Source organism: Blautia argi (genome assembly GCF_003287895.1).
GTDB classification, from domain to species: Bacteria; Bacillota; Clostridia; order Lachnospirales; family Lachnospiraceae; genus Blautia; species Blautia argi.
Genome location: NZ_CP030280.1, coordinates 441,963 through 554,279, shown reverse-complemented (window position 1 = coordinate 554,279; position 112,317 = coordinate 441,963). Strand labels below are relative to the sequence as shown.

At 43.0% G+C, this 112,317-nt stretch carries 128 protein-coding genes, 3 tRNA genes, 8 pseudogenes, 1 riboswitch and 1 other annotated feature (2 of these 141 running past the window's edge); of the genes and pseudogenes, 18 read left to right on the top strand and 121 right to left on the bottom strand.

What is annotated here, in order from left to right; genetic code table 11:
- Positions 1-306, bottom strand: the beginning of a protein-coding gene (locus DQQ01_RS02895) for an ATP-binding protein (protein ID WP_111918261.1). It extends 2,565 nt beyond the left edge of the window; 306 of the gene's 2,871 nt are visible here — the first part of the coding sequence; it begins with the start codon at positions 304-306; its stop codon lies beyond the left edge, outside the window.
- Positions 307-460: 154 nt separating this feature from the next.
- On the opposite strand from DQQ01_RS02895, the gene DQQ01_RS02890 reads away from it, so the two are divergent.
- The 4 genes from DQQ01_RS02890 to DQQ01_RS02875 all read left to right on the top strand — a co-directional run bounded on the left by DQQ01_RS02890 (position 461) and on the right by DQQ01_RS02875 (position 3,466).
- On the top strand, positions 461-868 hold the full coding sequence (locus tag DQQ01_RS02890) for a DUF3783 domain-containing protein (RefSeq protein WP_162624230.1): 408 nt from the start codon (positions 461-463) through the stop codon (positions 866-868).
- A gap of 151 nt (positions 869-1,019) precedes the next feature.
- Positions 1,020-1,784 (top strand): polysaccharide deacetylase family protein, encoded by a 765-nt coding sequence (locus DQQ01_RS02885; RefSeq protein WP_242980515.1) that lies wholly within the window; start codon positions 1,020-1,022, stop codon positions 1,782-1,784.
- An 84-nt stretch (positions 1,785-1,868) separates the two neighbouring features.
- Positions 1,869-2,450, top strand: a complete 582-nt coding sequence (locus tag DQQ01_RS02880) for a sigma-70 family RNA polymerase sigma factor (protein ID WP_111918257.1) — start codon at positions 1,869-1,871, stop codon at positions 2,448-2,450.
- Positions 2,447-3,466, top strand: a complete 1,020-nt coding sequence (locus tag DQQ01_RS02875) for a DUF4179 domain-containing protein (protein ID WP_111918255.1) — start codon at positions 2,447-2,449, stop codon at positions 3,464-3,466. Before DQQ01_RS02880 ends, DQQ01_RS02875 begins: the two co-directional genes overlap by 4 nt.
- Before the next feature lie 94 nt (positions 3,467-3,560).
- On the opposite strand, the gene DQQ01_RS02870 is transcribed toward DQQ01_RS02875, so the two are convergent.
- The 6 genes from DQQ01_RS02870 to DQQ01_RS02845 all read right to left on the bottom strand — a co-directional run bounded on the left by DQQ01_RS02870 (position 3,561) and on the right by DQQ01_RS02845 (position 7,234).
- A complete protein-coding gene (locus DQQ01_RS02870; protein ID WP_111918253.1) occupies positions 3,561-4,232 on the bottom strand; it encodes a hypothetical protein in 672 nt (223 codons plus the stop codon).
- Positions 4,233-4,264: 32 nt separating this feature from the next.
- Positions 4,265-4,705, bottom strand: coding sequence for a hypothetical protein (locus DQQ01_RS02865; RefSeq protein ID WP_111918251.1), 441 nt, complete (start codon positions 4,703-4,705; stop codon positions 4,265-4,267).
- A 131-nt stretch (positions 4,706-4,836) separates the two neighbouring features.
- Entirely contained in the window at positions 4,837-5,394 is a 558-nt protein-coding gene (locus tag DQQ01_RS02860) for a TetR/AcrR family transcriptional regulator (protein WP_111918249.1), read from the bottom strand.
- Positions 5,395-5,622: 228 nt separating this feature from the next.
- Positions 5,623-6,252 (bottom strand): DUF3786 domain-containing protein, encoded by a 630-nt coding sequence (locus tag DQQ01_RS02855; protein ID WP_111918247.1) that lies wholly within the window; start codon positions 6,250-6,252, stop codon positions 5,623-5,625.
- 178 nt (positions 6,253-6,430) lie between these two features.
- The gene (locus tag DQQ01_RS02850; protein WP_111918245.1) at positions 6,431-6,763 is read right to left on the bottom strand and encodes a flavodoxin family protein; all 333 of its coding nucleotides are present in this window, start codon (positions 6,761-6,763) and stop codon (positions 6,431-6,433) included.
- 18 nt (positions 6,764-6,781) lie between these two features.
- Positions 6,782-7,234, bottom strand: coding sequence for a TetR/AcrR family transcriptional regulator (locus DQQ01_RS02845; protein WP_162624229.1), 453 nt, complete (start codon positions 7,232-7,234; stop codon positions 6,782-6,784).
- 248 nt (positions 7,235-7,482) lie between these two features.
- Between DQQ01_RS02845 and DQQ01_RS02840 the strand changes: the two genes are divergently transcribed.
- Positions 7,483-7,929, top strand: a complete 447-nt coding sequence (locus DQQ01_RS02840; RefSeq protein WP_111918241.1) for a DUF1638 domain-containing protein — start codon at positions 7,483-7,485, stop codon at positions 7,927-7,929.
- Positions 7,930-8,042: 113 nt separating this feature from the next.
- On the opposite strand, the pseudogene DQQ01_RS02835 reads toward DQQ01_RS02840, so the two are convergent.
- From DQQ01_RS02835 to DQQ01_RS02745, 21 genes and pseudogenes are all read right to left on the bottom strand, one after another.
- Positions 8,043-8,162: pseudogene (locus DQQ01_RS02835) on the bottom strand (transposase); the annotation flags it as partial.
- Between the two features lie 52 nt (positions 8,163-8,214).
- Positions 8,215-9,165 carry a sulfatase-like hydrolase/transferase gene (locus tag DQQ01_RS02830; protein WP_330407613.1) on the bottom strand — a complete coding sequence of 317 codons (951 nt, stop codon included), beginning with the start codon at positions 9,163-9,165 and terminating at the stop codon, positions 8,215-8,217.
- Positions 9,113-9,562 (bottom strand): sulfatase-like hydrolase/transferase, encoded by a 450-nt coding sequence (locus tag DQQ01_RS17095; protein WP_330407612.1) that lies wholly within the window; start codon positions 9,560-9,562, stop codon positions 9,113-9,115. Before DQQ01_RS17095 ends, DQQ01_RS02830 begins: the two co-directional genes overlap by 53 nt.
- An 8-nt stretch (positions 9,563-9,570) precedes the next feature.
- Positions 9,571-10,434, bottom strand: coding sequence for a carbohydrate ABC transporter permease (locus DQQ01_RS02825; RefSeq protein ID WP_111918239.1), 864 nt, complete (start codon positions 10,432-10,434; stop codon positions 9,571-9,573).
- A gap of 10 nt (positions 10,435-10,444) precedes the next feature.
- Positions 10,445-11,341 carry a carbohydrate ABC transporter permease gene (locus DQQ01_RS02820; RefSeq protein ID WP_111918237.1) on the bottom strand — a complete coding sequence of 299 codons (897 nt, stop codon included), beginning with the start codon at positions 11,339-11,341 and terminating at the stop codon, positions 10,445-10,447.
- 14 nt (positions 11,342-11,355) lie between these two features.
- A complete protein-coding gene (locus tag DQQ01_RS02815) occupies positions 11,356-12,660 on the bottom strand; it encodes an ABC transporter substrate-binding protein (RefSeq protein WP_111918235.1) in 1,305 nt (434 codons plus the stop codon).
- Between the two features lie 260 nt (positions 12,661-12,920).
- Positions 12,921-13,883 carry a helix-turn-helix transcriptional regulator gene (locus tag DQQ01_RS02810; protein ID WP_111918233.1) on the bottom strand — a complete coding sequence of 321 codons (963 nt, stop codon included), beginning with the start codon at positions 13,881-13,883 and terminating at the stop codon, positions 12,921-12,923.
- Positions 13,884-14,136: 253 nt separating this feature from the next.
- Complete coding sequence (locus tag DQQ01_RS02805; RefSeq protein ID WP_207657637.1) at positions 14,137-14,307, bottom strand: response regulator; 171 nt, start codon at positions 14,305-14,307, stop codon at positions 14,137-14,139.
- A 117-nt stretch (positions 14,308-14,424) separates the two neighbouring features.
- Positions 14,425-14,805, bottom strand: coding sequence for a sensor histidine kinase (locus DQQ01_RS16290; RefSeq protein WP_242980512.1), 381 nt, complete (start codon positions 14,803-14,805; stop codon positions 14,425-14,427).
- A 22-nt stretch (positions 14,806-14,827) separates the two neighbouring features.
- A complete protein-coding gene (locus DQQ01_RS02800; RefSeq protein WP_242980510.1) occupies positions 14,828-16,177 on the bottom strand; it encodes a sensor histidine kinase in 1,350 nt (449 codons plus the stop codon).
- A 140-nt stretch (positions 16,178-16,317) separates the two neighbouring features.
- Positions 16,318-18,375 (bottom strand): beta-galactosidase, encoded by a 2,058-nt coding sequence (locus DQQ01_RS02795; RefSeq protein ID WP_111918231.1) that lies wholly within the window; start codon positions 18,373-18,375, stop codon positions 16,318-16,320.
- 19 nt (positions 18,376-18,394) lie between these two features.
- Positions 18,395-20,128 (bottom strand): sensor histidine kinase, encoded by a 1,734-nt coding sequence (locus DQQ01_RS02790; protein WP_111918229.1) that lies wholly within the window; start codon positions 20,126-20,128, stop codon positions 18,395-18,397.
- Positions 20,129-20,143: 15 nt separating this feature from the next.
- Positions 20,144-20,974 carry a response regulator transcription factor gene (locus DQQ01_RS02785; protein WP_111918227.1) on the bottom strand — a complete coding sequence of 277 codons (831 nt, stop codon included), beginning with the start codon at positions 20,972-20,974 and terminating at the stop codon, positions 20,144-20,146.
- Between the two features lie 16 nt (positions 20,975-20,990).
- Positions 20,991-21,827: a carbohydrate ABC transporter permease gene (locus tag DQQ01_RS02780; RefSeq protein WP_111918225.1), complete on the bottom strand. Its 837-nt coding sequence runs from the start codon at positions 21,825-21,827 to the stop codon at positions 20,991-20,993.
- A gap of 14 nt (positions 21,828-21,841) precedes the next feature.
- Positions 21,842-22,723 carry a carbohydrate ABC transporter permease gene (locus DQQ01_RS02775; protein WP_111918223.1) on the bottom strand — a complete coding sequence of 294 codons (882 nt, stop codon included), beginning with the start codon at positions 22,721-22,723 and terminating at the stop codon, positions 21,842-21,844.
- Positions 22,724-22,814: 91 nt separating this feature from the next.
- On the bottom strand, positions 22,815-24,119 hold the full coding sequence (locus DQQ01_RS02770; protein ID WP_111918221.1) for an ABC transporter substrate-binding protein: 1,305 nt from the start codon (positions 24,117-24,119) through the stop codon (positions 22,815-22,817).
- Between the two features lie 227 nt (positions 24,120-24,346).
- Positions 24,347-24,661: a HutD family protein gene (locus tag DQQ01_RS02765; RefSeq protein WP_162624228.1), complete on the bottom strand. Its 315-nt coding sequence runs from the start codon at positions 24,659-24,661 to the stop codon at positions 24,347-24,349.
- Positions 24,662-24,838: 177 nt separating this feature from the next.
- Positions 24,839-25,516: a dihydrofolate reductase family protein gene (locus DQQ01_RS02760; RefSeq protein WP_111918217.1), complete on the bottom strand. Its 678-nt coding sequence runs from the start codon at positions 25,514-25,516 to the stop codon at positions 24,839-24,841.
- Between the two features lie 34 nt (positions 25,517-25,550).
- Positions 25,551-26,318 (bottom strand): carboxymuconolactone decarboxylase family protein, encoded by a 768-nt coding sequence (locus DQQ01_RS02755; RefSeq protein ID WP_111918215.1) that lies wholly within the window; start codon positions 26,316-26,318, stop codon positions 25,551-25,553.
- Positions 26,319-26,335: 17 nt separating this feature from the next.
- On the bottom strand, positions 26,336-26,806 hold the full coding sequence (locus DQQ01_RS02750; protein ID WP_111918213.1) for a flavodoxin: 471 nt from the start codon (positions 26,804-26,806) through the stop codon (positions 26,336-26,338).
- 179 nt (positions 26,807-26,985) lie between these two features.
- Positions 26,986-27,864, bottom strand: a complete 879-nt coding sequence (locus tag DQQ01_RS02745) for a LysR family transcriptional regulator (protein ID WP_111918211.1) — start codon at positions 27,862-27,864, stop codon at positions 26,986-26,988.
- A gap of 332 nt (positions 27,865-28,196) precedes the next feature.
- Between DQQ01_RS02745 and DQQ01_RS02740 the strand changes: the two are divergent.
- A pseudogene (locus DQQ01_RS02740) lies at positions 28,197-29,015 on the top strand (IS91 family transposase); the annotation flags it as partial.
- A 67-nt stretch (positions 29,016-29,082) separates the two neighbouring features.
- On the opposite strand, the pseudogene rpsI reads toward DQQ01_RS02740, so the two are convergent.
- The 3 genes and pseudogenes from rpsI to DQQ01_RS02725 all read right to left on the bottom strand — a co-directional run bounded on the left by rpsI (position 29,083) and on the right by DQQ01_RS02725 (position 31,030).
- Positions 29,083-29,476, bottom strand: a pseudogene (gene rpsI, locus DQQ01_RS02735) (30S ribosomal protein S9).
- A gap of 16 nt (positions 29,477-29,492) precedes the next feature.
- A complete protein-coding gene (gene rplM / locus DQQ01_RS02730) occupies positions 29,493-29,921 on the bottom strand; it encodes a 50S ribosomal protein L13 (RefSeq protein WP_111918209.1) in 429 nt (142 codons plus the stop codon).
- Positions 29,922-30,049: 128 nt separating this feature from the next.
- Positions 30,050-31,030 carry a GTP pyrophosphokinase gene (locus DQQ01_RS02725; protein ID WP_111918207.1) on the bottom strand — a complete coding sequence of 327 codons (981 nt, stop codon included), beginning with the start codon at positions 31,028-31,030 and terminating at the stop codon, positions 30,050-30,052.
- A gap of 244 nt (positions 31,031-31,274) precedes the next feature.
- On the opposite strand from DQQ01_RS02725, the gene trxA reads away from it, so the two are divergent.
- Positions 31,275-31,589: a thioredoxin gene (trxA, locus tag DQQ01_RS02720; RefSeq protein WP_111918205.1), complete on the top strand. Its 315-nt coding sequence runs from the start codon at positions 31,275-31,277 to the stop codon at positions 31,587-31,589.
- Positions 31,590-31,626: 37 nt separating this feature from the next.
- Complete coding sequence (locus DQQ01_RS02715; protein ID WP_111918203.1) at positions 31,627-32,553, top strand: NAD(P)/FAD-dependent oxidoreductase; 927 nt, start codon at positions 31,627-31,629, stop codon at positions 32,551-32,553.
- A gap of 212 nt (positions 32,554-32,765) precedes the next feature.
- Here the strand turns inward: DQQ01_RS02715 and glyA are convergent, their stop codons facing one another.
- The gene (gene glyA / locus DQQ01_RS02710; RefSeq protein ID WP_111918201.1) at positions 32,766-34,004 is read right to left on the bottom strand and encodes a serine hydroxymethyltransferase; all 1,239 of its coding nucleotides are present in this window, start codon (positions 34,002-34,004) and stop codon (positions 32,766-32,768) included.
- Positions 34,005-34,086: 82 nt separating this feature from the next.
- Positions 34,087-34,159, bottom strand: a tRNA-Phe gene (locus tag DQQ01_RS02705).
- A gap of 227 nt (positions 34,160-34,386) precedes the next feature.
- On the opposite strand from DQQ01_RS02705, the gene DQQ01_RS02700 reads away from it, so the two are divergent.
- The 4 genes from DQQ01_RS02700 to DQQ01_RS02685 all read left to right on the top strand — a co-directional run bounded on the left by DQQ01_RS02700 (position 34,387) and on the right by DQQ01_RS02685 (position 36,760).
- Positions 34,387-35,727 (top strand): Mur ligase family protein, encoded by a 1,341-nt coding sequence (locus tag DQQ01_RS02700; protein WP_111918199.1) that lies wholly within the window; start codon positions 34,387-34,389, stop codon positions 35,725-35,727.
- The gene (locus DQQ01_RS02695; protein ID WP_111918197.1) at positions 35,724-36,455 is read left to right on the top strand and encodes a type 1 glutamine amidotransferase; all 732 of its coding nucleotides are present in this window, start codon (positions 35,724-35,726) and stop codon (positions 36,453-36,455) included. The genes DQQ01_RS02700 and DQQ01_RS02695 overlap by 4 nt, the downstream gene beginning before the upstream one ends.
- 156 nt (positions 36,456-36,611) lie before the next feature.
- Positions 36,612-36,682 (top strand) — tRNA-Gly (locus tag DQQ01_RS02690).
- A 5-nt stretch (positions 36,683-36,687) separates the two neighbouring features.
- Positions 36,688-36,760, top strand: a tRNA-Gly gene (locus DQQ01_RS02685).
- Positions 36,761-36,971: 211 nt separating this feature from the next.
- On the opposite strand, the gene DQQ01_RS02680 is transcribed toward DQQ01_RS02685, so the two are convergent.
- The 3 genes from DQQ01_RS02680 to DQQ01_RS02675 all read right to left on the bottom strand — a co-directional run bounded on the left by DQQ01_RS02680 (position 36,972) and on the right by DQQ01_RS02675 (position 39,729).
- Complete coding sequence (locus DQQ01_RS02680; protein ID WP_111918195.1) at positions 36,972-38,240, bottom strand: redoxin family protein; 1,269 nt, start codon at positions 38,238-38,240, stop codon at positions 36,972-36,974.
- Between the two features lie 99 nt (positions 38,241-38,339).
- A complete protein-coding gene (locus DQQ01_RS18005; RefSeq protein WP_334293940.1) occupies positions 38,340-38,615 on the bottom strand; it encodes a C40 family peptidase in 276 nt (91 codons plus the stop codon).
- Complete coding sequence (locus DQQ01_RS02675; protein WP_330407611.1) at positions 38,548-39,729, bottom strand: murein hydrolase activator EnvC family protein; 1,182 nt, start codon at positions 39,727-39,729, stop codon at positions 38,548-38,550. Before DQQ01_RS02675 ends, DQQ01_RS18005 begins: the two co-directional genes overlap by 68 nt.
- A 394-nt stretch (positions 39,730-40,123) precedes the next feature.
- On the opposite strand from DQQ01_RS02675, the gene DQQ01_RS02670 reads away from it, so the two are divergent.
- Complete coding sequence (locus tag DQQ01_RS02670) at positions 40,124-40,528, top strand: transporter (RefSeq protein WP_111918193.1); 405 nt, start codon at positions 40,124-40,126, stop codon at positions 40,526-40,528.
- Between the two features lie 134 nt (positions 40,529-40,662).
- Here DQQ01_RS02670 and infA read toward each other — a convergent pair whose 3' ends face one another.
- The 28 genes and pseudogenes from infA to DQQ01_RS02530 form a co-directional block, all read right to left on the bottom strand.
- Entirely contained in the window at positions 40,663-40,881 is a 219-nt protein-coding gene (gene infA / locus DQQ01_RS02665) for a translation initiation factor IF-1 (RefSeq protein WP_003022750.1), read from the bottom strand.
- Positions 40,882-40,884: 3 nt separating this feature from the next.
- Positions 40,885-41,163: a KOW domain-containing RNA-binding protein gene (locus DQQ01_RS02660; RefSeq protein ID WP_111918191.1), complete on the bottom strand. Its 279-nt coding sequence runs from the start codon at positions 41,161-41,163 to the stop codon at positions 40,885-40,887.
- Positions 41,164-41,173: 10 nt separating this feature from the next.
- Positions 41,174-41,929, bottom strand: coding sequence for a type I methionyl aminopeptidase (gene map / locus DQQ01_RS02655; RefSeq protein ID WP_111918189.1), 756 nt, complete (start codon positions 41,927-41,929; stop codon positions 41,174-41,176).
- A 4-nt stretch (positions 41,930-41,933) separates the two neighbouring features.
- Positions 41,934-42,578 carry an adenylate kinase gene (locus DQQ01_RS02650; RefSeq protein ID WP_111920806.1) on the bottom strand — a complete coding sequence of 215 codons (645 nt, stop codon included), beginning with the start codon at positions 42,576-42,578 and terminating at the stop codon, positions 41,934-41,936.
- A 146-nt stretch (positions 42,579-42,724) separates the two neighbouring features.
- Positions 42,725-44,041: a preprotein translocase subunit SecY gene (gene secY, locus DQQ01_RS02645; protein ID WP_111918187.1), complete on the bottom strand. Its 1,317-nt coding sequence runs from the start codon at positions 44,039-44,041 to the stop codon at positions 42,725-42,727.
- Positions 44,041-44,481 (bottom strand): 50S ribosomal protein L15, encoded by a 441-nt coding sequence (gene rplO / locus DQQ01_RS02640; RefSeq protein ID WP_111918185.1) that lies wholly within the window; start codon positions 44,479-44,481, stop codon positions 44,041-44,043. The genes secY and rplO overlap by 1 nt, the downstream gene beginning before the upstream one ends.
- A 25-nt stretch (positions 44,482-44,506) precedes the next feature.
- Positions 44,507-44,689 carry a 50S ribosomal protein L30 gene (rpmD, locus tag DQQ01_RS02635; protein WP_111918183.1) on the bottom strand — a complete coding sequence of 61 codons (183 nt, stop codon included), beginning with the start codon at positions 44,687-44,689 and terminating at the stop codon, positions 44,507-44,509.
- 13 nt (positions 44,690-44,702) lie between these two features.
- Positions 44,703-45,212 (bottom strand): 30S ribosomal protein S5, encoded by a 510-nt coding sequence (gene rpsE / locus DQQ01_RS02630; protein ID WP_022269719.1) that lies wholly within the window; start codon positions 45,210-45,212, stop codon positions 44,703-44,705.
- Positions 45,213-45,231: 19 nt separating this feature from the next.
- The gene (gene rplR, locus DQQ01_RS02625) at positions 45,232-45,600 is read right to left on the bottom strand and encodes a 50S ribosomal protein L18 (RefSeq protein WP_111918181.1); all 369 of its coding nucleotides are present in this window, start codon (positions 45,598-45,600) and stop codon (positions 45,232-45,234) included.
- Positions 45,601-45,617: 17 nt separating this feature from the next.
- Complete coding sequence (rplF, locus tag DQQ01_RS02620; protein ID WP_111918179.1) at positions 45,618-46,157, bottom strand: 50S ribosomal protein L6; 540 nt, start codon at positions 46,155-46,157, stop codon at positions 45,618-45,620.
- Positions 46,158-46,299: 142 nt separating this feature from the next.
- Complete coding sequence (gene rpsH, locus DQQ01_RS02615; RefSeq protein WP_111918177.1) at positions 46,300-46,701, bottom strand: 30S ribosomal protein S8; 402 nt, start codon at positions 46,699-46,701, stop codon at positions 46,300-46,302.
- Positions 46,702-46,921: 220 nt separating this feature from the next.
- The gene (locus tag DQQ01_RS02610) at positions 46,922-47,107 is read right to left on the bottom strand and encodes a type Z 30S ribosomal protein S14 (protein WP_003022786.1); all 186 of its coding nucleotides are present in this window, start codon (positions 47,105-47,107) and stop codon (positions 46,922-46,924) included.
- 22 nt (positions 47,108-47,129) lie between these two features.
- The gene (gene rplE / locus DQQ01_RS02605; RefSeq protein ID WP_111918175.1) at positions 47,130-47,669 is read right to left on the bottom strand and encodes a 50S ribosomal protein L5; all 540 of its coding nucleotides are present in this window, start codon (positions 47,667-47,669) and stop codon (positions 47,130-47,132) included.
- Between the two features lie 20 nt (positions 47,670-47,689).
- Positions 47,690-47,995: a 50S ribosomal protein L24 gene (gene rplX / locus DQQ01_RS02600; RefSeq protein ID WP_111918173.1), complete on the bottom strand. Its 306-nt coding sequence runs from the start codon at positions 47,993-47,995 to the stop codon at positions 47,690-47,692.
- Positions 47,996-48,007: 12 nt separating this feature from the next.
- A pseudogene (rplN, locus tag DQQ01_RS02595) lies at positions 48,008-48,377 on the bottom strand (50S ribosomal protein L14).
- A 21-nt stretch (positions 48,378-48,398) separates the two neighbouring features.
- A pseudogene (gene rpsQ, locus DQQ01_RS02590) lies at positions 48,399-48,654 on the bottom strand (30S ribosomal protein S17).
- A 38-nt stretch (positions 48,655-48,692) separates the two neighbouring features.
- Positions 48,693-48,896: a 50S ribosomal protein L29 gene (gene rpmC, locus DQQ01_RS02585; RefSeq protein ID WP_003022797.1), complete on the bottom strand. Its 204-nt coding sequence runs from the start codon at positions 48,894-48,896 to the stop codon at positions 48,693-48,695.
- Positions 48,886-49,323, bottom strand: coding sequence for a 50S ribosomal protein L16 (gene rplP, locus DQQ01_RS02580; RefSeq protein ID WP_003022799.1), 438 nt, complete (start codon positions 49,321-49,323; stop codon positions 48,886-48,888). Before rplP ends, rpmC begins: the two co-directional genes overlap by 11 nt.
- Before the next feature lie 2 nt (positions 49,324-49,325).
- Positions 49,326-49,982 carry a 30S ribosomal protein S3 gene (rpsC, locus tag DQQ01_RS02575; RefSeq protein ID WP_111918171.1) on the bottom strand — a complete coding sequence of 219 codons (657 nt, stop codon included), beginning with the start codon at positions 49,980-49,982 and terminating at the stop codon, positions 49,326-49,328.
- A gap of 11 nt (positions 49,983-49,993) precedes the next feature.
- The gene (gene rplV, locus DQQ01_RS02570) at positions 49,994-50,380 is read right to left on the bottom strand and encodes a 50S ribosomal protein L22 (protein WP_003022804.1); all 387 of its coding nucleotides are present in this window, start codon (positions 50,378-50,380) and stop codon (positions 49,994-49,996) included.
- A gap of 22 nt (positions 50,381-50,402) precedes the next feature.
- Complete coding sequence (rpsS, locus tag DQQ01_RS02565) at positions 50,403-50,684, bottom strand: 30S ribosomal protein S19 (RefSeq protein WP_003022807.1); 282 nt, start codon at positions 50,682-50,684, stop codon at positions 50,403-50,405.
- A 14-nt stretch (positions 50,685-50,698) separates the two neighbouring features.
- Positions 50,699-51,544 carry a 50S ribosomal protein L2 gene (gene rplB, locus DQQ01_RS02560; protein WP_111918168.1) on the bottom strand — a complete coding sequence of 282 codons (846 nt, stop codon included), beginning with the start codon at positions 51,542-51,544 and terminating at the stop codon, positions 50,699-50,701.
- A gap of 130 nt (positions 51,545-51,674) precedes the next feature.
- Positions 51,675-51,974: a 50S ribosomal protein L23 gene (gene rplW, locus DQQ01_RS02555; RefSeq protein ID WP_111918166.1), complete on the bottom strand. Its 300-nt coding sequence runs from the start codon at positions 51,972-51,974 to the stop codon at positions 51,675-51,677.
- Positions 51,974-52,594 (bottom strand): 50S ribosomal protein L4, encoded by a 621-nt coding sequence (gene rplD, locus DQQ01_RS02550; RefSeq protein WP_111918164.1) that lies wholly within the window; start codon positions 52,592-52,594, stop codon positions 51,974-51,976. Before rplD ends, rplW begins: the two co-directional genes overlap by 1 nt.
- Before the next feature lie 29 nt (positions 52,595-52,623).
- Positions 52,624-53,253 (bottom strand): 50S ribosomal protein L3, encoded by a 630-nt coding sequence (rplC, locus tag DQQ01_RS02545; RefSeq protein ID WP_111918162.1) that lies wholly within the window; start codon positions 53,251-53,253, stop codon positions 52,624-52,626.
- A 147-nt stretch (positions 53,254-53,400) separates the two neighbouring features.
- Complete coding sequence (gene rpsJ, locus DQQ01_RS02540) at positions 53,401-53,718, bottom strand: 30S ribosomal protein S10 (RefSeq protein WP_003022820.1); 318 nt, start codon at positions 53,716-53,718, stop codon at positions 53,401-53,403.
- 428 nt (positions 53,719-54,146) lie between these two features.
- Complete coding sequence (locus DQQ01_RS15820) at positions 54,147-55,394, bottom strand: hypothetical protein (RefSeq protein ID WP_162624227.1); 1,248 nt, start codon at positions 55,392-55,394, stop codon at positions 54,147-54,149.
- Between the two features lie 92 nt (positions 55,395-55,486).
- Positions 55,487-56,866, bottom strand: a complete 1,380-nt coding sequence (locus DQQ01_RS02530; RefSeq protein WP_111918160.1) for an aminopeptidase — start codon at positions 56,864-56,866, stop codon at positions 55,487-55,489.
- Positions 56,867-57,019: 153 nt separating this feature from the next.
- Here DQQ01_RS02530 and DQQ01_RS02525 point away from each other — a divergent pair, with 153 nt between their 5' ends.
- Positions 57,020-57,817 carry a GNAT family N-acetyltransferase gene (locus DQQ01_RS02525; RefSeq protein ID WP_111918158.1) on the top strand — a complete coding sequence of 266 codons (798 nt, stop codon included), beginning with the start codon at positions 57,020-57,022 and terminating at the stop codon, positions 57,815-57,817.
- Between the two features lie 81 nt (positions 57,818-57,898).
- On the opposite strand, the gene DQQ01_RS02520 is transcribed toward DQQ01_RS02525, so the two are convergent.
- From DQQ01_RS02520 to DQQ01_RS02320, 44 genes and pseudogenes are all read right to left on the bottom strand, one after another.
- Positions 57,899-58,159, bottom strand: a complete 261-nt coding sequence (locus DQQ01_RS02520; RefSeq protein ID WP_111918156.1) for an HPr family phosphocarrier protein — start codon at positions 58,157-58,159, stop codon at positions 57,899-57,901.
- A complete protein-coding gene (gene whiA / locus DQQ01_RS02515; protein ID WP_111918154.1) occupies positions 58,156-59,115 on the bottom strand; it encodes a DNA-binding protein WhiA in 960 nt (319 codons plus the stop codon). The genes DQQ01_RS02520 and whiA overlap by 4 nt, the downstream gene beginning before the upstream one ends.
- On the bottom strand, positions 59,094-59,984 hold the full coding sequence (gene rapZ / locus DQQ01_RS02510) for an RNase adapter RapZ (protein WP_111918152.1): 891 nt from the start codon (positions 59,982-59,984) through the stop codon (positions 59,094-59,096). Before rapZ ends, whiA begins: the two co-directional genes overlap by 22 nt.
- Before the next feature lie 8 nt (positions 59,985-59,992).
- Entirely contained in the window at positions 59,993-60,904 is a 912-nt protein-coding gene (gene murB, locus DQQ01_RS02505) for a UDP-N-acetylmuramate dehydrogenase (protein ID WP_111918150.1), read from the bottom strand.
- 17 nt (positions 60,905-60,921) lie between these two features.
- Positions 60,922-61,647, bottom strand: a complete 726-nt coding sequence (locus tag DQQ01_RS02500) for a tRNA threonylcarbamoyladenosine dehydratase (protein ID WP_111918148.1) — start codon at positions 61,645-61,647, stop codon at positions 60,922-60,924.
- Between the two features lie 167 nt (positions 61,648-61,814).
- Positions 61,815-63,047 (bottom strand): GNAT family N-acetyltransferase, encoded by a 1,233-nt coding sequence (locus DQQ01_RS02495; RefSeq protein ID WP_111918146.1) that lies wholly within the window; start codon positions 63,045-63,047, stop codon positions 61,815-61,817.
- 14 nt (positions 63,048-63,061) lie between these two features.
- On the bottom strand, positions 63,062-63,496 hold the full coding sequence (locus tag DQQ01_RS02490; RefSeq protein ID WP_111918144.1) for a EutQ-related cupin domain-containing protein: 435 nt from the start codon (positions 63,494-63,496) through the stop codon (positions 63,062-63,064).
- Between the two features lie 41 nt (positions 63,497-63,537).
- Entirely contained in the window at positions 63,538-64,770 is a 1,233-nt protein-coding gene (locus tag DQQ01_RS02485; protein WP_111918142.1) for an ethanolamine utilization protein EutH, read from the bottom strand.
- A gap of 61 nt (positions 64,771-64,831) precedes the next feature.
- Positions 64,832-65,371 (bottom strand): BMC domain-containing protein, encoded by a 540-nt coding sequence (locus DQQ01_RS02480; protein WP_111918140.1) that lies wholly within the window; start codon positions 65,369-65,371, stop codon positions 64,832-64,834.
- Positions 65,372-65,374: 3 nt separating this feature from the next.
- Positions 65,375-66,724, bottom strand: coding sequence for a 4Fe-4S dicluster domain-containing protein (locus tag DQQ01_RS02475; protein ID WP_111918138.1), 1,350 nt, complete (start codon positions 66,722-66,724; stop codon positions 65,375-65,377).
- Positions 66,725-66,742: 18 nt separating this feature from the next.
- Positions 66,743-67,024: a EutN/CcmL family microcompartment protein gene (locus DQQ01_RS02470; RefSeq protein WP_111918136.1), complete on the bottom strand. Its 282-nt coding sequence runs from the start codon at positions 67,022-67,024 to the stop codon at positions 66,743-66,745.
- Positions 67,021-67,845, bottom strand: coding sequence for a hypothetical protein (locus DQQ01_RS02465; RefSeq protein ID WP_111918134.1), 825 nt, complete (start codon positions 67,843-67,845; stop codon positions 67,021-67,023). The genes DQQ01_RS02470 and DQQ01_RS02465 overlap by 4 nt, the downstream gene beginning before the upstream one ends.
- 35 nt (positions 67,846-67,880) lie before the next feature.
- A complete protein-coding gene (gene eutJ, locus DQQ01_RS02460; protein ID WP_111918132.1) occupies positions 67,881-68,696 on the bottom strand; it encodes an ethanolamine utilization protein EutJ in 816 nt (271 codons plus the stop codon).
- 16 nt (positions 68,697-68,712) lie between these two features.
- Positions 68,713-69,330 (bottom strand): phosphate propanoyltransferase, encoded by a 618-nt coding sequence (pduL, locus tag DQQ01_RS02455; RefSeq protein ID WP_111918130.1) that lies wholly within the window; start codon positions 69,328-69,330, stop codon positions 68,713-68,715.
- A 2-nt stretch (positions 69,331-69,332) separates the two neighbouring features.
- Complete coding sequence (locus tag DQQ01_RS02450; RefSeq protein ID WP_111918128.1) at positions 69,333-70,148, bottom strand: cobalamin adenosyltransferase family protein; 816 nt, start codon at positions 70,146-70,148, stop codon at positions 69,333-69,335.
- Positions 70,149-70,250: 102 nt separating this feature from the next.
- The gene (gene eutM / locus DQQ01_RS02445) at positions 70,251-70,535 is read right to left on the bottom strand and encodes an ethanolamine utilization microcompartment protein EutM (RefSeq protein WP_111918126.1); all 285 of its coding nucleotides are present in this window, start codon (positions 70,533-70,535) and stop codon (positions 70,251-70,253) included.
- 32 nt (positions 70,536-70,567) lie between these two features.
- On the bottom strand, positions 70,568-70,855 hold the full coding sequence (eutM, locus tag DQQ01_RS02440) for an ethanolamine utilization microcompartment protein EutM (protein ID WP_111918124.1): 288 nt from the start codon (positions 70,853-70,855) through the stop codon (positions 70,568-70,570).
- Between the two features lie 25 nt (positions 70,856-70,880).
- On the bottom strand, positions 70,881-72,356 hold the full coding sequence (locus tag DQQ01_RS02435; protein WP_111918122.1) for an acetaldehyde dehydrogenase (acetylating): 1,476 nt from the start codon (positions 72,354-72,356) through the stop codon (positions 70,881-70,883).
- 3 nt (positions 72,357-72,359) lie between these two features.
- Positions 72,360-72,548 carry a Rho termination factor N-terminal domain-containing protein gene (locus DQQ01_RS15815; protein WP_162624226.1) on the bottom strand — a complete coding sequence of 63 codons (189 nt, stop codon included), beginning with the start codon at positions 72,546-72,548 and terminating at the stop codon, positions 72,360-72,362.
- A complete protein-coding gene (locus DQQ01_RS18490; RefSeq protein ID WP_111918118.1) occupies positions 72,545-73,102 on the bottom strand; it encodes a BMC domain-containing protein in 558 nt (185 codons plus the stop codon). Before DQQ01_RS18490 ends, DQQ01_RS15815 begins: the two co-directional genes overlap by 4 nt.
- A 15-nt stretch (positions 73,103-73,117) precedes the next feature.
- Positions 73,118-73,768, bottom strand: a complete 651-nt coding sequence (gene eutL / locus DQQ01_RS02420) for an ethanolamine utilization microcompartment protein EutL (RefSeq protein WP_111918116.1) — start codon at positions 73,766-73,768, stop codon at positions 73,118-73,120.
- Between the two features lie 49 nt (positions 73,769-73,817).
- The gene (gene eutC / locus DQQ01_RS02415) at positions 73,818-74,714 is read right to left on the bottom strand and encodes an ethanolamine ammonia-lyase subunit EutC (RefSeq protein WP_330407610.1); all 897 of its coding nucleotides are present in this window, start codon (positions 74,712-74,714) and stop codon (positions 73,818-73,820) included.
- Between the two features lie 13 nt (positions 74,715-74,727).
- Positions 74,728-76,096 (bottom strand): annotated as a pseudogene (locus tag DQQ01_RS02410) (ethanolamine ammonia-lyase subunit EutB).
- A gap of 52 nt (positions 76,097-76,148) precedes the next feature.
- On the bottom strand, positions 76,149-77,576 hold the full coding sequence (eutA, locus tag DQQ01_RS02405) for an ethanolamine ammonia-lyase reactivating factor EutA (protein WP_111918115.1): 1,428 nt from the start codon (positions 77,574-77,576) through the stop codon (positions 76,149-76,151).
- A gap of 22 nt (positions 77,577-77,598) precedes the next feature.
- On the bottom strand, positions 77,599-79,011 hold the full coding sequence (locus DQQ01_RS02400) for a sensor histidine kinase (protein ID WP_111918113.1): 1,413 nt from the start codon (positions 79,009-79,011) through the stop codon (positions 77,599-77,601).
- 1 nt (position 79,012) lies between these two features.
- Positions 79,013-79,582, bottom strand: coding sequence for an ANTAR domain-containing response regulator (locus DQQ01_RS02395; protein WP_111918111.1), 570 nt, complete (start codon positions 79,580-79,582; stop codon positions 79,013-79,015).
- 24 nt (positions 79,583-79,606) lie between these two features.
- Positions 79,607-80,062, bottom strand: a complete 456-nt coding sequence (locus tag DQQ01_RS02390) for a EutP/PduV family microcompartment system protein (protein WP_111918109.1) — start codon at positions 80,060-80,062, stop codon at positions 79,607-79,609.
- A gap of 25 nt (positions 80,063-80,087) precedes the next feature.
- The gene (eutS, locus tag DQQ01_RS02385; protein ID WP_111918107.1) at positions 80,088-80,435 is read right to left on the bottom strand and encodes an ethanolamine utilization microcompartment protein EutS; all 348 of its coding nucleotides are present in this window, start codon (positions 80,433-80,435) and stop codon (positions 80,088-80,090) included.
- Positions 80,436-80,448: 13 nt separating this feature from the next.
- A complete protein-coding gene (locus tag DQQ01_RS02380) occupies positions 80,449-81,585 on the bottom strand; it encodes a 1-propanol dehydrogenase PduQ (protein WP_242980499.1) in 1,137 nt (378 codons plus the stop codon).
- A 325-nt stretch (positions 81,586-81,910) separates the two neighbouring features.
- Entirely contained in the window at positions 81,911-82,267 is a 357-nt protein-coding gene (spoVAE, locus tag DQQ01_RS02375) for a stage V sporulation protein AE (RefSeq protein WP_111918105.1), read from the bottom strand.
- Positions 82,268-82,280: 13 nt separating this feature from the next.
- Positions 82,281-83,294: a stage V sporulation protein AD gene (locus tag DQQ01_RS02370; protein ID WP_111918103.1), complete on the bottom strand. Its 1,014-nt coding sequence runs from the start codon at positions 83,292-83,294 to the stop codon at positions 82,281-82,283.
- Positions 83,294-83,768: pseudogene (locus DQQ01_RS17995) on the bottom strand (SpoVA/SpoVAEb family sporulation membrane protein). The gene DQQ01_RS02370 and the pseudogene DQQ01_RS17995 overlap by 1 nt, the downstream one beginning before the upstream one ends.
- Before the next feature lie 56 nt (positions 83,769-83,824).
- Complete coding sequence (locus DQQ01_RS02360; protein WP_111918101.1) at positions 83,825-84,241, bottom strand: stage V sporulation protein AB; 417 nt, start codon at positions 84,239-84,241, stop codon at positions 83,825-83,827.
- Entirely contained in the window at positions 84,241-84,852 is a 612-nt protein-coding gene (locus DQQ01_RS02355) for a stage V sporulation protein AA (RefSeq protein ID WP_242980498.1), read from the bottom strand. Before DQQ01_RS02355 ends, DQQ01_RS02360 begins: the two co-directional genes overlap by 1 nt.
- Before the next feature lie 75 nt (positions 84,853-84,927).
- Complete coding sequence (locus DQQ01_RS02350) at positions 84,928-85,641, bottom strand: SigF/SigG family RNA polymerase sporulation sigma factor (RefSeq protein WP_111918099.1); 714 nt, start codon at positions 85,639-85,641, stop codon at positions 84,928-84,930.
- A gap of 8 nt (positions 85,642-85,649) precedes the next feature.
- Positions 85,650-86,093, bottom strand: a complete 444-nt coding sequence (gene spoIIAB, locus DQQ01_RS02345) for an anti-sigma F factor (protein ID WP_111918097.1) — start codon at positions 86,091-86,093, stop codon at positions 85,650-85,652.
- 12 nt (positions 86,094-86,105) lie between these two features.
- Positions 86,106-86,441, bottom strand: a complete 336-nt coding sequence (locus DQQ01_RS02340) for an STAS domain-containing protein (RefSeq protein WP_111918095.1) — start codon at positions 86,439-86,441, stop codon at positions 86,106-86,108.
- Between the two features lie 162 nt (positions 86,442-86,603).
- On the bottom strand, positions 86,604-86,732 hold the full coding sequence (locus DQQ01_RS16840; RefSeq protein WP_278278167.1) for a hypothetical protein: 129 nt from the start codon (positions 86,730-86,732) through the stop codon (positions 86,604-86,606).
- 40 nt (positions 86,733-86,772) lie between these two features.
- Positions 86,773-87,660, bottom strand: a complete 888-nt coding sequence (locus DQQ01_RS16280) for a tetratricopeptide repeat protein (RefSeq protein WP_242980497.1) — start codon at positions 87,658-87,660, stop codon at positions 86,773-86,775.
- The gene (locus DQQ01_RS16275; protein ID WP_242980496.1) at positions 87,647-88,105 is read right to left on the bottom strand and encodes a tetratricopeptide repeat protein; all 459 of its coding nucleotides are present in this window, start codon (positions 88,103-88,105) and stop codon (positions 87,647-87,649) included. Before DQQ01_RS16275 ends, DQQ01_RS16280 begins: the two co-directional genes overlap by 14 nt.
- 9 nt (positions 88,106-88,114) lie before the next feature.
- Positions 88,115-88,264, bottom strand: coding sequence for a hypothetical protein (locus DQQ01_RS16005; protein WP_199797977.1), 150 nt, complete (start codon positions 88,262-88,264; stop codon positions 88,115-88,117).
- Positions 88,257-89,558, bottom strand: coding sequence for a bifunctional folylpolyglutamate synthase/dihydrofolate synthase (locus DQQ01_RS02330; protein ID WP_111918093.1), 1,302 nt, complete (start codon positions 89,556-89,558; stop codon positions 88,257-88,259). Before DQQ01_RS02330 ends, DQQ01_RS16005 begins: the two co-directional genes overlap by 8 nt.
- A 148-nt stretch (positions 89,559-89,706) precedes the next feature.
- Complete coding sequence (locus DQQ01_RS02325; RefSeq protein WP_111918091.1) at positions 89,707-91,788, bottom strand: LTA synthase family protein; 2,082 nt, start codon at positions 91,786-91,788, stop codon at positions 89,707-89,709.
- Positions 91,789-91,804: 16 nt separating this feature from the next.
- Entirely contained in the window at positions 91,805-94,453 is a 2,649-nt protein-coding gene (locus DQQ01_RS02320; RefSeq protein ID WP_111918089.1) for a valine--tRNA ligase, read from the bottom strand.
- Between the two features lie 80 nt (positions 94,454-94,533).
- Positions 94,534-94,769, bottom strand: a binding site (T-box leader).
- 129 nt (positions 94,770-94,898) lie between these two features.
- On the opposite strand from DQQ01_RS02320, the gene DQQ01_RS02315 reads away from it, so the two are divergent.
- Entirely contained in the window at positions 94,899-95,957 is a 1,059-nt protein-coding gene (locus DQQ01_RS02315; protein WP_111918087.1) for an endonuclease/exonuclease/phosphatase family protein, read from the top strand.
- Between the two features lie 478 nt (positions 95,958-96,435).
- A riboswitch (cobalamin riboswitch) is annotated at positions 96,436-96,632 on the bottom strand.
- A gap of 49 nt (positions 96,633-96,681) precedes the next feature.
- On the opposite strand, the gene DQQ01_RS02310 is transcribed toward DQQ01_RS02315, so the two are convergent.
- From DQQ01_RS02310 to DQQ01_RS02290, 6 genes are all read right to left on the bottom strand, one after another.
- Positions 96,682-96,885: an alpha/beta-type small acid-soluble spore protein gene (locus DQQ01_RS02310; RefSeq protein WP_111918085.1), complete on the bottom strand. Its 204-nt coding sequence runs from the start codon at positions 96,883-96,885 to the stop codon at positions 96,682-96,684.
- 69 nt (positions 96,886-96,954) lie between these two features.
- On the bottom strand, positions 96,955-97,140 hold the full coding sequence (locus tag DQQ01_RS02305; RefSeq protein ID WP_111918083.1) for a PspC domain-containing protein: 186 nt from the start codon (positions 97,138-97,140) through the stop codon (positions 96,955-96,957).
- Between the two features lie 15 nt (positions 97,141-97,155).
- Positions 97,156-98,016: a hypothetical protein gene (locus DQQ01_RS02300; protein WP_111918081.1), complete on the bottom strand. Its 861-nt coding sequence runs from the start codon at positions 98,014-98,016 to the stop codon at positions 97,156-97,158.
- A complete protein-coding gene (locus DQQ01_RS02295; RefSeq protein WP_242980495.1) occupies positions 98,013-98,528 on the bottom strand; it encodes a hypothetical protein in 516 nt (171 codons plus the stop codon). Before DQQ01_RS02295 ends, DQQ01_RS02300 begins: the two co-directional genes overlap by 4 nt.
- Before the next feature lie 10 nt (positions 98,529-98,538).
- Entirely contained in the window at positions 98,539-98,802 is a 264-nt protein-coding gene (locus DQQ01_RS16270; protein ID WP_242980494.1) for a DUF1700 domain-containing protein, read from the bottom strand.
- Positions 98,799-99,122 (bottom strand): PadR family transcriptional regulator, encoded by a 324-nt coding sequence (locus DQQ01_RS02290; protein ID WP_111918079.1) that lies wholly within the window; start codon positions 99,120-99,122, stop codon positions 98,799-98,801. Before DQQ01_RS02290 ends, DQQ01_RS16270 begins: the two co-directional genes overlap by 4 nt.
- Positions 99,123-99,350: 228 nt before the next feature.
- Between DQQ01_RS02290 and DQQ01_RS16265 the strand changes: the two genes are divergently transcribed.
- A complete protein-coding gene (locus tag DQQ01_RS16265) occupies positions 99,351-99,596 on the top strand; it encodes a hypothetical protein (protein WP_242980742.1) in 246 nt (81 codons plus the stop codon).
- The gene (locus DQQ01_RS02285; RefSeq protein WP_408607850.1) at positions 99,586-99,972 is read left to right on the top strand and encodes a DUF4230 domain-containing protein; all 387 of its coding nucleotides are present in this window, start codon (positions 99,586-99,588) and stop codon (positions 99,970-99,972) included. The genes DQQ01_RS16265 and DQQ01_RS02285 overlap by 11 nt, the downstream gene beginning before the upstream one ends.
- A gap of 107 nt (positions 99,973-100,079) precedes the next feature.
- Here the strand turns inward: DQQ01_RS02285 and addA are convergent, their stop codons facing one another.
- The 4 genes from addA to DQQ01_RS16830 are packed head-to-tail and all read right to left on the bottom strand — an operon-like array spanning position 100,080 to position 108,060.
- The gene (addA, locus tag DQQ01_RS02280) at positions 100,080-103,811 is read right to left on the bottom strand and encodes a helicase-exonuclease AddAB subunit AddA (protein ID WP_111918075.1); all 3,732 of its coding nucleotides are present in this window, start codon (positions 103,809-103,811) and stop codon (positions 100,080-100,082) included.
- A gap of 2 nt (positions 103,812-103,813) precedes the next feature.
- Positions 103,814-107,233, bottom strand: a complete 3,420-nt coding sequence (gene addB, locus DQQ01_RS02275; RefSeq protein ID WP_111918073.1) for a helicase-exonuclease AddAB subunit AddB — start codon at positions 107,231-107,233, stop codon at positions 103,814-103,816.
- Positions 107,234-107,252: 19 nt separating this feature from the next.
- Complete coding sequence (locus tag DQQ01_RS16835; RefSeq protein WP_278278166.1) at positions 107,253-107,597, bottom strand: HAD-IIB family hydrolase; 345 nt, start codon at positions 107,595-107,597, stop codon at positions 107,253-107,255.
- A gap of 7 nt (positions 107,598-107,604) precedes the next feature.
- A complete protein-coding gene (locus tag DQQ01_RS16830; RefSeq protein ID WP_278278165.1) occupies positions 107,605-108,060 on the bottom strand; it encodes an HAD-IIB family hydrolase in 456 nt (151 codons plus the stop codon).
- A 184-nt stretch (positions 108,061-108,244) separates the two neighbouring features.
- Here DQQ01_RS16830 and DQQ01_RS02265 point away from each other — a divergent pair.
- Positions 108,245-108,677, top strand: a pseudogene (locus DQQ01_RS02265) (hypothetical protein).
- Between the two features lie 97 nt (positions 108,678-108,774).
- On the opposite strand, the gene DQQ01_RS02260 reads toward DQQ01_RS02265, so the two are convergent.
- The 3 genes in view from DQQ01_RS02260 to hslO are tightly spaced (at most 60 nt apart) and all read right to left on the bottom strand, a layout consistent with a single transcriptional unit that may run on beyond the window.
- Positions 108,775-109,746 carry a Gfo/Idh/MocA family protein gene (locus DQQ01_RS02260; protein WP_111920803.1) on the bottom strand — a complete coding sequence of 324 codons (972 nt, stop codon included), beginning with the start codon at positions 109,744-109,746 and terminating at the stop codon, positions 108,775-108,777.
- Between the two features lie 60 nt (positions 109,747-109,806).
- Complete coding sequence (locus tag DQQ01_RS02255) at positions 109,807-111,717, bottom strand: NAD(+) synthase (protein WP_111918071.1); 1,911 nt, start codon at positions 111,715-111,717, stop codon at positions 109,807-109,809.
- Positions 111,718-111,760: 43 nt separating this feature from the next.
- Positions 111,761-112,317, bottom strand: partial view of an Hsp33 family molecular chaperone HslO gene (gene hslO, locus DQQ01_RS02250; RefSeq protein WP_111918069.1) — the 3' portion only. It continues 325 nt past the right edge of the window; only the last 557 of its 882 coding nucleotides appear in the window; its start codon lies off the right edge, out of view — the gene reads right to left on this strand; its stop codon occupies positions 111,761-111,763.

Below are 112,317 nucleotides of genomic sequence, written 5' to 3'. Positions count from 1 at the left end.
TATGCTGTCCCAGTCAATTTCCGGCATGCACTCCGGGTTCAAAGAAATACTGGTATGTCCCGCAGTCACCAGAATTTCCTTTCCCAGCAGTTTTTTTATCTGATAAACAGCCTCTCTTAAATTCTTCCGACCTACATTCTCGTTATCTGCACCCCACAGCACATAAATAATTTCTTCTCTTGTCGCAGTTTTCTTTACACAAAGATAATAGAAGAAGCCCTCTGCCTTTTTATATGGAAAATTTACCCGCTCTCCTCCTGCTTCTACATACGGCCTTCCCAAAAGATGTACTCTGATTTTATCCAAATTCTATCCCTCACATTCTATATACCCCTAAGTATACTAATCTCCCTGTCTAATGTCAACTAAGGGGGCGCTGCACTTTCTTTGAAAACCCGTTGAAAAATCTCGACTTCCAGTATATGATGAAAGTATCATTATGTATCTAGGGGGACATCACATGAACCGCAAACCAACTATACTTTATTATGACCACGGACAGGAAGAAAAACGCAAACTTCTGGAAAAAGGGGTAAGCCGCATGGGCTTTTCTCTGATTCCCGTTCTGCCGATTCAGTTTCCGCAGACCGTAGGATATCTTGCAAAAGTCAAGGGCTTTCCCACCAGAAAGGTTTCTCCGCTGGAAATCCCTCCTGCAATCTCTCAGGAGGTTATGGTTTTATGCTACTTTTCGGAAAAAAATCTGGACATGCTCCTTACTGCCATGAAAAATGAAGTACTTCCTCAGGTAGCTTTGAAAGCCATTCTCACACCCCAGAACAGCTTCTGGACCTTTTCTCAGCTTTTCCTGGAATTAATGGAAGAACACCAGAAATTCCATGCAGAAGAATCCAACAGCGAAAGATAAGCTTCCACTTTCTTTCTTCGCTGTATCGGGGCTACCACAGAAAAGAACAGACAGAAGGATTTCTGTGCCAAATGTGGCAGCCTCCCGTTCTTTTTTTCTTTTTTCTTCCATAAACTGTAGATAACCAATCTCTCTGAAAGGAGATTTCCTTTTGCCAAAAAAACTTCTGAACACTCTTATTCTTATGTCCTTTGCAGGGCTTCTCTTTTTGTGCGCCGCCTCGATTCTGCCGGATATTGTATCCGTAAGCAGCACAGCAGGAGGCAGAGAACTTCCTATTTACTGTGTAGAAACACAAAAGCCGCAGATTTCCATCAGTTTTGACGCTGCCTGGGGCAATGAGGACACACAGACCATTCTGGATATTCTTGCCAAACATAACGTAAAAGCCACCTTCTTTATGACCGGAGGCTGGGTGGAAAGCTATCCTGAAGACGTAAAACGGATTTTTGAGGCAGGACATGACCTTGGAAATCACAGTCAAAATCATAAATACATGACAAAGCTAAGCGACGAAGAGAAAACCCGGGAACTGATGACCGTACATAACAAAGTCAAGGAGCTTACCGGCTATGATATGTTCCTCTTTCGTCCGCCCTATGGAGATTATGACAATGAAGTGGTGAAAAATGCCCGTAAAAACAACTATTATCCCATTCAGTGGAACATTGACTCTCTGGACTGGAAAGACTATGGGGCAGATGACATTGTAAAACGTGTGACAGAAAACAAAAATCTGGGAAACGGCAGTATTATTCTCTGTCATAACGGCGCCAAATATACCAAAGACGCTTTAGAAAAGGTAATTACCACTCTACAGGAAAAAGGATATGAATTTGTTCCTGTTTCTCAGCTTATCTACCGGGATAACTACCATATGAACCACGAGGGACGGCAGATTCCTGACGATAAATAAAATTTTTTCGGAAAGTGATAGAAAACCCATGCCGGGAAACGAATATATAGTATAAGATAAAATACAGAAGGGAATGAGGACGCTATGAAAGTAACAGAAGATAATTTTATTCCTCTGCTCTGCCGAAAAAAGGAGAAAGCTCTGGAATATTGCATGATACATTACGGCGGTCTGGTGAAAGCTGTGATACATAAATATCTGGGAAACCTTCCCCATCTGGAAGAAGAATGTCAAAATGATGTATTTTTCGCTGTGTGGAATCACATTGAATCCTATCAGCCGGAAAAAAACTCTTTTGCCAACTGGATTGCAGGAGTTGCCAGACTAAAAGCTCTGGACTGCAAGCGGAAACATGCGGTTCATATGCTGGAAACAAGCTGGGAAGCCATGGAAGAGCAGGGACAGTCTGCTACACAGACCGTATGTTCAGCGGAGTTCCATGCTATAGAACAGGAATTTTCAGAAGAAACCCAGCAAATGCTTTCCTGCCTGAAGCCAAAAGACCGGGAGCTTTTCCTGAAACTCTATATTGATGAAGAAAACATGGAGGAAGTCAGCCGTTCCACCGGCCTTACAAAGCCTGTAATTTATAATCGGCTCTCCAGAGGAAAAAAACGTATCCGCAATCAATTTACACAAATGAGAGAAAGGAGCGAACGCTTATGAAGGAACAGATTTATACTCTTTTAAATGAAATGGATAACCAGGCAGATTCCTACGAATCTTCCCAGGTTTCGGAACTGGAACTGAAAAAATGGAAAAAACAGTTTTCTGTCCGCCATACCAGGCGCCGCAGCCCTGTAAAATATGTTGCCGCCGCAGCCGTTGCCGTATGTATCATGGGAACCACTCTGTTCTTTCCGCCCACACAGACACTTGTCTATGCGGGTATGAAATCCGTCACCTACAATCTGTCCCAGCTTCTGGGTATCCAGAAGGATTTATCTCCTTACCGCACCGTTGTGGGAGGTACCATCAGCAAGGACGGATTTACCGTAACGCTAAATGACGTGGTGCTGGACGAAAATCTCCTTTACATTTCTGACACCCTGACCGTGCCAGAAAAAATAGAAAACTTTGCCGGAAACGGAGCTGCGACCTGTGATGTAAATGTATTCATTAACGGAAAAATGGCCTCCTGGGGAGCAAGCGGCGGTATGGAACAGGCTGATGACTATAACCTGATCTCTTCCCGGCGCATTGCTCTGGAACCTGTGGATTCTACAGAAAGCCTGGATATGGAACTGCGATACTCTGTGGACGGCAAAGCCATAGGCAGCTTTTCCTTTGCCGCCACCGGAAAAGAACTCCTTGAAGATACGTTTACTGCTTCTCTGGACACAGAAGTTTCTCTGCCTGACCAGACAACACTCAAATTTTATAAATATTCCTCGAATGCTATGGGACAGAAAATTTATTTCAAATTTACTACGGAGCGCATGGATTACGATATTGTTCTGAAAGGAACAGATAATCTGGGAAATCCGGTGGAATTTTCCCTTCGTACTGTCAATGACCACATTGGCTGCATGGAAGTGGACACACTGAAAAACGGATATATCCGTGATGAGGCAGAATCTCTGACGCTGACTCCGTATATTGCCAAGATGCCGGAAGAAAGTGGACAAATGAGCTCGGACTTCCAGCCTGTTGGAGAGAGTTTTACAGTTATGACAAAATAAACATCTGACAAAATCATAAAACAGAAAAGGGCTGCTGTAAGAAATCCGCACTATAAATACTTCAGATTACGGTTTCGTACAGCAACTCTCTTTTCTATTTCTTTTTATTCGCATTTCTCATTGCCTGAAATCCAATCAGAACTGTCCATACATAAGCACAGGTCTTTGGAATCATCAGCATTCCAATCATGGGAATGGTATCTGCCCAAAGCACCACCGGAATATAAAATCCAAAGCTCAGTACAATAGTCAGCCACATATACTGAAATTCTTTATCCTTATGTTCTTTTGCACTTTTGTAAAACAGAAGAATAATCAAGAGTCCCAACAGGGCAAACGGAATGTTTCGGTAAATTCCCCAGGAAAGAGGCGCATCTGCACTCAGCCATTGATTTTGCGGGAACAGACACAATAAGATTCGTAACGCTGCCAAAACATAAACCGTTGCTGTCACTCCATTTTTCCCTTTGATTTTATAACGAATCCGCCACACATAGTACAGAAGAATATAGAAAATTGTCATAGTGATTGAAGTGATAAATTTTCCCATACCTAATGCTTCTGTAAAATTTTCCAGTCCTGTTGTACAAAGGGCAAAGGCTCTGGGAATCAGATGAAACGCATCTCCTGCACCCAGCACCACTGCCATGATTCCAAATAATCGAAATTCTCTGTTTCCTTTACTTTTTGCAATCATTAGAATTCCAATTGTAATCACAGATATCAAATAGACTGCATCAAAAAGTGTTTCTGCAATTGCCTGCATAAAAATATCCTCTCTTTCTTTATTTCCTGCTTTTATTTTGCAGTTTCCATATCTATATTTCTCGTGCGAACGGTTTTATAATAACTTTTCCCAAAAAGGATTCCTGCTAATAACAGTGCAGCTCCCAACCCGGTATAAAATACAGCAATGAATACTTCCGGTCCCAGCCCGGAAACCCGCAAATAGATTCCTCCGGTCATCATCACTGCCATAATCACAAAGGATTTCACATCAAAAAATTTCAGAAAAAAATGATATTCTTCTCTATAACCCCGGATTCTCTCTGTATGTTTTTTCACCAGACGACCAAAAATAAATGTCTGGAACACCAAAAATACAAGAGCGGATAAAAAAATATGAAACACGGAAATATACGGCGCATATGCCAGAAGTCCTATGCGTAAAATATTAAATCCTGCCACACACCAAACCAGACTTGCTATGAGTAAAAGTGTTTTTCTCTGTACCTTCATTCTTTCAACCTCCTTTCTGAACATCGTTCATATTTGTGTAAAAAAATTTCTGCTTTATAAAATCCTCTATCTGCAGCGAGCTGCTCTGCAACATAATCCCGTTTCGCAGCAGCTCTTTCCATAACTCCTTATTAGTAAAGCACTCTGCAGACCATTCCTAAAATCCCGCTGCAATCATAATTTTGCTGCAGAAGAGCTGCAATAATCAGGGAAAAAATCAATTCTACAAACTTTTCTCTGGTAAAACTTTCATCAAAAACTCCGGAACGAACCTTTTGATCTTGTTTCAGTACCATAAAAAGCCCTTCCTGAATATGCTTCCAGGACTGCGCCATAAGCTGCTGCCCCTGAGTCTTCTCTTCTCCCATAAAGCTCATGGAGTGCAAATTAAAAAAACCAGGATATTTTTCATCTCCTCTTTTCATGCTTTCGAAAACCCACTGTATACAATCTGTAAAGTTCTCAAATTGTCCCTGCCCTCCTGGAAAATGAAAGATGTCACACCAGACACTTTCCACAACCGCAGAGATCAAATCAGTTTTGGAAGAAAAATAATTATAAACAGAACCGATGGAAATATTACAGTCCCTGGCAACTGCCCGTATGTTTACCGCTCCCCAGCCCTGCGTCTGTATCAGCTTGCGGCTTACAGCCAAAATCGCTTCTCTGGAAGTCACAACAGTATTCAAGAAATCACCTCCCTGTGAAATGCGCCTCAAAATGAACTATGTTCAGTATAGGGGATATGGTCAAAAAAGTCAAGTACTTTAGAACAAAGAATTATCTTATCGAAAATAAATTTTCCTATAAAGAAAAAAACTTCACGAATCTTTGGATAACTGAAAACTTTTGGCTGTACTTGATTTTTCAAATGTAATGTTGCAAACATGTTAAAAACGCATGACTTTCATTACTTCTCACCATAACAAGCCCTTACAATATCTTGTATTCTCCTTATAAGATGTCCTGTCATAAAGAAAAATTGTTTCATAATGCATATACTTCAATATATTTTCATCAAACATAAACTTTAGATTAGCAGGAAATTCATCATCAGCCTCCCAATATTGGAGAATAACTGGCAAAAATGAAAAGGGATATAATTTTATAGCAACATCTCCTTTTAAATCTACCCTCTCTCCCATAAGTTCACAAACAGCCTCCAATTCTTTTACCTTACCATTAAAATAATCTGCTGCTCTCTGAAACATATTATTTCCCGGAGTTGACGATTTCACCGTCCCTTTCAGCATATTTAAAGAACAGTACTTTCCCGACAAACCAGACGTGTTTTTCCCATAACAAAGGACATCATATATTGTCATAGATTCATTATAATCTGCTTCTACGTAATTTCTGAAACAATCATCTGACCACTCTGCTATTCCATTTTTTCGATTAATCCTATAATGCCTTAATACAAAATCCAAATATAAATATTCCGAATCATTCTTCAGTGAATATTTCTGAATCATCATTGTCTGGTCATACTTTATAAATTCACTCCGCATCTGATTACGCATAATTTCATAATTTGATAATGCCATTGTTCAATCACCTATTGCTTTGCTATCAATGAGATTACTTTTTCTGCAATGTTTTCTCCAAACACTTGAAACTGCTCTGCATCTTTGTTCATTGTTTCGACGATTCCAACTGCTCCCAACTGGAACTTATTTGTCGTGTTTTTGCCAGCTCCGGAAAAAACTAACATCCTCTTTAGCATCATATTCTGACAACATCCATAATAGCCGTATCAACGCCTCCTATTGGAGACTGTGCTGTTACAAATACCGCACCTAATTTCCCACTTAAATCGAATCTTACATTGGAATCAAACCATTTCTTCAATTCCCAGCTCATTCCAGCACAATATACCGGTGTTCCGAAAATCACCGCTTCACTTTGCTGAAGAAATTCATAATCCACTTCATCATCTCGAATAGACATTAAGTTTACCTGTGCAAATGGAAATCTTTTTAAAATTCCTTCTTCAATATATTCTGCAGCAACTTCTGTATTTCCACCCTGACTTACATAAATAATTGATATCTTCATTCCTCTGTCCTCCTTATATTATAGAAATAATTGTGATATTCCTTTTGTAATATCTATCTCTGTCATTTTCGGATCAATAAATCCCACATAATAGATTCCAAAATATATAAAAAATATAATATGGATTTCTTCCTCTGAAAGTTTTTTTTCATAATTTGCTGCAAACTGTTCTTGCAAAGTCACATATATGTGATGGAGCTCCTCCCTTACAGCATTTTGAAGTTCCTTACTATAGGAAGCTAATGCTGTAGTCATAATAATTTTCTTTGGTGTAATCAGCATATTTCTACTCTCTGAAACAGAATGAAAAAACGCATTCATATATGCTTTCATATCAGAAAATTCTTTTATATCTCTTGCCTCAAACCAATCTATGATCTGAGAACACAACATTTGTCCTGCTCTATGAACTGCTGCTATATTAAGACTGTTTTTATCCCCAAAATAACGTAAAACTTTTGAATGACTCATACTGGCTTCCCTGGAAATTTCCCGCAGAGAAATATCCGTTATAGGTCTTGTGTCTGACAACCGGTTATATGCATCCAGAATTTCTATCTTTATTTTTTCTTTATCTACAATTAACGGCATCCTAATACCTCTTTTGTAATAATCACATATTGATTTTTCAAACCAAATGGTCTATTATAATAATAAACCACTTGGTTTATAAAATCAATCTTTAATTTCAAAACGATTCGAGAAGGGAAGCATTTAATTTGAGTACTATTGTTTTAGCATGCAGTTCACTAAAAGAATACATTAAAACCGCAATGGAAACACAAAATGTAAATTACGATATCATTTTAATTGATCGCAGTTTCCATATAGAACCTGCAAAAATGAAAAGAGAAATACAAAATACCCTTTCAAAGCTTCCGACTAATATCGATACTGTACTTGTTGCTATGGGATTCTGCGGCGGCACATGGGATAATGTAACATTTCCTTTTCGAATTGTAATTCCACGAGTAGACGACTGTATATCCATGCTACTGCAAACGGATGACCAATACATTTCAAACAGAAAAGAAACCGGAACATCTTTAGATTATGTTTCCGGTAGTAATCGAATATTGGAAAAACTGTTGACAGGAAGATGGGATAAACAATTTTTAGTCGCCGAACCCGGTCATAGGATCCGACATGCAGATTTTTTTGAATAACATCCAATTTTTAATTATAAACTATAATAAAAAATCGTAGAGGGGGCTGTCGCACTAAGTAATTAGCGCCACAGCCCCCTCATATTCTTTTACACTTAGTTTGTCCACCATGATATCGTGTTTTTCCCTTTCAGATATCCCTTAAACTGAGAAACACTATATTTTGGCGGTATACTTACCAGCATATGAATATAGTCTGGCATTAAGTGTCCTTCTATAATTTCCACACCCTTATAAGCACTTGCTACACCCCCGCATAGCAGGTGGTTTTATGTACTCAATTTCTTATGCTTCTTGCCAGCTTCTTATTTCCGGCACTGCCTCTCCGGCTTTTTTCATGTATTCCTTTAATTTATCTCTTAACTCTTTTTTCACCCCTTCATATCCCGGAAACTTTATTAGATTCTCATTTTCGCAGGGATCTTTTTCCAGATCATATAAATATTTTTCATAATATATGTCTGCTCCGGAACAATTCCATGGATCTTCTTTTGCCACAACACAGTATTTCCACCTGGAGGTGCGGATTGCCCGCCCCACTTCGCTTTCGCTAATTTGAAGAAATACACAGTCCTCCCAGTTCTGTGCCGTGCCTTCTGCCAGGACTTTTAAGGAACGCCCCTGAAAATCTTCCGGCTTTTCAATGCCCGCACAGTCCAACAAAGTAACCGGCAAATCCATCAGGCTGACCAGGTTCGGAATCTTTTTCCCGCCTTTGAAGGCTCCTCCTGCTGCAAGCAAAGGAATATGGATACTAGATTCATGACAGGAACGCTTATACTCCTGGTTCCTGGTGCAAAAATGACAGCCATGGTCTGAGGTATAGAACAAAATCGTATTCTCCCACAGTTTATGTTCTTTGAGCGTATCAATCAAACGCCCCACATTTTCATCTAAACTATGGCACTGCCCCAGATAATCCGGATAACTGGCCTCCCAATCTCCTGCACCCTTTATCATATCCTGTGGAGGAACAAAGTTTTTAAACTTTTCCTTACTTCCATCCGGCCCTTCAAAGCGATTATGGTCATTCTGGTGATGGGGCTCTATCTGGGAAATAAACAGGAAGAACGGATTCTCCTTTTTATATTCCTGCAAATAGTGAATGGCATAATTATTGATTGCATCTGCCCGGTATCCAATAAACTCCTGTTTTTTCCCGTTTTTGTCAAAAACATATCCATCATATCCGTGAGAGGTCGCTTCCAGCAACATCAGAAGCCATCCAGTAATCACGGTATCCGCCTCTTCTTTCTTCCGGGATTGCCCTTGTTTCAAAATTTTCTTCATCCACTGGTGCTGTATAGCTAGCCCTGTTGGATGCAAGATGCCACTTTCCAACGTATGCGGTATCATAGCCTGCTTCATGAAAATAATCTGCCAAGGTCTTGATATTTTGCGGCAGAGCCAGTGCATTCCTGTGACATCCAATCTGCGTAGCATATTTCCCACTTTGCAGGCAGGCTCTTGCCGGACCGCATACCGGCTGGCAGGTGAACGCATTTTCAAACAGAACACCTTCTTTTGCAAGACGGTCTAAATTGGGCGTCACATTGAGACTTTGCCCGTAGCATCCCAGGGTATCCCAGCGCTGCTGATCTGAAAAATAAAAAATTATATTCGGTTTCTTCATCTTCTCTCCTATTTCAATCCTGTAGATACGACACCTTGTACAAAATATTTCTGCGCACACAAGAACAGAATAATCATGGGAACAGAAATCAAGGTTGCTGCTGCCATCATAGGCCCCCAACGTACTGTAGTTTCATCCCGGAACATGGTTAAAGCAAGCTGTACGGTACGCATACCCTCTGAATTTGTCATAACCAGCGGCCACAGATAATCATTCCATACTGCAGAGCCTTTCAAAAGTGCCAAGGTAGCCAGAATAACTTTTGAATTGGGAATGTAAATAGAAAAATATGTTCTCCATTTACTTGCCCCGTCAATCATTGCCGCTTCATCCAGGGAACGTGGGAAATTTTCGTAAAACTGCTTACAAAGGAAAATTCCAAAAGATCCGGATACCAGAGGAATAATAATTCCCGGCATGGTATTCATCAATCCGGAACCACCAAATCCCATAAAGTTATTTCCGCCGGCAAATGGAAATTTTGCCATGATCAGGAAGGTTGGCAGCATGGTAACCTGAGGCGGCATCATAAGTCCCACTAATAACAATGTAAATAATGCTTTTGAACCACGGAAGTGAAGTCTTGCAAAAGCATATCCTGCTATGGAGTTAAACAGCAAAGAAAATACAATACTTACAATGGTAATAATGAAAGAATTCCGAAAATAAATGCCCCAGTTTCCAGTAGATAATGCTTCTCTATAGTTATCAAAATGAAAGGATTCCGGCAGAAAATGAAAGACCGGCGAATTAATTTCTCCTGTTGTTTTAAATGAAGTAGAAATCATCATCACAATGGGAAAAATCATAATAAAAGAAACTACAGCCATACCAACTAGCCAAACTACTTTTGTCCATTTCTTTTTTTTCATATCTTTCCTCCTATGAAACATCGATATCTTGGCCTTTGTTGCCAAACTTGAATACAAGCATCGTAACAATCAGTGAAAATGCTAACAGCAATACCGCCATGGCACTGGCATATCCCATTTTAAATTCCAGAAATCCTCTGCGGTAAATCTGGTGTACCACCGTTGTAGTGCGGTTTAGCGGGCCACCGCTTGTAAGAATATTTACCTGTTCAAACACTGCAAAACTGTTTACGATTCCTGTTACTACCAAAAAGAATGTGGTAGGTCTTAACATAGGCCATGTAATATTCAAAAATCTCCTTATAGGGCCTGCTCCATCTAACTGAGCAGCTTCATATAAAGACTCTGGGATTCCGGTAAGGCCTCCCAGGAAAATCACCATGGAATAACCGCAGTTTTTCCAAATTCCTACCAGAATAATACATAACATTGCCTGGCTCGGATTGATCAGCCATTTCTGCGGTGCAATCCCTATAGTTTCAAGTAATCTGTTAAAAATTCCGAAATTCGGGTTATATAACCACAGCCACACCATAGAAACGCATACCATAGACATTACGTTTGGAAGGTACAAAGCAGTCCTGAAAATAGGAACTGCTTTTGACTTCTTGTAAAGTAAAACAGCTAACAAAAGTCCAAGGGCAAGCTGCACTGTTAATGTGACAACCGTGTAAAACAACGTATTTGTAATGGCTCTCAGGAATTCTGAGTCTGAAAACAATTTCACATAATTCTTTATTCCTAAAAATTTAGGAATGGCATACATATTGAAATCTGTTAAGCTGTAATATAAGACCATTCCAATTGGAATCAAAATAAACACAGCGAAAATCAAATATGCCGGCAAAATCATGAGATATGCTTCTTTATCACTCTTCTTTTTCGTTTTTACTGCTTGTTTCGCCACAGTACCCCCTCCTTTTATTGATTGTCTATTTCTTCCTGTACCTTCTTTCCAGCTTCTTTTAAAGCTGTTTTGGCATCGCTCTGGTCATAATAAACCTGCTCCATAGCATCATCCACATAAGTCAGGACACTGTTGAAATATGGAACTTTCGGGCTTCCTTTTCCGATGGAGATTGCTTCCAGAATCCGTTCCCCGTTTTCTGTATCCAACTTCAGATAATCTTCCTCCAGAGAAGTTCTTACAGGAGCTGCATTTACGGTATCCATCCATGTCTTCATAGAATCCTGGCTGCACATATATTTCATCAGTTCCCATGCACCGTCTTTATGTTTTGAGTTTGCATTCATGAACATGAAATGCATACCGCAAAAGGTTGCACTGTTCTTATTGGAGAACATTGGAACCATTTTCAGTTTTCCTTCCAGCTCACCTGTGTTGGCGCCATTAAATTCATTTTCATTTAATATCGTCATAGCTGCTGTTCCGTTTTTAAATGGATTTTGGTCTGCCTGGGTATTATCCCATTCCACAAGCCCGATATCTTTCAACTCTTTCATAAATTCAAGAGCTTCTACTGCCTCCGGCTGGTCGAATAAAATTTTATCTTCTGCCTCGTCAATAAAGTTTTCCATGCCATTTTGCATTGCAAATACCTGGAAATACTGGTTGATATTAGTACCACTGGTCGGAAGGCCAAATCCACACTGAACCACTGTCCCTGACTTATCTTTTACTAAAAGTTTCTCATGAGCTTCTTTTAACTCTTCCCAATTGGCAGGTGGGTTATTGGGGTCTAAGCCAGCCTTTTCAAACAATTCTGTGTTGATGATAAACATACGTGCATCCGGTGTATATGGGATTCCGTACATTTTGCCGCCGATACTTCCTGCTTCCACAACACTGTCATAATAATCATCCAAATCTTCCCAGTCTTTTACATAGTCATCCAGACACTCATACTGTCCCATAGGAACTCTTGCACCAATTGAAGACATAGAGTAGTGTATTACATCCGCTGCCGTTCCTGATGCAAATCCTGTGTTTAATTTTGTTTCAAAGTCATCGCCCCATGGAGCTTCCTGATATTCCACTTCATACTCTGGATGCTCTTTTTCAAATCCTTCAATCATCTGCATAAATGCTTCTTTTTTATAATCTTCTGTTCCAGCCCGCAAGAATACCAGCTTTTCTTTTCCCTCTTTGGATTTTCCTTCCTTTGTGGAAACCAAATCCTCGTTTCCGCCTGAACATGCTGCAGAAGAAATCACAATCCCTCCTGTCAGCAGAACGCTAAGCACTGCTTTCCATTTTTTCCTCATAATTTTTCATTCCTCCTTTATCTTTCTTTATCAGGTAATCCAAATTATACATTTCCTATAAGTTTTTTCCATGCATCCTGTACATATTTTTTTGTGATTCATTTGCGTTTTTGTATTATTTAACACACTTCCCCAGATTCTCATTAAAATCCTCTCTATGTTTTGTCTTATTTTTTGTTTTTCTTGTAATATATTTACATCTTTTAGACATAAAAAAACGTCAATCCAGATAGGAATCAACGTTTTTTACTTCTATATACCTATTGTTTTCTAAATTCCAGAGGAGTCATTCCTGTATATTTTTTGAATACTTTGCTAAAATATGCCGAATCTGGAATGCCCACCAGGCATCCGACCTGATAAATGCTCTGTTTTGTCTCTGCCAGTAGTTTTTTTGCTTTTTCCATCCGAAAATCCAGCAAATAGGAATATATATTTTTCTGTGTTTCTTTCTTAAATAAATGGGACAGATAGCTCTTGTTCATGTGTACATAATTTGCAATCTCTTCCAATGAAATATTTTCTTTGTAATTTTTCTCAATGTATTCCAGGACTTTACATACGGCTTCACTATAATCCGGGTGCTGGCTCTGTAACTCCAGGATAAATTGCCTGGCATACCAGGTAACCTTTTCTTCCAGAATATCCATATTCTTGCAATGCGTGATTAGGATCAGCTCATCAATAGAACAGTTTTTCCGCTGTGCCTCATCTAAATAATTCCAGTAAATCTTCAAAAGCAAATCTAACACAAACCTTTTCACCAATGCAACATCCGGCATTTCCCTGCGGAACCTGTCAAAGATTTCCTCTAATGTTTCCAGTGCCTGTTCATACTGGTATGCTTCCCATCTTTCCTGCTCTTCCTTAAACAAGCTTTCGTATTGCTCATATCCGGTCTTGCTTATGTCGGTCCGACCATAAAACTCCAAACGCTCTGCTATTTTTCCGGCACCTTTATAGATTTTTTCCAGATCACTTCCCTCCCTGCCGATTCCGCCTGCACACAAAAATATCTCTGCATTTCCAAAAGAAGTCAGGGTTTGGTGCACCTCTGATATCAGTTTTGAAACCTCGTTTTCTGTTGTTTCAGCAAGAATAATGGCTTCCCTTTCATTTTGGGGCATGAAAATGATTTTCCTGTCTTTTTCCTGAAAGAAAAATTCCATGATCTGTTCCACCCGCTCCAGTCCAACCTGCTCATTTTCATTCTTCAGTATCATAACCGTATAGTCTCCCCCGCCCACAAGCGTTCAAAGACCAGCAATCTTTCCGGTGTATTCCAGTCCCCCTCTTTCATCATTTCCAGAAAAAAGGATTTCATTTCCTCCTGCTTTCTTTCTTTTTCCAGTTTTCTTCGCTTTTAGGCTGTTTTCTGCCTTCTGGATACAGCTGCACAGCTCTTCCTTTGTAATTTCTGATTTTTAACAAAAAATCTTTACGCCTAATTTCATGGCTTCTCTCGCATAAGAAAAGTCATCGTAGGCACTTAAAATCACGGTGTACGGAGCCATGGCCTTCTTTCTTTAACTGGCTGACCAGCTCCATGCCATCCATAACAGGCATCCTGATATCCGTAAACAGCAGGTCTGGTTTCCACTCCCTGCAGCACGCCAGAGCCTGGCTTCCATTTGTGCACGTTGCCACCACCTGGCACTCCGGAAACAAAACTTCGATATTCTTTTTCATCCATTTTAAAAATAATCTTCATCATCTGCAATTACAACCTTCACTTTTCCCCTTCCAAATGCAAGACCGGTATTTCTACCTGGAACGTGGTTCCGCCTTTTCATTCAAAAAAACGTATAATCCATATTTTTCTCCGAAATTCCTCTTGATTCTCATTTGAATATTAGAAATTCCGATTCCGCTAAACTGTTCCTTTACCTGCGGTACTTCTCTGCTTTCTATACACGTTTTTATACGTTCTAGATCTGCCCCGACTCCGTCATCCTCCACTTCGATGATGACTTTATCGTTTCTGCTATATGCACGTATCCAGATATGCCCCTGCTCCTCTTTTGTGTTAAATCCATGAGAAATACTATTTTCTACCAGAGGCTGAATCAAATTTTTCAAAATACCAAGTGCTCCGGTTTCATACTCTATAACCATTTTCCACTGAAACTTATTTTTATATCTCAAAGACATGAGTTCCAGATACTCTTCACATATCCATTTCTTCTTTGATTGAAATGAGCTTCTGCTGGCTGGCAAAAGACTTTCTAAGCAGCTTTGAGAAGGAAAGCACTGCCTGGTCTGCCTCCTCATATTCTTCCATCTGGATCATAAAGCGGATGGTCACCAGAGTGTTATAGAAAAAGTGGGGATTGATCTGTGCCTGCAAAGCCTGTATTTCCAACCTGTGCTTTTCTTCCTCTTCCTTTTCCAGCTGCCTTAGCAGCTCCTGTATCTTATCCAGCATAATGTTAAAATTGCGGAAAATACCCTGGAATTCTGTTTCATAATTTTCTGAAATTTTTGCCTCTAAGTTTCCCTCCGATACTTCAAGGATATTTTTGTTCAGGCGTTTCATTCTTCCTTCTATAATTCTGCAGTTATGGATCACAATAAAGGTCAATACCGCAAACATCGCTGCACCAAGCCCCAGGATCAGCAGCACATAGAAGGACCAGAAATTTTGATAGGGTTCGTAGCTGAGCAATTTCCAGCCCGTCTGGAAAATGCTGCTGAATCTGATATGGCAATTTTGCTTTTTAACATTTCCCACGAAAAACCCTTTTTCGTTTTCTGTAATCTTTTTATAATAGGAATTTTCTTCGATATCCGTACCATAAAGTGCTGGGTCAGAGGCATAAATGATCTTTCTGTATTGATCCATGACAATTACATTTTCCACATTTTTCCCATTATCTTCCGCCTCATTTCCCCAGATATCATTGGAAATAGCCACCAGCACTGTCGCAATTTTTCTTCCACTGTTGAGATTGCGGATATTCCGGATTGCAAATAAGGTATCTTCCTGAAACATACTTTTTAGCAATGGGCTTCTGTATTGGGGCAGGAAATAAATTTCATCCCTTTTCTCTTTTGCCTCCGGGTACCATGGTTCTTTTTGCAGGTCTTCAAATTTGACCTCATCTCCCAGAACCCCAAGGGAATTTTGAAAATAGCTGCTTCCATTGCTGCATAATATCATAATCTGATATTGCCTTTCCGGGAATAATTCCGTCAGCTCCGTCATTTTTTTCTGAATCTTATCATTTGCCTGTATCTTTTCATACCCGGTAAGCTTTGTTTTCTGTGATAAAATCTGATTGATTTCAAAATCCAGATACAACATATTGGTGATCTTCACGATTTCTGTATTTCTGGCTGAGATATTACTGCACCGTTCCTCAATGGCTGATAATTTACTTTTATTCCATTCGTAATTGCTTTTCTGAAAAACTGCAATTGTTAAAATGCAGAACAAAAGAAATAATGGTACTACGATCACAAAATCAAATAATAAAACGGTTCTTTTTATGCTGTATTGAAATCTTCTTTTCATCATCAACTCCTCTTTTATTCATTTGTATATTGTAACAATTTTATACTCTTTTTTCAACCATTACACAGTCACATTTACCATATAAAATTCTTATTAAGCAAACAAAACGGAGTGTCCCTGTTACAAGGAACACTCCACTGCAATTACAAAATTTCATAAACTTTTGTTTCATAAGCACCCAGAGAAATTTTTCCTTCTGCCTGCTCTTTTGTATCCATATCCTTTGCCGGTTTTTTCATCCAAATTTCCTGTTTCTGATCCGAATAATTCAAAACAAAAATATACATTTTGTGGTTCTTTTCCTTCACGGTAATCTCACATTCCTCAGGCACTTCTACCACATCACGATATGTCTCCACAACACCTGTATAATCCAGAAAAGCTTTTACATTTTCTCTCGTAAAAGTTCCTCCAAAATGAAGTACTTTTCCTTCTCCATATGTGTTTTCGATTAATACCGGACTTCCTTTATAATAGTTTCCTGCATATTTTGCCAGTACATTTGCATGTGTACCAACTGGTTCCAAAATGTCATTAAAAATACCTGTTTCCAGCATATTTCCATTCCAGTCCATCATCACATTCTCATCCGCAGGTCCTACAAAAGTAAATTCTTTCACATCACTTCCAGAGATTTCTGATAATAATCCAGGCATAGGTGTCATAACACACTTACCATTTTCATCTTTTTGACCTGTCCTGGCTCCCAGAATCAGGCATCCTCCCTTAGCAACATATTCTTTTAAAAGAGCCGCCTTTTTTTCTGATAAAATTAATCCATGCGGATAAATCAGCACCTTGTATTTTAACAACTCTTCTACCTCTGTATTTTCTAAAAGATAGAGATAATCCATTGGTGTATGATTCAACTGAGATGCAATAAAAATTTCCTCTTCACTGCTCCATGTAAGTCTGCGATGCCATACATCTACCTGTGCATCCCAGATATTACTATAATCTTTGATCATAGCAAAAGCTGCTTGATTTTTTGCTCCTGCTGTTTCTTCAATAGCCTGAACTCTTTCATATATTTTCTTTACTTCTGCCAGCTTCCGATTGTCACGATTATCATAATCCAAGATTCCATGCCAATAAATCTCTGTCCCAAACGTGCAGGTTCTCCAACGGAAAAAACTCACATAATCTGCTCCATGTGCAATGCTCTGCATTGCCCAAAGCATCATCTGCCCTGGTTTCGGTGCAGGTGCTTCCATTCTGGTATTCCATCCATTCGCACCCGACTGCTGCTCCATAATACCAAAGTGAGGACAAATAGAACGAACTTCTGTCAGTTTATCACTCCACCTTCTGTCATTTAAATTTTTTGAATGTTTTGGATCTTCACAGAGACAATATGCAAAATTCGGATAAGAATCGTATGTGTACACATCCAGAGCTTCGTCTGTTAATCTATGATTATCCAAATTCTGGAACATACCATTTGTAGTAATAAAATCTCCCTTTTTTACATATTTTCTCAGAATATCACTCTGCATTTTACAGAATTTCACTGCACTGTCTGACACAAAACGGATATAATCCAATGTCTGATGAGGATTTGTGGAATTATGTATCGTAATTCTTGGCACATAAATTTCTTCCCATCTGGTATATTCCTGATTCCAGAACACAGATCCCCATGCCTGATTTAAAGCATCTAATGTTCCGTATTTTTCTTTTAAAAATTTCCGAAATGCCAGCGTATCACTCTCAGAGTAGAATTCATCCACTTCACAATTTATTTCATTATCGATTTGCCAGCCTATTACACTCGGATGTTTTGCATAGTGCTCTCCAAATTTTTCCACAATTCTTTTACACAATTTTTGATATACCGGCGAATTGTAATTATAATGTCTGCGCATACCGTGGCGGAATTTCACACCGTCCATCCTGCAATTTAAAACTTCTGGATATTTTTCTGTAAGCCATGCAGGAGGGGTTGCTGTTGGTGTACCAAAAATCACATTCATATCTGTCTTTGCAACTACCTTCAGAAACTCATCAAAAAACTCAAATGTAAATTCTCCTTCTCTTGGCTCTACTTTACTCCATGCAAATTCTCCAATGCGTATAGTTTTAATTCCATGGGCAAGCATTCTTTCCAAATCCTCTTCCCACATATTTTTATCCCAATGCTCCGGGTAATAGCAGGTTCCCAGTGACAGTGTGTTCCATTGATAATTTTGCTGTTTTCTCATAAGCTTTCCCTTTCATTCATTATTCTTTAGAGATGTTCCGTGGAATTAAAAATGAAATTCTGGTTCCTTGTTCTTTTTTACTTTCAATTTTTAACATGCTTGCTTCGCCGTAACACAATAATAATCTGCGATAAACATTCTTTAATCCAATAGACTGTTTTGTGTTATTTTCTCTGCATTTTTTATACAAATCCAGAATTTCTGTTTCATCCATTCCAACGCCATTGTCTTCGACCAAAAATGTAAGAAACTCATCTTGTATCGAAATATTGATAGATACTTTTCCTTTTTCTATTTTAGGTTCAAGTCCATGGATAATTGCATTTTCAATCACAGGCTGTAAGATAAAATTAGGCACCATACAAGAATAGGCATCTTCTTCCACAAAATATTCTGATGAAATTTTGTCTCCAAAACGTTCTTGTTGAATTAAAAGATAATCCTTTACTGTGTTCATTTCCTCTCTTAATGTGATAAAACTTTCTTTTTTAATGGTAGCCCTTAACAGTTCTGCAAGAGCAATTGTCATTTCAGAAACATCCATATTTCCTTTAGCTAATGCCATCCAGCTAATAGTATCCAATGCATTATACAAGAAATGTGGATTTATCTGCATTTGTAGAAATTCCAGCTCTGCCTGTTTTTGTGTTAATTCCATTTTATAAACCTTTTCGATCAACGTTTCGATATTTTCTGCCATTTTATTATATTCCAGGCCGATCATACCGATTTCATCGTTAGAAACAATTTTAACCCTTGGGTACTCGTTATCTTTTGCTAAGGTTTTCATACTCTCCATCAATTCTTTAGCCGGATACGCAATCCTCGATGTAACATACCATACAAAACCAAGACTGATTCCTAAAACCAAAAGAACAATCCCCGCTGCCAGTACAATCAGATGATTCATCTCTTTATTAAACTCTTTGACTGAAACTGTTTGTACAAGACTCCATCCATTCGGCATTTCATTTCCTACAAAATAAAAAGCCTGCGTACTGCTAAACATATCATATCTGGAAGTATTTGACTCTCTTATGTCACTTAGTTTTACAGGAAAATTTTCTCCAACATATCCCTCTTTATTTGCCACCATGATTCTCCCATGTGTATTTACAACATAGGAAGCTCCGGAATATTTACTGGAATTATCCGCCAAAATGTCAGAAAGGTAAGAATTTTCATATACAATATTAATATATCCCGCTGGTTTCATAGTATTGAAGTCTAAAATCGCTTTTGCAACACAAATTCTATTTTTTTCACCAGTTATTCCCCATAAACTGCTGCCATTGGCCTCATAAATTTCATCCTCTGTAAAACCAAATTGTGTTCCACCTGTTTCAATTTTTTTTACTGCAAATTCTATCCCTTCTCTGGAAATAACACTTACCGATACAACATAAGACGCATACAAAGCCCAATTGGATAATTCTCTTTCTATCTTTTGTCTGCACCGTGCTAAATCATAGGAATCCAGAGCTTTTTCATTTACTATTCTTAATTGGCTCTGTATTACCTGGCTGGATAATATCTGAACATTAATGTCTTCTATTTTTTGAATATTATTTTCCAGATTATTGGTCGTCTGCTCATTTATGTCATTTAAATAAATTTGAGAGAGAGAACTATAGCCATAACGGAAAACAACAGCAAACAGACTTGCAATCCCAATTCCTGTAACAGTAATCAGAACTGCAAAGACAACCATCATCTTCTTTCGAATGCTAATAAACCCCCTCTTCTCATCCATGCTTCACCCTTCCTCTCATTCTTCTTTTTTCATAAGCTGAAGAACATCTATAATGCTATATTCTTGTTTTTCATCTCGCTTACGAAATTCTCCCGGACTCATGCCAAAAACTTTTTTGAAAGCCTGACTAAAATACTTCTGTTCGCTAAATCCAGCCTGTTCGCCAATCATACTGATTTTTCCATATTCTTTTTGGAGCATTTCCGCTGCCTGTGCCAATCGAATACTGGTTAGAATTTCACTGAAAGAATAACCTGTTTCCTTCTTTATCATTCTGGAAAGATAAGCTACAGAATAATGATATTTTTCTGCAAGAGAATTCAGAGAAACACCCTGGCTATAATTATGCGCCATATCTTTCAAGATTTCCATGGCCTGTTCCTGAACCCCTCTGAAATGCCAGCTAATCTGTTCTTGATAATCCTTAGAGTTCGTAACCTCTCCATACTTTTCTACCACTTTCTCCTTATATCTTTTTTTCTCTAAGGTTTCCTTGACTCTTTCAACAGTAGACAAAATATCTTTTGGTCTCAGGGGCTTTAACATATAATCCAAAACCCCATTCCTCAAAGCTTTCTGTGCATATTCGAATTCAGAAAATCCCGTAAGCAATACTACCGCTGTATCCAAGTTATTCTTACTTACATACTCTGCCAGCTCTAACCCAGAAAGACCGGGCATTTTAATATCACTGATTACAATATCTATCCTTTTTTTCTTTAAAATTTCTAATGCTTCCAAACCGTTCTCTGCCTGATATGTTTGATCAATCCCTATCGTATTCCAGGGAAGAGATAATAATCCGTTTCGGATATTCTTTTCATCATCTGCAATCAGTAATTTCATCCTTACATTCCTCGCTTTATCCTTTTACAGCACCTGCAACCATACCTTCCATAATATGTCTATGCAACCATATGTACACAAGAATACTTGGTATAATCGTAATGATGACCGCCGCAATCTCTACTACATAATTTGTAGCATATTGTCCCTGAAATTCTGTCAATCCAACAGGCAGCGTCATCTTAGACGAATCTGTTAAAAAGATCTGTGGGAGCAGCAAATCATTCCAGATATTAATAAATGTAACTACCGCCACCGTCACAATAGAGGATTTTGAAATGGGCATGATAATTTTAAAGAAAATCTGATAAATATTACAACCATCCATAACTGCCGCTTCTTCCATCTCAATTGGCAAAGAGCCCATAAAACCTGTCATGATAAATATAGCCATGGGAAAAGCAATGCCTATGTGGGGTAAAATAACTGCCAAGTGTGTATTAAGTAATCCCATTTTATTAAACATCGAGAACAAAGGAACAACCATGGCGTATACCGGAATCATCATTCCCAGCAGAAAAATACTTAAAGTTACTTTAGATAATTTCCAGTACATTCTGGTAATCGCATAAGAAACCATACTACTTAAAAGAACAGAAACAAAAACTGCTGATACTGCAATAATAACAGAGTTGCCAAAATATTGCAAAATATGTCCTTCTTCTATCGCTTGAATATAATTTACAAAACTAAAGCTCTCTGGAAGTCCCCATGGATTTGCATACAATTCCGTATTTGTCTTAAAAGAACTAAGCAATAACCACAACAACGGATAAAGACACAACACCGTAAAAAAAACAAGGCATATATATTTGATAACTAAAAAGAAGCGATCCTTTGGTGATAATCTCATCTTTCTCCCTCCTTTTAATACTCTACTCTATCTGAACGGAACACAAAGTTTGAAAGAAGAACCGAACAAATACATAATAATAAAAGAATCACACCGATTGCTGCTGAATATCCATATTTTAAAGTACGGAATCCCTGGTAGAACATATATGTCGACATAAGTTCTGTTGCATGATTCGGTCCTCCTCCTGTCATAACTGCTACCAAATCATAATATTTAAGTGAACCAGTAATAATCAGCACTGCATCTACCTTTAAAATAGGCTTGATCAACGGAAATGTAATAGATTTAAATTGAACCCATTTACTTGCTCCATCTATTTCTGCCGCTTCATAATAAGACTCTGATATATTTTTCATTGCCGCAATCTGTATAATCATGTGATACCCTACGAACTGCCACATAACTACAATAATAATACAGAACAATGCTAAATTTTTATCTGCCAGCCATACCTGCTTCAAACTTCCCAGTCCAATCATTTCAAGGAATTTATTGATCAAACCAAATTCTGAATTATATACAAAAGTCCAAGTCAGACCTACTGCAACACCACAGATTACACTTGGCAGAAAGAATACTGTCTGGAAAAAATGACTTCCTTTTATTTTCTGAAAAAGTATATTTCCAAAGAATAATGCCAACGGTAAGTGAGCAATCAAGGAACCAATGACCATAAGAATATTATTCTTAACTGCACCTATAAAAGTTTTATCCTGAAACAAATTAATGTAGTTTTTAATTCCAACAAACTTACTTGGACTCATTAAGTCTGTTTGCAGAAAGCTGACATATACGTTATATCCAATTGGAACTAAAACAAAAATTGCATAAATCAGAAACGCAGGTAAAACAAAAACTGCAATACTCTTTTTATTTCCAAGCACTTTATTCATAGTGCTCCCCCTTTCCACACGAAATTGTAAAATGCGGAAATGCAAGTTTTATGCATCTCCGCATTCTCATGCTTGTCATGATGCCTACACGTTATCTGTCTGCATTATCTTCTGCAAATTGCTGAAGTGAATCAAATGCAGTTTTTGCTTCCTCGCCGCCGAGTACAGAAACACAGGTATTATTGAACTCAACACCTTCACCTGCACCAAACTGTCTATCCCACCAAGGAGTAAGACCAACCTGTGTATTTGAAATATTCAGCACATCAGACATTAAAGGAGACAGCTTTGTTTCATCAATTGGATAATTTCCTGCCGGAATTCTTCCATTTTCATATAACAGCATCTCTTCGCTTTCCTGAGATGTCCAATATTTCAAAAAGGCAACTGCTGCATCTACATTCTTACAGTTCTTTGAAACAGCAAAACTGGTATCTACAGATCCAACGGAAATATTGTTATATTGTGCATCATATGCCGGAAGCACAAATGCACCTACATTTTCTCCAACACTGCTTTTTGCTACTTTATCTGCATCCCAGGCTCCCTGGAAATACATAGCTGTTTTTCCATTCATAAACAAGTCTGTGGATTCTTCTGGCCCCATTCCGATATAACCGTCCTGGAAATATCCTTTATCTGCCATTTCTTTTACTTCTTCTGCTGCTTTTACATGGGTTTCGTTATTCCACTTTTCTTCTCCTGCACAAACATCTTTAAATAACTGATCTCCTGCCATTCCTCCTGCAATTTGCTGTACAAACTGTGCCGGAATCCAAGCATCTGTACCACACAATGCCATTGGTGTTACACCATTATCTTTTAATGTCTGGCAAACCTCTAAAAATTCTTCATAAGTTGTAGGAACTTCTACTGCATTTTCTTCGAATATTTGCTTATTATAGAACATAACACAAAGCGATTTCTGTGTCGGAACTCCATAATTTTTCCCGTCAAAAGATAACAAATCTAAGGTTCCCTCTGCAAAAGAATCTTTCCATTCTTTATCTTCTTCTAAGTAAGAAGTAATATCTACGACTTTGCCTCCCTCCACAAACGGCTGAAGATAAGATAATTCCCAAGTAAAAAAGATATCCGGTACCGCATTGGAAGCCATGAGCGTTGTTAATTTTGTTTTGTACTGCTCATTTTCATAAAACTCGATTTCCACATCCACTCCATACTCATTATTTTCAGAAAATTTTTCTGCAATTGAATTATAAGCATCAAGGTATGTATCTGCTTCCGTACCTACACACATAACCTTAATGGTATCTCCTTTTTGGGAACTTTCTTTTCCTTCTTCTCCAGAAGTTTCACTTCCACCTCCGCATCCTGCCAACATGCTCCCCATCATACCAGCAACAAGTAAAGTAACTACCCATTTTTTTCTCATAAGTTTTTCCTCTCTTTCCGTTTTTCGATACTATTACTTTATCACTTATCTTTTTGATGAAATAGTATGGTTTTTTACCTGATAAGTTAGATATTTTGACCATATTATTTGTATCACACTCAGCAGTATGCTGCTCATTTTGTTCCATAAACAAAAAAACATATGAAGTTTTACATTTTTCGCTTCATATGCTTTTCTATTTATGACACATATTGTTTTATCACATTCTATTTCACAAAAACTCTGCAAATCTCAAGTCCGACCACAGACTCTCCTGCATTTTCAATCATCCGTTCTTTGCTCCAATTCTTACAGATAAACAGTTCTCCTGTTTTCACCTGCTTATCTTCAATCTTCACATTTCCTGCCGCTACATAGACAGCCAGAAGATTCTCTTCTTCCTCCGGCTTCAGTGTAAAACTTCCGCCTGGGTTTATCTGTGCTGTTTCCCTCTTCCCATCTGCACCATGTTTCAGCATCAAATTGAAATCTACCACCTGTCCGAAACTAACCGTTGGAATCCCTCCATCAAAGCAGTCCACCTGAAACGGTTCCTTTTCTGTATTTTCGTATTCTCTGCGATTATCTCTTTGTGAACTGAAATTAACATTCAGGTAACTGGGAAAGCTTGATTTTACTGGGTTCTTGGATTGTGGTGTTGCAAACACGTTACAAACGCAGGGCTTCTCGTTACTCCTCACCACACCTCAAAACTATAATTATTTTGTTTGATAATGTAGCCAAACGGCATCACTGTCAAATTTCTTAACATCCATAAGTTTTAAATCTATTAAATCATGATCCATTTCCAATCCATCAAATACCGCTGCCATACTGCCTCGCCCGTCAATTCCGGCTCCAATCAGAATGCTGATTTCATCAAGTAATCCTGCGTCCAAAAATCCCGCGTTGATCGCTCCACCGCCAACAACTCCCATTCTCTCTACACGAAATTCTAAAGCAAGTATTTCTGACACACGTACAAGATCGATTTTTTCTTTTCCGCAAACAATCCATGAAATATTCTGCTTATCCAAATACTCAAGATATTCTTTCGTTACCTGTTCACTTGTAATAATCAGATAAGGTTTTTCCATATCTGTTGCATTTGGCCATAAAAGTTTTCCCTTGGTATCAACAACTATCTCATAGCCTTTCGCTTCTGTTTTTTTGGAAAATCCTTCTTTGCCATAAACTTCTGTATTATTTGCTGTAAATTCACCTGGTTCTGCCAGTTCTAATTCCGCAGTAACCCTTCCGCTGACCGTAGTCGGTACATTCAACTCATTCAAGATGCGATAATAATCTTCACCGCCTCGAAGTCCCTCCGTCATCTTACAATCAATTCTTCCATCTACCGATGTCATCATATGACAAATCATATATGGTTTCGCCATTTGTATTCTCCTTTTCCACTCAAGTTATTTTCTGTTATTTCAATATACTGTATTCCTCATTAGTAACCGGTTCGCACCATTCGTTTGAGATATCTTCTCCCGGCACTTCGATTGCCAGATGAGAAAACCATTCATCCGGTGCTGCCCCATGCCAATGTTTCACTTCCGGCAGAATATTGATACAGTTTCCCGGATTCATTTCGATTGCTTCTTTTCCTTCTTCCTGATAATATCCACGCCCTGCCACACAGATCAATATCTGTCCGCCGCCGTTCTTTGCATGATGGATGTGCCAGTTATTTCGGCATCCCGGTTCAAATGTTACATTGAATACTCCTACCTGTGAAGCCGAGACAGGGGCAAGAAAACTCCTTCCCGAAAAATACTGTGCAAAGCCATCGTTTGGTGCTCCTATGGGAAATACCATTTCCTTTGCATGCGCTCTCATAGCATCTTCTTCATAAGGTAAATCTCCTTCATCCACATTCCACACTTCTTTTGCCATGTTAAATACCGCCCATCCCTTAGGCCATCCTGTATAAAATGCAACATGAGTGATAACCGCCGCAATTTCTTTCTGGGTTACACCATGTGATTTTGCATTCTGCAAGTGGAATTTTAAGGAAGAATCTGTAATACCGGAAGCCATCAGCGCCACCACCGTAATCATGCTTCTTGTCTTTACATCAATATCTTGATTATTCCAGTTTTCTCCAAAAAGGACATCATCATTGAAATGGGCAAACTGCGGGGCAAATTCTTCTAAAGCATTTCTTCCTGCTGTCTGTACGATTTTTTTCATGTTAAATCTCTCCAATCCTATAATGCTCCTGCCCATTCAGCGATCTGCTGTCTGTTTACATTGTGAAATACCTTTCCTTCTGTGATCACACTGCCTGGCGCAGAAGGCTGCAATTCTCTCACCGTATTTCCAAATCCGCTTCCACCGGAAGTCGCAAACAAAATAATCTTTTTACCTGAGAAATTGTATTTTTCCAAAAATGTATTTACGATTGTGGGCGCTACATACCACCAGATTGGAAATCCTAAAATGACTTCTTCATAGGCATCGATATCTATATCTGTATCCAGTATTTCCGGTCTAAATTTCTTATCACTCATCTCTATACTGCTTCTCGACTTCTTATCCATCCAGTCAAGATCCGCATTTATATATGGAATCTTGGGTACAATTTCAACCAAATCTGCTTTCGCACTATTAGCAATCATTTCTGCCGCTTTTTTTGTGGTTCCGCTTGCACTAAAATATGCCACCAATCTTTTTTTCATAGTCGTCTGCCTCCTTTTCAAGAACTGTACATCTTTACATGAAGTGCATTTTTTTGAATTATAGGATTCTGACATGATTTCCTGTAATTCAAAAAGATGTGCAAGATATCGTCTTATCCTACACACCCATTCTATAACCAATACTTATACCATGTCCAATACTTATATTGCATTGACTTTTATGCCCAAAAGGCATTGATTTCTTTTATCATCTTATTTACTGCCTGTGAATAAGGAATATTTCTTCTCCATGCAATCACACTGCTTGCAGTAATTTCAGGGTAAAGCCTTCTTTGTACAAGAATATCTTCCCGCCAGTATTTTACAGCGCCTTCAATAGATATCGGATATCCAAGTCCATTTGCTGCCATCACGCCTGCATTTGTCCCAAGATTACTGATAAACGAAATATCAAGTTTAGAAAAATCCTTTCCAAACCAGTTTGCAAGTTCACTTTGAACACCTACTCTTTCCGGTAAAATAAGAGATTTTCCTAAAAGGTCTGCCTTTTCTATGTACTGCTTATCCGCAAGCGGATCATCCGGTTTCATTCCCACTACCCATTGATCGCTGTCTTTCATTCTGATGTAATCAAGCCCTTCTGTATCTACCGGTTCCATAAACAATGCGATATCCACAAGCCCTTTATTCATCATTTCGTATATTGTATCTGCAGTTGCAGTATGAATCCCAATCTGAACAAGGGGATATTTTTCTTTATACCGCCTGCATATCTTTGCCAGAGTTTCTACAGCTGTAAACTCTCCACAGCCAAAAGTAACCGTCCCTTCTATTACCTCTTCCGTTCCCTTTAGTTCTTCTAAAGTGCGTTCTTCAAGGTTAAGGATCTCCAACGCCCTTCTCTTTAACAAAATTCCCTCATCCGTAAGCGTAATACTTTTTCCATTACGAACAAACAATACGATACCCAACTCCTCCTCAAATGCAGCAAGCTGTCTTGATAAGGTTGGCTGTGTGATGTGTAATTGTTCTGCCGCTTTTGTAAAACTTTGCTCTTTTGCTACCGTTAAAAAATAGCGTAATATTCTTAATTCCATGCTGACTCACCACAATATTCTGTAATTTTATCAAAATTCCCATTATTCTCTATTATTTTTTATAGAAAAGTATTTCATCTCCCATCTCACCCTCTCCTTTCGCAAATTTGTGTCATCAGTGATGACACAAATTCACATCTCTCATTCAACGATTTTTCTGAAGGCAGGAAAATCGCCCATAATAACAAAATATATCTTCTATAACAGAGTATACCATCATCTTGTAACAAAATACATATAAAAAATAGGCTTCGCCTATTCAACTCCCCTTCCCCTCATTCTTGAGGGGGATAGGGGTTTCTTTTTGTTCTTTTTTCATCCATAATAGACTTATGAATATTTTACAAAAAATCTTTACTGACTATTATGAAGAAATTAAACATACTCTTCATCCCAGAAATACTGAGATGGAAAATATCGAAAAGATGATTCATTGTGGTGATCCTTCTTTTGGCGGTGCCATGTACGGCTGTCCTCATTGCGGGAAACTAAAATTTGTTCCTTTCCGCTGTCACAGTCGTTTTTGTCCTACCTGTGGAAACAAGTATTCCATGGAGCGCACTACCAGTATGTCCTTTAAGCTCATCAATGTCCAGCACCGTCACTGTGTCTTTACCATTGATGAATACCTCAGAGATTACTTTCTCAAAGATCGTTCCCTTCTTAACTGTCTCTTTCATTCTGTCACAAGTGTTATTTCACGTATGTTTTTTACCATAAATAAATCTAAAAATTTCACTCCTGGTTTTATTATGGTTCTACATACATTTGGACGTGACCTCAAATGGAACCCTCACATTCATTGTCTGATTTCTGAAGGCGGTTACAGTAACGATGGCTTTTGGCGTCATGTAAAACACTTCAACTATACTTATCTGCGTCATTCTTTTCGCACTGCACTTCTTAATGAACTAGAATCTAAGTTGGGAACCTCTTTTAAAAAAGTAAAAGCGAAATGTTACTCCGAACATAAATATGGTTTCTATGTTTATGCAAAACCAAACAAATGTGACCCTAAAAACGTAGTCAAATATATTGGACGCTATCTCGGACGTCCTGTCATAGCCACTTCCCGTATTGATAAATATGATGGCGAAATGGTTACTTTTCATTACAACCGCCATGAAGATGGAAAATATGTGCAAAAAACCTCCCAAGGAACATTCCCTGAGAGGTTTGTAAAATCTTTTTGAAATTGTACGTTCCAAAAACGTATAATTAACGTTTGGAAAACTGAGGAGCACGACGAGCTGCCTTGAGACCGTATTTCTTTCTTTCTTTCATACGTGGGTCACGAGTTAAGAATCCAGCTGCTTTTAATGCAGGTCTGTATTCGCTGTCAGCTTCCAGTAATGCTCTGGAGATACCGTGACGGATTGCACCAGCCTGTCCTGTGAATCCACCACCATGAACGTTTACTAAAACGTCAAACTTATCAAGTGTGTCTGTCAATGTTAATGGCTGACGAACAACAACCTTTAATGTTTCTAATCCAAAATATTCATCAATATCCTCTTTTATTGATTGTGATTTTACCTGTACCTGGTACTAAGTATACACGAGCTACAGATGATTTTCTTCTTCCTGTTCCATAGAATTTTGTACTAGCCACTGTATTTTACCTCCTATTAAAATGTTAATACTTCTGGTTTCTGAGCAGCGTTTTTGTGCTCTGGTCCAGCGTATACATGTAATTTTTTAATCATTGCTCTGCCTAATGGTCCTTTTGGAAGCATACCTTTTACAGCAAGCTCAATAACTCTTTCAGGTTTTTTATCCATCATCTCTTTTAATGTTGTTTCTTTCATACCGCCAACATATTCAGAGTGATTGTAGTAAATTTTCTGTTCCATTTTTTTACCGGAAACTTTTACTTTTTCAGCGTTTACTACGATTACATAATCACCTGTATCAACGTGAGGTGTGAAAACAGGTTTATTTTTTCCTCTTAAAACTTTAGCAATTTCAGATGCCAGACGTCCTAATGTCTGTCCATCAGCATCAACAACATACCATTTTCTTTCAATCTTATCCGGATTAGCCATATAAGTGTTCATGGTTTTACCTCCTATTATCAACAATATAGAATATTTTCATCATCACAATTTAATTAAACCAGACGTTTTTGAAGATACCATACCGGGGCTTTTGGCTAGGCACTTCCAGTCCACGTCACATTGATTTATTATATTATAAGTAAAAACTCTGTGTCAACAGATTTCTTCATATTAATAGAAATTTTTTGCTTTTCCTGCCACTGTCCTGTTCTTTCCCGTATCAGCATAGGCGTACGGTCTTCGAGCTCCTTTTGTCCCAGACACAATTCATTGCATACCAGTACCAGATTATCTACCGTAAGAGGGATTCCCTCTGACAGACTGCTGGCAAAAAAACGCATGGGAATTTCTCTTGGAGAACGGTAAATCCGCTTCACAAGCTCTGTATCCTTCTGAAGAAATTCCAAAAGCGGTACCGAAATTGCAGGATTCTCAAAACGCAGTCGATATTTGTTCCGTATCATGGCTTCAATCTGCATATTCTTATAATTCTGATAAGCCAGACGCTCCAGAAGATTTACCATGCTTCTGTCACACACCTCCAGGGTTGCATAAATTCCGTTTAATTCCCTGGATAATTCATAGTGCTGCTCCCACTCTTCCTTATGTTTATAGCGCACATCATGGTCTACCTCATGCCAGCCCTCGGAAAAGGTAGTGCGAATCTGCACTTCAAAGGTCTTGTCAATACGGTAATTCTCAAAAATCTCCTTTGGAAAGCGCTGCACAAATTCTTCCGGCATATGGCAGACATAATTCATACGGAGTGGATTAAATTCATTGACTTTTGGAATATCCTCATGAGAATCCTTCTCAATAACAGAATACGCGCTTTTTAAAAGCTCCTTGCATATAGGAATATCGTCCATGTAATACAGCACAATACGGATTCCGGCAAGATCCTGAAGCTTTTTGTTCTTTGCTTCGTATTCCGCCCTTTTCCACTCCAGCTTATGCCAGATAGAACCTGCCTCCTTTACTCTGGCAAATATGCGGAAATAAATTCCGCTCTTTTCTAATTTTTTCTGTATGGCACCGCCCAGCTCTTTTTCCAGGCTTCTGATTTCTTCCCGGTCCAAAAGTCTGGACAGTTCTTCTATTCCTCTCATAAACTCTCCTCTTTTGCTGAAAACCTGTCGGCAATTACAGAGTTTCTGTGACTCAAACTTTAGATTCTCTTCATTATATCAATTTCCACGGTCTTCGTAAACGTTTTTCACTAAAATTAGTGATTTTCTTTCACATAAATATGTGACTTTGTCACAGACTAATACTAAGATTTATTATATACTGCAACCATAGAAACCAAACACAAATTAAAAAAATAATTGAAAAACAAAGGAGATTATGATTATGGCAGTTTTACACATAAACGAACAGGAATTTGAAAAAGAAGTATTGCAGTCCGAAAAACCCGTGCTTTTAGATTTCTTCGCAACCTGGTGCGGCCCCTGCAAAATGCTGGGACAGGTATTAGAACAGCTTGGAGAAGAACAGGATAAATATAAAATTGTAAAAGTAGACATTGACAAAAATCCTGAGCTTACCAGAGCATGGAACATTACCACCGTTCCCTCTGTATTCTTTGTAAAAAACGGACAGGTAAAAGATTCCGCTGTAGGATTTCTCCCGAAACCCGTTCTGGAACAGAAATTAAACGCTTTATAAAAAGCGACACAAACAGAAGAAAGAGAGGCGGAAAGCTATGACAAAGGAATATGACTTTATTATTATAGGCGCAGGACCGGCAGGCATGACTGCTGCTGTCTATGCTTCCCGCGCAGGGCTTAAAACCGCTCTTTTAGAAAGCGGGGCCCCTGGCGGAAAATTACTGAAAACCAATGAAATCAGCAATTGGCCCGGTATTTTACAGGAACCCGGCTCCCAGCTTGCTATGGATATGTTTACTCACTCCACCAGCTTCGGCGCTGTTTATGAATACGGAAAGGTTGTTTCCATTACCGACGGAGAAAAAAAGCAGGTACTCTGCGAGGACGGCACCCTCTTTTTAGCCCCTGCGGTTTTAGTTGCAACAGGTACCAAGGAACGTCTGATGCACATTCCCGGAGAAGTAGAGCATATTGGCCGCGGCGTTTCCTACTGTGCGGTGTGCGACGGCGCTTTCTTCCGCGAAAAAGAAGTAGCTGTTATAGGCGCCGGAAACTCTGCTTTAGAAGAAGCGGTGTATCTCACTCAATTTGCCTCTAAAGTGTATATTATTATGAGAAGAGATGTCTTCCGTGCTGACAAAATCGCCATAGACGCTGCAAAGGCGAATCCGAAAATCCAGATTATCCAAAAGGCTGTGCCAAAAGAGGTTCTTTCCGAAAACGGACAGGTTGGTGGACTGAAAATTGCAGATGTATCCTCTGAAAAAGAAACCATTCTGCCGGTATCCGGTATTTTCCCTTATATCGGTGCTGACCCGGTCACTGACTTTTTAAAGCCTTTAGGTGTTTTAGACGAACATGGATATATGATAGTAAACGAATCCATGGAAACCTCTGTTCCCCTGCTCTACGGCGCCGGGGACGTATGCCAGAAAGTACTGAGGCAGGTAGTAACTGCGGCAAATGACGGCGCAATTGCAGCACAGAATGCTTTTCACAAGCTGAAACTGTCCTCTCATTAAAATTTAAATCTATACACCATAAAATATCCTCTCGCATAAACACGCACTAATCTTCCAAACAGACTGTGCAAAAACAGGCATGGGTGCAGCAATGAAACATATTCTGCAAATCTTTTGATATCTGTTTCATTTGCCCTTCTCATGCCTGTTCTTTTTTACTGCTGTCCAATACCTACTATCCTATCAAAACACGTTCGCGGAAAATCCCTTTTTCATGCATTCAGTGGGTATTTATCTGTCAGAGTTTTTACGATTTTCTTTGCCTCTTCCTTCCGGCTTCTGTCCTGAATCATCATAGCAATGGCTTCTGCAATTCTCTCCATATCCTCTTCCTTCATACCTCTTGAGGTTACGGCTGCTGTACCTAAACGGACACCGCTGGTTACAAAAGGAGATTCCGGATCATTTGGAATGGCATTTTTATTACAGGTAATATTCACCTCATCTAAAAGATGTTCCATTTCTTTTCCGGTAATTCCGGTTCCTCTTAAATCCACCAGCATCAAATGATTTTCCGTCTTTCCGGAAACAACCTGAACGCCTCTCTTCAACAGACCTTCACACAAAGCCCTGGCATTTTTCACGATTCTCTGCTGATATTCTCTGTATTCCGGCTGCAAAGCTTCCTGAAAACAAACAGCTTTCGCGGCAATCACATGCATCAAAGGCCCGCCCTGGATTCCCGGAAACACGGCTTTATTAAAATTAAACTGCTTTGCCACTTCATTGCTGCTCATAATCATACCGCCTCTTGGACCGCGCAGAGTCTTATGAGTTGTGGTAGTTGTAACATGAGCATAGGGAATAGGACTGGGGTGCAGACCTGCTGCCACCAGACCTGCAATGTGGGCAATATCCACCATGAGATAAGCCCCCACCTCATCTGCAATTTCACGGAATTTTTTGAAGTCAATAATCCTGCAGTATGCGCTTGCTCCTGCCACAATCAGCTTTGGCTTTGACTCCAGCGCAATTTTTCTCACTTCCCCGTAATCAATCACACCGTCCTCATTTACTCCATATGGCACAATATTAAAATAGGCGCCGGAGAAATTTGCCGGACTTCCATGTGAAAGATGGCCGCCATGCGCCAGATTCATGCCCATAACCGTATCTCCGGGCTTTAACATTGCAAAGAACACTGCCATATTTGCCTGAGCGCCGGAATGAGGCTGCACATTTACATATTCACAGCCAAAGAGCTTCCTTGCTCTCTCTTTTGCCAGTTCTTCCACTTCGTCTACACATTCACACCCACCGTAATACCTCTTTCCCGGATAGCCTTCTGCGTACTTGTTGGTAAGAGGGCTTCCCATAGCTGCCATCACTGCCTTGCTTACCCAGTTTTCTGATGCAATCAGTTCAATATGGGAATTCTGACGTTCTACCTCTTTGCAGATACATGCTGCGACTTCAGGGTCTGTGTTTCTGATTTCTTCCAATGAATACATGATTTTGTCCTTCCTTTCTTTTACTTTTCTTCACATCAAAGATATTTGTCTTTGTTACAAAGACATTTTAATTATAAAAAAATGCCCAGAGCCGGAATCGAACCAGCGACACGAGGATTTTCAGTCCTCTGCTCTACCAACTGAGCTATCTGGGCGTTTCATATATTGCCAACTTAAAGCAACAAAGCAATCTTATCATATGCAGGAGGAAATTTCAACCACTTTTTTGACTTTTTTACGAAAACTGTAACGCCCGATTGCCTTTTGTTTCCTGATACAGTTATTATATTCTAATATTAGAGTATAGGTTGTACTCTTTCTTTAGTTTATGTATAATGGGTAGAGAAAAAACACAATACTATTCTCAAAAGGAAAAAGAAAAATGAATATACGAAGACTTTTCGCAGTGTGGAGCGCCCACATCATTAAAACAGCCTGCCGCCTTACAGGAAAACAGGGGGTAACTCTGGCGGGAAAAGCGGCGCTTGCTATTTATCCCCCCATACTTAAAGAGCTTGCCAAAGAGGTGAAGCAGGACATCTTTGTCGTATGCGGCACCAATGGAAAAACAACCACCAACAACCTTTTAGCTTCTGTCCTGGAAGCAAATCACAAAAAAGTGGTATGTAACCGTACAGGCTCAAATATGTTAAACGGCGTAGCCTCTGCTTTTGTGTTAAACGCCGGATTAAACGGACATCTGAAGGCAGATTATGCCTGCATTGAAATTGATGAGGCATCTACTGTCCGGGTATTCCCTCATTTTCAGCCGGACTACATGGTGCTGACCAACCTTTTCAGGGATCAGCTTGACCGTTACGGAGAAATCGACATTACCATGAACCTGCTTTCCAAAGCTATGAAAATGGCGCCTGATATGAAGCTTTTATTTAATGCCGATGATTCCCTTTCCACTTATCTGGCGCTGGAAAATGAAAACCTTCGCGCTTCCTACGGCATCAGCCGCCCTGTACTTACAGAGGAAAACAGCCGGGAAATCAGGGAAGGGCAATTCTGCAAATGCTGCGGGGAAAAAATGCAGTACCATTTTTACCACTACAGTCAGCTTGGAGATTATTACTGCCCCAAATGTGGTTTTAAACGGCCTGTACCGGATTTTGATGGAGAAAATATCAAGCTTACCAATGGCATTGCCTTTGATGTAAAGGATTTCCATATTGAAACCAATTACCGCGGCTTCTACAATGTATACAATATCCTTGCGGTGTATGGCGCAGCCTCCATGGCAGGTATTTCTCTCACGAATTTTAATAAGATTCTGGGGGATTACACCCCTCAGTTCGGCAGAAACGAGCTGTTCCGGATTAAAGGCACAAAGGTTATGTTAAACCTTGCAAAAAATCCTGCAGGCTTTAATCAAAATATTTCTGCAGTCATGACGGACGAAGCTCCAAAGGATATTATTATTCTGATTAACGACAACAGTCAGGACGGTACTGATGTTTCCTGGCTCTGGGACGTAGATTTTGATCGATTAAAAGATACCAATGCAGCGTCCATTACTGTCTGCGGTATTCGCTTCCGGGATATGCAGCTTCGCCTGAAATATGTGGACATTCCCTGCAGTGCAGAACCGGATATTGAAAAAGCCATTTCTGAAAAAATTGAAAACGGTGTGAAAAATCTGTATGTTCTGGTAAACTACACAGGTCTTTACACCACACACAATATTCTGAAGAAAATGGAGGGCAAAAAATCATGAAGCTTAGAATCGGACATTTGTACCCTGACCTTTTGAACCTGTATGGCGACAGAGGAAACATTCAATGTATGATGAAACGCTGCCAGTGGAGAGGCATTGAAGCGGAAACCGTTGAATTTGCCCTGGAGGATTCCGTAGATTTTCAAAATCTGGATATTGTGCTTTTAGGCGGTGGTTCTGACCGGGAGCAGATGCTGGTGTGCAGCAAGCTGCGAAGCATTCGGGAAAGCTTTCAGTCCTATGTGGAGGACGGAGGCAGCGTGCTGGCTGTATGCGGCGGTTATCAGCTTCTGGGACATTATTACAAAACAGAGGAAGGCACCATTGAAGGGCTTTCTCTGGTGGATTTACACACAGAACAGGGCAGCCCACGGCTCATTGACAACATTGTTCTGGAAAATTCGGATTTTTCCCTTCCGATTGTGGGATTTGAAAACCACGGAGGCAGAACCTACATTGGAGAGAACAAGCCTCTTGGGAGAGTACTGTATGGACATGGCAACAATGGCGAAGACGGATATGAGGGTGTTCTCTATAAAAATGTGGTGGGAACCTATCTTCATGGCCCTCTCCTTCCAAAAAACCCTCACCTGTGCGATTATCTGCTGTCTAATGCATTAAAACGCAAATACGGCATTGCCGAACTTTCTCCTCTGGACGACAGCCAGGAAGAAGCAGCAAACCGCTATATTTATGAAAGATTTGTAAAACAAGGGACGCCGCGTTAAGGCGTCCCAATCCAGGTGGAAAATCTTGTTGTAATTGCAGCGATTTTTGATGCATTTAAAAAAATTAGAATTTTTTCAAAAAAAGTGTTGACATTTCTCTTCTCCTGGTGTATGATAAACAAGTCTTAAGCGAGCAAGACAAAAACAAAATAACCTGCGGGTGTAGTTCAGTGGTAGAACACCAGCCTTCCAAGCTGGATATGTGGGTTCGATTCCCATCACCCGCTCTTATGCGCGAGTGGCTCAGTTGGTGGAGCGCGACCTTGCCAAGGTCGAGGCCGCGGGTTCGAGTCCCGTCTCGCGCTTTTTTTATTTTCCAGATATTCTGTATGGAATATGGCTAAACTAAAAGAACGGTTGTGTAAAACACATTAGTCAGAATCCTTCTGTATTTGCTATGTGTTTTGTACAACCGTTTTTTCTACGTCCGCAGGATATTTACTTTTCAAGCCGTGGGCATCTTGTGAATCCCATGAAGTATGGTTTTTCCTGACCTCTGCTTCACGGAATTTTCTTTTATTCCCGCTTTCCTTCCTCAGTCTGCCGGATAATGCTTCGCATCATATCCTCGCTTAACTGTCCACTGGCATATCCAAATACATTCCCGTCCTTATCAATCATAAAGGTCGTTGGAAAAGAGCTGATTCCATAAGATATAAACAGTTCTCCTGTGGTGTCCATAAGAACCGGATAGGTATAGCCCTTTTCCTCTAAGAAGGAAAGAATTCCCTCCTTTGACTGCTCCTGTCCCCAGTCCGGAGCCGCTACTCCCAAAATCACCACACTGTCATCGCCCTTTTCCTGATATTCCTCATAAATTTTCTGAATATCCGGCATTTCTGCCTTACAGGGCGGACACCAGGTTGCCCAGAAATTTAAAAATATGGTTTTTCCCTTATAATCAGACAGGGTATGTGGATTTCCATACTGATCCTGCAGGTTAAAGTCCACGGCAGGTATTATATCCGGATTCTCGGGCTCTGATGATGCACGCTCACCGGAGTCCTTCTCCGGCGCTTCTTCTGGCTGCTCCTCTGTTTTTACCATATCAGAAGACGCGCCTGACAGATATCCGGTAACAGCATTCATTTTTCCAGTAAACATCAAAACACCCATAACTACCATTAAAATACCGCCTGCCTTTACGGTATAGCGCACAACTCTTCCGTGATTTTTGAAAAATTCCAGCACTGTCGTAGTAAAGATTCCCACTGCCAGAAATGGAAGTACAAAACCTATGGTATACACGCCAATAAGCAAAAATCCCGTTGTTCGTGCCCCTGCAGACGCCGCCATAAGCAACACGCTGGTAAGCGCCGGCCCTACGCAGGGGGTCCAGGCAAAACTAAAGGTAAATCCCATTACCAGAGCTGTAAGAGGGGACATGGCAAGCACATTCAGTTTCAGAGGAAGCCTTCTTTCCTGTCCCAATAATCTGCTGTTTCCAAAAACCCCCAACTGATACAATCCCAGAAACGCCACAAGAATACCGCCTAATCTGGCAAATAAAACCTGATTGCTCTTAAAAAACTCTCCCATGGCAGAAAAACCAAAGCCCAGGAGAAAGAAGGCAAAGCTGACGCCTAATACAAAGCAAAAGGTATGAAGCATCACCTTGCTTCTTTTGTAATGCATTCTTCCATCTTCTCCCCTTGTCCCTGTCCCTCCGGACAAATATCCGATATACAGAGGAATCAGGGGTAAAATACAAGGGGAGAAAAAGCTGATAAGTCCCTGCAGAAACACTGTGAAAACCGGAACGCTCACATCAAAAGAAAATCCCATTTACTGCCTCCTTTAGTGAAAAAAAGAGCAATTCCCGTGTTGAATTCAACAAAAGAATTGCTCTCTGTTTTTTATGTATTTCTATCTTCTGAAATTTCTTTACTGCACAATACGTCTTATTGCAATATAGTTACGATATAATGCATTCGCTGTGTATTTAATACCACCCTTTGGATAAGGAGCGCTGTTGGAAGCATGTACAATTCCGCCATCTCCTGTAAGGATTGCTACATGTCCCGGATATACAATGATATCACCTGCACGGGATTCAGAATAGCTGATTCCTACACCAGAACCTGCCTGTGCATCACTTGTACGAGGAAGGCTGTAACCAAAGTGTCCGAATATCTGCTGTGTAAATCCAGAGCAGTCGATTCCGTTTGTCAGGCTGTTTCCGCCGTATACATACGGATTTTCCGATAAACTGCATTGCATAAGATACAACTGCTTCACCTGTAGCGCTGTTATAGGAAGGCGCTGACGGTGTTTCCACCTGTGTGCTTCCGCCACCAGTGTTTCCAGTATTGCTTTCCGGTGTTGTATCTGTGTTTGTGTCTACATCGTTGTTATTATTATTATTACTGTTATTATTTGTATTGCCACTGTTATTGTCAGAAGAGCCGCCATCGTTATTGTTTGTACCAGCATTGTTGTTATTGCTTACAGTACCGCCTGTCACTGCGTTTCCACCGTTATTTCCGGAGTTGTTCTGCTGCTCCTGTTTTTTCTTTGCTGCTTCCTGAGCTGCTTTTGCTGCTGCAGCTTCCTGCTGCTGAATTTTCTTCAGCTCTGCGTTCTGCTGTGCAATCAGGTTTTTGTATTCCTGTGCCTGCGCTTTTGCAGATGCAATCTGTGCTTCATAATCTTTTGCATTTGCTTTTAAGTTGTCCACTTTTACCTGAAGAGAATCTTTCATGCCTTCCTGCTCATTTTTAGCAGTTTCTAATTCTGCTTTTTCGCCTTCCAGCTTTTCTTCCAGGTCTGTAACTTCCTGAACAATTTCTTTCATCTTCTGTAATTCATCTCTGTCATAAGCATACATTTTTTCTGTATTTTCTGCTTTTGCCAGCATAGATGCAATACTGTCAGACTCTAATAAAATCTTAGCCCATGTATCATTTCCGCCGTTTTCGTACATGTACTGAATTCTCAGTTTCATAGCTTCGTACTGTTCGTCACGGTCAGCTTCTGCTTTTGCAAGGTCTTCTTTTGTTTTTTCGATATCAGTTTCTTTTTCTTTAATATCCTCATCAAGAATTTCTATCTGGGAAATAACGCTTACTAATTCCTGCTGAGTGGAATCAATCTGTCCCATTAACTTCTGCTTCTGTGATTCCAGGCTGTTTGCCTTTGATTCAGCTGCTGATAATTTACTCTGTGTTGCAGACTTCTCGGCCTGTAAATCATCTTTTCTTGCAGCGGATACAGGCATTACCTGTGCTGCTGTCATAGCAAAAATAAGTGACAGACATAACAATCTTTTTTTCATACTTCTATGTACCTCTCTAATAATTAATTTTACACTCCGTTAAAATTCTGTAACATTTTCGAAATATTTTTCAAGCTTCCTGTATATACTACCATAAAAACAGGTCTTTTGCAAGTATAAACTTCTTATTTTTTAAGTATTTGTTACAGAAAAACCGCCATTTTTCTTCGGTTTCCATATTCTTTCCTCCCTGTTTTTTTCCGGGATTTTGTGATTTTTTACGGCTTTCACTGAAAAATTTTTCTTTTATTTTTCCAGTAAATACGGTTTTTTACAGAGTTTCCGCACAATTCGCTTCGCTTTTTTGCTTTCTTATGGTATGATAAGTTTATCAATTATTACAAATTCATTTCAAAGTAACAAAAAAGAAAGGAGAAGTACATACCTGCCCTCTATGAAAAGAAAACTAAATGAAATCATCTATACGATTTCCCGCTACACGGAAATTTTGCTGTCTGCTGTTATGCTGCTGGTGATTATTGTATTGATTATCCCCATGCTGCACAGCTTTATTACCCTTCCACTTCTGGAAATCACTTCCGCACAGTTTACAGAATTTCTGGGAAATGCCCTCACACTGCTCATTGGTGTGGAATTTGTAAAAATGCTGGCAAAGCACACAGCGGAAAACCTGCTTGAAGTTCTGATGTTTGCTATTGCCAGACAAATGGTAGTAGAACATCTGAACATGACGGAAACCTTAATTGGTGTCATTGCTATCGCAGTTATTTTTACCATAAGAAAATTCCTGCTTTTGAAAACCAACGACAGCGCAGAAAAAACCTACGATAAGCTTTAGCCATAGTTCCAGAGGCAATTCTGTATTTTAAGGAAACAAAAGTACCGCACAAAGCAGCAATCCGGAACAGCGATACATTCCTGCTCCCAATACCCTCTTTGTGCGGCACTTTTTTCTCTTATTTCTTATCTTTCTTATTTATCTCTCCAGATAATTCTTCCCTTACTTAAATCATATGGGGACATTTCAATGGTAACCTTATCTCCCGGAAGAATACGGATAAAATTCATTCTCAGCTTTCCGCTGATATGAGCTAATATCACGTGTTTGTTTTCCAGTTCAACCTTGAACATCGCGTTAGGTAATTTTTCTAACACGGTTCCTTCTACTTCAATAACGTCTGCCTTTGACATAAATTAAACCTCCTGTTGATTCTTTTCGTAATCTTTAATGGCCTTTTGGATATGTTCGTTTCGCAGTTCTTCTCCTTTTTCCATTTTTTCCTGTAAAATGGCTGGAATCCTGTAGATAATCTGAATGTGTTTTCTTCTCTTCTTCTTCTGTTTATCCACGGTTCTGCATCTGCCGTCCGCCAGATACACAAATTCCTCGTCTGCCTGCATAACTACATATACTTTTCCGGTATCATGTCCTGCCTTGGAACGGGCAAGCATACCTTTTACAAATGCTTTCATGAAACCTCCCTTATTTGCTCAGGGTAAGGATTTCCGGTTCACCCTCTGTAATGAGAATGGTATTCTCATAGTGAGCAGAAAGAGAACCGTCCTCTGTCACTACGGTCCAGTCATCATCAAGCCATTCAACATCAGCTCTTCCCTGATTAATCATAGGCTCAATTGCCAGTGTCATACCAGGCACCAGACGAATTCCTCTGCGTCTTTGACGGAAGTTCGGTATCTGTGGATCTTCATGCAGGTGGGTCCCTATTCCATGACCTACCAAATCCCGAACAACACCATAACCAAACTGTTCTGCATAGCCGCCGATAGCGGAAGAAATATCATTTAAATGATTTCCGGCTTTCGCATACTTCAGACCCTCAAAAAAGCTCTGTTTTGTTACGTCCATTAATTTCTGTGCTTCCGGTGAGATCTGACCTACTGCATAGGTCCGGGCAGCATCAGAATGATACCCTTTATAAATCAATCCGGCATCCAGACTTACAATGTCGCCTTCCTGCAGAATCCGGCTCTTCTTTGGAATCCCGTGTACAACCTCGTCGTTTACAGATACGCAAATAGAAGCAGGATATCCATTGTAATTCAAAAAGTTAGGGATACACCCCAGACCTCTGATTAACTTTTCTCCAAGCCGGTCAATATCCAGGGTACTGATTCCCGGTTTGATAAATGCACCCAGCTCATCATGTACTTTCTCCAGAAGTCTTCCGGCTTCTCTCATGAGTTCTATCTCTCTGGCAGTTTTAATTGTTACTGACATCTTTTTACTCTCCTAACACGCTGACAATCGCCTGAAAAACATCTTCCATATCAACGGTACCGTCTACTTCCTTTAACACACCTGCTTTTGCATAATAATCAATCAGAGGCTGTGTCTGGTCATGATATACCCCCAGACGTTTCAGTACTGTTTCCGGCTGGTCATCATCTCTGAGTATCAGCTTTTCACCGCAAACATCACAGATACCTTCTGTTTTAGGCGCATTGTATTTGATATGATAAGTTGCACCGCAGCCCACACATGCACGACGTCCTGACATACGGTTTACAATATTCTCATCAGGAACCTCTACATTCACGGCAAAATCTACTTTTTCTCCCATTTTTTCCAGTGCTGCGTCCAGACTCTCCGCCTGAGGAATGGTTCTTGGAAATCCGTCCAGAATGTATCCATTCTTGCAGTCTTCCTGACCTACACGGTCAATTACCAAATCCACTGTAAGTTCGTCCGGAACTAAAAGCCCCTTGTCCATGTATGTTTTTGCTTTTTTCCCTAATTCTGTATTATTTTTAATATTGGCTCTGAAAATATCTCCTGTAGAAATATGCGGAATTCCATACTTCTGTGCAATCTTTTTTGCCTGTGTACCTTTTCCTGCTCCGGGAGCACCTAACATAATAATTTTCATACCTTTTCCCCTTTCCAAAAGACACTTCTCTTCTGAATATGGCAAAACCGCCGCAGCAATGAAGAACCACAGTCTTGTGACTCCTCTCTTGCCCTGTAAAGCAGCTAAACTGCTTTCTCTGCGACGGTTTCTTCCTCATTTATCTTTTATTCACTTAAAAAACCTTTGTAGTTACGAACCAGCATACGGGACTCAATCTGTTTCAAAGTTTCCAGAACAACACCTACCACGATGATAAGAGAAGTTCCTCCAAAGGAAACATTTGCACCGAATACTCCGTTAAAGAAGAACGGAATAACCGCAACAATGACAAGACCAGTAGCGCCGATAAAAATCAGATAACTCAAGATTTTTTCCAAATATTCCTGTGTTGGTTTTCCAGGACGGATACCCGGGATAAATCCACCTCGTTTTTTCATATCATCTGCCACTTCCATAGGATTGAAAGTAATAGACGTATAAAAATATGCAAAGAAGATAACTAATACAATATATAAAACCAAACCAAGAGAATAAATGGGTTCACTCGGATTAAACCAGTTGCTTGAAGTAAGACCCTTCAGAATCTGGCTTCCGATACCTGTTCCTCCTGTTTTTCCCATAAAACTTGCAATCAGCACAGGGAAGGACATTAAAGAAGAGGCAAAGATAATCGGAATAACACCTGCAGTGTTTACCTTTAAAGGAATGGAACTGGACTGACCGCCCATTACCTTTCTGCCGACCATCTTCTTGGAATACTGTACAGGGATTCTTCTGATACCGCCGTTTAAAATTAATACCAGCACTACAACCACTAAAATAACGGCTGCAATAATCAATGCTGCCAGAGCGCCCTTTGCATATGTTTTCCCTTTGACAAACTGGTCAAAAAGAGTCATGATATCGCTTGGAATTCTGGATACAATATTAATCATCAACACAATAGAGATACCGTTTCCGATTCCCTTGTCTGTAATCTGTTCACCAATCCACATCAGCATTGCTGAACCTGCTGTAAGACAGGTTACAACAACAACGGCTTTCCCGAAATTCATATCCGGAATCAGACCCTTGTTTCCAAATCCGATTGTCATGGCAATAGACTGGAACAAAGAAAGACCGATTGTCAGATAACGGGTAATCGCTGTCATTTTCTTTCTGCCTTCTTCTCCATCACGCTGCATTTCTTCCAGCTTTGGAATTGCAATGGTCAAAAGCTGAATAATGATGGAAGAAGTAATGTATGGGGTGATATTCAATGCAAAAATTGACATTTCGGTAAAGGAACCGCCCGTGAATGCATCAAAAAAGTTAAATGCATCACTGGACTGGCTCGCAAACCATTCTTTAAAATAATCACTATTTACTCCCGGAATCGGTAACTGTGAACCAATACGAATCACAATTAACATCAGGAATACATAGAAAATCCGACGTCTTATATCCTTTATCCTAAAGGCATTTTTAAGAGTCTTGAGCATTAGATCACCTCTACTGTTCCACCTGCGGCTTCAATCTTGGCTTTTGCGCTTTCGCTTACAGCGTTTACTTTTACAGTTAATTTCTTAGTAAGTTCACCGTTACCAAGAAGCTTTACACCATCTCCTAATTTTGAGATAGCACCGGAAGCTAATAAAGCTGCTGGTGTCACTTCAGTACCGTCTTCAAATCTGTTTAAGATATCAACGTTTACTGCAATGATTTCCTTAGAGTTTCTGCACTTGAAGCCTCTCTTAGGAAGTCTTCTATATAAAGGCATCTGACCACCTTCAAAACCTGGTCTTTTTGCACCAGAACGTGCTTTCTGACCTTTGTGGCCCTTACCTGCTGTCTTACCATTACCTGAACCGTGTCCACGACCTCTTCTGAAGTTGTCGCTCTGTTTAGAACCTTCGGCTGGTCTTAAGTTTGATAATTCCATGATGGCACCTCCTTCTTTATATTAATTAGATTTCTTCAACTTTAACTAAGTGTCTTACCTGCTGAATCATACCGCGAACTGCAGCATTGTCCGGCATTTCAACTGTCTTGTTCAGTTTTCTTAAACCTAATGCTTCCACTGTTTTTCTGTGTTTCGGAACAGCACCGATTGTAGATTTCACCAGAGTGATTTTTAATTTATCTGCCATTTTTTAATCCTCCTTATGCAAAAATCTCATCAACAGATTTTCCGCGAAGTTTTGCAACTTCTTCCGGAGTCTTTAACTGGCTCAAACCTGCGATTGTAGCCAGAACTACGTTCTGTTTGTTACGGGAACCCATACATTTTGTACGGATGTTCTTAATACCTGCAAGTTCGATAACTGCACGAGCTGGACCTCCGGCGATAACACCAGTACCTTCTGGAGCTTTCTTTAAGAGCATTTCTGCACTTCCGAATTTTCCAACAAAGTCATGTGTAATACTTCCGTTTTCATCTCTTGCTACACTAACTAATTTCTTCATAGCATCTTCTTTTCCTTTGCGGATTGCTTCAGGAATTTCAGTTGCTTTACCTAAACCAGCGCCAACATGTCCGTTGCCGTCACCAACAACAACTAAAGCTGTGAAACGGAAGTTACGACCACCTTTAACAACCTTTGTTACACGCTTGATTGACACTACTTTTTCTTCTAATTCAAACTGACTAGCATCAATGATAGAACGTTTCATGTGTTCATTTCCTCCCTTATTAGAATTCTAACCCAGCTTCTCTTGCTGCGTCTGCTAATGCTTTAATCTTTCCGTGGTAAATGAAACCGCCTCTGTCGAATACAACTTCTTTGATACCAGCTTCGACTGCTCTTTTACCAATTACTGTACCTAAGTATGCTGCTGCATCAACGTTATTGGTTTTTTCTAACTCAGCTTTTACTTCTTTCTGTGTTGTAGAAGCAGAAACAAGAGTTTTTCCAACTGTATCGTCAATAATTTGAGCATACATATGATTATTGCTGCGGAATACTGCTAAACGAGGTGTAGCAGTTGTACCACTGAGATGATTGCGTAATCTTCTATGTTTTTTTGCGCGAACTTTCGCTCTTGATACTTTACTAACCATTTTTACACTCTCCTTACTTATTTCTTACCAGTTTTACCAACTTTACGTCTGATAACTTCATCAGCATATTTAATACCTTTACCTTTGTATGGTTCAGGTCTTCTCTTATCTCTGATTTCAGCAGCGTACTGGCCAACTCTTTCTTTATCAATACCGGATACAACAATTTTATTTCCGTCTACTTTAGATTCCAGACCTTCTGGATCTTCCATTTCAACCGGGTGAGAGTATCCTAAGCTTAATACCAGCTTCTTACCCTGTTTTGCTGCTTTATAACCTACACCGTTTACTTCCAGAGTCTTTTCGTATCCCTGGCTTACACCGATTACCATGTTCTGAATCAGAGTTCTTGTTAAACCGTGTAAAGATTTCATTTTCTTTAAGTCATTTGGTCTTGTAACAACAACATGACCATCTTCTAACTTAATTGACATTTCAACAGGTAACGCTTTTTCAAGTGTTCCTTTAGGACCTTTTACAGTCACTACGTTGTTCTCAGCAATTTTAACTTCTACTCCTGCTGGAACAGCTACAGGCAGTCTTCCAATTCGTGACATACCAATTTCCTCCTTACTTAGATTTTCGGAAGGGCCGATTATGGTTCCCTTCTGTTTTCAGTACTTCATTTATCTATGATAAAGGACAAAGTCCTGTTATCCTCTCGCTTGGACATAATAAAAACTCGCTTGGACACAAAAATTACCATACAAATGCCAGAACTTCTCCACCTACGTGAAGCTTTCTAGCTTCTTTGTCTGTGATAACTCCCTGGTTTGTAGAAAGGATTGCAATTCCTAATCCACCTAATACTCTTGGAATTTCCTGGCTTCCAGCATAGATACGAAGACCTGGTTTGGAAATTCTCTTCAGACCTGTAATGATTTTTTCATTTTTGTCTGCACCGTATTTTAATGTGATGCGGATTGTCTTGAATACTCCGTCTTCTAATACGTCGTATTTTGCAATGTAACCTTCTTTTAACAGAATGTCAGCAATAGCAAGTTTCATTTTAGATGCCGGAACATCTACTGTATCGTGTTTTGCAGTGTTTGCGTTACGGATTCTTGTAAGCATATCTGCGATTGGATCGCTCATTGTCATGATAGTTTCCTCCTATAATTTAGACTTTTCATGTAATAATATTTTTTGTTTATTTAAAATCCTCTTTAGGTTTCATTTAGGTATTTTCCCCGACACCCAAAGAAGGGGTATGTTCGCTCAACTAAACTCAGCTTTCGCTTTTGGCGTTAATTTTCGCGAACGGCTTTCTCACTAAGTTCGTCCGTCGCCGAATGGCGACGACTCACTAAGTGTTCAATGCCTACCAGCTTGCTTTTTTAACTCCCGGAATCTGGCCTTTGTATGCTAATTCACGGAAGCAAACACGGCAGATACCGTATTTTCTTAAGTAAGCATGTGGACGTCCACAGATACGGCAACGGCTATATTCTCTTGTGGAGAATTTCTGTTTGCGCTGCTGTTTAACTTTCATTGCTGTCTTAGCCATGAATTTTCCCTCCTAATTTATCTTACTTTGCAAATGGCATGTTGAATAATGTCAATAATTCACGAGCTTCTTCGTCTGTTTTAGCAGTAGTTACGAAAATAATATCCATACCTCTTACTTTATCGACTTTATCATATTCCACTTCAGGGAAAATTAACTGCTCTTTGATTCCCAGTGCGTAGTTTCCTCTGCCGTCAAAAGCATTTGGATTAACGCCGCGGAAGTCACGTACTCGAGGCAGTGCTAAGTTGATAAGGCGGTCAGCAAATTCATACATTTTCTCGCCTCTTAATGTTACTTTACAGCCGATCGGCATACCTTCACGAATTTTGAAGTTCGCAACGGAATTTTTTGCTTTTGTTGTAACAGCCTTCTGACCTGTGATTAATTCCATATCAGCTACTGCTGCATCTAACAGTTTAGCATTATCTTTGGCTTCGCCTACACCCATGTTTACAACGATTTTATCGAGTTTCGGCACTTCCATGATATTCTTATAACCAAACTTTTTAATCATAGCATCTACGATTTCATTTTTGTAAGTTTCTTTCAGTCTGCTCACTATATTGGCCTCCTCTCTTATTAATCGATTACTTTTCCTGTAGTTTTAGCGAAACGCACTTTTTTACCATCTTCAACTTTAAAGCCAACTCTGGTAGCTTTTCCTTCATGCATAACCATTACGTTAGATGCATCAATCCAAGCTTCTTTGTTCACAATACCACCCTGCTGATTCGCCATGGAAGGTTTTGTGTGCTTTGTTATCATGTTTACGCCTTCAACCAGAACAGCGCCTTTTTTCGGATTAACAGAGATTACTTTTCCTTCTTTGTCTTTATCTTTACCAGCGATAACTTTTACAGTATCACCTTTTTTAATCTTAAACATCAGGCTTACCTCCTATAATACTTCCGGAGCTAAGGAAACAATTTTTCATAAACTGTTTGTCACGAAGCTCTCTGGCTACTGGTCCAAAAATACGAGTTCCTTTCGGTGTCTTGTCATCTTTGATAATAACAGCAGCGTTTTCATCGAATTTGATGTAAGAACCATCTTTACGACGAACACCTTTTACAGTACGAACAACAACGGCTTTTACAACATCGCCTTTTTTCACAACACCGCCTGGTGTTGCATCTTTAACAGTAGCAACGATTACATCACCGATGTTAGCATATCTTCTAGTAGAACCACCCATAACACGGATGCAGAGGATTTCTTTTGCACCTGTATTGTCAGCGACTCTAAGTCTACTTTCCTGTTGAATCATGCTTAGATTCCTCCTTACAAATTATTTTGCTCTTTCTACTACTTCAACAAGTCTCCATCTTTTATCTTTGGATAATGGTCTTGTTTCCATAACTTTTACAGTATCACCGATATTGCATGTGTTTTCTTCATCATGCGCTTTTAATTTATATGTTCTCTTTACGATTTTTCCGTAAAAGAGGATGTTTAACGTGGTCTTCGATAGCTACAACAATGGTTTTATCCATTTTGTCACTTACAACTTTACCAACACGTGTTTTTCTAAGATTTCTTTCCACGATTATGCTGCTCCTTTCTATTTCTAGGAATGAATTCCTTATGCGTTTGCTTTCTGAGCAATCAGAGTCTGGATTCTAGCGATGTTCTTGCGAACTTCTTTAATTCTGCTTGTGTTGTCCAGCTGATTTGTTGCATTCTGAAATCTCAAGTTAAAGAGTTCCTTTTTAGCAGCTACTAATTCTTCCTGTAATTCTGCAGCTGATTTTGTTTTTAAATCTTCTACATAATTTTTAATTTTCACTGTTATCACCGCCTTCTAAGTCTGCACGAGAAACGATTTTACATTTACATGGTAACTTGTGCATCGCAAGACGTAACGCTTCACGAGCTGTTTCTTCCGGAACGCCTGCGATTTCAAACATTACTCTGCCTGGCTTTACAACTGCTACCCAGTATTCTAAGGCACCTTTACCGGAACCCATACGTGTTTCTGCTGGTTTTGCTGTTACTGGTTTATCTGGGAAAATCTTAATCCATACTTTACCACCACGTTTGATGTAACGAGTCATGGCAACACGGGCTGCTTCGATCTGGTTAGAACGAATCCAGCATGGTTCAGTTGCTACTAAACCAAATTCACCGTAGTTGATTTTATTTCCTCTTAATGCTTTTCCTTTCATGGAACCGCGAAACTGTTTACGACGTTTAACTCTTTTTGGCATTAACATAATTATTTATCGCTCCCTTCCTTAGTTCCTTTTGTTGGAAGTACTTCGCCATTGTAGATCCATGCTTTTACGCCAACTTTGCCGTAAGTGGTATCTGCTTCAGCGAAACCATAGTCGATATCTGCTCTTAATGTCTGAAGCGGAATAGTACCTTCGCTGTAGAACTCTGTACGAGCCATATCAGCACCGCCAAGACGTCCGGATACGGAAGTTTTGATACCTTTTGCTCCGGCTTTCATTGTTCTGGACATTGTAGATTTCATAGCACGACGGAAGGAAATACGGTTTTCCAGCTGTAATGCAATGTTTTCAGCTACTAACTGAGCATCTTTGTCCGGTCTTTTCACTTCTTTGATATCAACAACTAATTTTTTATCTGTGAATTTCTGTAATTCAACTTTTACTTTTTCGATTTCTGCACCACCTTTACCGATAACAACGCCCGGCTTTGCAGTGTAGATAATGATTTTCACTCTGTCAGATGCTCTTTCGATTTCAATCTTAGAAACACCTGCACTGTATAATTTCTTTTTCAGGTATGTTCTGATGTTGTAGTCTTCTACTAAGTTATCAGCGAAATCGCCTTCAGCATACCATTTGGAATCCCAGTCTTTGATAACTCCGACTCTGAGTCCGTGTGGGTTAACTTTCTGTCCCATGATACTCCTCCTTATCTCTCATCTAACACAACAGTAATATGGCAGTTTCTCTTTTCGATTCTGTAAGCTCTACCCTGAGCTCTCGGTTTAATTCTCTTCATTGTAGGTGCTTTGTTTGCGTAGCACTCTGCAATGTAAAGATTTTCCGGATTCATACCGTTGTTGTTTTCAGCGTTTGCGATAGCTGATTCCAGTAATTTTTTGATTACGCTGGAAGCGTATCTTGGGTTATATGTTAAGATACCCAGTGCTGTCTGAACATCTTTACCACGAATTACATCCAGTACATAGCAAGCTTTCTGTACGGACATTCTTGCATAAGATAATTTTGCAGACGGTCTTGTATCTTTATTAGCATTTCTTGCTCTTTTAATCTGACTTCTATGTCCTTTTGCCATGATAAAAGCCTCCTTTCAAATATTAGCGAACACCTGATTTTTTCTCGTCTTTTCCATGTCCTCTGTATGTTCTGGTTGCTACGAACTCACCGAGTTTGTGACCAACCATATCTTCTGTTACATACACTGGCACATGTTTTCTTCCGTCATGAACAGCGATTGTATGTCCAACGAAGGAAGGGAAAATTGTGGAACGACGTGACCATGTTTTAATAACTGTCTTATCGCCAGCAGCATTCATAGCGTCTACTTTTTTCAGTAAGCTTTCATCTGCGAACGGTCCTTTTTTTAATGAACGAGCCATTGTCTTACCTCCTACTATTTAGCTAATGTTTTACCATCTCTTCTTCTTACGATTAACTTGTTAGACTGTTTCTTTTTCTTTCTTGTCTTCAAGCCAAGAGCCGGTTTGCCCCATGGTGTACATGGACCTGGGCGTCCGATACCAGTCTTACCTTCACCACCGCCGTGTGGATGGTCATTCGGGTTCATAACAGAACCACGAACTGTAGGTCTGATACCCATGTGACGTTTACGTCCTGCTTTACCAATATTGATAAGGCTGTGCTCGCCATTTCCTACAACGCCGATAGAAGCGCGGCAGTTTAATGGAACCATTCTCATTTCACCTGATGGCAGACGAAGTGTTGCATATTTGCCTTCTTTTGCCATTAACTGTGCTCCGTTACCAGCGGAACGAACTAACTGTCCGCCTTTTCCCGGATACAGTTCGATATTATGAATCATAGTACCAACCGGAATTTCAGATAATGGTAAGCAGTTACCAACTCTTACTTCGGCATTCGCACCATTCATAATCTTCATACCAACTTTTAAACCTTCAGGAGCTAAGATGTATGCTTTCTCACCGTCAGCGTATGAGATAAGAGCAATGTTAGCTGTTCTGTTTGGGTCATATTCGATGGTCTTAACTGTTGCAGGGATATCATCTTTTCTTCTCTTGAAGTCGATGATTCTGTATTTTCTTCTATTTCCGCCTCCGCGGTGTCTAACTGTAATTTTACCCTGATTATTACGTCCAGCATTTTTCTTTAAGGACACTACCAGAGATTTCTCCGGTGTGGAAGTTGTGATTTCAGAGAAATCAGAACCTGTCATGTGTCTTCTGGAAGGTGTATATGGGCTGTATGATTTAATTCCCATTACGTTCTCTCCTTTCATAACTGCACCATTAGGCTTTCAACATGCCCTGGTGTTTCTTTGCCGCAGCCAAATATCGGATTATTTTTTCTCGACTGCTCAGTTTCTATATTTTCGTATCGAAGGGCTCGTCTTATAACCCCTCAAAAATTTCAATATCTTTGCTGTCTTCTGTCAATGTAACGATTGCTTTCTTTGTCTTAGCAGTTTTTCCAAAAGTCATTCCACGTCTTTTGTTCTTTCCGTCTAAGTTCATTGTGTTGACAGATTTTACTTTTGTTCCTTCGAACATTTTCTCAACAGCTTCTTTGATCATGGTTTTGTTTGCGTCTGTGTGAACTAAGAAAGTATATTTTTTCTCGCCCATAGCAGCCATACTTTTTTCAGTCACAACTGGTTTCAGGATTACATCATAATACTTTACGTTTGCCATTATGCGTATACCTCCTCGATTGCTGCTGCAGAAGCTTTTGTTAAGATTACTGTGTTGTATTTCAGCACATCATATACATTGATTGTATTTGGCAGTGCTGTAATAACACCAGGAATGTTTCTTGCAGATAATACTACGTTTGCATCGTTGTCAGCTAAAACAACCATTGCCTTGGAAACATTTAAGTTATTTAAAACATTCTGCATTGCTTTTGTTTTTACTTCATCTAATTTCAGTTCATCAAGAACGATAAGCTTGTTTTCCTGAACTCTGCTTGTCAGAGCGGATTTCAGCGCTAATCTTCTTTCTTTTTTATTCATCTTAACAGAATAATCTCTTGGTGTAGGAGCAAATACAACTCCGCCGCCTGTCCACTGTGGAGCTCTTGTTGAACCCTGTCTTGCATGACCGGTTCCTTTCTGTCTCCAAGGTTTTCTTCCGCCTCCGGAAACTTCAGAACGTGTTTTTGCTTTCTGTGTTCCCTGACGATTATTTGCAAGCTGGCGAACAACTGCTAAATGCACTAAGTGATCGTTGACTTCAACACCGAACACTGCATCGTTTAATTCCATTGTTCCAACTTCTTTGCCTTCCATATTATAAACAGATACGTTTGCCATTTTATGTGGTCCTCCTTTCCAACGAAAACTTATTTACCGCATTTTACAGTTTCTTTGATTGTAACTAAGGATTTCTTAGGTCCCGGAACTGCGCCTTTAACTAACAGTAAGTTGTTTTCAGCGTCAACTCTTACAACCTCCAGATTCTGAACAGTTACTTTTACATGTCCCATATGTCCCGGCATTCTTTTTCCTTTGAATACTTTGGACGGGTCAGAACAAGCGCCGTTGGAACCTGCATGACGATGGTATTTGGAACCGTGAGCCATAGGTCCTCTGGACTGTCCATGTCTTTTGATAGCGCCCTGGAATCCTTTACCTTTGCTGATTGCAGTTGCGTCGATTTTGTCGCCTGCAGCAAAGATGTCAGCTTTAATTTCCTGTCCTAATGTATATTCGCCTTCTAATTTGAATTCTCTGACGAATCTCTTGCAGGAAACACCAGCTTTATCAAAGTGTCCTTTCATCGGTTTGTTTACAAGAGCCTCTCTCTTGTCGCCAAAACCAACCTGTACTGCTTCGTAACCGTCATTGTCCATTGTCTTAACCTGTGTTACTACACAAGGTCCAGCCTGCAATACAGTTACTGGAGTTAAAACTCCGTCTTCGTTGAAGATTTGAGTCATTCCGACTTTAGTAGCTAAGATTGCTTTCTTCATTCTTTTTACCTCCTGTGAATCTACAGCGGATTACACTGTGATGTGCAATCATCCTAGACAAACAGTCAACATAAGTGGATGCTTAAAGCATTGCTTCTATATCAACCTTGTAAGGATAATCTCTCTTAACCTTAAACAGAACTTTTTTTATTTCTGTTTCATCTTGATATCGATGTAAACACCAGCCGGCATTTCCAGTCTTGCCAGAGCATCAACTGTTTTCTGTGTTGGTGCAATGATATCAATCAGTCTTTTATGAGTTCTCTGTTCGAACTGTTCTCTGGAATCTTTGTATTTGTGAACCGCACGAAGAATTGTTACTACTTCCTTCTTTGTAGGAAGCGGTACCGGTCCGCTAACAGTTGCTCCATTTTTCTTAACAGTTTCGATAATTTTGCCTGCTGACGCATCTACTAACTGATGGTCATAAGCTTTTAAAGTGATTCTCATTACTTGACTTGCCATAAAAAAAGTCTCCTCCTTTTCGCACTTTTAATTAGTACGACAAGCGGCGACTGTACACATTCCCGTGTGTGTCATCATGATTCTGCACACACTCCCACCTTAGTGGTAAGTCTTTAGATGTAATACAGTGACTTGTCGTCAGTTTCCTAACTTGACATTCGCTCCACGGAAAACCTGTCTTTGACAGCAACCTCGCGCTTCATAGCTATCATGTCACAGCACTTGTTAGTATAATGGAAGTCTGTCCAAAATGCAAGCCTTTTTTTCAATAGTTTTTATTTTTTTTGTATTTTTTCAAATACACAAAACACCTTTCTTTTTTGAGCCTGCACAGGGTACCTCAATGATAGTAAAAGCTGCCCCGCGATGTAGTCTAAAAAGGTTCTATCCTTCACCCTCCTGACTCTCATCTGCGGGACAGCTCTTTTTTATAGAATATCTGAATAATCTAATAAGGTAATTTCATTGTCTTCATCTGTTTTTACTTCAGGTTTTTCTCCGGCTGCCTGTGCCTTTGCAAGAAGCTCCTGCACACTTGGACTCTTCGGTACCGCATTTACATTCACCGGCATTTCTATCTCTTCAGTTTCTGTTTCTTCTATATTATTATAGTTCTCAGATTCCTGCTCAGAAGCTTCCGCTTTCTGACTTTCTTCCGGTTGTTCTGCTTCTGCTGAAGATTCCGGCTGTTCCGTCGCTTCTGCAGTTTTCTGCGCTGCTTCCTCTGCTGCCTTTTCCAGTTCCTCTGCATCCGGCATCATTCTTGTGGCATCAGGGGTCTGCTCCGGCTCACTGACAGAGGCAACTCCCATAGCAATGGAAGACATAGCGTCCTTCATGGCATCGTCATAGCCCTGGAGTTCCGGCTCTTCCGTCTGATTGGAGGCTTTTGGAAGTTCTTCTTCCTCTTCATCATCTTCCTCCTCGTCCGGAAGTCCTTTCTTTTCCAGCTTGCGGCGATGTTTTTCTTCTTTCTTCAGGCGACGGCGTTCCCGAAAGCTGAGTTTTTCTTCTTCCTCTTCCCCGTCATCTTCTTCGTCTTCCTGCTCTTCTTCCTCTTCTTCTCTGAGGCGGCGTTTCTCTTCCTTTTTCAGACGGCGACGTTCCCGGAAGCCGAGTTTTTCTTCTTCCTCTTCCCCGTCATCTTCTTCGCTGTCCTCATATTCTTCCTTGCCGTCCTCTTCTTCCTCGTCCTCATCATCTTTATCTTTACGCCAAAGCTCTGAGAGAACAAAGAGGATAATCAAAAGAACAATTCCCACGCCCACAACAATAAGCCCTTCCTTGCTCTGGAGAGCAATCGCCGCATATCCAATCAGGGGAACCACAACCATAACCTTCGGAACAGATTTCTGTAGATTCAAGGTTTCGGTTTCACTGCTTTTGCTGTAAACATCTTTCACCTGATAAATACCTGCGCTGGAATCCATATCCTGAATTTCGTAAATATAGGAACTGGAACCTTCACTATAAATAATCTTGTCCTTTTTTTCCAGATTCTTTACATTCACACTCTTTCCGTACGCCACGGAACCTATAGGAAGATTGGTTTCTGTTCCGGTATTGTCATTCATCACCGTATCCACCCCGGCAAAAGGAGGCACTAAAAGAGCAGCTGCGACAATTATGGAAAAGAGAACCACCAGATTCACTATAATTTTCAGTATTTTTGACATTTGTGTACTCCTCACTTTACAACTTTGCCTTCATGTTTTCATAATATAGTCTATATTAACATTTTTCAGCACAGATGTATAGTGCCAATTTATTATTTCACTTCTGAAGCAAGGAAAGCACAGTATCCTCTGTATGCTTCATAGATATCCACCTTGCTTGCGATTTCCCACGGAGAATGCATGTTTAATACAGCTACACCGCAGTCGATAACTTCCATATTGTAGTTGGCAAGTATGTAGGCAATGGTTCCGCCGCCGCCCTGGTCTACCTTACCAAGCTCTGCTGTCTGGAAAGCTACCTGATTGTCCTCCATGATTTTGCGCAGCTTTGCAATGTATTCCGGGTTTGCATCATTAGAACCGCCTTTTCCTCTGGAACCTGTATATTTGTTAAAGGTAATGCCATGTCCCAGATATGCACTGTTTTTCTTTTCCATAACTTCCGGATAGTTGGGATCAAAGGCTGCACTTACGTCAGAAGAAAGCATCATGGAGTTTTTCAGCGCTCTTCTGAGCAGCAGTTCGCTGTACTGACCTGCTGCATGCATAACCTCTGCAGTGGTGTTTTCAAAGAAACGGGACTGCATGCCAGTGGCTCCCACACTTCCGATTTCCTCTTTATCTACCAGCAGACACACGGAAGTATATTTCACCTTATCCTGTGCAAGCATTGCCATAAAGGAAGGATAAGAGCAAACACGGTCGTCATGTCCGTACGCCATAACCATGCTTCTGTCCAGCCCGTAATCTCTTGCAGGACCGGCTGGTACGACTTCAAATTCTGCAGAAAGGAAGTCTTCCTCCTCCATATCATATTTTTCTTTCAAAACAGAGAGAATTTGTGCTTTTACAGGCTCTTCCTCTTCGGCCTCTAAAGGAATGCTTCCGATTAATACATTGAGGTTTTCACCTTCAATAACCTCTGCTGCTGTCTTCTGCTGCTGTTTTGCGGCCAGATGCACCAGAAGGTCAGAAATACCTACCACCGGATCATTGGCATCTTCACCAATTACCACGTTTACCACTTCACCGTTTTTCTTTGCCACAGCACCGTGAAGCGCCATAGGCAATGTTACCCACTGATATTTCTTAATTCCGCCGTAATAATGGGTATCCAGAAGAGCCAGCTCCTGGTCTTCGTATAACGGATTCTGCTTTAAGTCCAGTCTTGGAGAATCAATATGTGCGCCCAGGATTCTCATACCTTTTTCCAGAGGTTCTTCTCCAATGAGATACATTGCCAGACATTTTCCCATGTTGTTGGCATATACCTTATCTCCCGGCTTCAGGCTTTCGCCCTTTTCAATGACTTCTTCCAGATTGCGGTAGCCTGCTGCTTCTGCCTTCTGCACCATTTCTGTGACACATTCCCGTTCTGTCTTGCAGGTACTCATAAAGGATTTATATTTCTCGCAAAAATCAAAAACTTCTGTTTTATCACTGTATTTTTTCCAAGCATTTTCTGTTTTCATGTTATCTGCCTCCTGTATTTTCATTCTTCCTCGATTCTACTACAACTTTCCCTTGATTGCAAGGCAGGTCTTGATTCTTCCTCTTTGTTCCCTTATAATAAACTTACTGTTTAACACTTTAAATAAATAGCAATGCAAAAGGCGGAAACATCTATGGAAACAGAACAGAAAATTAAAATTATTGAAGACCTCTCTTTAAATGCCTGGCCTTCCTACCAAATGCAGATTTATGACGGCTGGATTCTCCGTTTTTCCCACTTTTATACACACCGTACCAACTGCATTGAGCAGCTCGGTCCTTCTTCTATCCCTCTTCCTGATAAACTGGATTACTGTGAAGAAATCTACGAAAAATGGGGAAGTCCTGCTATTTATAAAATCAACCCTCTTCTGGACAGTTCTTTTGACCAGAAACTTATGGAACGAGGTTACTTTACAGCACATATCACCCAGGTTATGACACGGGATTTATCTTCTTTGCAAGACTGCAAAAACGTGCCTGTCAACATCACCCTGGAGAGGAAAATCTCGCCCCAGTGGCTTGATGGCCTGTTTTCCATGAAAGGTATGACAAATAAAACCCACTTAAAGATCGTGCCGTCCATGTACGCAGCCATTCCCAAAGATACCTTGGCTGTCTGCGCTATAGACAGGAACCGAATCATTGGCACAGGACTTGGAATCCTGGATCGGGACTATGTGGGAATTTATGCAATCCATGTCTGTCCGAACTATCGGGGACAGGGTATTGGCAAAGCCATTTGCGAAACCCTGTTGAACGCATCCCGTCAGTGCGGCGCTGCCTTCGCCTATCTACAGGTTGTTCAGGGAAATATTCCTGCCAAAGGCCTTTATACCTCTTTAGGATTTCAGGACTTGTACACCTATTGGTTCCGGCAGCAATACGCCGTAAGAAAAGGAGAAAATGCGCCCTGCGAAGGACAGCGGTGAAGAAAACAAAAAACAGAGAGGAAATCTTCCGCAACAGATTTCCTCTCCCTACTCACATTGTTTTTATATTTTCTTTTTCCTTTATTTTGCCTTATTACTCAGGTATTCTTCTATGCTTTTCATAGCTTCTTCTTCGTCTGCACCATCTATGGATACCGTTACGCTTTCCCCGTTATCCAATCCCAAACTCATCATGCCCATGATACTCTTTGCATTTACCTTTCTCGCTTCGCTTTCCAGATAAATATTGCTTGTGTACTGGCTTGCTACCTGTACCAGCATTGCGATAGGTCTTGCTTCCAGACCGTTTGAGATTCCGATAGTAATGGACTTTCTAATCATATTTGTTCCTCCTTGACTCCTCTGAGTTCCTCTGCTATGCTGCATATTTTCCGCAGTCTGTGGTTAATACCGGATTTTCCTACAGGAATTGACAGTAAAGTTCCAAGTTCCTTCAATGATGCCTGTGGATATTCCAATCTCAATAAAGCTGTTTCTTCCAAATTTTCCGGCAGTCTGTGAAGACCTACGGTGTCCCGGATATAGATAATATCCTCCATCTGCTTTACAGCGGCATTTACCGTTTTGTTAATGTTTGCTGTTTCGCAGTTGACCTTTCTGTTTACAGTGTTACGCATACCTTTCAGAATCCTGACATTCTCCAGATTCATAAGCGAAACCCCTGCCCCCATAAGTCCCAAAAGTTCTACAATTTGTGCGCCTTCCTTTACATAAACAACATGGTATTTTTTACGTTTCACTATCTTTGCGTCAATTTCAAAAGACTGAATAATTTCCTGTAACTGCAATGCCTTCGCCGGAGTCGTACATACAATTTCAAAATGATAGAACTTCTCAGGGTCGCTGATAGAGCCGGCACATAAAAATGCCCCTCTTAAAAATGCACGTCTGCAGCAATTCTTCTGAATAACCATAGAACTCACCAGCCCGTCACTGTGTACCGGTCTTCTGTCTGCAGTCAGAACCTTAATTGCCTGCAAAACCTTCACAGTTGTTTCCGGATCTTCTATGTCAATAGTAAATCGGTTGTTTTTCCTGACTATCTTTTCATCAATAGAAACTTCGCCATTTATTGTAAACGTTTTTCCCAGTAATGTAAAGCACTTTCTTATAATACTTTCATTTTCCGAGGACATTCTTAGGATAATGTCTTTAGAGGGAAGACGGACAATCTCCCCGTTAAAGGCAATCATAGCAGCCAGCTCCGCAATCTGGCAATGCCTGGCAGAATCCTCATGACGAAGCAGTTCTTCTTTTACGCTTCCGGAGAAAGACATTTCTTCCCGTCCTTTTCTATATCTCTATGTTCCACCCGGATTCCGTATTCTTCATTTTCCTCCAGGCGATGATACAATTCATTGGCAAGGGTTACGGAACGATGCTTGCCTCCTGTACACCCCACTGCAATAACCAGCTGGGTCTTTCCCTCTGAAATATAGTTTGGCAGCAAAAAGCGAATCATATCCTCCAGCTTATCTGAAAATGTATGCGCCAGTTCGAATCCCATCACATAATCCCGCACCGGAGCGTCATTACCGCTTAATGGGCGTAGATTTTCCAGATAATATGGATTGGGCAGAAAACGCACGTCAAATACCAGATCTGCGTCCTGGGGAATTCCATACTTAAACCCAAAAGAAAGCACAGTTACCATCAGGTTCTTAAATTCCCTGTTTTCCACAAAAATTTTCTCCAGCTCTGCCTTCAGCTCTCTGGTAAGAAGTTTACTGGTATCCAGAATATAATCTGCGTATTCTTTGAGAGTTCTCAGCCTTTCTCTCTCCATACGAATACCATCGTCCACTCTTCCATTTCCTGCCAAAGGGTGGCTGCGTCTTGTTTCCTTATATCTCCTTACCAGAGTATCGTCATCTGCGTCCAGAAAGAGAACTTCCACTCCCAGTCCCGGGATCTGAATATTTTCCAGAACAGATACCAGCTCGTCCAGAGATTTTCCGCTTCGGATATCCACACCCAGGGCTACCTTTTCAATTTCCCCGGGACCGCCGTCCCGAACCAGTTGTATAAACTTGTCAATCAGGGGTACGGGCAGATTGTCCACGCAGAAATATTCCATATCCTCAAGCATTTTAAGCGCCGTACTTTTCCCCGCGCCTGACATACCTGTTACAATTACAAACCGCATACTTCCTCCTAAAATTCTCCTAAAAACCGCACTTCCGGCTCAAGCTCTACTCCAAACTTTTCTTTTACCTGCCGCTGTACCTCATGAATCAAATCCAACACATCTTTTGCTGTGGCATTGCCCTTATTCACTACAAATCCGCAGTGCTTTTCTGACACCTGAGCGCCGCCTATGGAAAAGCCGCGAAGCCCTGCGTCCATAATCAACTTTCCGGCAAAATATCCTTCCGGTCTTTTAAAGGTGCTGCCCGCGCTTGGCATATCCAGAGGCTGCTTGCTCACTCTGCGCTCTTTATAATCGTCCATCTTTTCCTGAATGGCTTTTCTATCGCCTCGGCGAAGCTTTAACACAGCAGACGCCACAATGTATCCCTTTTCCTTTACAATACTGGTTCTGTATCCCATTTTCATTTCCTCCAGGGACAGGGTAAGAAGCTCGCCCTCCTGAGTCAGCACAGTAACGGATTCTACAATATCCTTCATTTCTCCGCCGTAAGCGCCTGCATTCATCATCACAGCGCCGCCTATGGTTCCCGGAATCCCGGATACCTCTTCCATTCCCCCAAGACCCGCTTCCATAGCCTCCTTGGCAGTTTTAGAAAGAAGGGCGCCTGCTTTTACATGAATCCGCTCTCCTTTTATGGAAATATCGCTGAAATTTTTCCATAACTGAATCACAACGCCTCTGTATCCCCTGTCACTGACCAGAAGATTACTTCCGTTCCCCTGCACGAAAAAGGGAAGATGCTCCTCTCTGCAAATCTGGACAACCTTTTGCAACTCCTCTGTGCTGTGAGGACAGAGGTAATAATCCGCCGGTCCCCCGATACGAAAGGTCGTATGGTTTTTCATCGGTTCCTTCCATTTTACATTATCACTTCCCAGACAGCTGCAAAAGCGATTTTCTATCTTATTTTCCATCTATCTACCTCTTCTATTTATTTTTGAAACACCAAATCCCGAATCACTTCTCCGGCAATCATAAGACCTGCCACCCCTGGTACAAAGGACACGCTCGCAGGAACCGGTCTTTTGCTGCCGCTTCTGACTTCTAAGGGTTCTTCTTTTCGTTTTTTCTTATCCACGGTTTCTGTAGAAAACAGAACCTTGACCTTTTTGATTCTGCGCTTTTTCAGTTCTGTCCGCATAACCTTTGCCAGAGGGCAGACGCTGGTCTTGGAGATATCTGCAATCTGAAAGCAGGACGGATTTAACTTGTTTCCCGTTCCCATACAGGAAATCACCGGAACCTTGGCCTCCTTTGCCTTTTCTATCAGAAGCAGCTTGGCAGATACGGTGTCTACTGCATCAATCACATAATCAAAGGCTGTAAAATCAAACAGCTCTGCCGTTTCTCCGTTAAAAAAAGTATCGTAGGTATGAACAACAGCGTCCCGATTAATGTCCAGAATCCTTTCCTTTGCCACTAGCACCTTTTTTCTGCCCATGGTAGAGCGCAGTGCCACCAGCTGCCTGTTTAAATTTGTAAGACTTACCTCATCATGGTCCACCAGCGTCAGGGAGCCTACTCCTGCTCTTGCCAAAGCTTCTACCACATAAGAGCCTACTCCGCCGATACCAAAGACTGCAATCCGGGAATCTGCCAGCTTCTGAATCCCTTCCCTTCCTAATAGTTCTTCTGAACGTGAGAATGCATGCAGCATTTTCCGTTTCCTCCTGTATCTGTAATCTCTTTGTTTTTCACTGTAATCCTTTCTATTATACTATTGATTGCTGTAAATGTATAGCTTAGTTTTCCCGGGATTTTTAAAAACAGGGCTGCAATACGAATTTTCTATCGTACTGCAACCCTGTTTCGGCTTCTTCCATTTTAAAAATAAGTATAATTTTTTGGCTTTTCACTCCACCCAATGGCATTTTGAATATCCTGCCCATAGCTTCTGTTACTGAGTTCCATTCTTTCTGTCCATAAAAAAGAGGACAGGGGAATGGCTCCCATGACAAGAGAGGATAAATCTGCAATTCCGGTCTTTAACACCACGTCAGGTTCCCGGTCTTTGGTAAGAAGCACCTTATCTCCCTGCACACGAAGGAGGACGCTGGTATTGTTCTCTTCCATAAAATCGTCTTCTACCTGCAGTTCCATGGTGAATTCCCGTCTTGCAGGGCGTTCACAGTGATTCTGCAAAGCAAAATATTTCTTCACGTCCAGGATTCGAAACATGTATCCCATGTTCTTTCTTCCGATTTCCTGAATCGCCCCATCAAAGGCACGGTTTTCTCCGCTGTCCGGATTGGTAAAGAGCATATGAAAATCTTCCTCATAAGTATAAATCCGCACCCGCTCAATCTGGTCTGTCTGAGAGGCAAAAAAGGTGAGAAACTGTTTCATGGTTTCCATATCTTCGCATACCAGTTCCCGTACAGCCAAATCATGATACATGTCTGTGTAATGGTCTACCTCTACAAATTCAAAGGTGAGATATCCGGTGATTCTGCCTTCTCTTCTGCACACCACCACATACGGCATATCAAAAATACGGTGTCTGTCCATAAAGGAATGAATGGTGGCGCCATGGGTTTTCTTCGCATAGTTTCTGTAAAATTCCAGAATTTCCTCTTCCTCCTCCGGTCTTGCATAGGACAAACAGGATTTATCTCCATAGGAACGGATATACTGAGGTTTTGGAGAATACATCATGGTTTCGTTGCAGTAACCAAATCCCATTTTGCGGTAAAAAGCGGGATTAAATGGGTGCAGCGCTGCCACGGTTCTCCCCGTTTTTGCAAAGGCGCCCAGACCCACGCGAATCAGATTCTTTGCCACATGCTCCTTTTTGTGCAGGAAGTTGGTGGAAACGTAGGCAGTACCTCCCATTTCCATCAGCTTTCCTCTTACATTCACCTCAAAATCCATTAAAAGAGAAGAACCAATCAGATTTCCATTGTCGTCAAAACAGCCCAGATAGCGCCCTTCCTCAGGCTTTTTCAATTCTCCTGCCATATTGTGAAGCAGCGCCTCCGGGGTTTTAGACGGAAAACCGGTGATTACATTTCTCGCAAGCTGCGCTTCTTCTTCAGATTGTACAAAGCGAATGTCCATGCTGTTCTCTCCTTTTACTGCCAGTCTGCCGGATATACAAAGTATGCGTATCTGGCTTTTGAAGGTGTCTGGAAATGAATATGGGAGTTTTTCGGAATATAGATAATATCTCCCGGATTTCCGGTTACCACACGTCCGTCAATTTCAATTTCTAACACACCGTCAATGACCATATCGTATTCATCATAAGTCAGCGTCCATTCAAAACTGGTGTGATCCAGTTCCATAATGCCACAGCCCATTCTGGGGGCTTCCTCCAGAGTAACTACATCCTTTAAGGACACGCCCTCCTGTTCAAAGGGTTCGCATTTTACTGTACTTGTCTGAATCTTTAAGATACCGCTTGGATCTTTTTCTTTTACAAAGTCTTCTTTTTCGGCTTCCGGCTTTGCGGATTCTGCCAGAACTCTTTTTACTACCTCACGGATAAGCTCTTCACTTACATTCATTTCTGTCACCTCTCCTTTCGGCTTTTTCCTGTGTCTGTCTTTTATTCTTCACTTTCTGTCTGTGTACTCTGTACTTTAGATAACAGCTTCGGTGAAAGAATATTGGCAAGAATCAGGGCTGTGATACCTGCCACCAGCTTTCCTACAATAACCGGGAAAATCATTTCAGAGTTTACACCAGCGGTAAATCCAAGGTGGTCACCGAATACAAAGGCTGCACTTACTGCAAATGCAACGTTTAACAGTTTTCCTTTTGGATTCATCTTGTCCATAATGTTAAACATGGCAATGTTGTTTGCCAGGGTTGCTACCAGACCTGCAGAACCATTTTCGTCCATACCGAATTTCTTACCCAGCGCATTTAATGCTTTGCCAAAGGTACGGGTAATCCACAGTACCATAGGAAAGGCGCCGATTAACACGATAGAAATCTGTCCACAGGTTAAAAGTCCGGATTCCAGAGGAATCACACCATCTGCATTTGGCTCTACCATAATGTTGAACAACGGGAATTTAATCTTTGTCTGATACTCAAAAACAGCGATGGCGGTAAGAGCAGTAATGACAACCGTTACCCCTGTACCGAATTTATTAAATCCGCTGATCATCTTCGCCGGTGCAAACCACAGACCAAGAACAATCAGACCTGCAATGATAATAACCGGAATCAGGTTTACCAGGATTGTCAGAATATTAATCTTGTACTGTGTCATGTTCATAACCAGACCACCTACGATACAACCGATCGGAATGGTAATCATACCTGCAAGAATACCTGCTCCAAGGTATGGTCTGTCTTTCTTTTTAATAATGGAGAGCGCTACCGGAATGGTAAATACCAGAGTAGGACCCATCATAGTTCCCAAAATCAGGCCTGAGAAATTTCCCAGTGTTTCTGTTTCTGCCAACTCCATAGCCAAAGGATATCCACCCATGTCACAGGCCAAAAGTGTTGTTGCAAACATAGAAGCATCTGCACCCAGGAGCTCATAAATTGGCACAATAATGGGCTTCAATAAAATCGCCAGCACCGGCGCTGCCGCTACAACGCCTGCCATTGCCATTGCCAGAGGACCCATGGCATTAAAGCCTTCTTCAAACTGTTCACCGTATCCATGTTTGTTGCCGCGCATTTTGTCTACTGCGCCTACAATCATGAAAATCATCATAACTAAAATAATTACTGAGTTAATAGACAAATTAGAAACCCAATCTTTAATACTTTGTGTAAAAACCTCGACATTTGTAATATTGTTAATTAATTCCTGAAACATACTTGCCTCCTCCTGCTGCCTCCAAAAGGCGGCAGCCTTTTTGTCGTCTTTTAAGGTGTGTTTACAGCAAGGACTGGAACACCTGAGGGGACGGACGCGGAATTACCGTGCTTTCCACATACAGGTCTTTATCCTGTTTCGCTGCTGCTACGGCTGCCCTCACAGCTCCCACATCTCCTGTCAAAGTCACAAAACCTTTTCCTCCGATTGCGTATCCGATACGCACCTCTATCAGCGTAATATTCGCTGCTTTTGCTGCTTCATCTGCTGCCAGAATCGCTGAAGCCACAGAGTAAAATTCCAGAACACCCACGGCTCCTGGATTTTCTACTGTCACTGTTCCCGTAAGCGCGGGAATAAGCTGCTCATGCACATTGGAAATCCTGAGGGAATCCACCACATAAGCGCCTCCCTTTGCCAGCCCTTCCTCCATGGCTGCTTTCACATCTCCTGTATCGCCGCCTACAATGATAATATATTTTCCCGGACAAACTGTGGAAGAGCGTATCAAATCAACCTGTGCGGCCTTTACCATAAAGTCACTGGTTTCAATTCCTCTTGCAATGCTGGACAGTTCCACCATACCGATTGCTTTGCCCATGCTTTATACCTCCTCTCCACAGATTCTGATATATGTATCTGTCACTTCTTTTACAATACCTGCCATTCCTGTATGAATATTCACGGAAAGTCCTTCTGCCGCCTGGGCTACCAGAGCATTCTTTTCTACCCGCTCCCCTACATGTACGGCTGCCAGCGCCGGCTTGCCGATATGCTGGGAAAGAGGAATCCTGCATTCTTTTACAGACAGTTTTCTTTCCTCAGGCAACTCATGGGTCACATAAGGCGTCAAATCCAGTCTGGCAATGAGCCGCTCTGTCGGAATCTTTCGATTTTCTATACCCTCTCTGGCTTGTGGCCGCATATTTCTTTCCGGATTGATTCCCTTTTCCCTTAACAGACCCTTGGCATATTCGTTCATCTTTCTGGGGGAGAGCCCCATAGGACATGCAAACATTTCGCACACGCCGCAGCTGCAGCAGTTTACTGCACTGCCAAAGGCTGCTTCAAATTCTGTCGCATCTGTGAGCATGCTTTCTCTCCACAGATTTCTCATAACCACGTTTGGTCTTATTTCATGTCCCAGCATAAAACGCGGGCACATATCTGTACACATTCTGCACTGGATACAGGCTGCCGCCGCCTGGCGAATCATACGCTCCCTTGGCAGCTCGCTTCTCTTTACCAGATAATGGTCTTTTGGCAATACCAGAAGATTTCCCGTAGTCTTTGTGACACAGGCTTTTTTGATTTCTTCCTCTGTTTTTAACATCTTTCCCATCATGGGACCGCCCAGAATCACGGCGTACTCCCGTTCTGTGAGTTTTGCGCTTTCCAGTATCTGTGTAATCGGTGTTCCTAAAGGCACATGATACATACCGGTGTGGCTGACAGCGCCTGTAACGGAAAGATATTTTTCCGAAACAGGCTTTCCCTCCAGGGCATCTGCAATGGATAGCACGGTTCCCACATTGTCTACTACACAGCCTACGTCCAGAGGCAGACCTCTTTCCGGAACACTTCTTCCGGTAACCTCCTGCACAATCACCTGCTCATCTCCTGCAGGATAAAAGGTTCTCATGCCGAAAATCTCTACCTTTGCATTCTGACGGTCTATCTCCTGCTGCAGGGCAGCAATTTCTCTTTTATATTTTGCCTTTGTGGCAATAACGCAGTGGGCTGCCTCCAGATGTTCGGCAACCAACACCGCTGTCCTGATAATTCGTTCGGGAAATGTTCGACAGAGATATTTATCGGTTTCAATGAGAGGCTCACATTCCGCTGCATTGATGATAAAATATTCTGCCTTTGCATTCAGCTTTACATAAGTGGGAAAACCGGCGCCGCCGGCTCCCACAATTCCCGCTTCCTTGATGGTTTCTACGAAACTCATAGCATCACCGCTTTCCGCTTAAATCAGATTTTCCTCAATTTCCTGGTCATCTACAATTCCCACCACTGTAGCGTCTACGGGAATATCACTTCCCCCTGCCGCAGTCCGGGCAGAACTTCCGCCTACATAAATCACTTTTTCTCCCACGCCTGCACCAATTATATCTGCCGCAATAATGGGATATTCAATGGCCTTATCATCCAGCAGGTTTATGGGCTGAATGACCAGCAGCTTTAAACCTGCCAGCTTTTCCTCTTTTCTGGTTGCCCAGATATTTCCAATCACTTTTCCTGTTTTCATAGGCGCTGTTCTCTCTTTCCTGAGGAGATTTCTCTGCGTTCTATGAGCATTTTATGCTTTTTGGCATATTCTTTTGCAAGGTCGGATAAAATGGCTTTCTCTTGTATCAGTACCCGCTTTATCCGCTGATTTCCAAGGGCAATCATATCTTTTTCTGTGATGATTTTCTTGTCCAGCGCTGCTTCTTTTAATTCCGGCTCCGGGTCTTTCACAGCTTCTTTGACCGGTTCGCAAGCTAAGCTACCGCCGCATTCCCTGCTTTCGCAGGTGTTTTCGCTGCATTCCTGCTTACTCTCCTGCTTCTCTTCTTTCCCGGCTCCGTGAAGAATCAAATCTGCCATGTGTTCATGAGGGGCAATCACCATGCCGCTGTCTGTCAGAAGCTGCAGATTTTCCTCTAATCGCTGATAAAAGGCTTTGGGCGCTGTGTTCGCATATCGGTAAAGCTCAATGCCCTCTCTGGCAGCGTAGATTTTCTTTCCTTCCAGAAGCGCCTGTCCCAAAAGCCTGGTAAAACCATTGTCCAGGATACCGTGAGCTACTTTTCCAAGGGCTTCGTTGGACAGCGTATATAAAACCACGCCTTCATAATCCTTCATGCAGCACTGATAATCTGTAAGCATGGCGCATTCCATACAATAATATCCGGCAAGTTCTGTATGCTCCAAAGTTTCATGACAAATGGTTCCATGGTCTTCCGTCAGCACCAGAAGGGACGGAAGAGCTTCCTTTTCTTCCTCTGTTGTGTTTGCCTTTGCCTGGGCTTCCTTTAACTTTTCCTGCACTCTTTTACAGATTTCATTTAACAGTTCTGTGTCCACGCGTTTCTCCTCCTTTCTGCATTTTTCTGCCTGCTTTACTCAGGCTGACAGTTCATGGCAATCCCTGCCGGAGTCACCAGGAAGGGATTCTCCGGTTTGACTGTCCGGATACCTGTTTCTTTTTCTATGATTTTTTCAATCCCTGTGAGGCAGCAGGTACCGCCACACAGGTAAATGGTATCAATGTCTTTCCCTTTTACATAACGGTTGATAATGGTTGCAATTTTCTCTACCACGGCTTTTAAAACCGGAAGAATTTCTTTGTGTCTGCTATAATCCTGTTTGATTGCCTCTGCTTCTTCAAAGGTAACGTGATAATTTCCCGCAAGCACCAATGAAAGATGGGTGCCTCCTGTAGGCTCGTCCTCCACCTGCACTACTTTTCCGTCCTTTAAAATGGCAAGTCCTGTAGTTCCTCCGCCAATGTCTACAATCACGCCGTCCTGAATCTTATAGACCGCGTTTGCAGAGCTTGGCTCATCTAAAATTGCGGAAACTTCAAAGCCTGCCCCTTCTGCCAGATAGCAGTGGGTTTTGGTACTGCTCTCCGTACCTGCCGGCATGGCAATGGCACAGTTTACCAATTCCTGTCCGATTCTCTTTTCCAGCTTTTCCTTTAAGCGGCGTACAATGTCAAGGGCGCCTGAATAGTCTACCACAACACCGTCCCGCAAAACGCTGGCTGCCTGCTTTTCACATGCCACCGGATTGTTTTCTTCATCTAATACTACAAGAACAATGTAGGCAGTTCCCAAATCCAGCCCTACCTTTAATTTTCCTTTGAAAGGAAAGGTCTTTGTTTCTGATTCTGCCACACATTTCATAAATTCTTCCACTTGCCTGATATCCATACTGCAACTGCACTCCTTACTCTCTCCGTATAATCTTGCCCAGGGTAAATCCCTTTACTGACGCTGCATTTGCCTCGTCAAAATCTATATGCATTTTGAAATTAAATGCATCGCTGACACGGATAATCACATCATCAAAGGTCACAGGACGCTCGGTTAATATTTTTACGCTTACATGCTCTTTATCTGAAAGCTGCAGTCTTTCTGCCACCTCTGTGGGAACGTGAATGTGGTTATGCGCCACAATGGTTCCCTCGGAAATGGCAATGCTGCCTGCCGGTCCCTCGATAATCATAGGAGCAGAGTCCTTCACATCTCCGGATTCCCGAAGAGGCGCCTGTACTCCCAGTGCCACGCAGTCGCTTACGGAAAGCTCCACCTGAGTCGCCTTCCGTACAGGGCCAAGCACTGCCACCCGTTCCTTTTTCCCTTTGGGTCCAATGAGGGTTACGCGCTCCTCGCTTAAATACTGTCCCTTTTGGGAAAGGGGACGCTTCTCATGAAGCACCTGACCTTTTCCGAAAAGTTTTTCCACATCTTCCTGGGTCAGATGTACATGGCGGGCGGAAACCTCCACCTCCACCAGTCCTGCGTTTGTGATTGTGTCCAGCACTTTTCTAATCAGTTGTTCCATGCTTACTCCTTATAGGCTTCTGCCAGGTATTTGCACATAATAATGTGCATGGCACTGGACATTCTGTTTAATTCCTCAATAATATCTTCTCTGGCATAGGTTCTGCCCTCATGGAAAGCCGTGGCGGCTGCCACTTCCACTTCCCGGACAGCGGCTCTTAACTGATTTAAAAGCGCATATGCCTTTCCCAGGGTGTAATCCGGAAGCACCATCTGCTTAATCTTGTAGAACTTCATAGGATTGTGAGAATGCTCTCTAAGTTCTGCATGGCTTAACCCGATAATGAATTCTCTGCGAAACGGCTCATTCATAACATCACACCGCATCATTTCTCTCAGACTTACCAGAACGTCCTGCAAATCATCGATGAGCTTCTGGGATTCTCCCATTTCCAGAAGAAGGGTCTGGTTTAGAACAAAAAGTGTTTCCAGACTATCCAGCTTTCCTCTGAAAAAAATCCTTTTATGGTCTTTTGGCACTAAGGTATTGCCGTACAAATGGGTCATATGCTCCGGTTTCTCGTAATAGTAAGCCCCTGTATCATAATCCACAAATTTCGGCTTTGCCTCTTTTTCCACCTGCACCTCCGGCATAGGAAGCACCTTGGTTGCCTGAATCTCCGGCTTCTCTGCGGTCTGTTCTTCCTCTGCTTTCTTTACCGGGTTCTTTTTCCCTTTCCCGTCCTCAATACGGATTTTGCACTGCTGCAGATATTCTCTTGCGGCCGGAGAGAGGATTTTTCCCTCCGGTACGGTATAGGCTTCCGGGGTAGATGCCCGAAGCTCGCTGCGTAATATGGCTTCTGTTATCACTTTCATATCAGGTAATCCACCTCCTCTCCTGCTGACGGACTGTGGCATCAAAGGAACTTTTTATCCCTCTCACGCCCAGTCCCACCAGCCTGCCTTCTTAATTTAAGATTATTTTGTAAGAGAAGGTAAAATTCCTTCCACCTCTTCGTGTGGTCTTGGGATTACATGAATGGATACCAGCTCGCCTACGCGCTCTGCTGCCGCTGCTCCTGCGTCTGTAGCTGCCTTTACAGCTCCTACGTCACCTCTTACCATAACGGTCACAAGACCTCCGCCTACATGTTCTTTTCCGATTAAGGTTACGTTTGCTGCCTTTACCATTGCATCTGCTGCTTCAATTGATGCAACCAGTCCTTTTGTTTCAATCATTCCTAACGCCTGCTGTGCTGCCATAATAGATTCCTCCTTATTTCCTCTTCCCTATTTTATAATCTGTTTACAGAAGGCAGAATTGCTTCTACTTCTTCGTGTGGTCTTGGGATTACATGAATGGATACCAGTTCGCCTACGCGTTCTGCTGCCGCTGCTCCTGCGTCTGTGGCTGCTTTTACAGCTCCTACATCGCCTCTTACCATAACGGTTACAAGGCCTCCGCCTACATGTTCTTTTCCGATTAAGGTTACGTTTGCTGCCTTTACCATTGCATCTGCTGCTTCAATTGATGCAACCAGCCCTTTTGTTTCAATCATTCCTAACGCCTGCTGTGCTGCCATAATAATTCCTCCTTATCTCTATCCTTTATGAATTCTGAAGACGCTTGATAATCTCGCTTACCACTGCGTCAATGTCAATATCGTCAAATTTCTGCGGCTTGCAGATACCTTCTGAACAATCCGGAAGAGTTCCTTTAATATCCTCCAATTCTGAAAGCCCTTCTGCCACATAGCGCAGGTTCATTAAATGCTTTGGCCCTACGTTTTCTGAGGTTGCGCTTCCGCCAACTGCGCCGCAGCCCAATGTCAGAGCCGGCTGCAGCCCCGTAGTTCCTCCGATTCCGCCAAGAGCGCTTGGAGTATTTACAATAATTCTGGACGCCGGGATTCTCTGTGCAAAATAAGTTACCATATTTTCATCTTTGGTATGCATGGAGAAGGTATGTCCTGCTCCTTCGTAGTGCAGAATCTCTGTACACAGCTCACAGATTTCTACATAGGACGGGGCTGTGTAAAAGGCCAATATGGGAGCCAGCTTTTCGTTGGAGTACGGGTGTCCCCTGCCAATGCCGGTTTCCTCTGCCACCAGCACTCTGGTTCCCTCCGGCACCTCGATGCCTGCCAAATCTGCAATCACCCTTGCGGATTTTCCTACAATCATAGGATTCATAGTACCGTTGGCTCTTAAAATAAAGCTTCCCAGCTTTTTAATCTGCTCCGGTGTCAGGAAATAAGCGCCCTGACGTTCCATTTCTGCCTGTACCTCTGCCCGCATCTCTTCGTCGCAGACCACAGACTGTTCAGAAGCACAAATGGTACCGTTATCAAAGGTTTTAGAATCCAGAATCCGTTTTACTGCCAGCTTCACATCTGCCGTTTTTTCGATATAAGCCGGACCGTTTCCCGGACCCACTCCAATGGCAGGGGTTCCTGAAGAATAAGCAGCCCTTACCATGGCAGAGCCTCCGGTTGCCAGTATCATGGATACGTCCGGGTGACGCATGAGATTGTCGGTTGCCTGTATGGTAGGAATTGTAATACAGGATACCAGGTTTTCATTTCCTCCTGCTTCTACAATCGCCTGACGGATTACCTTCACGGTTTCCAGAATACAGTTTCTGGCGTTTGGGTGTGGAGAAAATACAATGGCATTTCCCGCTTTAATGGCAATCTCTGCTTTATATAATGCGGTTGAGGTAGGGTTTGTAGAAGGAATCAGTCCCGCAATTACCCCTACCGGAACTGCAATGGTACGGATTTTTCTTTCCTCGTCCCGTTCCAGTTCCCCAATGGTTTTCATATCTTTTATATGTTGGTATACGCCGTCGCTGGCGAATACATTTTTGATTACTTTGTCAGCCTCTACGCCGAATCCGGTTTCTTCATGAGCCAGCTTTGCCAGGCGCTGTGCATTTCTCACGCCTGCCTGTGCAACAGATTTTACGATTCTGTCTACCTCTGCCTGACTCTTTGCTGCCAATTCCTGCTGTGCAGCCTTTGCCTTTTCTACCAGCTCGCGCACTTCCTGTACTGACAAAAGGTCTTTGTCATATAACTGCATAATCTACCTCTTTTCTCCGGTAAATTTCAGGATCGCGTCAATCAAATCCTGTTTCTTTGCAAAGCGGATTTCCTGTGGGGTCATATTGGTGATTTTCAACTCCCGTGCCAGAGATCTCAGCTTTGCCACGGTCATCTTTTTCATCTCTTCCCCGGTATAAGTCTGCTTTATGTCTGCCGGATATTCTGTCACGCTTTCTTTGAACTCCTGTACGGGCTGCTCTTTTTGTTCCTCAGTGAAGGATTCTTTCGATGTTTCTGTAGGAGATTCTGTCTGTTCTTCTGAGAATACTTCTGCCGGATTTTCCGTCTGTTTTTCAGAAAGTGTTTCTGTAGAAGATTTTTCCGCCTCTTCCATATGAGCTTTTTCGAAATTATCTGCCGCATCAACAGTTTTTTCTTCTCACTTTCTTCCTGTCTGCTGCTCTCCTGGTTCAAACTCTGGTCTGCAGCGGTACACTTCCTGTTCCCATGTTCAGGGTGTGCAGTGAGCATGCTCTTTACAGAATCGTCCGGTCGCGGAATCACATGGACGCTGACTACTTCTCCCACTCTTTCGGCAGCGGCTGCGGCTGCGTCTACCGCAGCCTTTACCGCACCTACATCACCTTCTATCAGAACGGTCACCAGACCGCCTCTTACCCGAACCACATCTACCAAAGATACATTGGCAGCCTTTAATGCACTGTCCAAAGCTTCGACTGCTGTAAGGTAGCCGTATGTTTCAATCATTCCCAGTGCATTCATGGTTTACCTTCTCTCTTATTCTCTGGGGTTCTCAGCTACAAATTCCACTGCTGCTGCAAAAGCATCGCAGGCAGCCTTACAAGCAGACTGGCTTCCTGTCAGAAGCGCGCCTCCAAAGTTGGTTTCTGACGGCGGTGCATACAATACGCACATTTTCACATCTGCTGCCTTTAAAGCTGCATCTACACCGTACATTGCTTCCAGCGGCGGTGCAATCAGATAAGCCAGAGCTTCGCCTTCCTGAATACCGGCGCCTTCGGAAAGATAGGAACCTGTTCTGGAAATGCACTGTGCATAATAAATAATGGAATCATCGTCATTTGCGGAAATAAAGTATGCCTGGTTTTCAATCACGTCCACACAGGCTTCCAGTCCACTTTTTACTTCTGCCGGATTAGGACCTGCCAGGATACCGATGATTTCTCCTGCCAGCTTTGTGTTCGCATTGGCTGCGCCTGCGTAGAAACTCTTTGCATAAACAACCTTTACATCTGCTTTTTTTGTTGCCTCATCAAGGGCTGTATAAGTAACGTCATCACTGTCTGCAGTAACCAGAGCCAGAGATTTCATGCCCGGTTCCAGATTCAGCTCTTTTGCCATATCCGGGCTGACGTTTGGAATAATTTTTGATGCAAGAACGGTAGCTCTTACGGGATCTCGTTTCATGGATTTTCCTCCTCTTACTCTCTGAATTTATTTACGCTTATGTTAATCCTTACAGCTTCAAATCAGTTCCGCTTGCCTTGTTGTCCAGAATCTTTTTAATAATATCTGCAATATGTGCGCCTGCCTCAGCCGGTATGGTTCCAGCCTTGTGAATATTGGAAACAACGGTTCGTCTGGCTTCTGGCATTCCCACGGTTGCTTTGTATGCAATGTATGCAGACATGGATTCTGCGGTAATCAGTCCCGGACGCTCTCCAATCAATACACAGGTAACGTCTGCGCCTGTAATTTCAGAAACCTGATCCATAGCGCCTACGCGTCCGTATTTTACAAAGAACGGAACACCTGTATCAATACCGTAGCTCTTTAATCCCTGCTCAATTGCCGGAAGCACGTCGCCTACATTGGCTGCAACTGCTGCGGAACTCAGACCGTCTGATACGAAAATCTGAACTGTTGGGTTCATTCTGCATTTTTCTTTAATAGTTTTTACTGCCTCATCGTCCAGCTTTCTTCCCAAATCCGGACGGGTCAGATATACGTCTTTGTTTTCGCACTGTGTCTTTACAGAGAACAGTCCCATGCTGTCAATGAAGCCCTGGTCTACATCAGAGAATACTGCGTCCTGTGCAGCAGAGTGTGCTGCCCGGAACTGCAGTACAGGGTCTGTTTTATATCTTGCGCCTGCCTTGCCGATTCCCAGACGGCAGGGTGCGTACTGTTTCAAATCATAATATGCTTCTTTATTTACCGGGTCTTTTACCAGATACTGTTTGCGGATATCCACTTCTGTCACGTCAGGAATACAGCCTTCTTCGATTTCCGGTTCTTTTTGGCAGGACGCACAGCCTGTAACCGCGGTTTCATTTTCTTCTTTTTTAGAATCCAGGTTCATTTCCTGCAGAACCTGTGCAATGATTGTTCTTAAATCGTTTTCGTTTACCAAGATATGCTACCTCCTATTTCAAAAATACTGACGCATCTCCTGCAAGCGGTGTCAGCTTGCCGTCTTTGGAGAATCCCATTTTTTCCAGCCACATATCAAATTCGCGGATTGGACGAAGTCCGAATACCTCTCTTAAGCTGGCTGCTTCGTGATAACCGGTACACTGGTACATCAGCATACAGTCATCGCCTTCCGGAACACCCATGATGTAGTTGCAGCCTGCTGCCACCAGAAGGGTTGCCAGATTTTCAATATCATTCTGGTCTGTCTTCATATGATTGGTGTAGCATGCGTCGCAGCCCATAGGAATACCAGTAAGTTTGCCCATAAAGTGGTCTTCCAGCCCTGCACGGGTTACCTGTTTGGAATCGTAAAGATATTCCGGTCCGATAAAGCCTACAACTGTATTTACCAGGAATGGATTGTATCTCTTTGCAAATCCATAGCATCTTGCCTCCATAGTTACCTGATCCCAGCCATTATGGGCTTCAGAGGAAAGCTCGGAACCCTGTCCTGTTTCAAAATACATCACATTCGGTCCTGTACTGGTAGCTTCCCGCATCATCATATCGTGAGCTTCGTCCAGCATGGAGGCAGTCAGGCCAAAAGCTTCATTTCCCTTCTGGGAACCTGCAATAGACTGGAAGCACAGGTCGATTGGCGCATGCATTTTCCGAACAGCTTCCATCTGTGTAGTCACATGTGCAAGCACACAGATTTGAGTGGGAACTTCCCATTTATTCTTAAATTCATCAAAGCTTTTCAGGATTCTGGCTACGCTCTCTACTGAATCATCAACCGGGTTCAGACCAATTACCGCATCGCCGCAGCCAAGGCTTAAACCTTCCATAACAGATGCCATAATACCCTTTGGATCATCTGTGGTATGGTTTGGCTGCAGACGGGAGGAGAAGGTTCCCGGAAGTCCGATGGTAGTATTGCAGTGTGCGGAAATTCTGATTTTCTTTGCTGCGTAAATCAAATCCAGATTACTCATCAGCTTGCAGACAGCAGCTACCATTTCACTGGTAAGACCTCTGGAAGCACGTTTGATCATATCTCCTGTGGTTTCTGTATCTAAAATCCACTCTCTGAACTCTGCCACTGTTTTGTTTTTATGTTCTCTGTAAAATCGCTTCGTTTACGCCGTCCTGAATGATTCTGGTTACTTCGTCTTCTTCGTAAGGTACTGCCGGATTGTTTCTCAAATCCTCCAATGTAATGTGAGAAAGCACTACCTTGGCTGCTACACGCTCTTCTGCTGATTCTGCTGCAATTCCTGCCAGCTTGTCACCGGATTTCTCTTCATTGGCCTTTGCCATAACTTCCCGAAGAGATTTAAATTCATATACTTTTCCAAATAATTTAGTTTTAAGAATCAACTCATTTCACCTCTACTTTTCTATACTTCCCTTGCTGCTCCTTTTGTCAGCCTCAGGAATTAAAAATCAGTGTTTTCGTTACCACCGGCACCACATGCCCGTCTGCAACAGGCTCGCCGATGTCAATATAATCCCCGCTCTGTGCATGGATTCCGTCAATACAAATCACATCTTTTTTTCTCTCCAACAGGACATTTAAGGCATTTCCAAGAACCTTGGCAATATCATTTTCAATGACTAAAATCAACGGATAGGAACCCTTTATCACTCTGTCCGCTCCCCTGATAAGCAGCGCCGCCAGCTCCTGAATCTGTTGAAAGCTGGTGTGGTACTGACCGGAAAAAGCAATGGCAAGCTGTTCCAGTTCTCCCTCGGATTCATAAAGGGTCAGTCCTTTTTCTATGGCTTCTGCAAACAACTGCGGATTCTGCTCTTCCTCCTCAGAGACCTTTAGCACCGGAATATTTTTAATGGGCAGCTTTTCTCTTGCATAGCTGATGGTACTTCCACTGACGTCTGTGGTATGGGTTCCTGCCCCTACTACGGTTGCCCTTATGGTTTCTGCTGCAGGATAGATTTTTACTTTCTGAAAAGCGGTACAGTTTTTGACTGCTCTTGCCAACAGGATTCCGATATCACCATAGCGGAACATATCACCCTCCTCATGGAGCATACAGTCCGCCACACCGCCGGAAAAAGTCACTGCCTGAATCTCAGGCTGCCTCTTCAGGGGTGTTCCCGCATTGGTGTAAAGCTCTCTGTGGAAGCTATCCGGCTCTTCTATGTACAGAGCCATGGCAAGCTGCTCTGCCATGTATTCGCAAACCCGGTATAAGGTGCTTTCATTTGCCGCATCTCCCACCTGAATCTGAATGCCATGATTGGCTGCCAGTTTCTGAATAGACGGAAACAGATAGGAAATCTTTCCGTTCTCTATCTTAATCAGCCTTCCTCCAATGTCCAGACAACTGGTCCCCTTTAACACACCCTTCTGGAAAAAGGCAATGTTGCTGGTGCCTCCGCCAATATCAATATTTGCCACAACCTCCCGCTTCTCCTCTGAAATCCTGTCGCTTCCCGCTCCTTTTGCAGAAAGCACAGATTCCAAATCCGGACCCGCAGTCGCCACAACAAAATCCCCTGCCATGTCGCTTAAGTTTTCCAATACACTGTTAGCATTTTGCTTTCTGGCTGTTTCTCCGGTAATAATAACTGCTCCGGTCTGCAGATCCTCCGGCTTTCTGCCTGCCTTTTCATACTCTCTGCGAATAATCTCTTTTACCTTCCCGGCATCTATCTCTGTCTGAGATTTTAACGGAGTAAAGTAAATTCCGCTTCGGTAAACAACCTCTTTGTCTACAATACTGATTCTGGGTACTGTATAATTACTTGCCAGATTCTCTATGGTCAGCCTGCTGAATATCAACTGGGTTGTCGATGTCCCAATGTCAATTCCCACGCTTAATATTGTTTCCTGCAAAGATTATCCCTTCCTTTCATGCTCACTTTGAAATGCTGATAAGGTCTGCTGTTTCGTTGATAAAATCAAAGCTTACTTCTGTTCCCTTTTCACCGGAACGGATTTTCAGGCTTCCATGCAGCTTATCCTGTACCATGGTTCGGACAATGTTAAGACCCAGGCTTCCCGCCCTCACCTTGCCGGTATCAAAACCCACTCCGTCATCTTTCACAGTCAGTCTGGAATACACCTTTCCCTTGTCAATGCAGATGGAAACATTTCCCGCTTCTCTGCCCTGGAATGCATATTTCATGCAGTTTTGCAGCAATTCATTCACCGCCAGCGCTACAGATGTGGCAATTTCTGAATCTACGGTCAGATCTTCGCCCGTAATTTCCAGATTCAGCTTTAAATCTGCTTTCAGAAAAGGCTGTACTGCATTTCTCCTTACATTTTCCAATACCTCCATAAGACTTACACAGGCTTCCCCACTCTGGGAAAGAAGCTGATGTGTTGCGGAAATGGATAAAATACGGCTGATGCTTTCATTTAACACTCTTCTTGTTTCCGGGTTTTCCTCCCGTCTTGCCTGAAGCCTTAAAAGGGAAGCAATGGTCTGAAGATTGTTCTTTACTCTGTGATGCAGTTCCTTTACCGCAACAGATTTTAAGACCAGATTCTTTTCCTGTTCCCGGTTCCAGGTAATATCCCGGATAATCACAGCAAACCGAATCTCTTTTTTCATGAGAGGAATCTGTCTTACCCTCAGGTAATAATTTCCGCAATGTACTTCCTTAATCCGCTCTGTTTCCTCCGGCGTTTTGCTCCAGTCTGTAAGGCAGACGTTCTTGTACTTCTGTCCGAGAATATCTCTGACATAGCCCAGCTTCTGGAAAAGTTCCCGTGCGTACAGATTCCGGAAGGATACGCGTCCCTTGTAATCCACCAGCAGAAGCCCCTCATCTATGCTCTCTGTGAGCCATTCATTTTCATTAATCATATGGTTCAGTGGTGTTTCAATGGCTTCATAACCAGCCCCTTCTTCCTGGATTTCCTCATTCTCGCCAATGCGCTTTTCTCTGATGAGTACCCCGATTACCCGGGAATTGTATTTAATGGGTTCCACGGACTGAATGGTATAGTTATTTTCCTGTGTCCTTGCCTTCATGTACTTTGTGGCAATGCCCAGACGAAAGGTCCGCGCCACTGCCGGTTCATTCTCCTCCTTTGCAAGCATGCCTACCACGCTGCTTCTGTAAGCGGAAGGAACCTCCTCCGGCTTTGCCTCTGCCACAACCACGGCATCTTTGTCCCTGCAGGGGCAGTCTACAAAAATATCTGCTGCCTCCAGATTTGCCAGGGGCTGAAGCGTCCCTGCCATCATTTCAATCACCTGAATTTCCTCATCTGAAAGATCTGTATACTCCCTGCAAAGCTGCTGTATCAACTTCTGCATCTTATTTTCCTCTGCGCATTAAAATAATCTCTGCAACCTTTTTCATAGAAATATTCTTTTCCCGGCTGATGTTGCGGATATAGTCATAAGCCTGCTGCTCTGTAAGTCCGTTCTTACTCATAATCACGCCCTTTGCCTGCTCCACAACTGTGCGGCTCTCCAGGCGTCTGCTTACAGTTTCACATTCCTTTTCCAGGCGCCTCATGGTCTTATTTCGCTCTACCGCAATTTCAAGACCGGGCAGAAATGTCCGTTCATCTACAGGCTTTACAAAATAAGCACTGACGTTTGCCTCCTTTGCCTCCTGAACAAATTCCTTATCACAGTAAGCGGTGAGAAGCACCACAGTTTCCGCCAGCTTTTCCTCTGCAATAATTTTAGAAGCCGTAAGTCCGTCCAAAAGCGGCATTTTTACATCCATAATCACCAAATCCGGCTGTTCCTTTCTGCACATTTCCACCGCATCAAAGCCGTCTGCTGCCTCTCCTGCTACTGTATATCCTTCCTTTTCCAGAATTTCCTTTAGATCCATTCTGATTATCGGCTCATCATCTGCAATGATTACTCGCATGTCCTCTGTCCTTCCTTGTACCCTTTATTTCTCTTCTTCAGAAGATAAAAAATTCAGTAATTCTTCAAATCCGGTTCCTGCATAGCTGCTGGTAACAAAAATCCTTCCTGCTCCTGCATTTCTCAGGTATTTCTTTGCATCTTCAATCTGCTTTTCCCCTGCCAGGTCGCTCTTTGTCACGACTCCGATACAGGGCTTTGCAAAGGTGCTGGAATATCCGGGAGGAAACATGGTTCCCTCTTCGTCAGCCTGCTGTACCAGAATAATCAGGTCTGCATCTGTAGCAGTAACGGTTAATGCGCCTCTCAGATAGGTGCGCTCCAGATATTCTCCGGGTGTGTCAATCATATTGCCGTTGACCACCTGAATGGTCTGGGTCTTATGGTATTTCAAATCCTCATTGTTGATGTACTGGCAAAGAGTGGTCTTCCCTGCCATGGAACGTCCGATGAGAATCACCCTTTTCTGTTTCTCTTTCATGTCCTTTCCCTGCCTTTTCCTGTTGTCAGGACCTTGTAATCGGTGCAGGCGCAAATCCCATGGCGTCGCAAAGTACGCTCATAACATCGTGCAGGGCTGCCTCTACCCCGGATACATCTCCGGTGATAATCAGGGAGCCGTTAAACCGGTCTACAAAACCGATTTTCACATCTGCTGCCTTACTCGCCACATCTGCGGCAATAATAGCTGCCTCACTGGGAGTAATGGTAAAAATCCCAATGGCACCTTCTGCATCAATCAGTCCCATTTTCCCATACAGGGCTTCTACAGGGTGAGGAATCACATGCGCCAGGGTTACCTGCTTACCTGGAACAAATTCCTGTATAATTCTCTCTTTTTTTTCTTCAAACATGACAACCTCTCCCTTAAACCAGACGTCCTGTATAAGCTCTTAAGAACACACCTTTTATGTCCTCCTTTGAGCATGTTCTGGGATTCGTTTTTGTACAGGCGTCCTGATATGCTGCTTCCACCATTTCGTCTAAAGCTGCATCAAAATCTTCTCTGGAAACACCTGCTGCCTCAATACTGTCAGGAATATGAAGCTGCTTTATGTATTGCTTTGTGGTACGAACAACGCTGAATGCGCTCTGACGGATACTGGGGCCGTCCAGCTTCAGCACTCTGGCGATTCTGGCATAACGCGCCGCAGTCGGTGTCAGTTGTTCGTGGCAGCCTGCGTTGAATGCCATGACATAGGGAAGTAAAATACCGTTTGCTCTTCCGTGTGGAATGTGGAAATGTGCGCCAAGTGTGTGCGCCATTCCATGGTTCAGCCCCAATCCTGCGTTGCTGAAAGCAAGTCCCGCCAGGCAGGACGCATTATGCATCTCCTGTCTTGCCTGCAGATCATCAGGATTTTTATAGACCTTTAACAAATTGCTTCTGACAAGCTTCATTGCCTTTTCGGCAGCAGCATCTGTAAAATCATTTGCTCCTGTGGATACAAACGCCTCAATGGCATGAGTGAGTACATCTATGCCTGTATCTGCCGTAACTGCCGGCGGAACAGAACGTACCAGCTCTGCGTCCAGAATAGCTGCATCTGGAAGCAAATCATCGGATACCAACGGATACTTCGCAGACTGCTCCGGATCGCTGATAACGGAAAAACGGCTAACTTCTGAACCAGTGCCGCTGGTTGTAGGAATGGCTACAAAGGTCCTTTTCTTATCCAGACCTCCCTGTACAGAAAGCCAGTTCATCGCTTTTGCCGCATCAATAGGCGAACCGCCTCCCAATGCAAATAAAACCTGTGGCTGAAATTCCAGCATTTTTCCAATGCCTTTTGTAACCGTGGCAATGTCCGGGTCAGGCTTTACTTCGGAAAATATCTGATATTCAATATTCCGTGCTTCCAGCGGTTCTGTCAGATAGCTGACCTTTCCGCTTTCATGCATAAACCTGTCCGTCACAATAAACGCCCGGCTGACACCCTGCAGAATTTCGTCCAGCCCGTCTTTTCCCATGAAAATCCGGGTCTTTAAAACAAACTCTCCCAATGTAATCCTCCTTTCTGAAAACGAAAAAAGTGCCTGGGTTTCCTATCGCATACAACCAATACGAAAAACCAAGACACTTCAACGCTCTTAGATTAATCCATTCGCACCTGCTGCGTCGCAGATACTCCTAAATTGTTGTTATTGTAGCACAGCAAAGCGTTTTTGTCAACTTTGTTTGCTTTTTTCTTCTTTCTTCTTATTTACATGTATATTTCCACCACTATTTCACACTTCTCCTTTTATCTTCCTTATCTAAAGCACGGTTTTTTTCTCTTATCTTTATATTTTTCATACATTTTTACAATTCTTTAACACCTTGTGTACTTTAATTTTTCATTTTAGGACGGAAAATAAGGCTGGCAATATATCCGAAAATCAGAGCTGCGGAAATCCCCACTGCACTGGCTGTAAAACCGCCCATGAAAAGTCCCAGAAACCCATGCTCAAGCACGGCTTTTTTGACACCTTTGAATAAGGTATTTCCAAACCCCAGAAGAGGTACGCTTGCTCCTGCCCCGGCAAAAGAAATCAGTTTATCATAAAGCCCTATACTTCCAAGCACCGCCCCGGCGCATACCAGAAGTACCATTACTCTTCCTGGAAGCAGCTTGGTCTTTTCCAGTAAAATCTGCACCAGAGCACAAATCAATCCGCCCACCCAAAATGCATTTATATAGTCCATGTTTCCCTTCTCCTTAACAATGTTCAATTACCACAGCCTGGGCAATGCCCGGCACACTGTTTCCCTCGTTGTAGCTCACCTTGGAAAGCAGAGCCCCTGTAGGGATAAACAGCACCCGCTTCCACTCTCCTTTTTCTATCTTTGGCAGGATATAGGACGCCAGGGTCACTGCCGAGCAGCCGCAGCCACTTCCTCCTGCATGGGTGTCCTGAGTCGCTGCATCAAAGATTTCAATGCCGCAGTCCATATGCTGCTTTTCAATGTCAAAGCCCTTTTCTCTTAAAAGATCAAAGAGAATCTCCTGTCCTACCTGTCCCAGATCTCCGGTAATAATCCGGTCATAATCCTTCGGCAGACGATTGAAGTCCATGAGATTCTGGTAAATAGAATCACAGGCAGCCGGCGCCATACAGGCTCCCATGTTCATGGAATCCTTTAGTCCGAAATCCACGATTTTTCCTGTGGTAATCCCTGTAATTCTCGCCTTTCCGCCCTTTCTTCCCAAAATACAGGCTCCGCTTCCCGTAACTGTCCAGGTAGCAGAAAGCGGTCTTTGGTTTCCATAGCCCAGGGGAAAGCGAAATTCTTTTTCCGCGCTGGCAAAATGGCTGGAGGTTACGGCTGCCACATATTCTGCATATCCCCCTGCCACTGCCATGGATGCCAGAGAAAGTCCCTCTCCCATAGTCGAGCATGCTCCGTACAGACCATAGACAGGGGTATGAAATCCCATAATACCAAAGGAAGAAGCAATGGTCTGCGCCAGCAGATCTCCTGCATAAATCATACGGAGCTGCCATTTCTCAATGCCGGCCTTCTGAATCGCCATGGAAACCGCTTCCTTTTGAAGAAAACTCTCTGCTTCTTCCCAGGATTGGCAGCCAAAAAGTCCGTCCTCCTCTCCCACCCGGTCAAAATATTTCCCCAGGGGGCCATCACCCTCTTTTTTTCCTACAATGGACGCAGCGCTTAAAATATGCACGGCCCGTTCAAACTGTATACTCTGTTTTCCTATCATCTGTTCCATTACACAATCCCCCATAAATGCAGAAAATAATAAACCAGTCCCAAAAAATAGGAGGTGAGAATTCCGTAGAGTATCACAGGCCCTGCAATGGTGAAAATCTTGCAGCCAATGCCGAAAAACCTGTCCCTCCTTCTGGTATTCAATGGCCGGGGCTGCCACAGAATTGGCAAATCCGGTAATGGGAACCAAAGTTCCTGCCCCGCCCCATTTTGCCAGCTTGGGATATATGCCAAAACCGGTAAGCAGCACACTGAGCAGCACCAAAATCAGGGACGTCCAGGCTCCGCTTATCTCCTGGTTCATACCCATGTTTTTGCAGATATTTAAAATCACCTGCCCTACCGTACAAATCAGCCCTCCACAAACAAAGGCTCCTGCCATGTTTAAAGGCAGGCTGTGGGTAGGGGTCTTCTGTTTTACATATTGTTCGTATTCTTTTGCTTTTCTCTGTTGAGTTTCAGATTGTGGTTGCATGAGGAAATCACCTTCCTTATTTTATTTTTCCATTAGTCTGTGCGGTTTTTCTGTTTTTATCCCCACAAAAAGAACTGCACAAGACTTCCCAGCGTCTTACCCACAGCAATGGAAAGTACAATCAGGGCTGTGCCCTTCTTCAGCCCCAAACGGCGGGCCATAATGGCAAAGACATTTACTACCTCGCCCAGTGCAATAATCCAGCAACCCAGAAAGATTCCAAAACAAAGCCCCATAAACGCCAGGAAAATCTGCCCCAGAGGAGGAGAACAATCATAGATAAATACCAGATTTCCCAGAAAGCTTCCCAGCATCAGGCAGTTTTCGTACAAAAGTATATGTTTGGCGGTATGGGTAATTCCGGCAAGACGGGGAATGATGCCCAGTTCAATGATAAAGGCAGCAAGGGCGGTAGCCACAATGGCTCCGCCGCTTAACGCTGCCAGTGCTGCCAGAATCTCTCCCTGCCACATTATGCTTTTCCTCCTCTGTTTTTTACGGCTATGAGGGTGCGGTTTACATCATCTTCGTAAACACGCATCTGTACCTCCATAGGCGTAGGGTCCTGGGTCAGCTTATAGTGCCCGAAGTGATTGAAAAAAATCACAACTCCAAGCCCGATCCCCACACAATAGGCAAATTCCAGAATGGTATGCCCTGTGGAAAGCTCTCCTGTAAACTGCCGGTAAAGCTGAGAAAACAGCCCGGAGGTATCCACATCTGTATTAAAAGTCATAATGGAAAATGCGCCGCCAAAAAAGGTTACTGCACATACCATGGCTGTTTTTAACCAGCTTATCCACATCTTTCCCTGTTTTTTCCCCTCATAAGTCACAATAAAGTCGGCTTCTCCCACATGCGTCACATCTACATTTGGTTCTTCCTTTGCCACTGCATGAATCAAATCCGCTGCGGAAACCACATACCGCCCCGGCTTTTCATCTGGAATGGTAAATATCCTGCGGACTTTATTCCGGTTCAGCACTCTGGCATCCCCACAGGCAAGCTTTGCCACATCCTGCAGGTACACCTCCGGCTGGTATACCTCCACGTTTTTTTTCTGTCTGTATATACAAAATTTCACTCATCTGACAGCCTCCTTGCCTCTTGCTTTAGAAATTAGTATGGCTGTTTTTTTGTGAAATATTCCCCTGCTTTTTTATAGCTTTTCCCGCAGCCGCTTTAAAATTTTTTTCTCCATGCGGGAAACCTGTACCTGGGACATACCCAGTTCCCCGGCAATACTGCTCTGGGTTCTGTCTTGAAAAAACCGGAGATAAATCAGTTCTCTTTCCTTTTTGTCCAGCGTATTCAGCGCCTGCTCCAAAAACATGCGGTTTACCACCTTTTCCTGCTGATTCTCCTCCTGAGGCAGCCGCTCCCCTAAGGAAATCTCATTCCCATCGCTTTGATAAATAGTTTTCTGCAGGGATTCCACTTGCCCCTGGGAATCCATGGCAAGCACCAATTCCTCCCTGGACACTCCCAGTTCTTTTGCAAGTTCCTCTATCTGCGGCTCCCGCCCTTTCTCTAAAATCAACTGTTCCCGCAGGGCATATGCCTTTGCCGCCATTTCCTTTAAGGAACGGCTGACCTTTACCATGCCGTCGTCCCGCAGAAACCGCTTAATCTCCCCGGTTATCATGGGAACCGCATAGGTGGAGAATTTCACATCATAGGAAAGGTCAAATTTGTCTATGGCCTTTAAAAGCCCGATACACCCTATCTGGACCAAGTCTTCCATCTCCACTCCTCTGTTTTTAAACCTTGCGGCAATGCTGTGTACCAACCCCATATTTTTCTCTGTCAGTATATCTCTTGCTCTCTTATCTCCCTGGTGCGCGCGCCCGATAAGGGCAAGGATATTATCCATACAACCTCCTAATCAAAGACAGGCTTCTGTCTTCCTATGATTTTCTTCATGGTTACGGACGTTCCCGCACCTGGACTGGATTCTACAGATACTCTGTCCATAAAGGCCTCCATAAAGGCAAATCCCATTCCTGAGCGGTCCTGCTCCGGCTTTGTGGTAAACAGAGGCTCCATCGCCTTTTTCACATCTTCAATTCCCTTTCCCGTATCCCGGACAATGACAGTCAGCTCTCTTTCCTGACAAGAACACTCAATGCGAATCCACTCCGTTTCCTTTTCATAAGCATGGACAATGCAGTTGGTAATTGCCTCTGACACAGCAGTTTTAATATCTGCCACCTCCTCCAGGGTGGGATTTAGCTGTGTGCTGAAGGCAGCAACGGCAATTCTTGCCAGACCTTCATTGCAGGAACGGCTCTCTACCTCCAGCACCATTTTATTTGTATGCGTCATTTTTCTCCCCTCCTATCGCATTTTGCGGTTCCACACCGCTTCCTGACTGATTTCCATGTGTTTGTAAATTCCAGAAAGCTGCATAATACGCCAGATTCTGTCACTGACATGAATGGCGCTTACCGTGCCTCCGCAGCAGCTTAAAAGCCGCTTCCGTCCCATAAGCATACCGATGCCTGAGCTGTCCATAAAGGTAGTTGCTGAAAAATCAAACACCAACTGCCGCACCGTACCCTTTTCCAGCTCGCTGTCCAGCTCCTCGGTTATCTGCTCTGCAAAATGATGATCCAGCTCTCTGGGTACATAGACAATCAGCCTGTTTCCCCGCTTTACCATGGTTTCTTCCATTTTTTTCTTCCCCTTTCCGCACCTGCTCCCTTTGGTGCAATCCAAATTTTTTTTGCAGAAAAGGGGCTGCCGCCCAGACTGCATTCCGAAATTTCTCTGTTTTCAGATCTGCATCTGCTACGACAGCCCCTTTTCCTCAAGGCTTCTCTTTTGTTTTTTATTCTATTCGTCCTGTGTCACAGGCTCTCCCTCAGAAGCGCCCTGAACCTCCCCGGAGTTCTCTTCTCCGTCTTCGCCGTTATCTGCCTGTCCCTCATCTGCATCTGCTGCCTGACCGCCGTTTGCCTGCATATAATCAGCAGCATTCTGGGCATCCTCTGTGCCGGGATAATCATCTATGAATTTTCTGATACCACTTGTTTGCGTTTTGGGTATCTCCTTTTTTATCATAAGCCTGAGCCAGGTTAAACATGGTATTGCTATCTTGCGAGCCAATACCCAGGGCTTTTTCCAGATTGGAAATAGCGGTGTCATAATCCCCGGCTTCCATGGCGCTTCCTGCTGCAGCTTGGTAATTTGCCTTCACCGTGCCGCCAATTTCACTCATAATGGTGTCATACATGCCCTTCGCTTCTACAGAGAGCGCGTCCGGGGCAACTCCCTCCATGGCATTGGCCGCTGTGCCATAGCTGCCATCCCGGTAGGCCTGCCATGCTTTGATAAGATTTTCATAGCCGGCGGCTTTGGCATTGGCTGCATCAATCTGGCTCTTCGCTGTGCTGACAGAATCCGTGGACGCGTCCATATCCTTCTGCATACGATCCAGTTCTGCAGACAGAGTCGCCATTTTGTCACTGTATTCTACCACCTTTTTATTTGCTGCCTGATTGATTTTCTGGGTCTTTGCCGGAACTACCAGAAACCACAGGGCTGCCGCCCCTACCAAAAGGCCCAGCACCAGATTTACCAAGGTATTAGTAATAGATTTTTCCCGGTATTCCGGCGGTTGGATAATGGTGTCATTTCCAGAGCGGTAAATCACGCTTCCATCCTTTTTCTCTATCTCTTTTTCCTTTATCTTAAATCTGGAATCCAGACTGGTAGCCCGCCCTGTCTGCTCCTCGATTTCCCTTAAAAACCGCAGAGTGGTAGTATTGGTTTTATCAATCCGGGCTGCTGCCTTCAATCTCTTTCTGGCTTTTTCGTATTCCCCTTCCTGCATATAAAGAAGCGCCAGAAGGTGATAGCCCTTAATCAGCTTGGGATTATTGGAAAGCACCTTTTTTCAGCTGCATTTTTGCCATATCCGGATTGCCGTTTCTGCAATATTCCAGACACTGATTATACTTTTTAATACTGATATTAATCATGTCCAGACGGTTGGCATTCTTCTGCAGCCTGTCAATATAGCCTTCCGCAGGATTTCCCTGGGGCATCATATTTTTACTGATTACCCACTGGGACAACGCTGCCACCACTTCTCCTGTTTCAAAGTATACCAGCCCCAGAAGATTTCTTGCCTGGATATTCAGCTTATTCATTTTCAGACTTCTCTTTAAACAGGTAATCGCTCCTGACAAATCCCGAATCTGAGCCTTCTCAAGCCCCTGGTTATAATAGAGATTGGAAAGCGCGTTTACCTTTTTCAGGGCTTTTACATTGCACCCGCACTTTGGGCAATAGTCCGAAGCCGTCAGTTGTGCATGACATACAATACAATTCATAATCTTCTCCTATTTATCCGAAGTGCTTTGGTTCTCTTTTATCATTTCCTTCAAAATGTCTATGACATCGGTCAAATCCTGATGATAAATCGCCCCTTCCGCATCATCTACATCAAGACAGGGCTGGAATTTTTTCAGTTCTTCCTCATAATTAATCATGTACGTTCCTCCTTACATAATCCTTAATCTCCCCCGCCAGATACAGCGAACCTGCCACAAAAAGCAAGCCGTCCTTTTTCTTTTTATATGCCAGGTCAAAAGCCTTCCCTGCATCAGGCTCTGCAAACACTGTTTCACAGCCATTTAAACGAAACAGTTCTGCCAGCTCCCTGGATGACTGCTTTCTGCTTCCCCAGATTTCCGTGACAATGACATTTGCAAAATCAAGTCCCTCGCAGATTCTCTTTATCATATCTGGAAACTCCTTATCCGCAACGGTAGAAAACAGCAAAGTAATGGGATAGTCCTTCTGGAAATAGGATACGGTTTCCACAAATCTGGCAATCCCGTCCTCGTTGTGCGCCCCGTCTACAATCACGCCCGGCAAAATAGTTTCCATTCTGCCCTGCCATCTGGTACTGCAGATTCCTGCCTTTAACGCCTCTTTCTGAAGACCATGTACCATTCTCAGCACGCCCATGGTTTCCAGCGCCAAAGCTGCATTCATCATCTGATACCTGGCAATAAAAGGAACAAAAAGCTCCGTATCTCCGTAAATTCCGGAAGCAGATAAAAAGCGGATTCCCTCTGGCGTATAATCCAGCATGTTCTGCTGCTCTTCCTTTACTTCATACCAGGGACATCCCAGTTCTTCGGCTCTTGCCTTTATCACCGCTGCCGCCTCTTCTCGGTTGCCGTCAAAAATCACCGGCACGCCTTTTTTGATAATTCCCGCTTTCTCCCCTGCAATCTTTTCAATGGTATCCCCAAGATATTCCACATGGTCCAGACTGATTGAGGTAATGACACAGGCAAGGGGCTTTGTCACAGAGTTGGTTGCGTCCAGTCTTCCTCCCAGCCCGGTTTCCAGAATGATGTAATCCACATTTTCCTGTCTGAACACAATCATTCCCATAAGGAACAGAAATTCAAAATAGGTCGGGTGATAATCTCCTTCTTCCACCAGGCGGTCTGCCAGATTTTTCACTTCCAGAAAGGCCTCTGTAAATCTCTCGTCTGAAATCATAACTTCATTAATCTGAAACCGCTCATTGATTTTCACCAGATGAGGAGAGGTAAACAGTCCGCAGCGAAAGCCCCCCTGCTCCAGCATAGAGGAAAGAAACGCACAGACGCTTCCCTTTCCGTTGGTCCCGGCTACATGGATTATTTTTTTATCTTTATCAGGACTGCCCAGAAGATCCAGACATTTCCTGGTGTGTTCCAATTTATTTTTCGTTGTAAATTTCGGTATATTTTCAATATAAGCTACTGCTTCTTCGTATGTAAACAAGTTGATTTCCTCCCGTCTTTTGCCCGTAATGCAAAGTACCACTTCATTGTAATGGAGCTTTGTACTTCCTGTACGGTCACTTACCATTATAATGAAGTGGTGACAATATGCAAGCAAATTATGTCGGTTTGCCAAAAAGTTTTTCCCTTTATTCTTCCTTTTCTTTCTGACTTTCTTCCGTTACTTCTGTTTCGGGTTCTTCGGTAATAATCGGTTCTAATTTTGCTTTATTGCTGCCTGCCTCAGGCTCATGGTAGATATATTTTTCTGTCCTTGTAAGCACCCTGTGCGTGGAACTGTTGCTTCGGATCGCAACGTCTACCTTATCTTCCTCCGTTAGCTGGGTATCCAGCACAAGAAGGGTATTCTCATCTACAAAATTCGCTTCTATAAGCTCGCCGTTTACCTCTAAAAATGCGGACTGTGTGAAGTTTGCTCCCTTGATATAATACTGATTTTCTGAAATCTGCTGAATGCTTTCAAGCTGTGCATCTTCCACACCCAGATGCATTTTCACCCGTTCGAAAGGATTTTCCCTGTCATAAATATACTTTTCTCCATACAGAATATCATACTGCAGCATTTCCAGATCCACTTGGTAATTCTTGGTGTTTCTTCTTGCCTGGTGGAAACGGAATACATTTCCCTCATGGATTCCCACTCTGTCCAGAACCTCTGCTGCCATCTGATAAGCTGCCAGGTTTTTGTCCTTTTTTTCCAATCCCATGTTATCCCAGATCACATATTCTGTCTGGAAAAGATATTTATTTTTCATATCTGTAACCGTAAGGCCCATGGTAGGCAAATGGTCACCATACATCACCAGAACCACATCCTCATCAAGCTTTGAAAGAGTGTCTGTCAGTTCTTTTACAAACTGATCCATTTCGTAAATCTGGTTGCAGTAATATTCCCACTTGTAATTCTCAGCCTGAGTGCTTGCACCGCTGACTTTAATCTTAGGATTTTCCAGCACAGGTTCCTCCGGATAATCTCCATGTCCCTGTACGGAAATAGTATACACATAATCCGGCCCTTCTGTGGACTCCATGGCCTGGAGAATATATTTTGTCAGATTTTTATCTCTGATCCAGTCGTTTGGGTTCGTATCGTCCTGTTCTGCCATATATTCCTCGGAAGTAAAGCTGTCAAATCCCAGATTTGCAAACACATTTTTTCTTCCATAGAAATTGGCTTCATTATTATGAATCGCATGGGTACCGTAACCCAGATTCTTCAGCACATAAGGCGCGCTCTCACAGGTGGTTTCCTTTAACACGCTCTTATAGGGATATTCCCCCGGTCCGAAATAGCGCATGCTCATTCCTGTAATGGTTTCAAACTCTGTATTGGCAGTACCTGCGCCTACAGACGGTACCTTGAAATACCCGGAGGAATAGTCCTTCATCATCTTGCGGAAATTCGGAATCGGGTCTTCGGAAATATCCAGGTATTCCACCAGCTCCGGGTCAAAAAAGGATTCCAACTGTAAAAACAGAATATTCGGACGTTTTTCTCCTGTCTTTGGCAGCGTATCCTCACTCTTGTCAATTTTTTCAACACTCTCCTCTGAATAACCTCTGGGAAGCCCGATACCGGTATTAAATACCGTGGTAGCCAGACAGTAGGGATAGCCGTAATCCTCATAGGCAAAAGCAATATTGCCGAAATAATTGGACAGCACTCTTTTGTCAAGCGCCAGCTTTGTGGTTCCTGCAAATGCCAGAACTCCGGCTAAAATCAGCGGAACATTTAATTTGTAGCTCATTTTCCCCTGGTATTTCGGTCCCTTGAAAAACAGAATAATCAGTCCAATAACTGCCAGTATGGCGGCAATGACTACCACCACAAAGAAAAACGGGGACAGATACCTGTCTGCGATCTGAAATGCATCCGTAATCAGATGCAAGTCCGGACCGGTAAAGGGGGTGACGCGGTTGCTTAACAGCACACCGTTAATAATTCCCAGACCCAGCCAGAAAATCACACAGATGGTTCTCCAGAACACCCTCCGTCTGAACAGGTATACAATCAGGGTTGTGGTAAAAATTAAAAAGGCATTATAAAGGAACACCAAAGGGCGTTCCTTCATAAAATCCATGGCTTCCCACAGGGAATGTCTGGAAATTGCCTCTATAAAGAAGTACCCGATGCAGACGGCAAGCATCTGCAGGGGAACGGAAAACATATTAAGATACTTAATACTTAATACTTTTCTGGTTTCTTTCATAGCGTTCTTCTCCTTATTAAGGCTGAAGCTGTGCAAGTCTTAACTTCACCTGTTCCATCATATTTGTATAACGCTCTAATTTCTCGCGTTCCTCCGCTACCTTACTTTCCGGTGCTTTACTGATGAAACGTTCATTCTTCAGCATTCCGTTTACGCGCGCAAGTTCTTTTTCCAGTTTTTCCTCTTCTTTTTTCAGTCTTTCGATTTCCTTCTCAATATCTACAAGCTCTGCAAAAGGCATGTAAATGACTGCGTCAGAGGTCACTGCCGATACTGCGTCCTCTGCGATTCCCGTCTTGTCTGCCTGCACCAACACCTCGCTGGCATAACCAAGAGAGGCAAAGAAAACCTTCCCGTTTTCAAATACTTCTCTTACCCCTTCGTTTTCAGACACAACATAAACCTTTGCCTTTTTGCTTGGTGGTACGTTCATGCCTGTGCGAACATTACGGATACTTCTTACCGCCTCTTTCATCATTTCCACAGCTTCCTCATCTGCTGCGAAATTCCACGCTTCTTTAAATTCCGGCCAGGATGAAATCATAATGGATTCTTCCTCCGGGCATAAGGTACAGAAAATTTCCTCTGTAATAAACGGCATATATGGATGCAGAAGCTTCAGGGCATTGGCAAGCACGGTCTTCAAAGTCCAAAGAGCCGCTGCCTTTGTAGTATCCTCTTCGTTGTAAAGACGAGGCTTCACCATTTCAATATACCAGTCACAGAATTCCTCCCAGATAAAGTCATAGACTTTCTGTACTGCAATTCCCAGCTCATATTTATCCAGATTTTCTGTAACATCCTTTGCCAGTGTGTTGACCTTGGAGAGAATCCACTTGTCTGCACTGGTAAGGGAGGAAAGGTCAATCTCTGCCGGAACCTCTGCTTTTTCCAGGTTCATCATAATAAATCTGGACGCGTTCCATACCTTATTAGCAAAGTTTCTGCTTGCCTCTACTCTTTCCCAGTAGAAACGCATATCATTTCCGGGCGCATTTCCGGTCATCAGAGTCAGACGCAGGGCATCAGCGCCGTATTTGTCAATAACCTCAAGCGGGTCAATACCGTTTCCAAGGGATTTACTCATCTTGCGACCCTGGGAATCTCTTACCAGACCATGAATGAGTACATGGTGGAACGGTGTCTTTCCGGTCTGTTCAAGGCCTGAAAATACCATACGGATCACCCAGAAGAAAATAATATCATATCCGGTTACCAGCACGTCTGTGGGATAGAAATAATCCATTTCCTCTGTATTGTCCGGCCAGCCAAGAGTAGAGAACGGCCACAGGGCTGAGGAGAACCAGGTATCCAGGGTATCCTCGTCCTGATGCAGATGAGTGCAGCCACACTTCGGACATTTCTCCGGCATATCTGCTGCCACAACGGTTTCTCTGCACTCATCGCAGTAATAAGCCGGAATTCTGTGTCCCCACCAGAGCTGACGGGAAATACACCAATCTCTGATATTTTCCAGCCAGTGCATGTAAATCTTGTCAAAACGTTCAGGCACAAAGGTCAGGTTTCCTTCCTTCAGTGTTTCAATGGCAGCCTCGCCCATTTCCTTCATACGCACAAACCACTGTGGCTTAATCATTGGCTCTACTGTGGTTTTGCAGCGGTCATGAGTTCCTACACTGTGAGAATGGGGAACCACCTTTACCAGAAGTCCCAGTTCCTTTAAATCCTCTACCATAGCTTTTCTGGCTTCATAACGATCCATGCCTGCATATTTGCCGCCCAGCTCATTAATGGTAGCATCATCATTCATAATGGTAATTTCCGGAAGGTTGTGTCTTTTTCCTACTTCAAAGTCATTGGGGTCATGGGCTGGTGTGATTTTTACACAGCCTGTTCCAAATTCTTTGTCTACATATTCATCTGCCACAACCGGAATTTCTCTGTCCGTAAGAGGCAGCTTCAGCATTTTTCCTACCAGGTCTTTGTATCTTTCATCTTCCGGATTCACTGCTACCGCAGTATCTCCCAGAAGAGTTTCCGGACGTGTGGTCGCGATTTCCACAAATTTGCCTTCTTCTCCCACTACCGGATAATTAATATGCCAGAAAAATCCGTCCTGGTCTTCATGTTCTACCTCTGCGTCAGAAATAGAAGTCTGGCACACAGGACACCAGTTGATAATTCTGGAGCCCTTATAAATATAGCCTTTTTCATACAGCTTAATAAAGACTTCCTGCACAGCTTTTGAGCAGCCCTCGTCCATGGTGAAGCGCTCTCTGTCCCAATCTGCAGATGCACCCAGCTTTTTCAACTGGTTGATAATCTTTCCGCCGTACTCTTCCTTCCATTCCCAGGCATGCTTTAAGAATTCCTCTCTGCCGATTTCGTTCTTGTCAATGCCCTGTTCCTTCAGCTTCTCAATAACCTTTACCTCAGTGGCAATGGCTGCATGGTCTGTACCCGGCTGCCAAAGGGCTTCATAGCCCTGCATTCTCTTAAAACGAATGAGAATATCCTGCATGGTTTCGTCCAGGGCATGTCCCATATGAAGCTGTCCGGTAACGTTTGGCGGGGGCATAACAATGGTGAATGGTTTTTTATCTCTGTTTACTTCGGCATGGAAATACTTGTTGTCCAGCCATTTCTGGTAAATACGGTCTTCCAATCCTTTCGGATCATAAGTTTTTGCAAGCTCTTTGCTCATAGTTCCTCCTCTTTCTGGTTATAGGGCACATTTTCCTATGAAATAAAAAAGCCCCCATAACCATCTTCTGAAAAATAGTTACAAAGGGCGACTTCGTATCGCGGTACCACCTTAATTTATCACTTTGAAGTCCTTTAACGCAGACGACGCGTGGAAACCTACCAAACCCTTTTCTCTGTATTTCTGACAGTCTGATCCTTCAGCCTCCCGGTTCAAAAGCTACCTTCCATCTCTTCCTGCCCGGACAATCTTCCAGCCTGTGAATCGTCCTCTCTGCCAGCTTCCAAAATGTACTCCTCTTTCTCATTACCTTTTTCTGAGGAATATCATAAGCACAAAGCACTGCTTTGTCAAGACAGGAAATTCTAAAATCTTTCTAATCTCCCTGTATTTGGGTGTTCAATCCCTACCCCTTATGCTACAATGTTTCCAGGAGGTGCTTACCATGAACAAAACAAAAACAATCCTGAAAACAGCCGGATTTGTCCTTCTTTTTGCAGTGGTTCTTCTGCTGTTGGGCGTCCTCTGGCTGACTATTCGGGAATATCGTCCCAGGCCGATAGAAAGCCTGCCCCCGCCTTCCGGCGCACGGATTCTTTCCAATAAAGCTACCTTTCGTGTTATGACCTTTAACACCGGATATGCGGGACTCGATAAAAGTGAGGATTTCTTTATGGACGGCGGAACCAGAGTACAGCCGGACAGCCAAAAGCAGGTACAGGACAACTTAAAGGGGATTGAAAAAATCCTGTCTGACAATCCTGCTGACGTATATTTCCTCCAGGAGGTGGACACGGATTCCAAACGTTCCTATCATTTGAATGAAGCAGAATACTATGAAAACGCTCTCAACATGGACAGTGTCTTTGCCTGCAATTTCAAATGTGATTTTGTGCCATATCCCCTTCCCCCTATCGGAAAGGTGAACAGCGGACTTCTTACCCTGACAGACCTGCATGCAGACTCTGCCTCCAGAATTTCCCTTCCGGAATCCTTTACCTGGCCGATAAAAACCTGCAATCTGAAGCGGTGTATGCTGGAAACCCGCATTCCTCTAAAGGATACAGATGCAGAGCTGGTGCTGATTAATTTTCATCTGGAGGCCTATGACAGCGGAGAGGGAAAAGAGGCACAGAGCAAAATGCTGGCAAAGAAGCTGGCAGAGGAATACGCAGCAGGCAATTATGTCATTGCAGGAGGGGATTTTAACCAGACCTTTGAGGGTATGGATAGCTATCCGATTCACGATACTGAAAACTGGGTTCCTGGCACGATTGAGCACAAGGACTTGCCAAAGCATTTTTCTTTTGCCGTGGATGACAGCTATCCCACCTGCCGTCTGTTAAATGCACCTTATACAGGCTCCTATGAAACTTCTCAGGTGTATGTTCTGGACGGATTTATTGTATCGGACAATCTGAAAGTTTCCGATATTTCTGTTGTCAATACAGATTTTGCCTATACCGACCATCAGCCGGTTCTTTTAGAAGTGCAGTTCCAATAAGGTCTGCACTTCTGACCGTATAAAAAAGAATCTCTCAAAGCGTTTTTGCTTTATAGAAAATGAAATTTCCTATAAAGCAGAAAAGGCTGCCCCGGAAAGTGTATATGGAAAGTCTTTTTTCCTGTACCTTCTGAGGCAGCCTCTCTTATATTTATTTAATTTATTTATATTTTATTTCTTTCATGTACTTCCATTTTCTCTGCTTTTGATGGACACCCCCTGATTCCGGTCACGAAGCTTTCCTGTACTCTGCGGAGGGTACGCGGTTTGGTCTGTTGCGGGAAGACAAAACCGGAAAACAGTTTAACAGGAAACATGGAATCAGGGAATATACCACCTGCCATTTAATCAACGCATAATTCTATAAGTTCAGGTTCACCTTTCGGCAATTCCATAAAAAAATCCACCTTCCTCGTGAAAGCGGACTCGTCTGCTGTCTGTGACAGTGTGAGGGATTTCAAACTTTGCACGGAAGTTATCACCTTACTTCTACTAAGCAGGTTTCCTGACTCATGGATCATAGCTCTGCTGCTCCTTCTCGTACTGCTTCGTACAATGGACTTCTGCAGCTTCGCTCCCCAAATACAGTGACCGGATCGCTCAGGATTCTCACCTGATTCCCTTTTCACCGATGTTGTGCGGTCAACACGGTGCACTTAATAGGTTTATGGAATTATACATGAATTATAATACCATTGCTTCCGGGCTTCGTCAAGCATTTTCACTATTTTTCCTTTGCTTTTTCCTGCTCTCTTCGGCGTTTTGTCATAAGCCCGCCAATGCGCCCTGTTTCCTTGGCAGAAAGGCTTTTCCAGCCGCTTTCTCTTACCCGCTCTAAAAGCCCCAGCTCTTCTGCAATTTCATACTTCATTTTTTCTTCTTCTGGTATGCAGTTCAAATCTATTTTTTCTTCTTTTTTCTTTGCCATAAAAAAGCCACACTCCTTTCTTATCTGGAGTATGGCCCTTTTCTTCTTCTTTATACAGATTTTCCCATTTTATTTTGGAATCACAATAGCTGCAATAATATAGGCCACGATTCCGGTGCCGCAACTCATGCAGGTGAGTACAATCCACGCCAGTCTTATAAGTGTGGGGTCAATATTAAAATACTCGGCAATTCCTCCGCATACTCCTGCCAGCATATAATTTACAGAGGAACGATACAATCTTTTATCAGACATAGCTTTCTTCCTTTCCTATTTTTCTTTGCTCTCAAATTCTATTTCCATATTCCCCATATCATTGGAAAGGTCTATGTTTTTCTCGCTTTGAGAATTTCCAAAAACACCTTCCTGATACCCGGGATACTCTTTGCCGCCAAAAGACAGATTTCCGCTGTCGCTTTCTGCATAAACAGCATAATCCGTCAGCTTCCCGGTAAATTTCACACGCAGGGTTCCGGCGGAACACTCTGCTGTACAGTTTTTCGTTTCCAGAAGCTCGACCTCCACGCTTCCTGCATCGGTTTCCATATAGGTATTTTCTGCCAACAGCTTTCCTGAGGTCTGTATCACGGCTGTATCAGAAATCACCTCCAGCTTTCTAAACTTCTTGCCAGACGGGATTTCAATAATCGGAGCCTTCCCCGGAGCATGATAACCCTCCGCTTCAATATACAACTCTTTATCCTCTGCATAATAATCTATGCTGTCCTCTTCCCCTGCGCTAAGCACCCGGATTTCATTGCCCTTTGCCGGACGAATCTGAACCATTCCGGTATCCACATCCAGAGAAAGCATCTCTACTTCCTCCTGGGGGTATTCTATAATGCCAGGCATTTCCTGGTCCTCAATGTCCTCAATCTCGCTCAGAGGCTCTCCCCAGTGTGTCCATTCATCGTCCCATTCCTTTAACCGGCCTCCCCATCTATCGTGCCTGTGCTCCTGATTCCGAAATCTGTGGGAAAGTATGCGGAAAAGCCTTGTGTCCGCCAGATGATTTCCGTCGCAGACCATGTCAATGGTTCCTCCTGCTGCAAGTCCTGCGCCAAAAAGGACTCCCCCTCCAAGCCCCAGTATCAGTATGATAAGCAACATAATCTTCGTAAATTTTTTCATGCCCGGTCACCTCCTGTCCGTCCTTTGAACAAAATTCTCTGAATAAAATTAACAATGCCCCGGAAGCAGGGAGGAAATACCTTTAAAATAAGCAGGAAAAAGAGCCATACCAAAAGCAGCCCCACTGCTGTCATTATCATAGAGCCTCCGATGGTAACAACGGCTGTTGCAGGCGTTGCCATCTGATAAAACAGAGCGTTTAAGAAAAGCACGACGCCTCCCACAACCAGTCCCACACCGCTTAAAACCAAAGCTACCAAAACACCCAGACAGGCGCCTGCAAGACCTAAAAGCACACCCAAAAGCCCCAGTCCCAGTCCTGCCCAGACAGGCGAGGTCAGAATCAGCAGCACCAGGATAAGCGCCCAAGAAAGGCCGCCTCTTGGCTGCTTACTACGGCCAACTCCTGCATGGTTTTCATACGGTCCATGATAAGCGGCATTCTCTTCTTTTTCACTTCCATGATAGCGGTTTTTCTCCCAGTTATTTTCCGCGGTACGGCTCTGGGGCATATCCCGCTCTTCAAAGCGCGCATCTGTATAGCCGTTTTCCGTGTATGTGCCGTATTCCTTTTTCTCCGCTTCCGTCCTGACCGCCTTCCAGGTCTGTCTTAATAATAGCAGCCACCTTTCCCGGACTTCCCAGTTCCTGTATCACAGAGGACTCATTTTCCACTCCTGCGTCCTCAAAATAATTTTCGTAATATTCCAGAGCGTCCTTTCTGTCTGCTTCCGGTATATCCCATAAAAGCCGCGCAAGCTGCGCCAAAAATTCCTTTCTGTTCATGTCTGAATCCCTCCCTCGAACAAGGTGCTGATTTTGGTTGAGTAACTTTTCCACTCTGTGCGGTACAGATTTAACTGCACTGTTCCCTTCTCCGTTATCTTATAATATCGCCTGTTTCGGCCTCCGTACTCTCTGTCATAGGTTTCCAGGCATTGATCCTTTAAAAGCCGCCGCAAAACAGGATAAAGCGTGGATTCTGAAACTTCCAGCACCTGCCGCACGTCCTGGGTAATTTTATATCCATAGGTACCCTCGTTTTCATTGGACACAACGGCCAGCACAATGGCGTCTAAAAGCGCTGCACCTGTATTAAAAACCATATGTCCACCTCATTTCTTTTTTCTCTAATATTGTTTCTTACGCAATACTATTTTATATTCAATACTATACGACGTATAATATAGTATTGTCAATAATATTTCCCGGAAGAAAAACGAAAGAAATTCTAAAGATTTTCAGATTCTCCTTTTCTTTTCATCTGTAACCCTTTATACTCATAGGCAGACACCATTCGCAAAATTCAATTTTTTTCGACACGGGAGGAATACATGAAAAAACAATTCGGAAAAATATTCGCAGTTCTGGCTGTAGCAGCGATTCTGGTTCTGGGAATTGTGGCAGGCCGCTACTGGGAAGCCGGGAAAAAGCCGGAACTTAACAGCACAACCGTCACTGCACAGATCTCTGAACTTTCCCAGCTTTCCACTGCAGAGCTGGGCTTACCGGGGACTGGTCAGATACAGTCAGGGAGAAATCACCTTTCTGACAAAGAAAGAATTTACCATGATTTATGACGCCTCTGTAAAGGCAGGCGTAGATTTGAAGCAGGTACAGATTGACATAAAAGGAAACAACATCTCTGTTACCCTTCCCAAGGCAGAAATTCAGGATATCACCATTGACCCTGGCAGCCTGGAATTTTATGATGAGAAATTTGCTCTCTTTAATTTTCAGGATCGGGAGGACACGGTAGAGGCTTTGCAGTATGCAAAGGAAGATATCACAGAACATGTGGAAAACACAGATTTACTGAAAACCGCCGAAGAACGGGCAAAGACAGTAATTACCGGGCTGATAAACTCCATGTGGAAGGAAGAAAAAGAACAGCCGGAAATCAGTTTTAAAACATCTGGGGTTTCCAAAACAGAAGAAGCTCCTGCAGAACACTAAAACAGCTTTGCAGGTGTTTTTAAGGCGCTGTCAAACGAACTTACAGCAGAAGGCTTTTTGCCCTGTGGCTGCTGTTTCGTATGACAGCGCTTTTTCTCCTGCTTTTTTTACACAGGTATTGCTTCTTTTAAATCCACAGAATAAATATACTTTTCTTTTACCTTTTTCCCAGTAAGCCGCTCCAGAGCCTCTGCATAGTATTCCAACTGTACCTGATATTTTTCTGCCAGGGAACGGGAATTTTTTCCATGCACCTTATCCGTCTTATAATCCACCAGAACCAAATCCCCTTTTTCCTCAAAATAAGCGTCAATGATTCCCTGAATCAGCACCTGCTCACCGGAATCATACTCTGCCTTTATCCTGTTGGCAGATACCTCCATGACAAAGGGCTGTTCCCGATAGAGAAGTTCCCCTTCGCAGGCCTTTTTCATACGCTGCCCCAGGGGGCTTTTGACAAAAGTTTCAATATCCTTATCCCACACTGCCTTTCGCATGGCTTCTGTCAGTTTTCCCTGCTGCACCAGTTCTTCTATCTGAGCTTTTATCTCCTTCAGACTGTCTGTCCGCAGATAATCCAGATTTTCCAGAATCGTGTGGTAAATGGTTCCTCTGGCTGCTCCCCTGGGAGATTCCTCTTCTTCTCGCATAAAGACAGGCACATAGTCTTCTGCAGGCTTTTGCTCATAGAAGGGCTGACTTTCCTCCTCCACAGGCTCCTGCATACGCTTTACCTCTGAAACTGTCAGTTTGGAAGGAACCAGCGCCTGGGCTTCATAAGGATACACATAGGAAAAGCTCTCCTCTATTTCTTTCTGTAAGTCCTGGTCATATACCCGGGTGCAGTCCCAGGACAGCAGACGCTCCTTCTCCTTTGCCTCTTCTATACGAAGCTGGGTTTCCTCAAGTACCAGTTCCAGAGGATAGACCTTCCGCACCAGAAAATCCCCCTCTCCCTCATACAGCGGATTTAAAGGATACACCGGAAGCTCATATTCTGCATACAGCGGCTTCATGCATCTGTGCCGGGCAAGAGCCTGCAAAATCCAATCCATATAAGTTCTGCCCTTTGTCCGCATACCATAGGAAAGCCGCGCCTCTTCCCGGCGTTTCACCATTTCAAATCCAGTAAGCTGTTCCTTCAGCCTGGAAACCGTTCCTGTCAGAATCAGCTTCTCTTTAGCTCTTGTCAAAGCCACATACAGGATTCGCAGCTCCTCTCCAAGGCTTTCTGATGCAATTTCCTGCTGCACTGCCTTTTGCAGAATGGTTTTCGTCCGAATCCGGAAGGTTTTGTCCATACAGGGGGCGCCAATCCCCAAATCCGGGTGCAGCACAAGGCTTTCCCTGGCGTCCTGCATATTCATGCTTTTTCCCATACCTGCCACAAAGACAATGGGAAATTCCAGTCCCTTGCTGCCATGGATACTCATAATCCGCACAGTGTCCTCTTTGTCAGAAAGCACATTTGCCTCTCCAAAATCCACCTGATATTTCTTCAGATTTTCAATGTATCGGATAAAATTAAACAGCCCCCGATAACTGGTGCTTTCGTAATCTCTTGCTTTTTCTGCCAGCATCAGAAGGTTTGCCTTTTTCTGCTCCCCTGACACAAAAGCCTGCTGATAAAGAAGAAATCCTGTTTCGTCAAAAAAGTCCCAAATCAGCTCATGCATAGGTGTATAAGGAACCTTGCTCCGCAGTCTGCGATAGGTTTCCAGAAAACGGTGTGCCTTTTCTCCAATAGAATCCTCCTGCTGTTCACTAAGAAGCAGTGCTTCATAAAGGGAGGGCTTTTCTGCTTCCTTTCCCAGTATCTTGATTCTTGCCAGTTCCTCAAAGCTGAAAGATTCCGGCATGGTTCTTAAAGCTCCGGCCAGAGGAATATCCTGCAAAGGATTGTCCAAAATTTGCAGATAGTCCAGCACACTGACAACCTCCGGCGCAGAAAAGTATCCGGTCTTTGTGGTAACGCTGGCAGGAATTCCGCAAGAATTTAAAATCCGCTTAAAGGTTTCTGCCCAACCGGACATGGTGCGAAGCAAGATGGTAAAATCAGAATAGCACACCGGACGGTATTCTTCTGTCTTCTTGTCCAGTACGGTTTCACCCTCCATCAGTTCCCGAATCCGCATAGCAATCATGCGGGCCTCGGTTTCTCGGATACTTTCCGGGTTTTCACTGTCCTTCCAGACTGGGTCGTCCTCCTCCAAAAGCAGAACCTCGGTAGCAGGTGGCAAAGCCGCAGCCTCCTGTCCATCCTGTGATGCCACAAGATTTCCAGCCTCTGTCTTAGGCGGAAACACCCGCCCTGCATAAAGAGCTGCGCCCCGGTCGTATTCCACACCTCCCAGATCTTCCCCCATAATCTGATAAAAGAGATAATTCACACTGTCCAGTACTTCCTTCCTGCTTCGGAAGTTTTTATGCAAATCAATACGCAGCTGCTTCCCCCCTTCTTCCCGGGGGTAGGTACGAAATTTCTCCATAAACAAATCCGGCCTTGCCAGACGGAAACGATAAATACTCTGCTTTACATCTCCCACCATGAAGATATTGTAAACGCCCTCCTCCACTCTGGATACAGAGGTCAGAAGCTTTTCCTGTACCAGGTTGCTGTCCTGGTATTCGTCTATCATAATCTCTGCAAACTGCCGTGACAATTCCTTTGCCGCTTCAGTGCGAACATCGCCCTCTTCGGTATGATTTACCAGAATCTCCAAGGCATAATGCTCCAAATCCGCAAAGTCCAGAATATTTTTTTCCTTTTTCTTCTCTCTGTAGCGCTCCATAAAGCGCAGCGTCAAATCCACCAGAACGCCTACCGGCTCTCCCGCCTGTCTTAAATGTTCGGTCATCTCCTCCAGACTTTCGGAAAAATACCGCCCTCTGATTTCGTTCAGCAAATCCTTTGCCTGATTTCGCAGATTTTTGGTCAGTTCCTGCACACGCTCTGAAACCTGTTCCTTTTCCGCCTTTTTCCCTGCCGGAAGGCGCTTAAACTCCAGGGCGTCAAACAAGGTCTTATACTCTGCCAGGGTTTCTGCTTTTTCTATTTTCTCTGCTGCTGTCTTCTCCTCCTGTAAAAGCCCCAGGTAAAAGCCGGGGCCCTCCGGTTCTCCTGCAAGAGAAATCGCTTCCGCTAAAAGCCGAACCGCCTCCTGAGTCTGCCTGCGGATTTCCTCCTTCACAGCAGAAAGCCAGAAGGCCTTTTCCAGCTCCTCCACGGTCTCTATGCAATACGCCTCTCTGCAGCTCTGCAGCCACTCCTCGGGATAGGGATAGCTCATGGAAAATCCATAGAGTTTCCGTATGAGCTCCGGTATTTTCTCGTCCGTCTTTCCACTGGAAAAATTGTCGGCAAAAGCACAGAATTTTTCGTTATTTTCCGCGCTGTAGGCCTCTTCCATCACCTTATCTGCCACATCTGCCTGCAAAAGCCGCATTTCTCCCTCATCACCCATGCGGAAGGAAGGGTCTAAATCAATGAGATGAAAATAATTTTTCACCACATAAGAGCAAAAGCTGTCAATAGTGGTAATCTGTGCGTGATGTACCAGAGTACTCTGCCTTTGCAGATGCTCATTATCCCCGTCCTCCTCCAGCCTTTTCTCAATAGCTGCCCGGATACGTTCCTTCATTTCCCCGGCTGCCGCTCTGGTGAAAGTCACAATTAACAGACGGTCAATGTCTATGGGCTGGTGCTTATCCGTAATTCTCTCTATAATACGCTCCACCAACACTGCCGTCTTTCCGCTTCCCGCCGCTGCGCTGACCAGAATGTTGCAGCCTCTGGTATCAATGACCTTTTGCTGCTCCTCTGTCCATGAAACACCCATGGTTAAACCTCTCCTTTCATTTTTTCCCAGATTTCCTCTGTCTTGTAAGGAACCAGCCGCCTGTAGCGGTATCCCGGAATTTTTTCGTCAAAGCCGCACACATTTCTATAGGGACAGTAAACGCAGGCATTGTCGTTTTGCTGCTCAAAGGGATTTACTTCCGTATTTCCTCCCAGAATCTTTTCTCCGATTTCCCTTGCCTTACAGTTTACAAACCGCAGCATATCCTGAAACTGTTCCTGGCTCGCCACCTTGGAATTGCTGGAAAATCCGCCTTTTGCCGTGTATTTTACCGGAACTGCCAGAGATTCCGTACTTTTCCCTCCTGCCAGACTTTTGTCCAATTTTTCCAGAATTTCCGGCTCTGCCCCTGCAAGACCGTCCATTTTCAGTTTTTTTAAGAAATCCAGCTCCGGATGCTCCGGATTTTTTATATCCTCCTGGTTTAATACCGGATCTTTTACATTATAATAAAAAATACCGGCAGGCCTTACCTGATTTTTCGGAAAGCGTTTCTCTTCCAGCTCCATGGCAGCGCCCAGATACAAGGCAAGCTGAAGCTGCAGACCATAGTAGACCTTTAATAAATCCAGCTTTGTCGCCCCGGATTTATAGTCAATCACCTTGACGTAAAGCTGATTGTCCTCGCCCCTGCACACGTCCACACGGTCAATACGGCCGCGAAGCTGCAGCTCCTCTCCCTCTCCCAGGGAAAAATGAAGACTGTCTATTTTATCTGCCGGGCCAAATGCCCACTCTGTAAGCGCAGGATAAAACTCTCCCTGCCGAAGCTGCCACTGCAGCGCCCATACACTGCGCTTTACCATACGCTTTGCCCGATTTACCGTATAGGCGTTTCTGGCGCTGCTCATAAGAATGGTTTCCCCGGATTTTTCTACTACCTCATCTACACAGGCCTCGGCCAGGGCATCGCGCTCGCTGTCCTGTAAATCCACCCATTTCCTGCCCTGCTCACGAACCTTTCTGGCAAACAGATCCAGACTGTTGTGCAAAAGGGTTCCCAAATCAGCCATACTGAACTCATACCGCACCCTTTCCCGCAGCGCCAGACCATAGGAAAGAAAGTGTGAGCATGCACATTTTGCAAACTGCTCCAGTCTGGTGGCGCTGTTTTCCAACTCTGTGCCGTAAAGGGCATGGGCCGTCCCTCTGCTGATGGCGTCCTGAGGATTTTCGTAAAAGGCTGCGTGAATCAGACCTTTTATCACTGCCTCCCATTCCTTCTGACTGCCAAACCAGTTCATCAGCTCTTCAAAAACAGGGGATTCCTTCCGGCTCTGGTGCAGCTCCCCGGACAGTTTTTCCAAAGCCCCGGAAATACTTTCCCGGTAAAGAAACGTCTGTCCCCCTTCTCTTGCGTCTGGAAACAGACTCTCTATCTGAGAGATAAGAAAAGACGGGGACAGGGCTTCCCCGCTGCTGCTTAAACGGCTGTAGGAAAGATAGACTCTCTCACTGGGCTTTGTCAGGTTCAGATACAGATAAAACTTCTGAGTATACAGCGCTTCCTTTGCCGTAGGCGCCAGGGACAGTCCCCGCTTTTCTAATGCTTCCTGCATTTCCTCCCGGTTCATATCAGAAAGAAGTTTTCCTGCCTGAGTTTCCTTTGGAATTTTCCCTTCATTGACTCCTGCAAAAAACAGCATCTTAATATCCTTTAAGCGGGTTCGTTCCATATCCCCCACTAACACCTGGTCTGAAGTCGGCGGTACGATTCCCACCTTTGCCTCCAAAAGCCCTGCGTCTAAAATCTCCTTAAACTCCTGAAGCCGCACCTGCTTTTCTCCCAGAATTTCCACCAGCTTATCCAGCAAATCCATAACAATTTTATAAATCTGGCTGTACTCCTTTACCATGGACAGATTCTCTTCCTCACGAAATTTTTCCTCATAACCCCGCATTTTTTCCTGAATATGGCTGCTGCAGATATATTGGTACAGGGCTTTGGCATAATCTGTGATACTGGCGCCCTTTTTTCGCATTTCTGTGTAAAAAGGTGTCCACAAATCCACAAGCCGGGTACGAATTTCATTGAGTAATACACATTCTTCAGGACTTTGTCCACGATAGGTTCGCACCCATTCCCGGTTCCAGGCTGCAAATCCCCGGATTCCCATGGCAACCACATAATTTTCCAGCCGATCTGTTTCTTCCTCTGTAATGTCCGTAAGCCCGCACCGGAGAAGCCGGAAAACGCTCTCATAGCTAAAGGATTCCGCCACCAGATCCACAGCAGCCCGGATATATTCCACAAAGGGATTCATAAAGACCGTGTGCTTCTGGTCAAGAAAGCAGGGAATATGATATTTTTCAAAGGCTCTGGCTGCAGCAGGGGCGTAGACCTCCATATCCCCGGTAATCACGGCAAAATCCCGATAACGGTACCCTTGCGTGCGTACCAGAGAGCGAATCATGCCTGCTGTTTCTTCCATTTCCTGCGCCGGATTTAAAGATTCCCGGATATACACAGTCTGCTGTTTTCTACCATAACTTTTTCTGGGGTAACGAAACAGATGCTTCTCCAGAAAATCAAGGGGGCGGCTTTCTGCAAACCTTCCCTGATAAGGCTCTCCCTTCAGGGGCAGCCACTGCTCGTCCCAATATATTCCATGCTCCTGTGCAAGCCTGCATAATCTCCCCACTGTCTGTTTACTCAAATAAAACAACTGATGAGGGCTACCCGGCTGATAAGGGTCTTCCCCTGTTCCCATGGTAACTGTGACATAGACCTGGCTGGAGATTTGCAGAAGCTTTTCCAAAAGCTGCTGCTGTATAGGTGTAAAACCGGTATAGCCGTCCAGAACTACTACACTGTCCTTTAACTTCCGGGATTTTTCCGCCACACGGCCAAGTACGTCCAGAACCTCTTCCTGGGTAATAAAATTCCCTTCCAGATAGTCAAAAAAGCCCTTATATAAAACCTGCATGTCCTTTAATTTGTAGTATAATTCCGGGCGGTCCTGCAAGTCCTCCAAAAGTTCCTCCAAATCTGAAGCTCCGATTTCGTACTGCCGCAGCTCTGATACCATACTTTTCATCTGGGACACATAGCCCTGCTTTTCCATTTTGCTCCCCAGAACCTTTAATTCCCTTCTCTTCTCCTGGGCAACCCGACGCAGTACCATACTTTTCCCGGTTTCCTCCAAAAGCTCTCTCTGGTTTTCTCCCACCTCTTCCAGAACGCGGAAAGCCAGACGCTCAAAGCTTAAAACGTCAATATTCATAATACCCTTTTGGGGGTGCATTTCCACCAGCTCCTTCTGGGTCTGCATGGTAAACTGCTCAGGAACCAGCACCAGATACTGTCTTTTGGGATGCTCCATGGATTCCTGTATGATTTTGCTGTAAATATAATGGGATTTCCCCGAACCGGAGGGTCCGAAGATAAACTGTAGCGCCATTTGCTCCTCCTTTCGGAAATCAGAAAAATTTCTCAATTACCTCGGCAATGCCGTCATGGTCATTGTCACACCGGGTAATGTAATCTGCCACTTCCTTTACTCTCTCCTGGGCATTTGCCATTGCCACGCCCAGACCTGCGTACTGAATCATGGACACATCATTAAATCCATCGCCGCAGCACACCATTTCTTCTCTTTTGATTCCCAGAATCTCCAGAAGATGCCGGAGACAATACGCCTTATCCACATTTTTCGGAGTAATTTCCAGAAAATACGGCTCTGAACGGAAAACCTGGGCTTCATGGCAGTATTTCTGCGCCAGCAAAGGTTCCAGGGCTTCCAAATCCTGAGGTTCTCCCGTCATCAGGCATTTATTTACCGGAAAGTTTACATAAGTCCCGAAATCCTTTTTTATGCACAATGGGAAGCTGGTTGATATCTGCCTCGATTGTCATATATTTATCCGGCTCTGTTCCGGAAAGAATCTCATCATTCTGATAAGTAATAATGCCAATTCCATTATCCAGCGCGTCCCTCCACAGTCTTGCAGGCAGATGAAGGGGAAGGGTTTTCTCATACACACATTCCCCTGTCTTAAAGTTCAAAATCCGGGCACCGTTAAAAGGCATAATATAACTTCCAAAGCGATCCAACTCCAGTGTTTTTGCCACCTTCTGCACACCTTGAGAAGGTCTGCCGGAAGCAATAGCAACCGGAATCCCTCTCTCCTGCAAATGAATAATGGCCTGTCTTGTCTTTTCTGTAACTTCCTTCTTTGCGTTTGTTACGGTTCCATCTATATCTAAAACTAATAATTTATAACTCATCTTCGTGTTCTCCTGTTTTCTTTTTCTTACTTTCCATAATAGCATACCCCTTTTTAAATGCCAATCCGTGATTAGAAATCAGAAGAATTTGCCATGTGGATCCGGAAACTTATTTTTCACTGTATCAGGAATATTTCTTTTCCTTCTGTAATATGTTATAAAAAGGAATGCAGGAGGTGCAGCCATGAGCTCAAAAACCAAAATTGTTGTATTACATATGAAGGAAGTCATTTATACGGGTATTTTTTGTGGTACTGGCTATTGTACTGGCTGTGGTACTCTTTCTGATGTTCGGAAAAAACAAAGGCACGGATACGGCCAGTGCCGAAGCTGTGTATCACGCCGGTGTGTATGCAAGTCCCATTACTTTAAATGACAATACCTTTGATGTAGAGGTGACTGTGGACGAAAACCATATCAACTCCATTTCTCTTGTAAACCTAAGCGAAACCACGACTGCCATGTATCCCCTGATGCAGCCCGCCCTGGACGCGCTTTCTGACCAGATTTGTGAAACCCAGTCCACGGAACATATTACTTACACAGAGGAAAACAAATACACCTCTATGATGCTTTTAGACGCCATTGAAAAGGCGCTTGACAAAGCGCGGAAATAAAAAACGCTGCATCAAAAAAGCTGTTCCACGAAGCCTTAAGATAATCTCTGTGCTTCGCGGAGCAGCCCTTTTTTATTTTCTGTATTTTTATTCCGCCTTACACTTCCCGGGGGTATTTCATACCCCATTTTTCCCGGATTTTATCCATCTGTCTCATAATCTGAAGGGTTTCCTCATGGGGCATATCCGGGCATTCCTTCCAACCTTTTTCCAATGCTTCCTTACATACCAGAACCTCATATTCATAACCGGAAATCTGAGTGGGCTGCTCATAAAAAGCTATCTGCTCTCTGTCCTGATTGTATACGGCAATGGACTCAAAATTATTAATATTTTCCACAATTGCATATCCCTTTGTGCCGTAAATCACACCCTTCCGGTCAGAAAGCACCCGAAGAGAACTGTTGAGCACTGCCATTTTTCCGCCGGGATAGCTAAAGGTTATGCTGTTTTGTGCGTCCACGCCGCCCTCCGTCATAATTGCAGTTGTGGTAATATCCTGAATATCATCGCCAAACACCAGAGAAGCAAAATTCAGTACGTAAACGCCCACGTCCAAAAGCGCGCCTCCCCCAAGGCTCAATTCCATAAGCCGCGGTACCTGGTCTATAAGATAGCAAAGATTTGCCGTAACGGTCATAGGCTCGCCGATAATCCCGGAATCCAGCACCTGACGCAGGGTTTTCCACATGGGCATGTACCGCACCCAGATTGCTTCTGTCAGAAGCAGGTTCTTTTCCTTCGCCAGCCTCAGCATTTCCTCTGCCTGTTTTTCATTTAAGGCGAAGGACTTTTCGCAAAGCACATTTCTGCCGTTTTCAAGAAGCAGTTTTACATTTTCGTAATGTTCGGACATGGGCGTTGCCACATACACCACATCAATGGATTCGTCCTTTGCCAGTTCTCCATAAGAACCGTATGCTCTGGGAATACGGAATCTCTGTGCAAACTGCTCTGCCTTCTCCTGATTTCGCGATGCAACGGCACAAACCTCTGCTTCCTGCATCTGCTCAATGGTTTTTGCCATCGTTGCCGCAATACTTCCAGTACTTAAAATTCCCACTCTCAGTTTTTCCATAGTTGAAATACCTCTCTTTCAGGCATAACGCCTTTTAACCCCCTTTTACCACTACAGATTTTCTATCTCATCAATCCAGACCTTTACACAGGCATCGCTTGGCATACGCAAATCCCCTCTCGGTGAAACTGCCACGCTGCCCACCTTTGGTCCGTCCGGAAGACAGGAACGCTTAAACTGCTGCGAGAAAAATCTCCAGTAAAACTTTTTCAGCCATTTTAAAATGGTTTCTTCATCATACGCACCTTTAAAGGCTGCCTTTGCCATACGATAAATCTTAGAAGGTGAAAAATGGAACCGCAGGATATAATAAAGGAAAAAGTCGTGCAGCTCATACGGCCCTACCAAATCCTCTGTTTTCTGAGAAATCACTCCGTCCTCAGGAGGCAGAAGCTCCGGGCTTACCGGGGTATCCAACACGTCCATAAGGATTTCCCCCAGTTCCTTTTCCCCACAGGTTTCCGCATAATAACGCACCAGGTAGCGCACCAGGGTTTTGGGCACAGAACCGTTCACCCCATACATGGACATATGGTCGCCATTGTAGGTTGCCCAGCCAAGCGCCAGTTCCGACAAATCCCCGGTTCCGATGACCATACCGCCACGCTGATTGGCAATATCCATAATCACCTGGGTACGCTCTCTTGCCTGTGCATTTTCATAAGTGACGTCATGCACGGAGGGGTCTTGTCCAATATCTTCAAAGTGCTGCAGCACTGCTTTTTTAATATCCACTTCTAAAAGCTCTGCCCCGAGGCGTCTGGTCAGCTCACAGGCATTGGTATAGGTTCTGTCCGTGGTTCCGAAGCAAGGCATGGTAACTGCCACAATCTGCTTTCTGTCCATTCCCATAAAATCCATGGCTCTGGCTGTTACCAAAAGAGCAAGGGTAGAATCCAGTCCTCCTGAAATTCCCAGCACTGCTGTCTTACAGTGAGTATGCTCCAATCGCTTTTTCAGTCCCATTGCCTGAATGTCTAAAATCTCCCGGAATCGGCTCGCTCTTTCCTCCGGGTTCTCAGGCACAAAGGGATTCTGAGAAAAGCAGCCTGTAAGCCCTGTTTCCTTTTTGGGAAGGCGGAAAGGAATCCTAAGATAAGAATCGCTCATCTCCGGTTTCCATGTAGAAATCCGTCTTCTCTCCCCTCTCAGCTTCTGAATATCCAGAACCCCATAAATGGTCTTGTTTTCAAACAAAGGCGCTTCGGAAAGAATTCTTCCGTCCTCGCAGATTAAATTCTGTCCTCCGAAAACCAAATCCTGGGTGGACTCCCCGTTTCCGGCTGTGGCATAGATATATCCGCACAAAAGCCTTGCAGACTGTCCCTTTACCAGATTTCTGCGGTATTCTGTTTTTCCCGCTGTTTCATCACTGGCAGACAGATTCACAATCACATTGGCGCCTGCTATGGCATGTTCTACGCTTGGCGGGCAGGCTGCCCACAAATCTTCGCAGATTTCCGCCGCTACGGTAAGTCCCGGCAAATCCTCACAGGTAAACAAAAGTCTGGTTCCAAATGGTACCTGAACATCTCCTATGGAAATATAATCCACATTGTCCCCTCCCGGAACAAAATGACGGGCTTCATAAAACTCCCCGTAATTTGGCAGATACTGCTTTGGCACAATTCCCAGAAGCTCACCGTTATTCAGCACAGCTGCCGTATTATAAAGCTTTCCCCGAACCTCCAGAGGAAGCCCTACAAAAATCAGCCCCGGAACGTCCTTTAACTCCTCTGCTGCCCTTAAAAGCCCTTCCCTTGCCGCAGTCAGAAGCGTATCCTCATAAAATAAATCCTGACAGGTATAGCCCGTAATACAAAGCTCCGGGAACACCATAATCCCTGCGCCCTGTTCGCTCATCTCTTTTGCCTTTTTTATAATTTCTCCGGTGTTATGCACACAGTCTGCCACCTGAATATCCGGTGTTGCGGCTGCCACTTTTATGAATCCGTCTTTCATTTTGCACCAAACCTTTCCTGCTTTTCCTTGCCTCTTTTACCTGTTATCGTTTACATTCCTTCAGAATTTTTTTCAGTTCTTCCACGGTAAAGTTATAATTCTTATTACAGAAATGACAGTTCATCTCAATGCTTTCTCCATCGTCAATCATTTCCTGAATGTCTTTTTTTCCGATACTGATTAAGGCTCTTTCTAGCCGTTCTTTGGAACAGTTACAATAAAACTGTGTGGGGATTTTTTCTGTAAATTCCACATCAAAGCCCTTTAAAATGGTTTCAAGAAGACTTTCCGGTGTGTGTCCCTCTTCCAGCAGAGCCGTTACGGAAGTGATATCTTTCAGGCTTTCCTCCAACTGGCTGATAACCGCCTCCTCTGTAAAAGGCATGAGCTGAATAATGAAACCGCCTGCCTGTTTTACCGTGTTGTCCTTTTCCATTAAAACCCCCAGTCCTACAGAGGAGGGAACCTGCTCGCTGGTTGCGAAGTAATAGGTCAAATCCTCGGCAATTTCACTGGTCTGCAGAACCGTCTGTCCCATATAAGGCTCTTTTAATCCCATATCCTTAATTACATTCATAAAACCAACGCCTACCGCTCCTG

What these genes read in the sequence shown, in the direction of transcription:
- DQQ01_RS02880 (WP_111918257.1), top strand. Translation starts at nt 1,869, where the DNA reads ATGAAAGTAACAGAAGATAATTTTATTCCTCTGCTCTGCCGAAAAAAG.
- DQQ01_RS02610 (WP_003022786.1), bottom strand. Translation starts at nt 47,107, where the DNA reads ATGGCTAAGACAGCAATGAAAGTTAAACAGCAGCGCAAACAGAAATTC.
- DQQ01_RS02790 (WP_111918229.1), bottom strand. Translation starts at nt 20,128, where the DNA reads ATGGATGAGAAGAGGGGGTTTATTAGCATTCGAAAGAAGATGATGGTT.
- DQQ01_RS02855 (WP_111918247.1), bottom strand. Translation starts at nt 6,252, where the DNA reads ATGGCATTATCAAATTATGAAATTATGCGTAATCAGATGCGGAGTGAA.
- DQQ01_RS02495 (WP_111918146.1), bottom strand. Translation starts at nt 63,047, where the DNA reads ATGGACATTCGCTTTGTACAATCTGAAGAAGAAGCGCAGCTTGCGAGA.
- eutJ (WP_111918132.1), bottom strand. Translation starts at nt 68,696, where the DNA reads ATGGATATCAGGCAAGTGGAAGAATTTATGAAATGTGTGGCAGAATCA.
- DQQ01_RS02300 (WP_111918081.1), bottom strand. Translation starts at nt 98,016, where the DNA reads ATGAAAAAATTTACGAAGATTATGTTGCTTATCATACTGATACTGGGG.
- DQQ01_RS02650 (WP_111920806.1), bottom strand. Translation starts at nt 42,578, where the DNA reads ATGAAAATTATTATGTTAGGTGCTCCCGGAGCAGGAAAAGGTACACAG.
- DQQ01_RS16270 (WP_242980494.1), bottom strand. Translation starts at nt 98,802, where the DNA reads ATGAACAGAAAGGAATTTTTGGCGCAGCTTGCGCGGCTTTTATGGGAT.
- DQQ01_RS02750 (WP_111918213.1), bottom strand. Translation starts at nt 26,806, where the DNA reads ATGAAAAAAAGATTGGTGGCATATTTTAGTGCAAGCGGAACCACAAAA.
- DQQ01_RS02370 (WP_111918103.1), bottom strand. Translation starts at nt 83,294, where the DNA reads ATGGAACAGATGATAGGAAAACAGAGTATACAGTTTGAACGGGCCGTG.
- rplO (WP_111918185.1), bottom strand. Translation starts at nt 44,481, where the DNA reads ATGGAATTATCAAACTTAAGACCAGCCGAAGGTTCTAAACAGAGCGAC.
- DQQ01_RS02670 (WP_111918193.1), top strand. Translation starts at nt 40,124, where the DNA reads ATGAAAAGAAAACTAAATGAAATCATCTATACGATTTCCCGCTACACG.
- DQQ01_RS02325 (WP_111918091.1), bottom strand. Translation starts at nt 91,788, where the DNA reads ATGAAAGAAACCAGAAAAGTATTAAGTATTAAGTATCTTAATATGTTT.
- DQQ01_RS02315 (WP_111918087.1), top strand. Translation starts at nt 94,899, where the DNA reads ATGAACAAAACAAAAACAATCCTGAAAACAGCCGGATTTGTCCTTCTT.
- DQQ01_RS02475 (WP_111918138.1), bottom strand. Translation starts at nt 66,724, where the DNA reads ATGAGTTTCGTAGAAACCATCAAGGAAGCGGGAATTGTGGGAGCCGGC.
- DQQ01_RS02845 (WP_162624229.1), bottom strand. Translation starts at nt 7,234, where the DNA reads ATGAGTCATTCAAAAGTTTTACGTTATTTTGGGGATAAAAACAGTCTT.
- DQQ01_RS02490 (WP_111918144.1), bottom strand. Translation starts at nt 63,496, where the DNA reads ATGAATGTAAGTGAAGAGCTTATCCGTGAGGTAGTAAAAAGAGTTCTG.
- map (WP_111918189.1), bottom strand. Translation starts at nt 41,929, where the DNA reads ATGTCAGTAACAATTAAAACTGCCAGAGAGATAGAACTCATGAGAGAA.
- DQQ01_RS02395 (WP_111918111.1), bottom strand. Translation starts at nt 79,582, where the DNA reads ATGCGAGTAATCATTGCAGATGATGAGCCGATAATCAGAATGGATCTA.
- DQQ01_RS16265 (WP_242980742.1), top strand. Translation starts at nt 99,351, where the DNA reads ATGAAAAAACAATTCGGAAAAATATTCGCAGTTCTGGCTGTAGCAGCG.
- DQQ01_RS02810 (WP_111918233.1), bottom strand. Translation starts at nt 13,883, where the DNA reads ATGATACTGAAGAATGAAAATGAGCAGGTTGGACTGGAGCGGGTGGAA.
- DQQ01_RS16275 (WP_242980496.1), bottom strand. Translation starts at nt 88,105, where the DNA reads ATGAATTGTATTGTATGTCATGCACAACTGACGGCTTCGGACTATTGC.
- rplX (WP_111918173.1), bottom strand. Translation starts at nt 47,995, where the DNA reads ATGTTTAAGATTAAAAAAGGTGATACTGTAAAAGTTATCGCTGGTAAA.
- secY (WP_111918187.1), bottom strand. Translation starts at nt 44,041, where the DNA reads ATGCTCAAGACTCTTAAAAATGCCTTTAGGATAAAGGATATAAGACGT.
- DQQ01_RS02255 (WP_111918071.1), bottom strand. Translation starts at nt 111,717, where the DNA reads ATGAAAGACGGATTCATAAAAGTGGCAGCCGCAACACCGGATATTCAG.
- DQQ01_RS17095 (WP_330407612.1), bottom strand. Translation starts at nt 9,562, where the DNA reads ATGAAGAAACCGAATATAATTTTTTATTTTTCAGATCAGCAGCGCTGG.
- DQQ01_RS02775 (WP_111918223.1), bottom strand. Translation starts at nt 22,723, where the DNA reads ATGAATAAAGTGCTTGGAAATAAAAAGAGTATTGCAGTTTTTGTTTTA.
- DQQ01_RS02390 (WP_111918109.1), bottom strand. Translation starts at nt 80,062, where the DNA reads ATGAAAGAGAAACAGAAAAGGGTGATTCTCATCGGACGTTCCATGGCA.
- DQQ01_RS02350 (WP_111918099.1), bottom strand. Translation starts at nt 85,641, where the DNA reads ATGGATAATATCCTTGCCCTTATCGGGCGCGCGCACCAGGGAGATAAG.
- eutM (WP_111918124.1), bottom strand. Translation starts at nt 70,855, where the DNA reads ATGGCAGCACAGCAGGCGTTAGGAATGATTGAAACAAAAGGGCTGGTT.
- DQQ01_RS02745 (WP_111918211.1), bottom strand. Translation starts at nt 27,864, where the DNA reads ATGGAATTAAGAATATTACGCTATTTTTTAACGGTAGCAAAAGAGCAA.
- rplP (WP_003022799.1), bottom strand. Translation starts at nt 49,323, where the DNA reads ATGTTAATGCCAAAAAGAGTTAAACGTCGTAAACAGTTTCGCGGTTCC.
- DQQ01_RS02785 (WP_111918227.1), bottom strand. Translation starts at nt 20,974, where the DNA reads ATGAAATTACTGATTGCAGATGATGAAAAGAATATCCGAAACGGATTA.
- DQQ01_RS02770 (WP_111918221.1), bottom strand. Translation starts at nt 24,119, where the DNA reads ATGAGAAAAAAATGGGTAGTTACTTTACTTGTTGCTGGTATGATGGGG.
- DQQ01_RS16835 (WP_278278166.1), bottom strand. Translation starts at nt 107,597, where the DNA reads ATGACGGGAGAACCTCAGGATTTGGAAGCCCTGGAACCTTTGCTGGCG.
- DQQ01_RS16005 (WP_199797977.1), bottom strand. Translation starts at nt 88,264, where the DNA reads ATGATTAATTATGAGGAAGAACTGAAAAAATTCCAGCCCTGTCTTGAT.
- rplW (WP_111918166.1), bottom strand. Translation starts at nt 51,974, where the DNA reads ATGGCAAACGTAAAGTATTATGATGTAATCCTGAAACCAGTTGTGACT.
- eutL (WP_111918116.1), bottom strand. Translation starts at nt 73,768, where the DNA reads ATGAAACGAGATCCCGTAAGAGCTACCGTTCTTGCATCAAAAATTATT.
- DQQ01_RS02480 (WP_111918140.1), bottom strand. Translation starts at nt 65,371, where the DNA reads ATGGGCAAAGCAATCGGTATGGTGGAACTGTCCAGCATTGCAAGAGGA.
- DQQ01_RS02800 (WP_242980510.1), bottom strand. Translation starts at nt 16,177, where the DNA reads ATGATGAAAAGAAGATTTCAATACAGCATAAAAAGAACCGTTTTATTA.
- DQQ01_RS02340 (WP_111918095.1), bottom strand. Translation starts at nt 86,441, where the DNA reads ATGGAAGAAACCATGGTAAAGCGGGGAAACAGGCTGATTGTCTATGTA.
- DQQ01_RS02450 (WP_111918128.1), bottom strand. Translation starts at nt 70,148, where the DNA reads ATGAAAGTGATAACAGAAGCCATATTACGCAGCGAGCTTCGGGCATCT.
- rplD (WP_111918164.1), bottom strand. Translation starts at nt 52,594, where the DNA reads ATGGCAAACGTATCTGTTTATAATATGGAAGGCAAAGAAGTTGGAACA.
- DQQ01_RS02865 (WP_111918251.1), bottom strand. Translation starts at nt 4,705, where the DNA reads ATGAAGGTACAGAGAAAAACACTTTTACTCATAGCAAGTCTGGTTTGG.
- DQQ01_RS02675 (WP_330407611.1), bottom strand. Translation starts at nt 39,729, where the DNA reads ATGAAAAAAAGATTGTTATGTCTGTCACTTATTTTTGCTATGACAGCA.
- rapZ (WP_111918152.1), bottom strand. Translation starts at nt 59,984, where the DNA reads ATGCGGTTTGTAATTGTAACAGGTATGTCAGGCGCGGGGAAAAGTACG.
- DQQ01_RS02500 (WP_111918148.1), bottom strand. Translation starts at nt 61,647, where the DNA reads ATGCTGCATGCATTCTCACGTTCAGAAGAACTATTAGGAAGGGAAGGG.
- eutM (WP_111918126.1), bottom strand. Translation starts at nt 70,535, where the DNA reads ATGGCAGCACAGCAGGCGTTAGGAATGATTGAAACAAAAGGACTGGTT.
- DQQ01_RS16840 (WP_278278167.1), bottom strand. Translation starts at nt 86,732, where the DNA reads ATGCAGGCAAACGGCGGTCAGGCAGCAGATGCAGATGAGGGACAGGCA.
- rpsC (WP_111918171.1), bottom strand. Translation starts at nt 49,982, where the DNA reads ATGGGACAGAAAGTTAACCCACACGGACTCAGAGTCGGAGTTATCAAA.
- DQQ01_RS02815 (WP_111918235.1), bottom strand. Translation starts at nt 12,660, where the DNA reads ATGAGGAAAAAATGGAAAGCAGTGCTTAGCGTTCTGCTGACAGGAGGG.
- rplM (WP_111918209.1), bottom strand. Translation starts at nt 29,921, where the DNA reads ATGAACACTTATATGGCTAATCCGGATAAGATTGAAAGAAAATGGTAT.
- DQQ01_RS02285 (WP_408607850.1), top strand. Translation starts at nt 99,586, where the DNA reads ATGATTTATGACGCCTCTGTAAAGGCAGGCGTAGATTTGAAGCAGGTA.
- trxA (WP_111918205.1), top strand. Translation starts at nt 31,275, where the DNA reads ATGGCAGTTTTACACATAAACGAACAGGAATTTGAAAAAGAAGTATTG.
- pduL (WP_111918130.1), bottom strand. Translation starts at nt 69,330, where the DNA reads ATGGAACAACTGATTAGAAAAGTGCTGGACACAATCACAAACGCAGGA.
- DQQ01_RS02755 (WP_111918215.1), bottom strand. Translation starts at nt 26,318, where the DNA reads ATGAAAAAAATCGTACAGACAGCAGGAAGAAATGCTTTAGAAGAATTT.
- DQQ01_RS02890 (WP_162624230.1), top strand. Translation starts at nt 461, where the DNA reads ATGAACCGCAAACCAACTATACTTTATTATGACCACGGACAGGAAGAA.
- rpsH (WP_111918177.1), bottom strand. Translation starts at nt 46,701, where the DNA reads ATGACAATGAGCGATCCAATCGCAGATATGCTTACAAGAATCCGTAAC.
- DQQ01_RS02870 (WP_111918253.1), bottom strand. Translation starts at nt 4,232, where the DNA reads ATGCAGGCAATTGCAGAAACACTTTTTGATGCAGTCTATTTGATATCT.
- DQQ01_RS02310 (WP_111918085.1), bottom strand. Translation starts at nt 96,885, where the DNA reads ATGGCAAAGAAAAAAGAAGAAAAAATAGATTTGAACTGCATACCAGAA.
- rplV (WP_003022804.1), bottom strand. Translation starts at nt 50,380, where the DNA reads ATGGCAAAAGGACATAGAAGTCAGATTAAAAGAGCAAGAAATGCTAAT.
- DQQ01_RS02435 (WP_111918122.1), bottom strand. Translation starts at nt 72,356, where the DNA reads ATGCAGTTATATGACAAAGACCTTTTGTCAGTACAGGAAGTGCGCGAG.
- DQQ01_RS02530 (WP_111918160.1), bottom strand. Translation starts at nt 56,866, where the DNA reads ATGAAAACAGAAAATGCTTGGAAAAAATACAGTGATAAAACAGAAGTT.
- DQQ01_RS02320 (WP_111918089.1), bottom strand. Translation starts at nt 94,453, where the DNA reads ATGAGCAAAGAGCTTGCAAAAACTTATGATCCGAAAGGATTGGAAGAC.
- DQQ01_RS02850 (WP_111918245.1), bottom strand. Translation starts at nt 6,763, where the DNA reads ATGAAGATATCAATTATTTATGTAAGTCAGGGTGGAAATACAGAAGTT.
- DQQ01_RS02795 (WP_111918231.1), bottom strand. Translation starts at nt 18,375, where the DNA reads ATGAGAAAACAGCAAAATTATCAATGGAACACACTGTCACTGGGAACC.
- DQQ01_RS02295 (WP_242980495.1), bottom strand. Translation starts at nt 98,528, where the DNA reads ATGCCCCAGAGCCGTACCGCGGAAAATAACTGGGAGAAAAACCGCTAT.
- DQQ01_RS18490 (WP_111918118.1), bottom strand. Translation starts at nt 73,102, where the DNA reads ATGAATGCACTGGGAATGATTGAAACATACGGCTACCTTACAGCAGTC.
- DQQ01_RS02825 (WP_111918239.1), bottom strand. Translation starts at nt 10,434, where the DNA reads ATGAAAAAAAAGAAATGGACAAAAGTAGTTTGGCTAGTTGGTATGGCT.
- DQQ01_RS02875 (WP_111918255.1), top strand. Translation starts at nt 2,447, where the DNA reads ATGAAGGAACAGATTTATACTCTTTTAAATGAAATGGATAACCAGGCA.
- DQQ01_RS02520 (WP_111918156.1), bottom strand. Translation starts at nt 58,159, where the DNA reads ATGATTAGAAAGTCCATTACTATCGGAATCTCAAACGGTCTGGAAGCA.
- DQQ01_RS02780 (WP_111918225.1), bottom strand. Translation starts at nt 21,827, where the DNA reads ATGAGATTATCACCAAAGGATCGCTTCTTTTTAGTTATCAAATATATA.
- rpsJ (WP_003022820.1), bottom strand. Translation starts at nt 53,718, where the DNA reads ATGGCAAGTCAAGTAATGAGAATCACTTTAAAAGCTTATGACCATCAG.
- rplR (WP_111918181.1), bottom strand. Translation starts at nt 45,600, where the DNA reads ATGGTTAGTAAAGTATCAAGAGCGAAAGTTCGCGCAAAAAAACATAGA.
- DQQ01_RS02290 (WP_111918079.1), bottom strand. Translation starts at nt 99,122, where the DNA reads ATGGTTTTTAATACAGGTGCAGCGCTTTTAGACGCCATTGTGCTGGCC.
- spoIIAB (WP_111918097.1), bottom strand. Translation starts at nt 86,093, where the DNA reads ATGACGCATACAAATAAAATGGTGCTGGAGGTAGAGAGCCGTTCCTGC.
- DQQ01_RS02760 (WP_111918217.1), bottom strand. Translation starts at nt 25,516, where the DNA reads ATGGCGAAACCATATATGATTTGTCATATGATGACATCGGTAGATGGA.
- DQQ01_RS02360 (WP_111918101.1), bottom strand. Translation starts at nt 84,241, where the DNA reads ATGTGGCAGGGAGAGATTCTGGCAGCACTGGCAGCGTTAAGCGGCGGA.
- DQQ01_RS02305 (WP_111918083.1), bottom strand. Translation starts at nt 97,140, where the DNA reads ATGTCTGATAAAAGATTGTATCGTTCCTCTGTAAATTATATGCTGGCA.
- addA (WP_111918075.1), bottom strand. Translation starts at nt 103,811, where the DNA reads ATGGGTGTTTCATGGACAGAGGAGCAGCAAAAGGTCATTGATACCAGA.
- DQQ01_RS02485 (WP_111918142.1), bottom strand. Translation starts at nt 64,770, where the DNA reads ATGTTTCAGGAATTAATTAACAATATTACAAATGTCGAGGTTTTTACA.
- DQQ01_RS02715 (WP_111918203.1), top strand. Translation starts at nt 31,627, where the DNA reads ATGACAAAGGAATATGACTTTATTATTATAGGCGCAGGACCGGCAGGC.
- rpsS (WP_003022807.1), bottom strand. Translation starts at nt 50,684, where the DNA reads ATGGCTCGTTCATTAAAAAAAGGACCGTTCGCAGATGAAAGCTTACTG.
- rplC (WP_111918162.1), bottom strand. Translation starts at nt 53,253, where the DNA reads ATGAAGAAAGCAATCTTAGCTACTAAAGTCGGAATGACTCAAATCTTC.
- DQQ01_RS02470 (WP_111918136.1), bottom strand. Translation starts at nt 67,024, where the DNA reads ATGAAAACAGGAAAAGTGATTGGAAATATCTGGGCAACCAGAAAAGAG.
- DQQ01_RS02725 (WP_111918207.1), bottom strand. Translation starts at nt 31,030, where the DNA reads ATGAGAGGAATAGAAGAACTGTCCAGACTTTTGGACCGGGAAGAAATC.
- infA (WP_003022750.1), bottom strand. Translation starts at nt 40,881, where the DNA reads ATGTCAAAGGCAGACGTTATTGAAGTAGAAGGAACCGTGTTAGAAAAA.
- DQQ01_RS02660 (WP_111918191.1), bottom strand. Translation starts at nt 41,163, where the DNA reads ATGAAAGCATTTGTAAAAGGTATGCTTGCCCGTTCCAAGGCAGGACAT.
- rpmD (WP_111918183.1), bottom strand. Translation starts at nt 44,689, where the DNA reads ATGGCAGATAAATTAAAAATCACTCTGGTGAAATCTACAATCGGTGCT.
- DQQ01_RS02525 (WP_111918158.1), top strand. Translation starts at nt 57,020, where the DNA reads ATGGAAACAGAACAGAAAATTAAAATTATTGAAGACCTCTCTTTAAAT.
- DQQ01_RS15820 (WP_162624227.1), bottom strand. Translation starts at nt 55,394, where the DNA reads ATGTCAAAAATACTGAAAATTATAGTGAATCTGGTGGTTCTCTTTTCC.
- rpsE (WP_022269719.1), bottom strand. Translation starts at nt 45,212, where the DNA reads ATGAAACGTTCTATCATTGATGCTAGTCAGTTTGAATTAGAAGAAAAA.
- whiA (WP_111918154.1), bottom strand. Translation starts at nt 59,115, where the DNA reads ATGTCTTTCTCCGGAAGCGTAAAAGAAGAACTGCTTCGTCATGAGGAT.
- rplF (WP_111918179.1), bottom strand. Translation starts at nt 46,157, where the DNA reads ATGTCACGAATTGGAAGACTGCCTGTAGCTGTTCCAGCAGGAGTAGAA.
- DQQ01_RS16830 (WP_278278165.1), bottom strand. Translation starts at nt 108,060, where the DNA reads ATGAGTTATAAATTATTAGTTTTAGATATAGATGGAACCGTAACAAAC.
- DQQ01_RS02400 (WP_111918113.1), bottom strand. Translation starts at nt 79,011, where the DNA reads ATGCAGAAGTTGATACAGCAGCTTTGCAGGGAGTATACAGATCTTTCA.
- glyA (WP_111918201.1), bottom strand. Translation starts at nt 34,004, where the DNA reads ATGTATTCATTGGAAGAAATCAGAAACACAGACCCTGAAGTCGCAGCA.
- rplB (WP_111918168.1), bottom strand. Translation starts at nt 51,544, where the DNA reads ATGGGAATTAAATCATACAGCCCATATACACCTTCCAGAAGACACATG.
- spoVAE (WP_111918105.1), bottom strand. Translation starts at nt 82,267, where the DNA reads ATGGACTATATAAATGCATTTTGGGTGGGCGGATTGATTTGTGCTCTG.
- murB (WP_111918150.1), bottom strand. Translation starts at nt 60,904, where the DNA reads ATGGAAAATAAGATAGAAAATCGCTTTTGCAGCTGTCTGGGAAGTGAT.
- eutS (WP_111918107.1), bottom strand. Translation starts at nt 80,435, where the DNA reads ATGTTTGAAGAAAAAAAAGAGAGAATTATACAGGAATTTGTTCCAGGT.
- DQQ01_RS02680 (WP_111918195.1), bottom strand. Translation starts at nt 38,240, where the DNA reads ATGGGATTTTCTTTTGATGTGAGCGTTCCGGTTTTCACAGTGTTTCTG.
- DQQ01_RS02695 (WP_111918197.1), top strand. Translation starts at nt 35,724, where the DNA reads ATGAAGCTTAGAATCGGACATTTGTACCCTGACCTTTTGAACCTGTAT.
- addB (WP_111918073.1), bottom strand. Translation starts at nt 107,233, where the DNA reads ATGGCGCTACAGTTTATCTTCGGACCCTCCGGTTCGGGGAAATCCCAT.
- DQQ01_RS02700 (WP_111918199.1), top strand. Translation starts at nt 34,387, where the DNA reads ATGAATATACGAAGACTTTTCGCAGTGTGGAGCGCCCACATCATTAAA.